Below are 99,230 nucleotides of genomic sequence, written 5' to 3' on the forward strand. Positions count from 1 at the left end.
ACGGCGGCGGGAAAGAATACCGGTCATCATGGCGTTGAAGAAATTTAAGAGTCCCACCAGCCCGATGATAGCACAGAGGATACCACCTATCAGAAGGAACATCTGCCGGAACTGAGCAAATTCAGAGCGAGCCGTGGCCTTGCTTTCATACATCAAGGGCGAAAACTCACCGGCAGTGAGCTTCGATAGATATTGCTCTGCTTCGGCCTCGTCCGCTTCGTCCGCTGTGTCGAACAGGTAGAGCATCGGAATGGCTGCACCACCGCTGTCCCTCTGTGCGGTGTCCACAGACAAAACTGCATCATAGCCAACGCCGCTATAACGATAACTCATGGAATTCGGAAGTTCTACCAAGGCGCAGACCGTGTACTCTACATCTCTGGCTCCATACAGTTTTTTCTGACGGTACTCCTCCGGTGTATCTTCGGTGCGGAGTTCTCCGGTGCGGCTGTCGATATATTTCACATCATCCGCATAGGTAGCCGTGATCGTGTCTCCCACCTTGGGGTAGTATTCAGGATTGAGCAGATTACCGTAGTCATCTAAGGAAACCGCAATGGCAATGGCGTTATTGTCCGGCTCCAGCATAGGAGAAATATCTCCGTCGAGCACTTGCAGCTTGTCAAACAGACTGTTATCCAGAGCCTCGATTCTGGTATCTCCCATCACCATATTGCCCCGGTGCTCCATGCGGCTCATATGGGTGTCCAACTGCTCGGCGCTTTCGTACCTTGCATAGTCCTGCCGCAGAGCATCCTCCGTCATCCACAGATATGCGGGTTTTCGCACAGCATATCCCGTGCCGGAAAGACTGGCCTTTGTGTTTGCTGCGATCTCTCCGATCTGTTCCGGCGTGATGAATTCATCTGCTGGGTTATAACGAAAATAGTCGGGAGTGCTGACGATAAAATCGGCGCAGGTCATGGCGGATACATACTTCTCCATGCTGAAGCCGCCCACAAAGGCACACAGCGCATTGAACAGTGTCACCGACAGTGCCAGAGACAACACCACCAGTACCGTCTTTTTCTTGTGTCGTCCCAGATTGGCAAAGGCCATCTGATGGAGCTTTGCTCCTCGGATGCTGCGCCGTTTTTTCTTGGTCTGCATCACATCCGTATATTTGGTAGCCTCCACCGGAGAGACCTTGGCTGCCATTTTTCCGGGCTTGGAACAGGACAAAAGCACCGTCAACAAGGCGAACAGCATAGAACCAAGGAAGATCACAGGCGAAGTGCTGATGGTGGTGATGCCTGTATTCAACTGGATGGAGTGCAAGACAACAGGCATCAAAACAGCGCCGATGCCGTAGCCCAGCAGCAGCCCCGCCGGAATGCCGATCAGACAAAGCAGAAGTGCCTGCTGGCGAATGATGCGTTTGAGCTGCCGGGGCGTTGTGCCAATGGTTTTCAGAAGTCCGTAAAACCGGATATCCCCCGCAACAGAGATCTGAAAAATGTTATAGATGATAAGATACCCCGTGAAAATCACCAGCAGCAAAAAAGCTGCTATGGCGATCATCAGCTCTGGATCGAGCTGCGATTCCAGCTGGGATGAGGTATATCCCCAGTTGACGCCGATCCGGACGCTGTTGGGATCAGTATAGCTGTCCCATGTGTAGCCAAGATCGGTATCCACCTGCTCCATCTGCCCTTGAATGTTTGTGCCGGAGGTCAGCATGACATTCAAATCGGTGCGGAAAGGCTGTAAACCTGTTTTCACTGCCTGCGCTTCGATGTCATCTGCGTAATCACGGCTGATGTTGATGTAATGAACAGGCATTAGTTCATCATAGTCCCAATAGCCCACCAGCGTAAAGGTATCTGTTACAGTAAAGGCGGTTTGATCCTTGTCCGTAATGGAATAGGAAACCGTGACCTCGGCGCCCAGCTCCGGCGTTACGCCAAGCAGCTGCAACGCTGCCGTATCCATGGCTACCTCTTTGCCGCTTTCGGGCATCCGTCCGGTAGTAGGGGTGGCATAGCTCCATTTAGTGCAGTTGGCATCCATGTAGCTGATCTCTGCCGGTATTTTGGCAAAGACCCCCTCCGCAGTGATACCGATTACCTTCCGTGCCCCCGTAGCCTTTACCTTTGGGTGGGCAGCGATGCGTTCCGCCTGCTCGGGGGAAACATCCTTAAAGGTGCCATGCGCATAGCCGCCTACCTGCCGAAACTGGTAGGTTTCATAGCTGGCGTTCAACGACAAGACAATGGTGAACATGGAGGTAAATAGCAGCGTGGTCAGCGCAATGGCAAAAATAGCGATCAGATTGCGGCGACGGTTCGCATAAAGAGATTTTAAGCTGAGCTTTCGAATACATTTTCTGTTTTTGACATTCATCGTAGCCACCTCCCGTTAGTTCTGGGAGACGATCCGACCATCTTCGATACGGATAATGCGGTCTGCCATCTGCGCAATTTCTTCGTTGTGAGTGATCATTACGATTGTCTGGGCGAACTTTTGACTGGTGACTTTCAAAAGGCTCAATACATCCTGGCTGGTTTTGGAATCCAGATTGCCGGTGGGTTCATCTGCCAGAATGATAGCGGGTGCTGCCGCCAGCGCACGGGCAATGGCTACTCGCTGCTGTTGACCGCCTGAGAGCTGATTGGGCAGCGCATCCAGACGATCATCCAGCCCAAGTGTCTGTACAATCTGCTGTACGAAATCCTTATTGACCTTGCCACCGTCCAGCTCAATGGGTAGAACAATATTTTCATACACATTCAGCACCGGAACAAGATTATATGCTTGGAACACAAAGCCGATTTTCCTGCGGCGGAAGATGGTCAGCGCTTCCTCCCTCAGGGAGAAAATATCCTGTCCGTCCACCATGACCGTGCCACTTGTAGGGCGATCCAGCCCGCCCAGCATGTGCAGCAGCGTGGATTTGCCGGAGCCGGATGTGCCGACAATTGCAACAAATTCGCCCTTCTTTACACTTAAATCAACTCCATCCAACGCATGAACTGCGTTATTGCCGGAGCCATAAATCTTTCTCAGGTTTTTTGCCTGTAAAACTTCCATAAATGAGTACCTCCATGAAAAAATCTGTATGTATGAAAGGAAATGGTCCTTTGATACATACAGATTATCGCATAGGAATCTTTCCACATTCTTTCCGGCGGAAAATGAAATCTAACAGTTTTGATAGAATTGTTGTTATTTCGGCAGAAATATGGAAAACGTACTTCCTTTTCCCGGAACGGAAGCAACCTTGATATAACCGCCCTCTCCGGATATGATCTATCGGGCAAGGTATAAGCCAATGCCGACCCCTTCTTGTTTCTGCACACTATTTGAGCGGTAAAAGCGAGCAAATATCTTCGCTTGCTCACTTTCCGAAATGCCTGTGCCAGTATCCGATATATCGATCCTTTCAAACAGTTCATAGCTTACAGCAGAAATCCTGATTGTGCCATGCTCTGTATATTTGATGGCATTGTCTACGATATTAGCCAGCGCTTCCGCTGTCCATTTGAAGTCGAATACAGCAAAAGCATTGGTATCTTGCAGTTGCAAAGACAATCCTTTTTCAGAAGCCTTGGCGGCATATTGTTCTACTACGCTTTCAAGCAGCGGCTGCAGCGCTGCTTGCTGAGGGGAGAGTGAAATGATCCCATTTTCCAGTCTGGAAAGCTTTACGAGAGAATCGATCAAAAATCGCAGCTTTTCCGATTGTTTGTACAATGCCTCCACATTTGCCTTCGTTGATGCAGGCAGAGTTTCCTCCATCAAAAGCTCGCTGTATAACAGCAGGTTTGCAATCGGCGTTTTTGTCTGGTGGGAGATGTCCGCAATCAAGGTTTTGATTTTGTCTTTTTCCTGCGCTACATTTCGATAAGATGCTTCTGCGGCGGAAAGATAGTGCGCAAACTTCGTTTCCAATGCAGACAGCTGGCTTTCATCAAAATTGGTTTCAGAAAAGGAACCGGTCATGGCAGCGTCCAGCATCCTTTCGATTTCTTCCATCGTTTTTCTGGCCTTTCTCCGCTCCCATAATACAACAGCTGCCGCCGCCAGAAAACACAGCAGTATGATCACAATGCCGGTTTTATTCATCTTTTATCACCCAGCTATAACCGATTCCATAGACGGTTTTAATGTACTTTTGTGCACCAAGCTTATCCCTCAGACGCTTGATTGTAACGGACAAAGCATTTTCATCCACATATTCTGCGCCATCTGTCCAGATCCGGTCGACAAGGTCTCCACGGGTCATGGTTCGACCACGATTTTCAACAAGCAGACGCAGTAATTTTTGTTCTGTTTTACTCAATTCCACTTTTGAATCTCCCACATAAAAGGTCATAGCCTCAAAGTCAAAGTGAAATAGATCAATATGGATCGATACATTTTTATGGTTTGACGCTTGCTTTCGCAGTTGGGTATTCACCCTTGCCCGCAAAACCGAAAGAGAAAAGGGCTTGGTAATGTAATCATCAGCGCCCCTCTCCAGTCCGTCTACGATGTCCAGATCGGTGTCATTGGCAGTCAGCAGAATAACAGGAACTCCGGGCATGTTTTCCTTGACTTCCCGGAGCAGCTCAAGCCCACTGCCATCTGGCAGATTGATATCCAACAGGATTAGGGATACACTACCGCAAAGCAATTGCTCTCTTGCCGCTTTTAGATCATGGCAGGATATAATCTGACGGTCATCTGCTTTCAATGCTTTACTTAAACCCTGATTCAACCCTATATCATCTTCAATAATCAATAATTGTTCCATGTATCTCACTCCTTCGTTATTCAAATGCCACCATCATTTCCTTGGGCAATTTTTTTCGTTTCGTTTTGGATTTCTGTTTCAGCCGGACAGCATGAATAGCACCTTCGGCAACCAGAAGTTCCCAGTCATATCTGGAGTTTTTGATTGTTCTGTTTTATGTGGCAAAGATTGATAAGAAAGCTATAAAAAAGAGGTTATGCGCACATCACATGTGCATAGCCTCGCTCCATTCTTTCTCCCTGAATCCGGTAAGTACAAAGTCATCTCCGATTACCAGAGGCCGTTTCACCAGCATTCCATCTGTAGCAAGGAGTTTCAGCTGCTCATCTTCAGACATATCTTTTAACTTATCTTTTAATCCCATTTCCTTATAGATCATTCCGCCTGTATTAAAGAATTTCTTCAGTGGAAGACCACTTTTTGCGTACCATTTCTTCAGTTCTTCGTAAGTAGGATTTTCTTCTTTAATAGCCCGTTCTTCATAATTGATATTGTGTTCGTCCAGCCATTTCAGGGCTTTCATGCAGGTACTGCATTTGCGGTAAACTAAAACTTTCATAGACATTCTCCTCGTATAGATTTATCGTAACTATTTACAGGTAATTACTTCCTCCATTATTGTTCCAGATAGATATATCATAAATTGGAAAGGGCGATTTTGCAAGAGAATGTTATGGAAGAATTGTAAGGTTCAGGTTTTCATGTTAATATATCCATATACAAAAGAAAAAACAGTTCCAGTTCCCCGGAGAGGAGAAATCATGCGTGATGAGACGAAGATGGACGTATATACGTCCGGAGTGACTGGCGCGGAGTATGATGCAGGAATGAAACAACTTATGAGCAATAAGGAGATTATCATTCCCATTTTGCAGATGACAGTGCCGGAGTTTAAAACGTGCTCACAGGAAGAAATTCTACAGTGCTTAGACATTTCTTCTATTACAAAAGATGATTTCGTAAGTGATATACCAAATGTAGAAAAGGATCTGAGATTAACAAAAGAAGACAGTGAACTCTCATCTCTTGTGGAGAAACTGGTGAGGTTTGATATTCGGTTTAAAATAATAAATCCAAAGTTATCTACAGAGAAAATAAGAGTGAATTTACATATTGATATGGAAGCGCAGAAAAGCTACCGTCCAAGTAATCCGTCATACCCTATATTAAAACGTGCAGTATATTATGTGGCCAGAGACCTTTCATCTCAGTTAAGTACTATTACGCAGACTACAGATTATTCAAAGTTGGAAAAATGTTATTCCATATGGATCTGTGCAGAGGATGTGCCAAAGAAACTGCAGAATACATTGACGGAATACTCTTTTTCGAAGAAGGATATTATAGGGGTAGCAGATGAACCTGAGGAGGATTATGATCTCTTAACAGTAATTATAATCCGACTGGGAAAAGAAACAGAAGAAAAAGGAATATTTGATTATCTGAAAGGGCTTTTTACTGGTGATATAAAGAGAATACAAAGATATTCACATATAGAATGGTCAGAACCATTTCAGGAGGAGGCGAGCAAAATGACAGGATTTGGAGATATGATTTATGAAAGAGGAATACAGCAAGGAATGCAACAAGGAATACAGCAAGGCCGTCATGAGGGAATGATTCTGGGGGCTCTCATGAGTGGAAAAACTCCAGAAGAAGTTTCGAAGATGTTGAACTTGCCTCTGGAAGAAATAAAAAAAGTTCAGGAACAGCAGATGACTGTGAACAAGTAGTGAAAGTAAATTACAGATATAAAATTAATTGGGAACTGGGAGCATTAATCAAGCTAATCATAAAAGAGGCTATGCACATTATACGTGCATAGCTCCTTTTGCGTTGGTATTTATGCATTGCGAATATCTGCCTGAAATCAATTTTCTGATTTTAATGCGTCTTCCAGGAATTTCACCGCATCTCTGACACAGTCATCACAGGAGCGGATTACCTTTCCGGTTTCCACACCCTTTAAGTCTTTACATATTACAGTTCCATTCTGCTGTTTAAACTGATTCATGACAGAGCGGACAGTCTGAGAGGTTCCGGCTTTGTCCTGGTTAATAAGTCCAGCTACAACTGCCAGCACCGGAGATTGCTCCGCATGTACCGGCCATAGTGCCAAGACCTGCACCGAATCCCTGTGTGATCTTTTTGAGTGTATCCTCATCCATAGATGCCTCTTTACAGAAAGAACAGGCCACAGCCTGTGCACAGTTATAGCCGTTATGTTTCTTTTCTACTGCTTTTTCACATCTTAAATTTTTCATATATAAAATCCTCCTGTGTATAAATTTTAACCGAATCAAGTAAGTCCCCTGCTTGACTTGCGAAAAGTAATAAGCAGTGGGTGGGGACTTGAAGATATAGTTTATGATAGCACCTTGAACCTGTTTTTACAACCTTCACAAAAATTTTCAATTTACAAAGATTTTACTTTAGCGTGGTTTTACATTTAACTTTGGATTTCTATAATAGCACTTGTAAATGAGGCAACAAGTTATAAAACATAAAGATATTAAAAAGGAAATGAGCCTTTCACTTTATATTAAAAACATGGCTCATGGGAAGAGGAGAAAATTATCATGAAGAAAAAAATCGCAACAATCCTTACAGCAGCAGTTATCGGAGCAACAGCTTTCACAACAATCGTAAGTGCAGCAAGCGGAGACATCACAGTTGTATCCCGTGAAGATGGTTCCGGTACACGTGGAGCATTCGTAGAACTGTTTGGAATTGAAGAAGAAAAAGACGGTGAGAAAGTAGATATGACTACAGATGAAGCAAGTGTAACAAACAGCACATCTGTTATGATGACAACTGTTGCAGGTGATGAAAATGCAATCGGTTATATCTCACTTGGTTCTCTGGATGATACAGTAAAGGCAGTTAAGATCGACGGTGTAGAAGCTACTGTAGATAATGTTTCCAATGATTCTTACAAGATCGCACGTCCATTCAACATCCTTACATCTGATAAAGAAAGCGATGCAGCAAAGGATTTTGTAAACTACATTATGAGCTCTGACGGACAGAAGATCGTAGAGGACAACGGATATATCAAAGAAGCAGCAGATGCTAAGGCTTATGAAGCAGCAGACGGAGTTTCCGGTAAAGTAGTAGTTGCAGGTTCTTCTTCAGTAACACCGGTTATGGAGAAACTTGCAGAAGGCTATGAAGCAGTAAACAAAGACGTAACTGTAGAAGTTCAGCAGAGTGATTCCACAACAGGTGTAAACATGGCAGCAGAAGGAACAGCAGATATCGGTATGGCATCCCGTGACCTGAAAGATGAAGAGAAAGACCTTGGTCTTACAGCTACAGTTATCGCAAGAGATGGTATCGCAGTTATTGTAAACAAAGACAATGATGTTGATGAACTTACAAGCGATCAGGTAAAGGCTGTATACACAGGCGAGACTACTACATGGGAAGATCTTGCTAAATAATGTAACAGATTTAGTTTCAGAGCAGTTCGCCTGTGAATGAAATAGTACAGCAGGCGGGCTGTTTGCATGTTGAAAATCATATTTTCAGAATCACTGTAAAAGTGACAGGTTATGATTTTTGATACAGGGAAAGAAAGGTGTAATGAATGAACCACTTTAAAGAAAAAGCAATGAAATGTGTATTTCTGATCGCAGCCTGTACTTCAGTGTTGGCAGTGTTTCTGATCTGTGCATTTCTGTTTGCAAATGGTGTCCCGGCTATCGGGAAAATCGGTCCGCTGAAGTTCCTGCTGGGAACAAAGTGGAAGCCGTCAAATGATATTTTTGGAATCCTTCCAATGATCGTAGCAAGTATCTATGTAACTGCAGGTGCCATTCTCCTGGGTGTGCCGATTGCACTCTTTACTTCTGTTTTTATGGCACGTTACTGCCCGAAGAAAATTTACAGACCATTGAAATCAGGAATTGAATTGATGGCAGGTGTACCTTCTATTGTATATGGTTTTTTTGGCCTGATTCTCATTGTTCCTCTGATCAGACAGATTTTCGGCGGAACAGGAACCAGTATGCTGGCAGCCTGTGTTCTGCTTGGAATGATGATCCTGCCGACTATCATCGGAGTTACGGAATCTGCGATCCGCAGCGTACCTGAGAGTTATTACGAAGGTTCACTGGCACTGGGAGCAACCAAGGAGAGAAGCATCTTTTTTGTCATGCTTCCGGCAGCAAAATCAGGTATTCTGGCAGCAGTAGTACTTGGAATCGGTCGTGCGATCGGTGAGACAATGGCAGTTGTAATGGTTGCAGGTAACCAGCCGAGAATGCCACAGGGAATCCTGAAAGGTGTCCGTACAATGACTGCAAATATCGTCACTGAGATGGGTTATGCAACAGGTCTTCACAGAGAAGCTCTGATCGCAACAGCAGTTGTGTTATTTATCTTTATTCTTATCATTAACCTGAGTCTTTCTTTACTGAACAGGAGGGCAGAACATGCAAATTGATACAGCAGCGGCAATTGATTTGTCCAAAGAAAAAAAGCAGAATGAGTCTTCTTTCTCAGATCAGATGAAGGCATATATTAAGCATCCGGGATCAGGTGTTCTTGCATTGCTTACCCTTTTAGGTGCAGTCCTGACATTTGCATTACTGTTCTTTCTGATCGGATATATTCTGGTCAAGGGCGTACCGTATCTGTCAACAGACTTGTTCAGTTTAACTTATAATTCAGAGAATCTTTCCTTACTTCCTTCTCTGATCAACACATTCATCCTGACGGTTGTTTCACTTGTAATCGCAGCACCGCTGGGAATCTTTGCAGCCATCTATCTGGTAGAATATGCGAAAAAAGGAAGTAAGCTTGTAAATGTGATCCGTATTACAGCAGAAACACTTTCAGGAATTCCTTCTATTGTATATGGCCTTTTCGGTATGCTGTTTTTCGTAACAGCACTGCATTGGGGACTTTCTCTTCTGTCCGGTGCTTTCACATTGGTAATTATGATTCTTCCTCTGATCATGCGTACTGCGGAAGAAGCCCTGAAATCTGTTCCTGATTCTTATCGTGAAGCCAGCTTTGGACTTGGAGCAGGTAAACTTCGTACCATCTTCACCATTGTTCTGCCATCAGCAGTACCTGGTATTCTGGCAGGTGTGATCCTGGCCATCGGACGTGTGATCGGCGAAACAGCAGCCCTGATTTATACAGCAGGTACAGTTGCAGAGGTACCGAAGAACTTGATGGGTTCCGGACGTACTCTGGCACTTCATATGTATGTGCTGTCAGGTGAGGGCCTTCATATGAATCAGGCATCTGCAACAGCAGTTGTTATTCTGGCATTTGTTCTTGTAATCAATTTCCTGTCCGGAGCAGTTGCCAAACGAATTGCGAAAGGATAAGAAAAATGAGTGGAAATGAAAAAATAACAGTTGAAAATATGAACTTACATTACGGAAAGTTTCATGCGCTGAGGAATATAAACATGGCAATTCCGGAGAAAGAAATCACAGCTTTTATCGGGCCGAGTGGCTGTGGTAAATCTACACTTCTGAAATCTTTAAACCGTATGAATGACCTTGTTGAGGGATGTGTGATCACCGGTAAGGTACAGCTTGACGGTGAAGATATTTACGGAGATATGGATGTGAATCTTCTGAGAAAAAGAGTGGGAATGGTATTCCAGAAGCCTAATCCTTTCCCTATGAGTATTTATGATAACATTGCATATGGACCGAGAACCCATGGAATCCGTTCCAAGTCTAAACTGGATGATATTGTAGAAAAATCTCTCCGCGATGCGGCAATCTGGGATGAAGTAAAAGACAGATTAAAGAAAAGCGCACTGGGTATGTCAGGCGGCCAGCAGCAGAGACTTTGCATTGCCAGAGCACTGGCAGTTCAGCCGGAGGTACTTCTGATGGATGAGCCTACATCCGCACTTGACCCTATCTCAACTTCCAAGATCGAGGAGCTGGCGATGGAGTTAAAGAAGGATTATACCATTGTTATGGTAACTCATAATATGCAGCAGGCTACACGTATTTCTGATAAAACAGCTTTCTTCCTTCTGGGAGAAGTAGTTGAATTTGATGATACTGATAAACTGTTCTCTATGCCTTCTGACAAGCGTACAGAGGATTACATTACAGGAAGGTTTGGTTGATTATGTCAAAGTATTTCGAAAGACAGCTGGAGGAACTGCACGTTCAGCTTATCACACTGGGAAGCTATTGTGAGAAAGCAATTTCATTCTCTGCAAAAGCAATCCAGAAGGTGCAGAATGAAGAGATTGCCCGCCAGGTTTTTGAGACGGACAGAGATATTGATGCCAAAGAAAGAGAGATTGAGAATCTGTGCCTGAGTCTTCTGCTTCATCAGCACCCGGTTGCAAGAGATTTAAGAGAGATATCTGCAGCATTGAAGATGGTTTCTGATATGGAACGTATCGGTGACCAGGCAGCAGATATTGCAGATCTGTCTTTATATGTTGCAAAGAATACCACTGCGATCCCGGAGACTATCACACAGATGGCGGAAGATACTGTGCGTATGGTAACTGAGAGCGTGGATGCTTTTGTAAAGAGTGATCTGGAGCTGTGCAGAAATGTCATTGACAGAGATGATGTGGTGGATGATGCGTTTAACGAGATTAAAGAGAAGCTTGCAGATATGATCTACGGAGGAAATCTGGATGCCAAGACCGGACTGGATCTTCTTATGACTGCCAAGTATTTTGAACGTATCGGAGATCATGCAGTGAATATTGCTGAATGGGTAGAATATTCCATCACAGGACAGCACAGAAATAATGAGCATCAGGATTATCTGAATAATTAATTGAACAGAGAAAGTTTCTGATTTTGAATATAATTATTTGGAAGCAGGGCTTTTTATATCCGCAGGCGGGAACCGTTTGCGGATATTTGAGTTATTATATATCTCAGTCGGAGACCGATTTCTGACTGAGATAAACGCTCCGTAAGGATGCGCAGCGATATCTGCCTGAGGTATTAAATAAAAAGGGGAAGTGAAGAGAAGTGACAAAAAAAATCTTTAAATCTATAATGTTTGTATGTGCATTGGTTCTGGCTGTGGGACTGGCTGCTGTAATGGGAATCCTTTACAGCAATTTTGACGGACAGATGCGGAAAGAACTGTCTAAGGAAGCTGCTTATCTGGCATATGGTGTGGAGCAGCAGGGCGTGGATTACCTTAAAAATATTAAGGATAAAAGTGCAAGAATTACTTATATTGATCAGGATGGAACAGTACTGTTTGATAATGAAGCAGATGTTTCTGAGATGAAGAATCACAGTGACAGAACTGAGTTTCAGAAGGCAGAGAAATATGGTGCAGGAGAATCTTCGAGATATTCGGATACACTTTCTGAGAAAACCATTTATTATGCACTGCGTCTGAAAGATGGTACGGTACTGAGAGTTTCCGGTACACAGGATTCGGTGCTGGCACTGGTTGAAAATCTTATATTTCCTTTATGTGGGCTTTTATGTCTGATGCTGATCTTATCAGGAATTATGGCATCTGCAATATCAAAACGAATTGTGAAACCAATCAATGAGCTGGATCTTGAAAGTCCGGAAGAAAATCGGATTTATGAGGAACTTTCTCCTCTCTTAAGTAAGATACACAGACAGAACCGGGAAATTCAGAATCAACTGGAACTGGCGAAACAGCAGCAGGAAGAGTTCGCTCTTATCACAGAGAATATGCAGGAAGGGTTGATCGTGATTGATAAATATACGATGATCCTTTCTGCAAATTCCAGTGCATGGAATCTGTTTCATATGGACAGGGGGTGTCAGGGAGAAAGTGTTTATTGTCTGGATCGTGAGGAAGAATTCAGACATGCCATTGAGCAGGTGCTTAGTGGAGAACATACGGAACTGGTACTGAAATTAAATGGAAGTGATATTCAGCTGATCGCTAATCCTGTTATACGGGATAAGAAAACCGAAGGTGCGGTAGTGCTGCTTGTTAATGTAACGGAAAAGCTTGAGAGAGAAAGTCTGCGAAGAGAATTTTCCGCAAATGTCTCTCATGAGCTGAAGACACCGCTGACTTCTATTTCAGGATTTGCGGAGATTATGCAGAGTGGTCTGGTGAAATGTGAGGATATTCCCCAATTTGCAGGGCGTATTTATAAGGAAGCTCAGAGGCTGCTGCAATTGGTTGAGGATGTGATCCAGATATCACAGCTTGATGAGGAGAAGACTTCCTATACCTGGGAACCAGTGGATGTTTACCAGGTTTGTAAAAATGCGTTTGAGAGTCTGAAGGAAAAAGCGAAGAGACTGAACGTGCATCTTTATATCTGCGGAGAATATATGAAGATGGAGGCAGTACGGACACTTCTGGAAGAGGCGGTTTATAATGTTTGTGATAATGCAATCAAGTATAACCGGAATGAAGGAAGTGTGAGTGTTTTTCTGACACAAACTGCGCAGGAGATTCAGATTGTGGTAAAAGATACAGGTGTGGGTATTCCAAAGGAAGACCAGGACAGAGTGTTTGAGAGGTTTTACAGGGTGGATAAGAGTCACTCTAAGGAAATTGGGGGTACAGGACTTGGGCTTTCGATTGTGAAACATGCAGTTGGGGCTCTGAAGGGAAGTGTTATACTGAGAAGTGAAGAAGGAAATGGAACGGAAATTTGTATGAAGTTTCCTAAGGTGCATAAAGAATAATTGGATATTACTAGGGGGACGCGCGAAGCAGCATCTCTCTGTGAGTTCAGTTCCGGGGGCTAAGTAACTCTAAGGTTTGAAAAATCCGCTAAAAACATGAAGAAAAATGCAAAACTCGCTTCGTTGCAAACTTCGCTCAAACACGTTGCTATTTTTCTTCATAACGCGGATTCCCCAAACCTAAGAGTTACTAAGCCCCCTCCAAATTCACCCACAGAGAGATGCTGCTTCGCGCTGGAAACTGGCTGTGATAGTTTTTTTGCACAAAGGATGCTATCTGTTTCAAAGGTGGGACAGGTAGGGTTCTTTTTTGATTTGGCGGATTATTTTAATGGGAATATTTAGTGTTTTCAATGGGGGAGTTTTCTGATAAGATGAAGATTGAAAATTGTTGGAAAACGGTCATTGGGAGAGCTGCTGAGAGAGATGTTTTGATAGTGAGTTGAGATGGCTTTTGTGGAGAAAGGAAATAGATATTATGAATAGTTATAAGCTAGATTTGGAGAAGTATGCTGCATTGGCGAGACAGGCTGTGGCTGAGGGGTGTGTGTTGCTGGAGAATGAGGGACAGGCGCTTCCGTTGAGAGATGGGGAGAGGGTTGCTGTTTTTGGACGTATGGCGTTTCATTATTATAAGAGTGGGCTTGGCTCTGGTGGTTTGGTGAATACGAGGTATGTCGTGGGGATTCTGGATGCTTTGAAGGAGTGTGAAGGGGTTCATCTGGATGAGAAGCTGATGGGGATTTATGAGGATTGGATTATGGAGAATCCTTATGATGAAGGTCAGGGTTGGGGGCGTGTGCCTTGGTGTCAGAAGGAGATGGATGTGACAGAGGAGATGCTTGACTGTGCGCGCAGGGATGATGTTTCTTTGGTTGTTATTGGCAGAACTGCGGGTGAGGATCAGGATAATAATGCGAAGGCTGGCAGTTATTGTCTGACGGAGACGGAGGAGGATATGATCCGCCGTGTCTGTGAGGTGAGTAAGCGTACGGTTGTTGTGCTTAATGTTGGTAATATTATTGATATGAGCTGGGTGCAGAAGTATCATCCGCAGGCTGTTCTGTATGTATGGCAGGGTGGCCAGGAAGGTGGAAATGGTGTTGCTGATGTGCTGACTGGTAAGGCTTGTGCGTGTGGTAAGCTGACGGATACGATTGCTGCTGATATTAAGGATTATCCATCTACTGAGAATTTTGGGGATCCGTTTAAGAATTATTATAAGGAAGATATTTATGTCGGATATCGTTATTTTGAGACGTTTGCGAAGGATAAGGTGCTTTATCCGTTTGGGTATGGGCTGTCTTATACGACTTTTGAGACGAGAGCGGAGATTCTTAAGAATACCGGGGATGAGATTACGGTGTCTGCGACGGTTTCTAATACTGGTGAGGTAAGGGGGAAAGAGGTTGTTCAGGTTTATGTGAAGGTTCCGCAGGGGAAACTGGGAAATCCGGCCAGGAGGCTGATTGGGTTTGCGAAGACGAAGGAGCTGGCACCTGGAGAGCAGGAAGAGATTTGTATTGTTATTCCAAAGTATGATATGGCTTCTTATGATGACAGCGGTGTGACAGGGCATAAGTCTTGTTATGTTCTGGAAGAGGGATGTTATGAGATTTTTGTCGGCAGTGATGTGAGAAGTGCGGTGTCTGTCGGATGTTATGAGGAAGAGTTCCGGGTGATTGAGGAGCTTGAGGAGGCTTATGCGCCGGTTGAGAAGTTTCAGAGGATGAAGGCTGTTTTATTGCCGGATGGGACTTATCAGGCGGTGACTGAGGATGTGCCGGTCCGTACGATTGATCCTCAGGAGCGTAGGGCGAATGAGATGCCGGAAACTTATGTCTATACAGGCGATAAGGGATATAAGCTGGTGGATGTGCTGGATAAGAAGGTTTCCATGGAGGAGTTTGTTGCGCAGATTAGTGAGGAGGATCTGATCGCGATGTTCCGGGGTGAGGGTATGTGTAGCCCGAAGGTTACTGCGGGAACGGCGGCTGCTTTTGGCGGAGTGACAGATGGCCTGACTGCGCTTGGAATTCCGGTTGGATGTTGTTCGGATGGTCCGTCCGGTATTCGTATGGATTGTGGTACGAAGGCGTTTTCACTGCCGAATGGAACTTCTCTTGGCTGTACTTTTAATGTGGAGCTTGTGGGTGCATTGTATGAGATGACTGGTAAGGAGCTTCGTCTGAATAAGATTGATTCTCTTCTTGGACCAGGTATGAATATTCACAGAAATCCATTGAACGGACGTAATTTTGAGTATATTTCTGAGGATCCGATTCTTACAGGCAGGATTTGTGCAGCTCAGGTGAAGGCTATGGCGAAGTCTGGAATCGGAAGTACGATCAAGCATTTCTGTGGTAATAATCAGGAGGTTGGAAGAAGTACTTCGGACTCTGTGATCTCTGAGAGAGCTTTGCGTGAGATTTATCTGAAAGGTTTTGAGATTGCGGTAAAGGAGGGTGGTGCACGTTCTGTAATGACTACTTATGGAAGTGTAAATGGGCTCTGGACTGCAGGTAGCTATGATCTGTGTACAACTATTCTGAGAAAAGAGTGGGGATTTCAGGGTATTGTCATGACTGACTGGTGGGCGAAGTCCAATTATGAGGGTCATCAGGCAGAGGTAACTGCGAAAGCTCCTATGGTAGCTGCCCAGAATGATATTTATATGGTAGTGAGTGATGCGAAGTCCAATCCGGAGAATGACGATGTGGAGGAAATGCTTCATGCAGGAAAAATTACTGTGGGAGAATTGCAGAGGAATGCTGCCAATATCCTGGGATTTCTGTTAAAAAGTCCTTCTGTTTTATTGTTGACAGACAGAATATGTAAAGAAGAACTGGAGGCTATGAATACAAAGGAAGAGGACGATGTGGATGCCGGAAGTCTGGTAAGTATTGAAAGTGATTCGGTGACACAGAAAATTGTAATTGACGGTGCATTATTACATCCTGCAAAGGGAAAGGCAGATGTGATTGCTGTGACTAACGAGTTCATGGGTGATTTCACAATGAAGTTTACTTTGAAATCTGATCTTGGTGAGCTGGCTCAGCTTCCAGTTTCTGTATTTTTGGATAATATTCATAAGATGACTGTTTCAGTACAGGGGACCAATGGAAAATGGGTAGAAGAAAGCCGCATCCTGAATATGGAATTTGGTCATAATCACTATATCAAATTTTATTATGGTGCGGATAATCTTGAAATTAAAGAAATTGTGCTGATTCCGAATAGGTAAGACCAATTTTAGGAACGCTTGCAAAACTATATCCTTTATGGCATAATTATGAAAATACTCAGAACCTGCGAAAGATGAGTGATAATTGCTTTATAAAAGTGGTTATCTGTGGACTTTTTTAATGCGGAGCGGGCTGTTCAGAGGAAAAGTGTTACTGATGATTAGAACAGTGTTAAGAGTGATGAGGAAAAGATAATATGTCAGGTTTTACAAAGGAAATTATTGCAAAGACTTTTACAGAATTGCTGGATGAAAAGCCCATGTCTAAGATTACGGTGAAGGATATCGTGGAACGATGTGGTGTAAACAGAAATACTTTTTATTATCATTTTAAGGATATTCCGGATGTAGTGGAGTTTATTTTGAAAAAGAAGTGGGATGAGATTCTGGAACATCCACAGGACAGAGCCTCTATTCTGGAATGTATGGAAGAAATGGCAGATCTGGTGAGAAATAACAGAAAGGTTATGCTTAATGTTTACAGATCAGTGAAAAAAGATACGTTCCTTTTTTATATGAATGAGATTTCCAACTATATTATTATGGAATATTTTCGGAAAAATGCAGATCAGTTTGATCTTGATGAGGGAGAAATCCGGATTCTGATTCAATATTATAAGTGTCTGTTTACGGGATTTCTGATGGAGTGGCTGGATAATAATCTGAAATCTGATTTTGGGGAAGAAATGCGTCAGGCTTCCCGGCTTTTTGAAAAGCACCCTGAGCTACATGCGGTATTGAACAGATCAGAATAGAGTGAAAATACCTGTTGTTCCTGATATTTATTATAGCAATTCTCTTAAATGTATTATCTGAGAGAAGCGTTATAGGTAATTCCTTTAATTTTCATATTATACAAAATTAAGCTTATGTCTGTTTTTTGGACATGGGCTTTTTTTTGTCTATTTATTGTTAAAAAAATCACAGCTATAATAGCAGCCATAAAGAGATGAAAACAAGAGCTTGACAGTCACAGGTTCGGGTATATTTCAGAAGGGAGGAGCAATAGGATGGATGCACTGAAGCAGTTAAAATTAGCCAAGAATGGTTATATTATTATGTCTGTATTATTTATGGTTCTGGGTGCCTGTCTGATTATCTGGCCGGATTGTTCGATGGCAGTTTTCTGTACAGCAGTAGGGATTATGCTTATTGTATACGGATTGATAAAGATTCTGGGATATTTTTCCAGAGATATCTATTGTCTGGCGTTTCAGTTTGATCTTGCCTTTGGAGTGCTGATGGCAGCAGTAGGAATTATTATTATAGTACGCAGGAACGTAGTGGTGAATCTGATCTTTGGAATCTTTGGACTTCTGATCCTTGCGGATGCATTATTTAAAATTCAGATGTCGATAGATGCAAAGAAATTCGGGCTGAATCTCTGGTGGAGGATTCTCCTGGTAGCGATTCTGACCGGTGTTCTGGGATTTTTACTTTTGATAAGGCCGTTTGAGGCAGCAGAGATCATGATGATCCTGGTTGGTGTTTCGGTTCTGTTTGAGGGAATTCTGAATCTTTGTGTGGCGATTTACACTGTAAAAATTATTAAAAACCAGAAACAGGATATCATAGATATGGATGAATATTGATAAAATAATAAAAATATACCTGATACACAGGTGTTTATATATATCACATTACAACAAGGAGGAGCAATCACATGAAATTAATGGACAAAGCAAAACAGGCTGCACTTGCAGCAGCAGTTAAAACAGGTCTGGGATATCTGGAAAAGGACCCGGAAGTAAATATACCGAAACTGATGGAACTTGTAGATAAATTTGTACCGGATGGCTGGTATGAGTCACAGAGAAATGCAATCCGTAATGCAATTCATGATAAGGACAGCAACTGGTATAAACTGATTCTGAGGATTTATGAGCTGGATCCGGGAGTACGTGAAGCATTCTTTACAAACTTTATCATCAATGCCAGCTTAAAGGGAAGTGCACTTCAGGAAGAAACAGCAGAAGAGAACAACTGCAATGTTCCATGGGCAATCCTTCTTGATCCTACAAGTGCCTGTAATCTGCACTGCACAGGATGCTGGGCAGCAGAGTATGGTCACAAACTGAATCTTGATTTTGATACCATCTGTTCTATTGTAGAGCAGGGCAGAAAAATGGGAACTTATATGTACATATATACAGGTGGTGAACCGCTGGTCCGCAAGAAGGACCTGATGCGTATCTGTGAGAAATATCCGGACTGCGAATTCCTTTCCTTTACAAATGGTACACTGATCGACGAAGAGTTCTGCCAGGAAATGCTTCGTGTTAAGAACTTTGTTCCGGCGATCAGCCTGGAAGGTTCTGAGGAAGCAAACGACGGACGCCGTGGAGAAGGTGTATATCAGAAAGTTATGCATGCAATGGAACTTCTGAAAGCTCATAAACTTCCGTTTGGTGTATCTACCTGTTATACTTCTGCAAATGTGGACAGTGTAAGCAGCGAGGAATTTTTTGATCACATTATTGACTGTGGTGCATTATTTGTATGGTTTTTCCATTATATGCCGACAGGTAATGACGCTGTAGTAGAATTAATGCCGAATCCACAGCAGCGTGAGAAGATGTATCACAAGATCAGAGAGTATCGTTCTACAAAAGCTATTTTTGGAATGGATTTCCAGAATGATGCGCAGTATGTAGGAGGATGTATTGCAGGAGGAAGACGTTACCTTCATATTAATGCGAATGGTGATGTAGACCCATGTGTATTTATCCATTATTCTAATGCAAATATTTATGAAAATACTCTGCTGGAAGCATTGAAGAGTCCGATCTTCATGGCATATCATGACGGTCAGCCGTTTAATGAAAATATGCTTCGTCCATGCCCGATGCTTGAGAATCCGCAGAAGCTTCGTAAGATGGTTGAAGAATCCGGTGCGAAGTCTACAGATTTGCAATCACCGGAGTCTGTGGAGCATCTCTGTGCGAAGTGTGATGCTTATGCAGAGCATTGGGCACCGAAAGCAGAGGAATTATTTCCTGTAAAAAATAAGTAACTTAATAATAAGAAAAAATATTAACTCAAAATTTAGCCAAAGTTATCAGAGAAAGTTCCCTGTCCGGTCATCCCCTGTCCGGATGGGGAACTTTCTCGTCTTTGAATAAGGGGAGGCGCGAAACAGCATCTCTCTGTGGGTTCAGTTCCGGGGGCTAAGTAACTCTAAGGTGGAGAAAATCCGCTAAAAGCATGAAGAAAAACGCAAAACTCGCTCCGTTGCAAACTTCGCTCAGACAGGTTGCTGCTTTTCTTCATAACGCGGATTTTCTCCGCCTAAGAGTTACTAAGCCCCCTCCAGATTCACCCACAGAGAGATGCTGTTTCGCGCTGTTGATTGATTGTGGAAGGAAGTGTGAGAAGCATTTTATTGTTAAAAATAACTTGCCTGAGTGTGCGACATGTATTAAGGTTATGGTGTTAACCTGTATAATGGATATGTAGAAGTTCTCGTAAATAATGTATTTAAGAGGATTGCTGTAGATTTTTTAGTATGAGAGAGTGAGTAGGGATGTTAAAAACTTTTTTAGTAGAGGATGAAGTTGTGATCAGGGAGATGATTAAGAAGATGATTCCCTGGGAGCAGTATGGATTTGAACTGGCAGGAGAAGCATCTGATGGGGAGATGGCACTGCCGTTGATATTAAAGAGCAAACCGGATCTTCTGATCACTGATATTAAGATGCCGTTTATGGATGGTCTGACATTATGTAAATTGGTGAAGAAGGAGTTGCCGGACATTAAGATTGTGATTCTTAGTGGCTATGATGACTTTAACTATGCGAAGCAGGCGATCAGTATTGGTGTGGAGGATTATCTGCTGAAGCCAATTACTAAGAATGCATTTATTGAGCGTCTGGAGGAGATTCATAATCGTTATGAACATGAGAAGACGCAGAAGGAATATTATGAGAAATTCAAACTGGAAATGCAGGAGTATGAGAGGAATGCGAGCCGTGATTTCTTTGAATCTCTGGTGAGAGCGGACTTTGATCTGGAAGAGATTTATCGGAGAGCAGATCGTTTGAATCTTGATATTGTGGCAGAGGCTTATAATATTCTGATTTTTACACCGGATGCTTCAGACAGCAGTTATAATTCGTCGGAAGGATATTCAGACTGGGAGGCAGAAGTACATAAGAAGATTGAGAATTATTTCCTCAGTCATCCGGTTGCGATGCTTTTCAGACATCAGGTGTTTAGTTATGCGATTCTGGTCAAGGGGCAGCGAGACACGATAAAGAAGAATACATGCGAATGTGTGGAAACAATTCAGAAGATCATGGAAGAAACCAGAGCAAATGTGGACTGGTTTGTGGCAGTCGGCGAGGAGGCAGACCGTCTGAGCAAAATTAAGCAGAGTTATCACACGGCGGCAAGAACTTATGCATTCCGTTATCTGTATGACGGGCATATCCTTTATTACAATATGCTTGAGCAGGTAAAGGAGAATTCAGCAGACACTTCAAAAACAGAAGCTGTTCAGCTTAAGAATGTGAATATCAATGCCCTGAATCCGGAAATCCTTCAGAAATTTTTAAGCAGTGGTCTGGAAGATGAAGTAGACAGTTTTGTCCATGATTATTTCCATGCTATTGGCAGGGAACCGATGGAATCACTGGTGTTCCGTAATTATGTGGTTTTGAATGTGCGTTTTTCTGTACTGTCATTTCTTAAGAAAATTGGATATGATGATACGGAATTGTCCAGAGAAGAGACAGATGATGTTGTGAAGAAGACAAGCCAGTCTACAGAAGCTTCTGTTGCATATGCAGAGGAAGTCCTGAAACGGGCCATTGCAATCCGTGATGAAAATGCAGGCAGTCAGAACAGAAGTGTGTTGAAGCAGGCAATAGATTTTATAGATGGACATTATATGGATGAAGAGATTTCTCTGAATAGAGTGGCGCATGCGGCGAATGTGAGTGCCAATCATTTCAGCGCGCTTTTCAGTCAGAATATGGGACAGACATTTATTGAGTATCTGACTTCGCTTCGCATGGACAAGGCAAAGGAGCTGCTTCGCTGTACCTCCAAACGTTCCAGTGAGATTGCAGGGGAAGTGGGATATAAGGATGCGCATTACTTCAGCTATCTTTTTAAGAAAACTCAGGGAATGACTCCGAGTGAGTATCGTAAGACGAGAGGAGAAGTCTGATTCATGAAGCAGAAACAGGAGAAGCTGGAAACAAAGATGAAGTGGATGCTTCTGAGCACTATGATCCCTATGACAATTCTGATCATAGTGCTTCTTGTTTTTTTCTGGCATTATACAAATGAATATAATCAGTTGTCTAATAATCTGGCGGTGAGTTCGGAATATAATGCAAACTATAGAAATTCCAATAATGATATGAGCTTTAAAGATGAAGTGGATATGGATATCTATTATGTGACTATCGGGCGAAAAGGTAAGGACGGGCTGCCGACAGAGCAGGTAGACAAGGCAATCAGTACTGTGGAGAGTCTGAAGAAAACCACATCAAAGAAGGAAAGCCTGCGTTCTCTGAAATATCTGACTAACTATCTGGAGAATCTTAAGAAACGGATGAATCAGCTTCTTGAGATAAAGAATTATCAGGAACGACAGGAATTTGTGGCAAATAATACAGAAATCCTGACCACGCTCTTTGAGAAAGAAATGCAGAATTATATTTATCAGGAGGCGACGGAACTGGTGCAGATAGAGTCTCAACTGGCTGGAAATGTACGTCTGACGATCATCACTATGTGTGCGGCGATTTTGGTTGCTACGGCTATTCTGCTGCGGCGTTCTTTCCGTCTGACATACAGCATTACCAAACCGATTTCTGAAATTCTCCATAATATTAAGAAGGTTGGAAAAGGAGAGTACAAAACTATTAATGCAGTATCTGCCGACAGTGTTGAAATCCAGGAGCTTGATGCCGGTACCAGAAAGATGGCAGGAAGGATTGAAGGGCTTCTTGAGAATGTGCGTAAGGAGCAGGAGGTACAGCATATGACGGAGCTGCAGCTGATCCAGGCACAGGTAAATCCGCATTTTCTGTATAATACACTGGACACTATTGTGTGGCTGGTGGAGGGTGGTATGCAGCAGGATGCAGTGGATATGATCACAAGTCTGTCTGTTTTTTTCCGCACTTCGCTTTCGAAGGGGAAGGATATCATTCCGCTGTCGGAAGAGAAACGCCACACATTGAGTTATCTGGAGATTCAGCAGTCAAGATACAGGGATATTATGGAATTTGAGATTAATATTCCGCCGGAACTGGATGAAGTGATGGTGCCGAAGCTTACTCTGCAGCCGTTAGCGGAGAATGCTCTTTATCATGGAATTAAGAATAAGCGTGGAAAAGGTAAGATTCTTATTGAAGGATTCAATCTGGGAGATGATATGATGCTGAGAGTGACTGACAATGGTCAGGGAATGACACCGGAACGTCTTTATGAAGTACAGAAAGCCATCCGCACCGGTGAACGTGCCGGGTTCGGACTTGCTGCGGTGTCAGAGAGAATTGCACTCTATTATGGTCCGGGTTATGGACTGAAGATTTCTTCTACAGAGGGAGAAGGTACGGTTATGGAAGTGTATATGGCGAAAAAAATTAACCTGGATAACAATTCAAGAACAGTTTTATGGCCTGCTGATAGAGACTTACGAAGGTCTGCCAAATAATGGAATGTATGAATTATGTCGACTAATGCTGAATTGTGCAAAGTGAATATAAAAAAAGTTGATAATTTATTTCTATATTTATAATGCACAATAAAAAATCCAACTTCCGCAATAAAAAAACAAACTTTGTATAAATTATGAACAAAATATGATAGAAGAATAAACTTTTTGCGGAAAATATTCTATGGAATTTTCCTGGATTTTTACTATAATAAAGACATCTTAAATGAATCGGGAGGATTTACAAAATGAAGAAAAAAATCGTGTCAGCTTTATTAACAGCAACAATGGTATGCGGTATGAGCGTTGTTCCGGCAGTGGGTGTAGCAGCAGCGGACGACACAATCACAGTTGGTTTCTCACAGGTAGGTGCTGAATCTGACTGGCGTACAGCTAATACAGAATCCATGAAATCCACATTCAGCGAAGAGAACGGATATGAATTAATCTTCGATGATGCACAGCAGAAACAGGAAAACCAGTTAACAGCAATCCGTAACTTCATCCAGCAGGAAGTTGATTACATCGTACTTGCTCCTGTAACAGAGACAGGTTGGGATACAGTTCTCCAGGAAGCAAAAGACGCAGGAATCCCTGTAATTATCGTAGACCGTATGGTTGATGTATCTGATGACAGCCTTTACACTGCATGGGTTGGATCAAACTTCAAACTTGAAGGCCAGAAAGCTATGGCATGGCTGGATGCATATCTGGAAGCAAAGGGACGTGGAGATGAAGAAATCAATCTTGTTGATATTCAGGGAACTATCGGTGCATCTGCTCAGATCGGACGTACACAGGGATTTGACGATGCAGTAGAGGCTCATGACAACTGGACAACACTTGCACAGCAGTCAGGTGAATTTACACAGGCCAAAGGTCAGGAAGTTATGGAATCTATCCTGAAACAGAGCGGTGATGACATTGATGTTGTTTACTGTGAGAATGATAACGAGGCATTTGGTGCAATTGATGCGATCGAAGCAGCAGGCTACGAAGTTGGTGGAGAAGAAGGCCAGATCCTTGTAATGTCCTTCGATACAACAAACGCTGGTCTTACAGATACATTAAGCGGAAAGATCACACTGGATACAGAGTGTAACCCATTACACGGACCACGTGTACAGGAAATCATCGAGAAACTTGAAGCTGGCGAAGAGGTTGACAAACAGGCTTATGTAGATGAAGAAATGTTTGCAGCTGATGATACAGTTACATCTATCAAAGTTGACGACGCTGACTATGAAGTAACAACTATTACACAGGACATCATTGATGGACGTGCATACTAATTATTAGTGTAAATCCGGAGCGTGGTTCATAATTCGGAGAAACCCGGGTTGCGGACCACGCTACCTTTATGCCATGAATTAACCCGCTTTGCTGAAAAAAATTCAGCGATGAGGGGTAAAAACCAGTATAGAAAGCAGGTGGAAAGATTATGGAACAAAATGTAGTATTGGAGATGCGCGATATTTCCAAAAATTTCACTGGCGTTCGTGCCCTTTCCCATGTGGACTTTACCCTTCGTAAAGGTGAAATCCACGCACTGATGGGTGAGAACGGTGCAGGTAAATCAACTCTGATCAAGGTGCTGACCGGTGTTCACGAATTTGAAAGCGGTTCTATTCATATGGCCGGAAACAGCAATGCAATTGTAAATCATTCTCCGCAGGAGGCACAGGCAAACGGTATCAGTACAGTGTACCAGGAAGTAAACCTTTGCCCGAACCTGACCGTAGCCGAGAATTTATTTATCGGTAGAGAGCCGAGAAAGATGGGAATGATTGATTGGAAGCAGATGAATGAGCGTTCAGGAAAGCTTCTTGAGAGCCTGGACATTCATGTGCCGCCAACACAGATGCTGGAAGAATGTTCCATCGCTATTCAGCAGATGATCGCAATTGCACGTGCAGTTGATATGAAATGCCGTGTGCTGATCCTGGATGAGCCAACCTCATCACTGGATGACGATGAAGTTGAGAAGCTGTTTGTACTTATGAGAAGACTTCGTGACGAAGGAGTAGGTATTATCTTTGTCACCCATTTCCTTGAACAGGTATATGCAGTCTGCGACAGAATTACAGTTCTTCGTAACGGCGAACTGGTAGGAGAATATGAGACAAAGGATCTTCCGAGAGTTATGCTGGTTGCCAAGATGATGGGTAAAGATTTTGATGATCTTGCTGATATTAAAGGCGAGCACAAAGATAAGAAAAAAGCAAAACCTGAACCTGTTATCGAAGCAAAAGGAATCTCCCACAAGGGAACAATTAAGCCATTTGACCTTACCATTAATAAAGGAGAGGTTATCGGTCTTACCGGACTTCTCGGTTCCGGACGTTCTGAACTTGTACGTGCCATTTACGGTGCAGACAAGGCTGAGACTGGAACCCTTAAGGTAAAAGGCAAAGAAGCAAAGATCAACAGTCCTCTGGATGCTATGAAGCTTGGTATGGCGTACCTTCCGGAAGACAGAAAAGCAGAAGGTATCATTGCAGATCTTTCTGTAAGAGAAAATATTATTATAGCGCTCCAGGCTAAACGCGGTATGTTCCATCCATTAAGCAAGAAAGAAATGGAGGATGCTGCTGATAAGTATATTAAATTACTGCAGATTAAGACAGCAAGTCGTGAAACCCCGATTAAGAGTCTGTCCGGTGGTAACCAGCAGAAGGTTATCCTTGGAAGATGGCTTCTGACTAATCCGGATTATCTGATTCTGGATGAGCCGACCAGAGGTATTGATATCGGTACTAAGACAGAGATTCAGAAACTGGTTCTTGATCTTGCGGATCAGGGAATGGCAGTTACATTTATCTCCTCAGAGGTTGAGGAAATGCTCCGCACCTGCTCCCGTATGGCAGTTCTTCGTGACGGTCAGAAGGTAGGCGAGCTGGAAGAGAATGAACTTTCCCAGAGCGGAGTTATGAAAGCTATTGCCGGAGGTGACGATAAATAATGAATAAGAGTAAATTAAAGAAAATAACAAGTGCGCGTCTGTTTCTTCCCATCGTGTGTCTCATCGCCGTACTTTTGCTCAATGTGATCAAGACACCGGACTTCTTTAATGTATCGATCCGAAACGGCGTACTTTACGGTTATATCATTGATGTTATCAATCGTGCTTCAGAGTTGGTTATCCTTGCAATCGGTATGACACTGGTAACAGCGGCATCTGGTGGACAGGATATCAGTGTGGGTGCGGTTATGGCTGTAGCAGCTGCTGTTTGCTGTCAGATCCTTTCCGGTGGACAGGTTTCTGTAAATGAGTATCAGAACTCGATTATCATTGCAGTGATTGCAGCGCTTCTTGCATCTGCATTATGTGGTGCATTCAATGGATTTCTGGTTGCCAGGCTGAATATTCAGCCGATGGTTGCAACTCTGATCCTTTACACAGCCGGACGTGGTATCGCACAGCTTGTAACAAATGGACAGATTACTTATATTCGTGTGGATTCTTTTAAGATGGCAGGTGGTTACATTGGAAAGTGTCCGATCCCAACTCCTATTTTCTTTGCGATCATCACAGTTTTAATTGTTTATCTGATCCTGAAGAAAACAGCACTTGGCCTTTACATTGAAAGCGTTGGTATTAATGGAAAAGCAGCCCGCCTTGTTGGATTAAATTCCACAATGATCAAATTCCTTACTTATGTTATTTGTGGTGTGCTGGCTGGTATTGCCGGAATCGTAGCATCCAGCCGTATCTATTCCGCAGATGCAAACAACATCGGTCTTAACCTGGAAATGGATGCCATCCTTGCAGTAGCACTTGGCGGAAACTTCCTTGGCGGTGGTAAATTCAGTCTGATCGGTTCCGTAATCGGTGCTTATACGATTCAGGCTCTGACCACAACACTTTATGCAATGAACGTAAAGGCTGACCAGCTTCCTGTTTATAAGGCAATCGTGGTAGTCATTATCGTTACTCTGCAGAGTGATGTATTTAAAAAATATATTGCCGGCTTAAAAGCTAAAAAGAGTGTGGCAGCAGAAGGAGGTCAGAAGTAATGAAAGCAAATGGAATGCAGAAAAAGAAAATGACAGGAAACGGCTTCCTGCTTCTGATAACAATCGCTTTATTTGCAGTTATGTATATTGCAGGTATGATTATTTTTGCTGATAAAGGTTTTGCAAAACCGCAGATGTTTTTGAATCTGTTTGTATCTAATGCAGGACTTCTGGTTATCGCATGTGGACTTACCATTGTAATGATCACCGGAGGTATTGATATTTCCGTTGGTTCTGTAACAGCTCTTGTTTGCATGGTTCTTGCAGATCTGATGGAGAATAAGGGTGTAAATACATATGTGGCAGTTTTAGTTGCACTGCTTATTGGTGTTGCTTTTGGTGTTGTCCAGGGCTTTCTGGTAGCTTACCTTGATATTCAGCCGTTTATCGTTACTCTGGCTGGTATGTTCTTTGGACGTGGTATGACAGCTATCATCAGTACTGATATGATTTCTATTAAGAATGAGTTATTCCTGAAGTGGGCAAACTTCCGTTTTTATATGCCTTTTGGTTCTACGAATAAGAAGGGAAAATTCATTCCGGCTTATATTCCTCCTACAGTAGTGATTGCGGTAATCGTTGTTATTATCATTGCAGTTCTTTTGAAATACCGTAAATTCGGACGTAAGCTGTATGCGATTGGCGGCAACCGTCAGAGTGCATTAATGATGGGCCTGAATGTTAAGAGAACAATGTTCCAGGCCTATGTGCTGGATGGGTTCCTTGCAGGTCTTGGAGGATTTCTGTTCTGCTTAAACAGCTGTGCTGGTTTCGTTGAGCAGGCGAAAGGTCTTGAGATGGATGCGATTTCTTCAGCAGTTATCGGTGGTACGCTTCTTTCTGGTGGTGTTGGTACACCGATTGGTACTTTGTTTGGTGTTCTGATCAAGGGTACCATTTCCAGTTTGATTACTACTCAGGGTACGTTATCAAGCTGGTGGGTAAGGATTATTCTTTCACTGTTGCTGTGTTTCTTTATTGTGATTCAGTCAGTGATTGCTTCTATGAAGAAGAAAAACAAATAGGCTGCATGCGAATGGCAGGTAAATATTGAGAAAAAGAGACAGGTCGAAATTCAGTTTTGAGTTTCGACCTGTTTTTTTGCTTTTTCAGGAGGGACGCGCAAAGCAGCCTCTCTCTACGGGTTCAGATTCCGGGGCTAAGGAACTCTAAGGTTTGTAAAATCCGCTAAAATCATGAAAAAAACGCAAAACTCGCTCCGTTGCAAACTTCGCTCAGACAAGTTGCTGTTTTTTTTCATAACGCGAATTTCCCAAACCTAAGACTTCCTAAGCCTCTCCAAATTCACCCGTAGAGAGAGGCTGCTTTGCGCTGGGTAATGGCAGAGAGAAAGATATGATGCTACTGAGAGGATAAATTTTGGCTCTATTTATTTTATGAAATAATATATTACGAGAAGAATTTTGTTGATTAGTCATAGTTTTGAATGATTTAATTGTGCAAAATGTACAGTTTTAAAAAATATATAAAAGAAAAATATACAAATTGCTTGACATAAAAGAAAATGTATGGTTATATAGGAGTATACAAGTATTAAACATAATACAAGATGACAAGAGAAGGAGGAATTTACATGAACGAACAGGATCGTGTAACAGGAAGCTTATATGGGATGGCAACTGGAGATGCGTTAGGGGTACCATCTTCATTTATGACACAGGACTATATTGCTGAAAAATGGGGCTGGATTGATACCTTTTATCCACCGGAAAAAGGTCATATTTTTCATGATGGGCTGAAAGCAGGAGAATATACAGATGATACAGAGCAGGCAATGGCACTGATGAAATCGTTTATTCGAAACAAGAAAGTAGATTCTCATGATGTAGTGAATGAAATACTTGCATGGGCAGAAAGAGTAAAGGATAAATATGCAAGTCCTTTAGGTCCGAGTACAGAAAGAGCATTGAAAGCAATTAAGGATGGGGCAGATATCAATGTAAGTGGAAGATATGGAAATACCAATGGTTCTGCAATGAGAATCAGCCCGGTAGGAATCATCCATGGACTGAGAGGATCAACTTGTGAAGAAATGGTAAAAGATGTTTATCTTACATGTTTGCCTACACATAATACAACTGTTTGTGTTTCATCAGCAGCGGCAATTGCATGGGGAGTTGCTCTTTGTGTAAGAGGTGAACAGGATATTGATTTTATCGTAAAGGAAACAATGAGAGCTGCTGAAATTGGAAAGCAATATGGATATCCAATTGTGTCACCTTCTATTTCCAGAAGGGTTGAGTTTGTATACGATATTGTGAAAAAATCAAGTGATGATAAAGAAACGATGAAAGAACTCTATAATTATTTTGGTGGCGGTGATCTTGCAGCAGAATCTATACCGGTTGCTATTGGATTATTTGCCCTAGGCAAAGGAAATGTGAAGCTTGTAAATGAGTATTGTGTAAATTTCGGCGGAGACTGTGATACAAATGCAGCAATGGCTGGTGCAATGGCCGGGGCATATTCTGGCATTGAGGCAGTGCCGGTGGAATGGAGAGAAACAATTAAAAAAGTAAATGGTGTTGATTTTGAAGAATTTGCAAAACAGATTATTAATTTGATTCCTGAATGGGAATGTTAAGTATTTGCATTTGAATGTTAGAAAAATGTGAAAAAATATGGGTGCTTTGTTAAGTAATGTTAAGCAAAGATATACAATATGCATAAAAATGTTACATGGAATAAATTAGATAAAAAGACGAAAACATGTATTGATGAGAATACATCTATAGTTTAATATTGACAATGATGATAGTCAGTGTTAAGATGCACTTGTAAACATGTATTTGATATAATACATCATTAAAACAAGGCGCCCATAAAATGATGTATTGAGAAAGGAGAAACCGGATGGATGTTCCGAATCAAATGCAGGTACGTAAAAAGAAAAAGCTGCGAAAAAAAATAGAACCTTTTTTGTATTTGCTTCCTGCACTTTTGTTTTTTGTAGGTTTTACCTATTATCCATTTGCAAAAACTATTTTTAATAGTTTTTTCTTGGTTAATTCGATGGGAGAAATCAGGGAGTTTGTAGGATTGGAGAATTATATTAGTGTATTGACCAACTCAGCTTTTTTGCAGACAATAAAAAATACATTGATATATGTGGTGATTTCATCACCGGTAGCGATTTTTATAGCATTGCTGTTGGCAATGATTGCAAACAAAAAAACAAAAATGTCACCTTTATATGAAACTTTGTATGCAATCACAATGGCTGTTTCAATGTCTGTAGCTGCAATGATTTTTCAGTTAATGTATAATCCGACAATCGGTGTATTGAACTATGTTCTGGGAACACATTTTAACTGGCTGAATGATAAAAAAATTGCAATGATTGCCATCAGTTTAATTGCGGTATGGATGAACATTGGTTACAATTTCTTATTTTTGCTTTCTGCAATCAGAGGTTTATCACCGGAATTACTGGAAAGTGCAGATATTGACGGAGCAAATATGGTGCAGAGAACATGGAAGATTATCCTGCCTATCATTTCGCCAACTGTATTTTATCTGATTTGTAACTCTCTGGCTAAGAACATGATGATGTCCGGACTGGTGCTGATTTTAACACAGGGTGGTCCACAGGGATCAACAGAGACTATGATCTCATTTATGTATAAGCAGTCGGTTAATAATTTAAATTATAATGATGCTTATGCAGCAGCAGTAATTGCTTTTATTTTAACTGGAATTGCGATGGCAGTCAGCTTTTCATTTGAAAAGAAAGGAGTGCATTATACCTAATGAAATCATATAACCCAGTTGCAAATAAGAGAAAGAAAGTTGTGAAAAATGTTCTCTTTCAGATATTTGCAGTAATCGTTGGTATCGTTATAATCTCGCCAATTATATATGCGTTTTTTATTTCGATTATGCCATCGAATCAAATATTAAGTAATCCGCCTAAACTTATTCCGAGAAGTGTTACTTTGGATCATTATAAATCTGCAATTTCAGCAACAACACTTGGAAGATATATGTTGAACTCATTAGTTTTGGCAGGTGTATCATCAATTGTCAGAATTATCACGGCAAGTATGGCGGCATATGCGTTTGCTTTTTATGAATTTAAAGGTAAAAATTTTATTTTTGCAATTGTAATGGGAACAGTAATGATCCCGGGAGATGTAGTTCTGGTTACAAACTATCAGACAGTATCCAGACTTGGGCTGGTAAATACATACCTTGGTATGATGGTTGTATTTCTGGTATCTGCAATGAACATCTTTATTATGAGACAGAATTTCCTGACATTTTCCAAGGAAATTAAAGAAGCTTCAGAAGTAGATGGATGCGGAAACTTCCGATTCTTTGCAACAATATTATTACCATTGAATAAACCGGTAATTACAACAGTATTTATTTCTGCGTTTATGGGTACATGGAATACTTACCTGTGGCCAATGATGGTTACAAACCAGAATGAATTAAGAACGATTCAGGTAGGTGTAACTATGCTTAACTTCCCGGAAGGAACTGTATATGGACCAATTATGGCTGCATCAATTCTGGCATTACTTCCAATCGCAGTGATATTTGTAATATTCAGAAGACAGATCGTTGGTGGTCTGATGGGTGGAGCTGTTAAAGGTTGATAAAAAATAAAAAAAGGAGAAATAATTTTATGAAGATGAGAAAAGTAATGAGCGTAGCGTTAGTAGCAGCAATGTGTGCAACAATGTGTCCGATTACTGCAAGCGCAAAAGATGACAATGTAACAATTGAATACTGGCATACAATGGCTGGTGTGAACGGCGAAGCAATGGAAACAATTGTAAATGATTTCAATGAGACTGTTGGAAAAGAAAAGGGAATTACAGTAAAGAGTGTGTATCAGGGAGATGATGTAAGTGAAAAATTGAAAACTCTGGCACAGGCAAATGATACCAAAAACTTCCCGAATGTAGCTCAGATTGTATGTAGTGGTATTCCTTCTGCGATTAATTATGAGCAGTTAGTAAAGGTTGAAGATTTATATAAAGAAGGACAGGATATTACTGTAGCTCAGGAAGACTTAGATGAACATGCTGTAAGAGCTGTCTCATATGACGGTGAAATGATTGCAATGCCGTTTAATGCCTCCAGTATTTTACTGTATTATAACAAGACAATGTTTGAAGAAGCTGGATTAGATCCGGAAAATCCTCCTGCAACTATCGCTGAAATGGCAGATGCATGTTCAAAACTGGTAGAAAAGGATGGTGACAATGTTACGAGATATGGTTTAAATGTTGCTGTCAGAAGATATCAGTTTGTTAACTGGATTGGCGGTCAGGGCGATTATAATTTCGTAGGAGATAATGAAGGTGGACGTGCAGGAATGATGACGAAACTTACCTGTGATGAAGATGGTACACTGGATAAATTCCTTACGGAATGGGAAAAAGTAATCAAATCAGGTGGATATAAACCAACCGAAGATAATATTAATGAAGAGTTTGCAATGCAGTTGTTTGGAATGGCAGTTATGTCTTCTGCACGTATTGGAACAATTAACAGTCTGGTAGGAGATAACTTTGAATGGGGTACTGCACCACTTCCAAAGGTTGATGCAAATGATAAAGGTGGCACTGCTATTGGTGGTTCCTGCGAAGCTATTTTCAACAAAGGTGATGAAGACCAGGTTGATGCATCCTGGATCTTTACACAGTATCTTGCTTCACCGGAAGTTCAGGCAAAATTTGACAGTGCAACAGGATATCTTCCAGTAAATGCCAAGACATACGATGAAGAAGCTATGGCAACATATCTGGAAGAAAATCTTAACTATAAAGTAGCTGTAGACCAGATGAATGCGTCTAATCCAAATGTTCAGGAACCATTCGATATTATTAACTGGGAAATGGATGAAGTAATCAGAAATAATATGGAAGAATTCGGAAACGGAAATCAGGATAAAGATACAACATATAATAATATTGTTGATCAGTGTGACGAAAAACTGGCAGCGTATGTAAGAGCTAATGGCTAGAATAATTTGAGAGGTGATTGAGTGGTTAAGTTAGTCATCAGTGACATGGATGGAACTTTGATAGACAGAGATGAAGTCTTGCCGAAAAAAGCAGTTGAAATGGCTCATGCGCTGCGTGAAAAAGGTATTCTTTTTACAATTGCAACCGGACGTGTAGAATGTATGGCAGAAAAATATGTTCAGGAGTTGGATATACAGATTCCATATATCGCATGTAATGGTGTGACAATTGTTCAGGGAGATACTGTCCTTAAGCGGAATAAAATTCCGCTTAAGGGGTTACAGGGAATTATCCGCAAAGCAGATGAAATGGGGATGTCTCTGGTGTACAGCATTGATGGAAAAGAAACTGTTTATAAAGTTACTCCGTGGATTTTGAAACAGAGAGAAACGTTTAACCGTTATTTTGATACACATGAATTTACAGAAGAGGAATGGGAGAGCTTATACATAGATAAACTGATGGTGATGGATGATGTAAGAACAGGAGCCATTGCCATTTTGGAAGATATGTGCAAAACTCTCTCCGATGAGTATGGATTTACCAGATATACGAATAAATCTGTGGAAATTGTTAATAAAGACTCTACAAAAGCATCAGCACTTCGAATACTGGCACAGCATTTGGAAATAGACTTAAAAGATATTATGGCTATTGGGGATCATCAAAATGATATTGAAATGTTGACAGAAGCAGGAATTGGAGTTGCAGTTGGAAACGCTACGGATGAAGCTAAAAATTCAGCAGATTTTGTTGCGGAAGGCAGATGTATTGATGGAGTTGCGGAAGCAGTAGAGAAATACTGTGATATTGTAATCTAAAAGAAATGAGGAAATGAGATGAGATTGTCAACGTCAACTTGTATGTATTTTAACAGACCAGATGGTACAAAGGCGAGAATTGAAGATTGTATTAAAATGTGCAGCGAAGCGGGATATAGAGTAATGGATATGAATTTCCTTGACTGTACAAATTTTGATACACCATTTCGAACAGAGAGATGGGAAGAATGGGTGCATGAACTGGCAGAGTTGGCAAATGAAAAACATGTAGAGTTTTCTCAGGGACATTCTTATTTTTATAATTTTTGTGATGATAACATTAAAGACAGGGAAACAGAGGATGAATTTATCAGAAGAAGTATCATAGGTGCGTCTGTACTTGGAATTCCATGGCTGGTTATTCATGCCGGAACAGACTTTGATTCAGCAACGCCAGTAAAAAGCTCTAAAGAAAAAACAATAGAATACCTTAAACCAAGATTAGAACTTGCTGCCCGATATCATGTTGGCATTGCTATTGAAAATCTGTGGGAACTGAACATTTCTCCAAAACGGCGTTATACTACAACAGCAGAAGAACTGATCGACCTTGTGGATACATTGTCAAAAGACTTTGACAATGTGGGTATATGCTGGGATGTAGAACATTCAGAAATTATGCAAATGGATATAAGCAAACAATTACAATTGGTTGGAAAACGTCTGAAGGCAACACATATTTCTGATTATATAAGCCGGTATGAAGATCATCTATTACCATTTAGTGGAGATACAGACTGGAGAAAAGTAGTACGGTCTTTGAAAGCCATTGAATACACAGGCGACTTTACATATGAAGTTCATCGTTATACGATGAGACTGCCTCAGGAATTAGTGTTATCTGCACTGAAACATAGTGTTGCAGTGGGAAATTATTTATTGAGATTGGAATAAGCAGTAAGATAAGGCAAGATGGCAAACTTGAAAAAGTTTCTGTTATCTTGCCTTTGCTATATAGGATTGAGAAAAGGAGACTGGAATGGGGAAAGACTTATGGAATGCAGTATATAGTCAGAGGGAATTAATATTTCGGATGCTTGCATCATGTATATTGGGTGGAGCTATAGGATTTGAAAGAAAACACAGACATAAAGGTGCCGGAATGAGAACGCATGCCCTAGTTTGCCTGGGGTCGGCCTTAATGATGATTGTATCAAAATATGGTTTTACGGATTTTCCGGATATAGATGGTTCGAGAATTGCGGCACAGGTAGTAAGTGGAATTGGATTTCTGGGAGCTGGAGTTATTTTTGTAAGAAATAATGCAGTGAATGGATTAACTACTGCGGCTGGATTATGGGTTACTTCAGGAATTGGATTATCAATAGGAGCTGGACAGTGGGTATTGTCTACAATAGCAACTGTGATCGTAATCTGCGTTCAGTTTGTCTTGCATAATATTCGGGTTTTAGCAAATGAACCGTATAGGGCCAATGTAAGAGTTGAATATATGGATGATGAGCAGGTACTTAAAGAAGTAGAAGAAGTCTTGAAGAAGGATAAGATATCAATTGCAGCTATGAAAATGAGAAAAAAGAATTCTGGAAAAATTGATATGGATATAGAAGCGGTTTTTCCAGCAGGATATGAAAAAGTGGAAGTACTTAATAAGATATCTGAATTAAAAGGAGTATCTATTATTGATATATAGAAAACCATTATAGAATAAATTTTAACAAAAAAATGTCAGAGCTGTTTTTAATATCGGCTCTGGCATTTTTTGTTTATCAAATATTAATCAGCTTTAACCTAAATAGTTATCAAGTGATTATGTTGAATGCATATGAAATGTATCATTGCTTTTGGTAAATGATAAAGCAAAACGAACACGATCACCCAACCATAGTGTATTAGAGGATTCTAAAGGCAGACCATTGTCCAGATAAGAAATTCCTTTGATGTTAATTAAAGGAGTATCATATGCAGAATTTAATAACTGACTATCGGATAAACTTGCACGTACTGTTTCAAGGATATCATCTACACGTACTATATTTAAGTGATATCGTTCTTTCATTGTTTGAGAAAGGGAATTATTGATTAATCCATCTTTTTCTAAATCAGGTACCAGTTTGCAGGGAAGCCAGGAACGACCAATTGCGATTGGTCTGTTGTCACACTGGAACAGACGTTTAAAATAAATAGCAGATTCACCTTCTTTTAATTTTAAGGTTTCACAAACAGATTTGTAAGGATTATCAATCTTTTTCAGTTCAAGCATTTCAGCAGAAATAGGATGTTCACTGTCCGTCTCATAATTTCCACTGACTAAAGAGTAGCGTAACTGATGAATAAATTGTTTGGGGTTGTCATTGACAACAGAACGTTTTCCACGGGAACGTTTAATAAGGTCATCTTTTTCCAATTCAGCGAGTGCCTGACGTAAAGTAACACGGCTGACACTATATTGTTCGATTAATTCAGATTCGGAATCGAGTTGACCATTACTTCCCCATTCGCCATTATTAATGCGGTTTCTTAAATCAGCAGCAACCTGATAATAAACAGGTACCGGAGATTCGCGATTGATATTATAGCTTTTCATAAAGAACTCCATTTCCAATTGAATTTTACGTCTTTGAGTATTAATGTTAATACAAGCTAATACAAGTATAATGCACATATAAAGGAAAGTCAAGCCGTTTTGTAGAACACGGATAGGAAATAGTAGATTTGGTTTGTAAAGTAAAAAAATAGAATTAGGGGGAATTTTATCGAACTATTTATGATAATACTTATTGACAAATGTAGGACTAAATTGTATATATAAATTATAAGAAAATAATGATTTTAAAGAAAATATATTTATAAAAGATAAAAAGAAAGATAATAAAGAAAAGGAGGGATGAAGATGGGGGAATGAAAGATATAGATAGGAGGCCGATGTAAGAAAGGAGGAATATGCGTATGAGCAATAAAAAGGAAAATGGTAAAACAGATGTTAATGTTGATATGAGAAATGGAAAACTTAAATTTGAAGTGTCAATATTTTCGTTAACTACTGCGGCTGGAGCTGCATTTAATATTTTGTTGAAGTATGATTCTTCAGCAATGCCTTATGTGTATGAAACATGGAACAGAGAGGTAAATACTGGATTATTAGGGAGTGGGTGGAGTTTAAATATAGAGGATAATATTTTTGCTGTTGTTGATGGAGCAGATTTACGCTATTTTTTAGCATTTAAGGGGATGTTATTTACATTAATGCAGGATGAAGTAACAACAGATAAGATAACATATAAAACATCACCTATCTCTAATTATATTGTAGAATATGTTACCCAAGGCTACTTTATGCTTTACGATGAATATGGAATAAAATATATTTTTGGAAGAGATGATTCGTTTTCAGTGAATGAAAAAGGAGCATATAATTCATTTACTGGTATGTATGAAAAAAGTTCTGACGAATATTTAAATGTTCGTAAAAAAATCTCACATCCTACAGGGGATAATGATCCGGTATCTCCTGATGTAGATAATACTATTAGTTCAACCAGGGAAAATTCTGTATCATGGGGGGAATGGAATGGTCCATCGGTGAATACTCTTAACCAGTTTTCTAAGACAACATGTTGGAGATTATCTCATATTATGGATGCATTTGGAGGGATGATAGTATTTAGCTATATTCAACATATTTCAAATGTGGCAAAAGGAGAAGAATCAAAGCAGTACTGTATTTGTAGTTACCTATACAGGATAACTGTATACTTAAATCAAATTGAAACAGAAAAAATATTATTTGAATACGAAGAAAAAAAATCTGAAGAATATTGTATTGATTATACATTGTTGGAACGACCAAATGGAATACAATATAAATTCCAAAAGTTATTTCTTTCTCAAATAGTACATTGCAAAAATATGATAGAAGATAAAATCTATTCTTTCAATACAGATTTTATTCAACTTGCGGATAATATTGAATTTTTATCAAAAAGACAGTTGTATAAGATTGAAATAAAAAGAAAATTTGAAGAAAAAGTAATGTTTGAACCAGGATATTCTTTTGAATATTACAATAAAAATGATGGTGTGCAACTTGGAAATGATGGATTTTCAGAAAAAAATAAAGTTTATCAGGCTTCTAATGGTGCGGTATATGGACTGATAAAAAAGATACAGTATCCGACCGGAAGATGTGAAAAATATTCATATAGTGAGAATCGAATGAGTTCAGTTCCACTTGATTTAGAGGAAAATATATATAATCTGAAGAAACAAAAACAAGTAATTAGTCCATATGGAACACATGTTATTTTAAGATTATTTAATGATAATCGTTATACAATTAATGTATATAAATATTCTGTACAGGGATGGTTTGCTAATGAATTATTTTCAGGAGAAACCACGGAAGCTATGTTTGATGCATACGATACGGATATATATGTGGATTTTACAGATAATGATCTGGTAATAACGTCATTGGATTATTTAACAGTAAAAGTATATAGATTATCCAATTCTGTTATTAACAAATGGAAAGAAATTAATTATACAACTTTGTATGAAGGAACAGTTACAGATGTAAATATTGGAAATAATAAGTTACTGATTTCTACAGTGATAAATGGAGATTTTTATTTATATCCATATATATTCGATGGTGCACAATATCATTTGGTTGGTAATGCGATTAATGTAAAAGAAAAATGTGGTATAACTGCAATGGTAGCAGCGACTTGTATGCAGGATAACTGGGGAATTTTTACTCTATACAAAGACAGCTATTCGATAGCTCCTGTAGGATTTGCGGGACGGGCACTTACTTATTATAAAAATATTTTGCGGTGTTTTTTTATTAGAAATGATGGAACAACCAGTCAGGTGCAGGATATAGGATATGTTCCTAATGTTGTTGTTATGACAAATTTTACATCGTCAGTCCCTCCAATAGTTGCAAGTCCGATTGAATTATCAGCACATATAACAATAGGGGGAAACATTTCTAAAATTGGAAAAGTAGAAAAATTGGGTAATGTAATATATCTCCCGTTAAAGGCAAAAAATTTAATTGGATTTTATGCGAGAAATAATCCGACTCAATCGTCATACATGAGAGAACTGGCAGAAATGGACTGGGGAGTTGAAATTCTTTTAAATAAACAGGAAGAAAAATTTAAACTATTGGGAGAATCTTATTTAAGACAAATTCAATATGAAGATGATAAATTTTATACGGAAGATGTAAATAGTATGTACTTATCAACCAGTGCAGCAGCATCAGGAAATGGAATTACATATACCTATGTTTTTAATATGCCAGAAAGAAATATTAAAAATTTTGAAACGCAAGGGACTGTTGAATATATTTATGATGGAGTTAATATAAAAAATAATAAAAATTTTATTGAAAAGAATCATAAATGTATTTTTAGAGATAACTTTTTTGAAACATTTTATACGAAGATATCCGAAGGAACAGCAGGAATTTATCAAAAAACTTACAAGTATTATGATCAGGAAAAAATGGAGTTTAAAAAAATTGAAACGGGAAGTATTGACTCAACTCAAATAATAACTGATCAGCAAGAAGAAAAATGGCTGAAATATTTAGGCTATACGGGGTTGGCATTTTCGATTATGTTATTGCCATTAGGATTTACGTCCATTTTTGGAACGATATTATCAGTGTTATCAATTGCGTTGATGGCGGGCTCTACTATTGTGCAGCAGTTGTTAGAGAACAGTATTAAAATTACAATAGACCCTAATACGGCATTTTACGGAAATCGTTTTATGGTTGATGGAAAAACTGTATGGTTTAGAGAAAATGGTCAAAATCAATTGAGTGCGCTTGGAAAAGGTTTGAATTTTGAAAGCGGTGAAATCCAAGGTGATGTTTTAACAGATATATATTCATATGGCAATATTTATAATTATATTCCTTTTTTTACAAGTGAAAATAAAATTTATTATAGTACAATTAAAAATGGAAAATTAAAAAAACCTGCCTTATTAAGTGGATGGGCAGAGGGCATTACAGGAATGATGCTAAATGATTCCAGAGGAACAGAAATAACATTATTTAAAGGAAACAAAAAATATACATTTAAAAATTGCCTTTTTGAAAAAAGTGAAGAGTTAGAAATTGCAAATGAAAAAGTGTTTGTGGATGCAGCAGTGAATCTTCCAGAGGATAATTTAATATTTTATTTTTCGGGGAAATATTACTATATTCAAAATACAGCATATTCGTGGGAAATAAATAAACAAGAAATAAAAAATGGAATAAAGGGAAGCCAATTTGAACATGTAGATGCTGCATTATTTGCAAAATGGAAAGAAACAAAAGGAATTTATTTATTCAGTGATCAGTTTTTTGAATATGCAGTATTTTCCAATAATAAATTAACAGTGGTGGAAAGGGGCAATTTATCTGAATGGGAATATCCAAATAGTTTTGAAAAAATTGATGCAGCATGCCATCTAAATGGAAGTATGTATATGCTTACCAGAGAGAGTAAATATATGATTGCAAATGCTCAGGATGGAATCATTTTACAGACAGGATATTTAGGAGAATATTTTAAGTGGAATATAAACGTAGAAAACACAGATATGTGGTTTAATTATGATACGTTACTACTCAATGTTAAAGGAACAGATAGTACACAGTTCATTTTAAAGAAATTTTGCGATGATTCTCTTCAGAAGGTACTTAATGATTATGTGATACAAAAGGTTGAAACAATTTTGGAAACAGATGAAAATGTCGTAGATCAGACTTTATATGAGTATGATACTTATATGGCTACGTACATAAGAGATGCAAAATCTGTTATTTATAATGAAGTTAATGCCTATATCGAAGAGGAGGTGTAATGTATGAGAAGAATAATAGAATCTATAAAACTATATAAAGGTAGAGAAGATTTAAAACAGGTAAAAGTAGGAGAAAACTTGGAAGATGCAGATTTGTACGGGCTTTCACTGTTAGGAAAAGTGTCTAATATGGCGAAAACAAAAGACGATAGCTTAATATACTCATTTCCTTATTTTACAAAGCCGGAAGCTAGGCAGTATAAAGATTGTTATTCTTGTGGGGGATATTATTTTTTTAGAGAAGAAAAGGAACTCCATGAATTAGCTGAGTTATCAGATTATTTCAAAGTAGCAGCAGGAATAATTAATTTTGGAGGATATTTGGTTCATCCTCAATATGGAATACGAGGATTAGTTGGATTTGGTGAAAGTTTGTATATGACAAATGCATCGAACAAATATACATATATTGGAAAAAGAACAGAATTTTTATCTGATAAATATACAAGTATATTTTATACAGGCGAATCTTATATCGCAATTGATGATGAGTCAAAGTATCATGTGGCAATAGTGACCTACGATTCAGAGATGAAACCTAATTTTAATATTGATTCAGGAGAAATACCTCTTAGTGATGCAGCTCAATTAATTAATCCGGTTTGTGGAAGTACCATGGTATCATTAGGAAAATATGCAAATTATTATGTTAATAAAAGTGGAAGCTATGCTTATATTAATAATATGAATAATGTTCCTCAATACTCTTTTGGAAAATTTAAGGTAGACTTTGATAAAATTAAAAAAAATTTCATGCAGGATTATGTATATAGTATTGATAATAATGATATATCATTACCATATAAAGTGACTAAGAATCAAGATGGAATTTAAAGTTACTGTGAAAGTATTTATAATGAAAAGAGACAGATAAAAGAAACAAATGAAAGTATTAATGGATGGAACGATAATCTGACATCAATTGTAAAAAACATGACAAAAAGAACCTCGTATGTGTATGCTTGGGAAAAATCAGAAGCCACATATTCAAATATTGCTAAAACGGCAATAGCATTGTTGGACAATGTGGCAGAAAAAATTCTGGATTTTACAGGTAAACAAGTTCAATATAATGAGGTAAGTAGCTCATATACAACAAGAAAAGATATAGATAATACAGACAGGCTGATTTATTTAAGTTCTAGTTGTCAGGATGGTATAACTGAAACTAGTCATGTTAAAGTTAACGAAGTTTTGTCATATGATCAGATGGGACATACTAGATTAACTGGTGGAGTTGTCTATGGTGGAGTAACAGGAGCTGGATTTCGATTATATAGTCAGGCACAGTATTCATCAAAAGAACCAGATATGTTATTAGCAACATTTGATGGGGTTTGCTATAGTGATGAAAATGAAAAGTGTATGTCTGCTTATACAGGATTTGAACCATATGAAAATGTGGAGTATATTTCTGGAAAAATAGTGACAGATGGTTATATTTTAGAAAATGCAGTTTTAGCGGGAAATTCATTGTGGGGAAGCAGAACTGCATATTTTCCTCAGGGAGGTGTTATAAAGCTAAGTGACAATGTGTATGTTAATTCTCTTCTTAATCTGAAATATGTAGTTTGTTGTGTAACTAGAAAAGATGGATATGGAAATGATTGGAAGATTGAAACTACCTATATAAATGCTGGAAACTTGCCGCAGACGAGAATTATTAAAAATATTCCGGCTGGAACATATGTTGAGATGATTTTATTTAAGGCTTCTGATTGTGAAAGTAAAATATATTTATATAATTCAGATACATATGATTTGAAAGGATATATAGATAATAATTTTGTGCCTACAATTCAGATGTTAGATTTGATAACAAAAAAAGTAGAATTTTCCTTTCAATATTTGTTGGAAGAAAATGAAGGTAATAAAATTATTACGGATAAATTAATTGTAAATCCGATGTGTATTTTAGGATATGCAATGTTAGGTGGATATTCAAAATTATATTTAGAAAATTTAAAAAAGGAAAAGCATAATACGATTCTGGATATTCGCTGTAGGGAAAATGCTCAAATAGTTTTACCAGGAAATATATACACACTAAATAGCACATCAGTGCTGGTAATGGGACGCAGGAAGGAATACAGTTGAATTTGGAGGTCTTGAAGATTTTGTATTTGAATGGACTACAGATGGAATAACTATTTACAAAAATAAAGCCATATATACCGTAATAGAAGCAGAATTTAGAATTGATAGCAGTGCAAATTGGATTATAGGATCAAAGGGTGAAATTTTATTTATTATTTTAAATGGAAAATTAATATATTCTACTGTCGTTAGTAATAATCCATTTTTTTCGGTTTTGGTGTTGGATCAGAAGCTAAGTGTAAATATGCCAGACAAAGTAATATGTATGCAGAATTTTGATTTGGCAGTAAATTATTATGACTACTTAGGAAGATTAGTTCAAACACAGACTATAAAAATCATGAATGATAGTTTAACTCGAATAATCAGCAATATGTACTTTTATAATAGCTCCAGTCAAGTAGTTGCATATACTTTAAAGGGTGCCTATCCTATTGATAACGTGACAAAAATAACCAGTGATGATAGACCATTATTTTTCAGAGAAAATTGTGCGTTTATTAATTGGAATACAAAAACGGAAACAGATCCAAGAGGTATACTGACAGGAGAACTGGCAGATTATTATAGAACGGGATCTGGTAGAGACTTTTTGATGACATCTGATGATTATAAGTATCCATATATATATGAGCAGTATGAAAAAAATGGTACAGGAAGATTTTTAGAAGAAATGAGTCCAGGAGTATCTGGCAACGGGAATCTGGAGAAACAATCTTATCAAAGTAAGGACATGTTTGATACAATTTTTAAATTAGTAACTTGCTTAGACGCTAATTATGATACAAACTATAATTTTGTAAATATACAAGAACAAAATGTGGGACTGCTGGACACAAATGTTTATGATGTAAATAATGATGTATTGTTAAAATTACATAGAACATCCAATGTAATTGATGATGGAATTTCATATAAAGTAAAAAATGGTATTACTTCAGACGAAACAATCACTGGAAGCATATTGGGATTAGGAAAAACATTTTATCGAAGTAATCTGCAAAATAAGTTAATGAAACAATTAAAAACTGCATTTAACAGAATACAAGTGCAATGGAGTGTAGATAGTGGATATAAAGTTTTAATAACGGATATTGCGGGAAATGGAAGATTAGTGTTTAATGGAGGAGATATTAACAAAGACCTTTGCTCGTATTTTAAATATGATAAGCGAAGTAGAATTGCTGAAATGGGTACAGTTGGATTTTCAAATGTGACTTTGCAGGAGTTGTTGGATTTTACAATGGACCCGGACTATCCCTATGTAGGAGCAATAAAGACGCGGAATTGTAAAGTTGTTTCTCAATATGAATATGATTTAGAAAATCATGGATATTCTTTGGGAAGATTATGTAAGTATGTTATGAGCGATTCAAATTATGTTCATGAATATAGTTATGATCAAATGGGACGAATCTGCAAACAAACCGCATTGCTTAACAGCAATAAAACGGAACAAAGCATAAAAAAAGATTACCTGTCTAATATTGTTCAAATAGAGTACCAGAGAAATCAGGATATAAGTTTGGTATTTAATTATAAATATAATGATAATAATGTGAAAGAAATACAGTATATGAAAGGTGCACTTTCGCATATTGTGTTTACTGGCACAGAATATGATATATTTAATAGATTGTTGAAGTACACAGATTGTAATGGAACAATTAATGAAATTAAATATGATTTCCTTGGCCGCCAAATAATGATGAAATTGACTGATAAAAATCAACGCATATATTCTGTAGAAAAATTATATACAGAAAATAATAGAAAATATGAACGTTTAGAACAGGTGAAATATGAACCGGGAGGGTATGTAAGAAAATATATATATGATGAATATTTAAGATTAAAAGATGTTACAGATAAAGAAAACAACTTAAAATATGATTTAAATGGAAACTTGTTAGAATATGATATTGGAGGCAGTAAAAAAATACTTCAGTATATGGCTGGGACGGATAAACTTATAAGTGCAGACATAAACACATTTGTCTATAATGATTCTGGATGCATAACAGAGAAAAATGGATCGACTGAAGAGTTAAAAATACAATATGATACACTATTTCCAGCAAAGATAACTTCAATTGGAAAGTTATCATCATCAGGAGTTATAGAATCGCTTTACAGCTTTCATTATGATATATTTGCAAATGTAGTAAATATGATTTACTCTTTGCCGGAGGCGCAAACTGCGATTTCATATCACTATTTATATTCGGAAGATGGACGGCTAGAACAAATTGAAGCCGTGACAGCACAAGAGCGAGATTATGAGTGCTACGTATATGTAGGAAACAGACCTATAGCAATGCTGGGAACAGGAGAAAAATGGTATGGATTAGTTTATGACGATGCCGAAACGTTATATATGGAAACAAAAGAAAATGAAATAATCCAAACAAAGTACAATGCTTGGGGAGTGCCTGAAGAGTATAATGAAGCAACGAAGTGCCTTTATAAAAAAATGAATTATATTCCGGATTTAAAATTATATTCTAACAATGGAGCATTATATGATCCGACTTATGGCATTACTTATGTGCCAATTGTAGAAAATGAAGCCTGCACACCTTATCGAATTATAAATAACGTACCGTTTATTTAAAAAAGCGAAAGGAGGGGGAAAATATGCCATATCCAAATATTCAAGTTTTAACCACTATGGGATATAATAATTTTGATAAGTTTCGATTAGATGTATTTCGTTTAAACAGATATTATTTCCATGGATTAAAAGCGAGAAGTACACCAGGACAAGCCCCATTATCATATGATGTATTCAGGGCACATTATATGGGAAATATAGCAAATGCATGGGGGATGTTAGTTAATACGATGGATAATCCTCTGGGAACAGTACTTCTTGGAAGAGTTGCTATGCAATTTCCAATGCAAGATCCACAGCAGATTGCAAGTCTGGATGAAATGGTAGGGGTACGTTTGCGTGATTCTACAGTAGAGGTACCACTTTTGGATGAAGCCATGCATAAGAATTTTGGGATTGCAACAGAATATTCAAGTGGAAGTATTTCATGGTCTAACAATTGGACTCTTTTAATGAATGATGCATTGATATTAGGTGGGATTCAAAAGAATTTGCCGTTTTATTTAGTCTCGAAACGTATTCCGGAAAATATATGGGATGCACGCGGCAATCGGTTAACAGTAACGGGAAGAGAGCTTGTTGCATTGCTTACATCTGGATATAAAATACAACGTATGGCAGATGGAAGTGAATATTTATATAATGATTCCGAGCAGCCACGAGGATTAACATTGCCGGAATATAATAGAGCAGTAGATTATTTTTCATTTGTTCCACGTAGATGGGGATACTTAACTGAGCCAAATTTAACATCAATAGAATTTGACTTTTTAAGAAACATGATAGTTGGGGTGGAACTTTAAGGCACTTCCAATTCCTATATTACTTATGAAGAAGTATAAGAAACATGTCAGGAGAAAACATTCTCCTGACATACTAAATTATATTACAAAACAAATTGTAACATGGTAAAAATGCTATAAAAAGTTGCTATTTGCCTGTATACATGATAATATCTATAATTATAATACCTTTATAAATAAGACCTTTGTTTGTATATTTTATGCGTTTTCCTTAAAACAATCAAAGGAGAAAAACTATGGATTTAAAGGTTTATCGAGAATATACAAAAGTTACCCGCAGATTTAAAGAGGCAGAGCTAGTTCTGAAGAATGCTAAAATTATAAATGTGTTTACCAATGAAATCATCACCGGAGATATTGCTATTGAGGATGGGATGATTGTTGGAATAGGAAATTATGAAGGTAAACAGGAACATGACATGACAGGAAAATATGTCTGCCCTGGATTTATTGACAGTCATCTTCATCTGGAATCGACTTTAGTTACTCCGAAAGAACTGGTTACAGTTGCTTCACGTCATGGAACGACAACATTTATTGTTGATCCTCATGAATCTGCAAATGTATCAGGATTGGCCGGTATCAATTATATTCTGGATCAGACGGAGGATGCAAGCGCAAATGTTTTTGTGATGATGCCTTCGTGTGTTCCAGCAACTTCAATCGATGATAATGGATGTACGCTTACAGCAGAAGACATGACTCAATATCTTGATAATGAGAGAATATTGGGATTAGGTGAAGTAATGGATTACATTTCGGTTGTAAATGCTGATCCGGGTATGCACCGGAAGCTGGATTTATTTAAAAACAAAGTTCGTGATGGACATGCACCATTTTTAGCGGAAGAAGATTTGCAGGCATATGTAATGGCCGGAATATCTACAGATCATGAGTGCTCGGATTTTCAGTATGCAATGAGAGAACGAAGGAATGGCATGACTGTACTGATTCGAGAGGGAAGTGCAGCTAAGAATTTAGAAGCAATTGTGAAAGGTATAGTAGAAAATAATATACCGGTAGAGGGATTTTGTTTTTGCACGGATGATAAACATATTGAAGATATTGAACGGGAAGGTCATATTGATCATAATGTTCGTAAAGCAATAGAGCTTGGGATGAATCCTGTTTCTGCTATAAAAATGGCAACAATATATCCGGCAATCTGTTATGGATTTCATAATCTGGGAGCAGTTGCGCCGGGGTATCAGGCGGATTTGGTGGTATTAAACGATTTAAATAAAATATCTATAGAAAATGTATATTATAAAGGCGAAGTAATAGAGCAAGAGGAAGAAATTGAAATAAAAAAATGTCCGGATGAGCTGAAAAATACAGTCCATGTCGGAAAATTTTCGAAAAATGACTTACAGTTAGAATCACCAACGGGGTATTTTCCTGTAATAGAAATGCAGGAGGGGCAGATTACCACGAAAAAACAGATAAAAAAATTCTCAGGGGGCAAGTGTTTATTTTTATCAAATGCACAATATCAGAAGATTGCAGTGATTGAGAGACATAAATCTACAGGTAAGACCGGTGTGGGAATTGTCAGTGGCTTTGGAATACAAAAAGGAGCAATAGCTTCCAGCGTTTCTCATGATTCTCATAATATTATCGTCATAGGGGATAACGATGAAGATATGGTATTGGCAGTACAGGAACTGATACGTACACAGGGAGGTTATACGATAGTGGCAGATCACAAAATATTTGATACTTTAGAGCTTCCTGTTATGGGACTTATGAGCGATGCCGGTTATCAATATAATAATCATAAATTAAAAAATATGATTAATAAGGCACATGAAATGGGAGTTGGAAGAGGAATAGACCCATTTATTACGTTGTCTTTTATGGCACTTCCGGTTATACCAGAAGTACGTATTACACCAAGAGGCGTTTATGATGTTTTAGGTGGCGAATTTTGTTCATACTAATTTTTGAATGTGAAGAGGGGAAGGTACTGGATGAAACCTACAGTTAGAAATATTGCTGAAAGAGCCAATGTTTCCATTGCCAGTGTATCGCTGGTATTGAATAATAAACCTTCAAGAATAACAGAAGCAACAAGACAGAAGATTATCGAGGCAGCGAAAGAGTTAGGTTATAATTTTGAAGAAAAGAAAAAAAATGAAGAATTGTCAATTGAAAATGTCTGCAATAATTTTGAAAAAAAATCAATTATTGGTGTAATACGTCCACGATATTATAATGAATTTCTGGATGCATGCCAGAAGGGAATTGATGAATACTGCCAGATTTATGGTTATCGTACTGTCACATGTACGGTGAATGACACTACAGAGCAAACTTTAGATCGCATCAGATTTTTGACAGATATCAAAGTATCGGGCTTGATTGTCGTTCCGTCAATGGACATGAATATTGAAGATAATAATGAAAAACTAGGCTGGGCTTTAAAAAATTCAGGAATACCTTTTTTATTATTAGACCAAGCTGTTGACAGAGTTTATTGTGATTTTATTACAGCAGATAATAAAAGCGGTGGTTATATGGCAACAGAGTATTTGATTCATAGTGGACATGATAAAATAGGCATGATTGTTGGTGCAAGAGAAGTATACACTTGCAGAAAGCGAATCGAAGGATATAAAGAGGCTTTGGCATTTCATAACATTTCTATTAAGGAAGAATATATTTTCTATGGGCAATATAAAAGACAGACGGGATATGAAGGAATGAAATATCTGAATAGTTTGGGGGTTCATGCGGTTTTTGCGTATGATGATGAAATAGCTTTAGGCGTTTATCAGTATGCACAAGAGCAGGGACTGACGATTGGAGAAGATATATCTATTGTAGGATTTAATGATTTATATGTAACAACAGTGCTTAGTCCTCCATTGACTACTATAGAACAACCTGGCGAATTAATGGGAAAGAAAGCCTGTGAAACGATTATTAATCGTATTACAGGCAAAGATAAAAATCCGATTAGAAATACATATTTTGCACCGGCTTTAATTGAAAGAAAATCCGTGAAAATATATAATAATGAATAAATATTCTGAAAACAATAAAATGCAATTAAAAATTACTCTATTGGAAACAGTGGAGTAATTTTTTTTTACGAATCTGATTTCGGAATTTTATGGATAATGTCCAAATAACAAGAAAAATAAACTGTTAACCAAAAGTTAATCAATATAAATATGTAAAAAACAATTATATTAACAGAGAAATATACAAGTATACTAAATTAAATGAAAAATATAATGAAAAAATGAACAAAATAAATAAAAAATGATTAATAAATTTGGTTGACAAAATGGTAAAAATGGTTATAATTAGGTTAACAAAGGAAAATGTGTGAAATATCAAGCAAAACAGTTAACTATTATTTTATCAACCAAAGGAGGAAATAAAAATGAAGAGAAAGGCTTTGGCTGTATTTATGACAACTGCAGTGGTTATAAGCTCAATGGCAGGATGTGGTGTTTCAACGGGAAGTAGTAATTCAAAAGAAGAAGAGACTACAGGGTCTGCCGCTGATGATACTTCGAATACAGCAGATAGTGAGAATCAGGAATCAGAAGACACGACAACTGATGATGGAGAGGATGTAACGAAGGCATCTGATGATTCCATGAAAGACAGAGAAGAAATTAATCTGTGGTTCTGGGGAGCTGAGCCATATGCTCAGGATGCAATGAAAAAATATCTTGTTGATGAGTATAATGCTTCACAAGATAAATATCAGTTAGTTGTGGAATTTAGACCATCTGTTGATTCTGATATGACGACGGCTCTGGCGGCTAATCAGGGACCGGATATTGTTTATGGATCGGGTCCAGCGTTTGTAATGCCATTAGTCGAAGCTGGAAAACTTGAAGAAATGGATACATATGCAGAAGAATATGGTTGGAAAGACAGAATTTTAGAGCCATATTATGAGTCTGGTACAGTGGACGGAAAACTTTATAGTTTGACAAATGGAATTAGTACAATGGGGGTTTTCTATAACAAAAAAGTGCTGGAAGATAATGGATGGGAAGTGCCTGAAACAATAGAAGACATGGAAACAATCATGGATGAGGCAATGGAAAAAGGCTTATATGCATCTGTAACAGGCAATAAAGGCTGGCAGCCGGTAAATGAAAATTATGCTTCTCTTTTCCTGACACATATAGCAACTCCAGATACAGTTTATAAATGTCTGACTGGTGAAGAAAGTTGGGACAATGATGATGTAAAAGCTGCAATTGAGAAATCAAAAGAGTGGTGGGATAAAGGATACCTTGCAGGAGATGATTATGTAAATCTTAATTTCAGTGAATCTCTACAGTTGTTAGCAGATGAAAAATCACCATTCTTTATTGGACCATCTATTGCATTCCAGTGGGCGGCTTCTTATTTCACAGATGATAAGACTGAGAATATTGCATTTATACCATTCCCATCTACTGAAGAAGTTCCGGATGAGACATATACTCTTGGAGCTGCATGTACATTATCAATTAATGCGAATGTAAGTCAGGAACATAAAGACGAAGCTGCAAAAATTATTGATATTATGATGTCACCAGAATTTACGCAGGAAATGACGACTGCATGGCCTGGATACTGGGGAACTCCTCTTAAAGATTTATCTACAGTTGACACTTCTGGAATGGGATATTTATCAAAATCATTTATGGAAGTTGTACAGAAAGTATCAGAAGCAGTAGGAAAAGGCAATTTTGGTTTCTATGACAATGTATTCTTCCCGGCAGATACACAGCAGAGAATTGTAAATATTGATGAAGTATGGTTTGGAACATCCAGTGTGGATGACTATGTGAAATCTTTGGATACTGCTTTCCAGGAAGAATTTAAGAAGGGGCTGGTTCCTCCAATTCCGAAACCGGCAGGAATAGAATAAATTCTGAAATTTTTGATCTGTGTACGAAAAAAATATTGGCAGAAAAGGGGCAGATGGTTAAGGAAAAATCCTATATGCCATCTGCCCTTTTATAAATGTGTGAAGGCGGGATATCCTATGAATAAACGAAGTAAGATAAACTGGAATTATCTATTGATAGCTCCAGCTCTGATTATAAGTGTTTGCGTTATTTTGGTTCCGGGAATTATGACGGTGGTTTATTCTTTTACAGACTGGAATGGACTATCACCGGATATTAATTTTATAGGACTTCAAAATTATCAGGAATTATTTCATGATAATGTGTTTTTTATAGCTATTAAAAATAACTTTATCTGGGCAATTATGTTTCTTACCATTCCGGTAGTTATTGGAATGTTATCAGCAATGTTACTTCTGAGCAGGAAGAAAACCAGAAGTATTTATCAGGTAGCATTTCTTATTCCATATGTTCTGGCTCCATCGGTTAATGCAATGCTTTGGCTGAATATTATGTTCAGTCCGGTGGTTGGCGTAGTAGCTTTCCTGCGAAATACTTTTGGATGGGATATCAGCTCACCTCTGGCAAGTATGAAGAGTGCAATTTATGCATGTGCAGGGGTTGATATCTGGCATTATTGGAGTTATCTGACTGTTATTTATCTGGCGGCATTGAGACAGGTGCCGACAGATCAGGTGGAAGCTGCAAAAGTAGAAGGATGTAATGGATGGCAGTTATTTAGATATGTATATCTTCCTAACATTATGCCTACTGTCAAATTAATGTTTATGATGATTACAATAGGTTCGTTTCTGTCATTTGATTATGTTAAGCTTCTCACCGGAGGCGGTCCTGCTCATTCTACAGAGGTATTAGGAACATATGCATATTCCTTTGCATTTAGTTCTATGAAAGTTGGAAAAGCAGCTTCTGTTGGAATGTTTATCAGTATTTTTGGGTTGATAGCATCTATGATTTATGCACGTATGACTAAGAAAGAATCAATAGAATAGGGGGACTGTTAAATTATGGGAGCTGCATCAATGAAAAAGAAAATAACAGTGAATGTAATTATACATATGGTTCTTATTATCTTAGCTGTTATTTGTTTATTTCCTATATTTTTGGTACTTATCAATAGTTTTAAAGAAAACGCTGAAATTGTAAGAAATCCGTTAAGTTTACCGGATATTATTCATCTTGAAAATTATATTCAGGCATGGACTACGGGTAAGTTTGCAAAAGGATTTTTAAACAGTGTAAAACTTACGGGATGTACAGTTATTATTGTACTTATTTGCGCAACACTTGCAGGCTATGTTCTTGCAGGAAAAAGAATTAAAGGCAGTGGTGCGGTGCTAATGTATTTTATGGTTGCAATGACGGTTCCGATTCAGTTGTTCTTATTTCCACTTTACTATGCTTACGCAAAGATGAATTTGATTGGAAACATTCCGGCAACAAGTGTTATTTTATCAGCAACATATATGCCACTGGCAATCTTTCTTATGAGAACATTCTTTCTTAATGTTCCGAGAGAACTGGAAGAGGCAGCAAGAATTGATGGCGCAAATACACGACAGGTAATCTGGTCCGTGATGCGGCCGGTTGTTTCTCCAGGGCTTATTACAGTTGCAGTACTGATTGGCTTGCAGTCCTGGAATGAATATTTAATTACATCAACATTTCTCCAGGGAGAGAAGCATTTTACAGCAACACTTGGTTTTCTTTCAATGAACGGAAGCTATGGCTCAAATATGTCAATTTTAATGGCTTCAGCTATGATTCTCATAGGACCGATTATTGTATTTTTCTTATTGACTCAGAAACACTTTGTCGATGGGATGGTAAGTGGTGCTGTTAAGGGTTAAAAGATTTATGGGATAAATATATAAGGTATGAGGAGCGGAAATATGGCATTAGAAAACTACAAAAATGATATATATGCAGGTGTACTTGGGAAAATTATAGGAGTCTACCTGGGACGTCCGGTAGAAGGATGGACTTTTGAGAATATTAAAAATACCTTTGGGAAAGTATCATATTATAAAAATCATAAAACAGGAGCTCCGTTGATTGTTCCAGATGATGATATATCAGGAACATTCGCTTTTTTCAGAGCTTTAGAAGATTCTGGATATAAAGAAAACATTTCTGCTGAAGAGATTGGAGATGCATGGCTTAATTACATTGTTGAAAATGAAACGATTCTCTGGTGGGGAGGTTTGTGCAGAAGTACAGAACATACTGCATATTTGAGATTAAAAAATGGAATTAAAGCACCAATGAGTGGTTCCATAGCTTTAAATGGGCAGAGTATGGCAGAGCAGATAGGGGCGGAAATATTTATTGATACCTGGGCAATGGTAAATCCGGGAAACCCTGAGCGTGCCTGCGAAATGGCCAGAAAAGCAGCAAGTGTGAGTCATGATGGAGTAGCTGTTGATGCGGCTGTTTATCTTGCAGCTATGGAGGCAATGGCTTTTGAAGAAAAAGATATCGATAAACTCTTGGATAAAGGACTTGCATATATTGATAATGAAGAATTTAAGAGTTTAATAGATGAGTTAAGAGAGAAATGTGCAAAAGCTTCTGACTGGTATGAGGTTCGACAGTGGATTGCGGATGAGCATGGATATGATAAATATCCGGGAAATTGTCCAATGATTACGAATCATCTGACTCTTCTCATGGCATTTATCATGGGTGGAGATGATTTTCAGAAGGCATGCATGATTGCATGCTCAGCCGGATGGGATACAGACTGTAACAGTGGAAATGTCGGATGCCTGAATGGAATTAGACTGGGGCTGGATGGATTTACAAAAGGAGCAGATTTAAGAAGACCGGTAGCAGACAGGCTTTATGTAGTAACAAGTGATGGTGGTTCCTGTATTTCAGATGCAGTTATAGAGACACGAAAAATTTTAAAGGCAGCAGCCAAATTAAATGGGGAAGAAATTAAATTGCCAGAGGAAAGACTGGCGTTTGAATATCCGGGTTCCGTACAGGGAATTGTACCATATGATAAAGATTGCGAAGAACAGGTATTGACGAAAATTGAAAATTCATATGAAACTACAGGAGAATATGGATGTAGGATTTGTTATGAAGGACTGGCGAGTGGGGTACATGCATCTGTTGCAATAGATACATTTATTGACTTAAAACCTAAAGGAAAAGAAGGAACCAGTTATTTTGATGTTCTTTGTTCACCGACGCTTTATAGTGGACAGGATATTTGCCTGGTTGTCGATGCATTAAATGATAAGAATCCAAAACTTGAATTGTTTTTCGAGTATTTTGATGAAAATGATTTTCTGGAAAATATTTACTGTGGCAAACATGGATTAAATAAGGGACGCAATATCTTACATTTGAATGTACCGGATACTCAGGGACATCCCATTTTCAGAGTGGGAATTTGCTTAACAAGTGAAGAAAGACTGGATGGAAGTATTATAGTGAAATCCATCGACTGGGCAAATACACCGGAAAAATATAAGATGGGAAGATCTATGGACATGACGCCAACATTGACACCATGGACGACTACAACGTCATGGTTGAAAACATTTGTTTCGTCAGCAGATCACTTTAATCCGGACTATACGGTTACTTTTTCGATTTGTAATGCAGTAGAAAATGGAGTGGTAACAACAGGAACTTCTGATTGGAAAGATTATGCTGTCAAAAGTACAATTACTTTTTCTCAACAGGAATCGGCAGGTCTGGTTGCCAGAGCAAAAGGGCACAGAAGATATTATGGGGCAGTTCTTACGGAAGACTGTGCAGTGATTTATAAACAACAGAATGAGAAAAGAATTGAGATTGCAAGAGCACCGTTCGATTATTTGATTGATCATACTTATGAGCTTGAATTTGCTGTAAAAGCAGATAACCTGATTATGAAAATTGATGGAAACATTGTTGTAAAGGGGAAAGATTCAGAATATGACAATGGACAGGCAGGATTTGTAGTAGATACTGGGGCTATACTTGGAGATGGTTTTGAAATTTGCAGATTATAGTGGATGACTCGGAGGAATGACAGAATGGTAGGGCGGTTTAAAAATAAGATTTATGCAGGCGTACTGGGAAAACTTATAGGTGTTTATTTGGGACGTCCGGTTGAAGGCTGGAGTTATCAAAAAATAAGAGATACTTTTGATGAAGTAAAATATTATGTTCATGACAGGGTAGGAGTTCCTCTTATTGTTGCGGATGATGACATATCGGGAACGTTTGGTTTTTTCAGAGCATTAGAAGACTATGGATATGACAAAAATATTCCGGCAAAAGCATTTGGGGATACCTGGTTGAACTATATTATTGAAAATAGGACAATTCTCTGGTGGGGTGGATTGGGACGATCTACAGAGCATACTGCTTTTTTAAATTTAAAAAATGGTATAGAAGCACCAATGAGTGGTTCTATGAAAATAAATGGAAAAACCTTATCTGAACAGATTGGAGCACAGATATTTATTGATGCCATTGCTATGTCCTGTCCGGATAATCCAGATTTAGCAGTTGAACTGGTTAGAAAAGCTGCAAGTGTCAGTCACGATGGAATTGCAGTTCAGGCAGCCTGCCACTTGGCTGCGCTGGAGGCGATGGCATTTACAGAAAAAGATGTGAATGTATTGCTGGACAGAGCGGGAAAATATGTAACAGATCCGCTTTTGAAAAGTATTGTTTCCGATGTCAGAGATATTTGCAGTAAAGAAACGGATTGGAGGAAAGTAAGAGAATATCTTGATCCGAAATATGGATATGGAGTTTGGCCAGGTTGCTGTCATATGGTTCCTAATCATGCAATGGTAATAGCAGCTATCTTGCTTGGTGGAGATGATTTTCAAAAATCAATCAATATTGCAGCATCAGCGGCATGGGATACTGACTGTAATGCGGGAAATGTTGGGGCATTTAATGGAATTCGTCTTGGAATAGATGGAATCAATGCCGGGGCTGATTTTCGTACGCCGGTTGCGGATATGATGTATGTTGTTACTTCAGATGGCGGTTCTGTTGTTTCTGATGCAGTTATTGAATCGAAGAAAATTCTAAATGCAGCAGCCCATTTAACTGGAGAAAGTGTTGAAATATCCAAAGAAAGATATACATTTGAATTTCCAGGTTCATTACAGGGATTTTTGCCATGTGAATTTGATCATGGATGTAAGAGTAAGGTAGATGTACATAATAAAAATGAAAGCAGTAATGAAAATGCACTGGTTATTTCATGTGAATGTGTAGCTGATGGGGTAACAGCAAATGTGTCTACACAGACTTTTATAGATTTTTCAAAGGTTGCATTGAATTTTTCTACGGTAGCTTCTCCTACACTTTATTCTTCGCAGATAGTAAAAACGAAAGCCAGTGTAGATACGGAACAGGAGGTATTTTTAACTCCATATATTTTATATTATGATATTGATAACCAAAGTCAGGTAATATATGGAGAACCTCAAAAGCTGGAAAAACAAATCAAAGAATTTAACTGGAAAGTGCCAGACACAAAAGGAATGCCCATATATAAATTGGGATATCAGATTTCATCAGTGAAAAGATTTGCGGGTAATGTAATGATTCACAGTGTTAATTGGGATGGTGCACCTTCTGAATTTGCTCAGAGAGGAATGCTGATGAATTCTATTTGGAATACAAATCCGCTCTGGTTGGCTGGGTTTGCAAGTTCGGCAGCACAATTTGCAGCAGATTTTAATCAGACATATTGCGTATCACATCAGGAAGATGATGGACTGGTAACCATTGGAAGCAGGGAATGGAAAGATTATAAAGTAGAATCTATAGTCTATTTCAGCTTACATAAATCTGGAGGATTAGTTGTAAGGAGTACAGGGCATAAACGATATTATGGAGCTATTCTTACGAATTATAATACGGCACAGATATTTATGCAGAAAGATGGAAACAGAAAAATTCTTACAGAGACAGAGTTTATATATGTAGAAGATAAGCCGTATAAATTACAGTTTGCTGCATATGGAAACCAATTAAGTTTTTGGGTCAATGAAGAAAAAATTTTGTGCACAAGTGATGCTGCTTATACATGCGGAGGTGCAGGATTTACAATCTCAAAAGGAACTATGACTTGCGATAGCTTTATTGTGTTAGGAGAATGATATGAAATATATAATTGCTTCAACAGCAGTAACAGATGAGATTCATTTTGTTGATGGAAAAAGGACGGAGATAGTAGCAGGAGGTGCAGGAGTTTATGCACTATGCGGTGTTAAACTCTGGAGTGATGATGTAATGCTGGTGACGGGGGTGGGAACAGATTTTTCAGGCATTTATGGAGAATGGTATAAAAACAATAATATATCCATGGATGGTCTTATTGAAAAAGATGATAAAACACCGCATACAGTTATTCAGTATTTTGAAGATGGAGAAAGAGAAGAAACGCCACGTTATGGTGCTGAGCATTATAAAAAAATAGAAACAGTTCCTGAAGATTTAAAACCTTATTTTGCAAGTGCCAAAGGAATTTATATTTTTAAAAACAGTGATCCGTTTTTTTGGAGAAAAATAATAAAGTATAAAGAAGATTCTGATTCAAAAGTGATGTGGGAAATAGGATGTGATGCAACTTATCCGGAAAATTATGAGAATATTAAAAAGATAGCCAAACACATAGATATTTTTTCGATTAACTTAACAGAGTCCAAACATATGATGGGAACAGAAGATATTGAAGAGATTATAAAAGAATACCAAAGTTTTCAGATTCCACTGGTGTTTTTAAGAAGGGGGGCAGATGGGGCAATCATGATTACTCCGGATGAAGCGATTATAGTTCCTTCACAGAAAAATATAAAAGTTGTAGATCCTACTGGTGGTGGTAATAGTTCATCTGGAGCTGTATTGTATGGTTTTTGTGAAGGGTATTCACCTCTGATTTGTGGAAAAATGGGAAGTATTTCAGCAGCAATGTGTATATCCCAATATGGTGTTCCTGATCGGATTACTTCCGAAATGAGACTGGAGGCCATGCGTAATGTTGAGCGATAGAATCAGAGAAAAAGAATCTGTAAAAAAAATACATGAAAAATACAGATATTATCATAATGTACCAGAAAAGGGACTTGTGATTAATAACAAACCTGCAATGACTCAGATCAATCCAGATAAAGTAGGTGATTACGTATTGCTTACCGTACGTGATCCGCTATGTGCATATAGTGAAAATCCTGCCAGAAAGATAGCACGACGCTTGGAAGATGCAGAAATGATTGGAAATTCAGGCATGTTTACAAGTTACAGTGGAAGATATAAAGGCGCTAAGATTACAGTAGTCAGTGGCGGAAGCGGATCTCCGGAAATGGAATTGATCCTTTATGATTTTATGGAATATACAAATGCAGGTACATTTATACGAGTGGGAGGGTCGGGTGGTATTGGAGATGGTGTTCATCCTGGAGATGTAGTGATTTCCAGTGGTGTTGTCAGAGAAGAAGGAATGACAAAAGCGTATATACCATCAGCGTATCCTGCGGTGAGCCATTACGAAGTGGTTGTGGCCATGGTAAAGGCTGCTGAAAAACTAAAGGCTCCCTATCATGTAGGTGTGACAATGTCTGTTGACAGTGATTTTGTAGGAGGCGGACGACCTGGAGTCGGAGGATATATGCAACCTTGGAATATTGAGATAGCAGAAATATATAATCGGGCTGGTGTTTTGAATGGAGACAGAGAATCAGCAGCAATAGTGACATTGTCAGCTTTGTTTGGAAGAAGAGGGGGATCGATTTGTTCTGTGGCCGATAACCTATGCACAGGAGAAAAATTTGAAGCTGGTGCTGGACATGATTTTGCAGTAGATATTGCTTTGGAGACTTGTGCAATATTGAATAAAATGGATCAGACAAAAAAGAAACTTGGAAAAGAATATTGGTTTCCTGAAAAGAGAGACTGAAAAATAAAAAAGAAATGGAGAAAATAAGAATGAGTAAATTTGATAATGCAATGAGCCGTCAGGTGGAGAGTCTTCCGGAACTGATTGAACAGCAATATGAGGATCTGGAACCAAAAACAAGAACCGTACTTTCTTTTCAGGAAATCTTTAATGTTCAGAGAATTGTTCTGACGGGATGTGGAGATTCCTATGCAGCGGCTATGGCAACCAAACATGCTTTTGAAATGCTGACATCAATTCCAACAGAAGTTGTTCCGGCTATTGAATTAAGCCGCTTTTATTGTGAAAAGCATATGGGAATTGACTGTCGCAATCCACTGGTGATTTCTGTGAGCAATTCCGGAACAGGTGCCAGAGTATCAGAAGCAGTTCAGAGAGCTAAAAAACATGGATGTTACATTCTTGGAGTAACTGGTAATTTAGAGTCTCCTCTTGCTCAGTATGCGGATAAGGTTCTCAAGTTAGATATTCCGAAGTTTGAAAGTGCTCCGGGAACAAGAAGTTACATGGTCAGTGTAATGGCACTGTTACTTCTGGCAATTCGTTTCGGAGAAGTCAGAGGAAAATATACAATGGATCAGGCTATGGATTGTCGTAAAGATATTAAGAATCAGGGTAGCCTTTTAAAAGAACTTTTACCTGCAATGGAAGAACAGTGCAAGAAGCTGGCAGAGGATTGGAAAGATTTCCCTTGTTATGATTTTATTGGAGCTGGCTTTGATTATGCGACAGCATGGTTTGGACAGGCAAAGATGCTCGAAGCAACTGGCAAATTTGCAATGCATATTAATTCTGAAGAATGGTTCCACTTAAACTTCTTTGCAAGAGATGCAAAACATATGGGAACGGTTGTTGTAGCAAATACAACAAATCCGGCAATGAGCAGGAATAAAGAACTGTTGAAATATGCAAATGAGCTTCACAGACCGCTGGCAGTGATCACAGATGGTTCTGCAGAAGATTTCAATAACGAGCCGGCAACTTACATTAAAGTTCCGGTATCTAAATATCCAATTTCAATGCCATTAACACATTTTGCTCCGGTATGCCTGATCGCAAGCTATATTTCAGAACTGATTGGAGAAAAGTATGGCAGAGGATGCGAGGGAGACTGGGCATTCTGTGATGGCGGATATTGCGTAAAAAACAGTGAGATTATCGTAAAATAAAAGTAACGGATGGAGGAAAAAAATGGCAGTATTAAAGAATATTAAATTATCAACAACTTATAATGAAGTACATGATATTACACAGGATGTAAAAAAGGTAGTAGAAGAAAGCGGTATTCAGGAAGGAATCTGTATTGTTCATAATATGCATTCAACAGCAGGGCTGGCAGTATTTTCACCGTGGGACCCGGATGGATTTGTTGATCTGGATGAAGAAATCAGAAGATTAGTACCAACAAGAATTGATTTTAAACATCAGCATGATACACCGCAGGATGCAGCAGGACATATCAAATGTGCATTACTTGGTGTAACAGAAACCTTTATCGTTCATAATGGAAAATTACTGTTAGGTGGTTCTCAGGGAATTTATTTTCTGGAGTTTGACGGACCTAGAAATCGTGAATTTTATGTAAAAGTTGTGGAAGATAAATAAATTATCCTCGATAGAGGATGGCAGTGAGGCAGATTGCAAATATCTGTCTGATAAACCTGAAAGACTGAATAAATAAAGAGAAAAAAGGAGAATATCAATATGAAGAAAATAATTCTTGACTGTGATCCAGGTATGGACGATTCTATGGCTATCATTATGGCGGCAAAATCCCCGGACCTTGATTTACTGGCTGTTACAGCAGTAAACGGAAATTATCCGGTAGACATTACCAGTAAAAATGCAAGAAAAATTATGGAACTTTTAGGAATTAATAATATTCCGGTTGCGAGAGGAATGGCAAAACCAATGGTAAGAGAATCCCCTAAAGATCCTTTTACACATGGTGAGGATGGACAGGCGGAAAACTACCTTCCAGAGCCAACCCTGCCATTATGCGAAAAACATGCAGTTGACCTGATTATTGATCTTGTAAAAGAAAACCCGGGCGAAATTACAATTATTGCAACAGCACCTATGAGTAATATTGCGATGGCAATTACAAAAGCACCGGAAATCAAACCATTAATTAAAGAAATCGTTGCAATTTCAGGAGCATTTGGATTAAACAAATATGCTTTCTTTAACGCAACCGGAGATACTCCGCAGAGTGAATGGAATGTTTATGTAGATCCTGAAGCAGCAAAAATTGTTTATGAATCAGGAATTCCGTTTGTTGCTTTAGGACTGGATGTAGCTACTTATTTTGATGTTAACTTTACAGATGATGACATCAAATTATTAGAAGAAAGTGACAGAAAAGAAGCTAAATTCCTGCGCCAGGCAATTCGTTTTAATGGAAACAGAGGATTTGATGCATATTGTACTGTAATTGATTGTATGGCTGTGGCATATGCGATTGATCCGACATTAGTTGAAACAATGAAAGTCAGAGTTGGTGTAGAAACAAAAGATGGATTAACTCTTGGAATGACAGTAGTTGACAGAAGACATCATTTTGTATGGGAAAACCTTCCGCTGATTGAGATTGGATGTAATGCAGATTATGGAAGATTCCTGAAATTACTCCTTGGATTAGTTTTAAAGTAGGAGACTGAGAATGTATAGATATCAGCATAAATTATATGAAAAAGAAGCAATATATATAGCAGGTCCGGAATGTTTTTATACATATGGATATGATGCACTTGGAGCGATGAAAGCCCGGGCAAATGCATTGGGATTTGGTGTTACACTGCCGAACACACATCCTCTTGATCTGGAAAATCCGGATAAACAGAAAAGGGCAGACAGCATTTTTGATGATCTGGATAAAGTGATGAAAGAAACAACGGTTATCATTGCTGATCTTGAAGCATATCGTGGAGCAGAGCCTGACAGTGGAACCATATATGAGCTGGGAATGGCATATGCAAAAGGAGCGAGATGCTATGGTTATACAAGAGACAAAAGAAGTCTTGCAACAAAGAATCAAAAAGCATATTTAAAAGATCAGAAGGTATATGATGAACGTGGGAATGTAATGCCATATGCAGAACTGCCATTTTCACCAACCATTATTGGTTCTACTAAAATCGTTGAAGGTGATTTTGACGACTGTCTGAAAATGCTTATGGTAGATATCGAAGAAGAATACAAATTTAAAGCAGGTCGTGCGATATGTGTGGATCATTCCTGCCATGTTACGGAAACTGATAAAAAAAGACCTCTGATTTATCTGGCTGGTTTTGAAAGATATGATTCCAATGGAGAAGAAGTTTTTGCAAGAATGAAAGAAATTTGTGCAAAATATGGTTATGAGGCAATTTCTCCATTAGACAGAGCACCAGGAGTTCAGGAAACATCATCAGAAAATCCTTATATGAAAGCTATGAACCTGTTTGACAGATTTCAGCAGCATGTAAGGAACTGTGATCTTATCATTGCAAATCTGAACGATTATCGTGGATATGAGATTAATAATGATGTTGCTTTTGAATGCGGTATGGGGTTTGAATTAGGGAAAAAACTGTATGGATATATGGATAATGCAGATAAGCTGATTAATCGTATTCCGCATCTGGGGGCAGACAAAGAATATCGCGATCAAACAGGAAGTAATGTAGAAGATTTTGATTATCCGGCAAATCTGATGTTTGGAAGTTCTATGGATATTTTTGAGGGTGATTTTGAAAGTATCATCGGAAAGGTTATTGAGAAATACGAAAGTTCAAATAAATAAATTGTGGGAGGAGAAATATTATGGGTACACCACATAACCATGCAGAGATAGGAGATATTGCTGAAAAAGTATTACTTCCGGGAGACCCTATGAGAGCAAAATTTATTGCTGAAAATTTTCTGGAAGATGCAGTATGCTATAACGAAGTCAGAGGTATGTATGGATTTACCGGTCTTTATAAAGGCGAAAAAGTGTCAATTCAGGGAACGGGAATGGGAATGCCGTCTATGCATATTTATGCCAGTGAATTAATTCAGAATTATGGTGCAAAAAAACTGATTCGTATTGGAACCTGTGGTAGTTTAAGAGAGGGTATTAACCTGAAAGATGTAGTAATTGCTATGGCATCAACTACGGATTCAGGTATGAATAAAGACCGCTTTGGAAACATTTCTTTTGCACCTACAGCAAGTTTTGAATTACTCAGAAATGCGTATGATAAAGCAAAAGAACTGAATGTACATGCAGTAGTAAGCAACATTTTTACAAGTGATAAATTTTATGATGATCATGGAAAAGAGAAAAATTCTCTTCTTGCGTCATATGGCGTAGCGGCTGTGGATATGGAAACATGTGAACTGTATACTCTGGCGGCTAAATATGGGGTGGATGCATTAACAATGCTGACAGTCAGTGATAATCTTCTGACAGGAGAGAAGTGTACAGCAGAGGAACGCCAGACCACATTTAATGATATGATCCGTGTGGCACTGGAAATTTAAAACTGGAGGAAGTATATGAAACGTCGTGTTTTTTTAGTTGTATTGGACAGCTTTGGAATTGGATATGAACCGGACGCAGCAGATTTTGGAGATGTTGGAAGTAATACTCTTGCTACAATTATGAAATCTGAATATTATAATACTCCTAATATGAAAAAACTTGGATTGTTTAATATAGACGGTGTTGAAGCTGAAAGTAAAGAAGAAAATGTCGTAGGTGCATATGGCAGAATGCAGGAAAGGTCAAGGGGTAAAGATACAACAGTTGGACATTGGGAAATTGCAGGGCTTGTATCAGAACAGCCATTGCCTACTTATCCGAATGGATTTCCGCAGGATGTTCTGGATGAGTTTACGAAAAGAACAGGCAGAAAGGTTCTGTGCAATAAACCATATTCAGGTACGGAAGTGATAAAAGAATATGGAAAAGAGCATGTAGAAACAGGTGATCTGATTGTATATACATCTGCAGACAGCGTATTTCAGATTGCTGCACATGAAAGTGTAGTGCCGGTTGAAGAATTGTATCGTTATTGCAAAATTGCAAGAGAAATTCTGACTGGAAAGCATGGAGTGGGACGAGTAATTGCAAGACCATTTACCGGTGAATATCCGAATTATGAACGTACACCTAAAAGACACGACTTTTCTCTTGTTCCACCATCAGATACTATGTTGGATGTGCTGAAAAGAAATCATTTTGATGTAATAAGTATAGGAAAAATATATGATATTTTTGCTGGAAAAGGAATCAGTAAAAGTATATCAACAAAAGGAAATACAGACGGTATCAAACGTTTGTTTGAACAACAGGAAGAAGATTTTAACGGAATCTGTTTTTTGAATCTGGTAGATTTTGATATGCTTTATGGACATCGAAATGATGTTTCCGGATATGCAAAAGCAGTAACGGAATTTGATAATGCATTGGAAACATTTATGAAAAATATGAGAGATGAAGATATTCTGATCATAACAGCAGACCATGGATGTGATCCGGGATTTAAGGGTACCGATCATACTAGAGAATATACACCCATGCTGATGTATGGAAAACTGGTTCAGGAAGGAATCAATCTTGGTACAAGAAGCTGCTTTGGAGATATTGGACAGACAATCCTTGATATTTTTGACGTAAAAGAAAATGTGCAGGGTGAAAGTTTCTGGAATAAAGTTCGTAAGAATTGAGAATAATGAATATGAATAGCCTGGATATGCGAAATGTCCGGGCTATTTTTATATAAAGCTGGAAGATAAAAATAAAAAGTGCTGAAAGGTCATATGACCTTAAGAAAATAATCTGGTTTTGCTAAAATATGCTTGTAATCGGTTGTAAACGGTATGATGATAAGGAGGGCTTTATGAGCAAAATAATGAGCAAAATCGTAATGGTATTTGTGGTTATGAACTTAATCGGAATCGCAGTAGCACTGTTTTTGGAAAGTGGTTTGGGAAGTGATTCTGTTGGGTTATTGTGTGATGGAATCAGACATACATTTTTGATAAGTTTTGGAAATGCATCATTGTTTTATAATTTGCTTATTATTTTAATTGCCTGCCTGGTGGCGAGAAAAAATATGGGCTTAGGTACAGTGGTATATGCACTTGTTTCCGGCTATTTTATTGATTTCTATAGCTGGATATTAACAGACATTCATCTTGCAGAACAGGATATGTTGATACGAATTCTAGCGTTTGCTATTGGACAATGCTGCCTTAGCCTTGGACTTGCACTTTTAATCCAGCTTAATTTAGGAATGAATGCTTTGGATGCTGTTTTATATAAAATTCAGAATCATACAAATTTTTCTTATACAATTATGCGAACAGGATGTGACATCAGTTATGTGGTTATAGGAACTGTATTAGGTGGCACATTTGGAGCAGGAACTATCTGTTCGGTGTTAGTGACTGGAACGATGGTAACTATGATAACCAATATAATAGGAAGAATACAAAAATATGAATATAAATGGAGATATGAAACCAATTGATGAAGGTGCAGGAGAAGATAAACAAAGGAAACGTTTGGCTTTTGTATTACCAAAAGAGCTGGAAATAAAAGGCAAGATTAAAAAATATGAACCAAACAGTATTATTGTTTCAAGGGGCGATGCAGCGGATAGTGTTTATTTTATTAAAGAAGGTAGTGTAACGGGATTACGAGAATATGCGAATGGAAGTACATATAACTATTTTGAACTAAACAGTATAAATGGAATTGTTGGCCTTTTGGAAATTATGGCAGGCGAGAAAAAATATGTTGCAACAGTGTATGCGGCAACTGAGGTTACAATGCTTTGTTTTAAGCCGGAAGTTATATATCAGGCGATTATGGAAAATATGCAGTTATTGAGAAGAATTGTAAATATACTGGCAAAGGATTTGTATAAACGTTCAGAAAGTGACGGACTGATGTATTATATGGAAGGAATAGATCGTGTTCGTTTTTTTCTGATATCAAGATATGAAAAATATAGAAATATTGATTGTGCGAATGAGAGCGTTTATATAAGGACGGATTATCAGGAAATTGCAAATGCAATTGGAATGAGTATTCGTACAGTTGGAAGAAATCTCAAGAAATTAAAAGAGATGAAAGAAATTAAAATTTTATACAAGAAAATATATATTACTGGAAATCAGTATGAAGTGTTGAAGAAAAAAATGGGATGTTTGTATTAATACATACGATACTTCGATTAGGAATTCATGTATCAGCAGTCATCATAAAATACTCCATTAGGCTGCTTATGTTATGCCGCAGGGATTATATGTTCCTGCGGTAGTTTATGATGATTGGTTTATGATTTGTCTGTGAACCAATGTCGTTAACTTAAAAAATTATTTCTTGTTAAACAGGCAATAATCACTTAAGTTAATGACATTGGGAGTGAACAGTAACACTTTATTTATTTATAACTGTGAATTATGATGGTTTGCTTGCCACGGGGAGAGTTTTATTTTATACTTTACACAATGGAATTTATGTGAGAAATATGGCTTTACTAATGATTGGATATGTAGTACAATCGTAACTTATTATGCGTTTATTTTAGGAGGATTATTATACGATGTGGATTGCAGATGGATGGAAAGATTATGAGGTGATTGATACTTCCTGTGGGGAGAAGCTGGAGCGTTGGGGGGATTATCTTCTGGTGAGGCCGGATCCGCAGGTTATATGGGATACGCCGAAGGTAAATAAGGGCTGGAAGCATATGAACGGGCATTATCACAGAAGTAAGAAGGGCGGCGGTGAATGGGAGTTTTTTGATCTGCCCGAGCAGTGGGATATTCATTATAAGGGACTTACCTTTAATTTGAAACCTTTTAGTTTTAAGCATACCGGGCTTTTTCCGGAGCAGGCGGTGAATTGGGACTGGTTTGGCAATAAGATCCGCAATGCGGGACGTCCGGTGAAGGTGTTGAATCTTTTTGCATATACAGGTGGTGCGACTCTGGCGGCAGCGGCTGCGGGAGCTTCTGTTACTCATGTGGATGCTTCTAAGGGTATGGTTACCTGGGCAAAGGAGAATGCGGTTGCTTCCGGTCTGGGAGATGCTCCGATCCGCTGGCTGGTGGATGACTGTGTGAAGTTTGTTGAGCGTGAGATTCGCAGAAGGAATCATTATGATGCGATCATTATGGATCCGCCTTCTTATGGACGTGGACCGAAAGGGGAGATCTGGAAGATTGAGGATTGTATCCATGACCTGATTAAGCTGTGTACAAAGATTCTCAGCGATGAGCCTTTGTTTTTCCTGATCAATTCCTATACAACAGGTCTGGCACCGGCAGTTCTTACTTATATGTTGTCTACTGAATTGAAAAAGTTCGGCGGGCATGTGGACTCTCAGGAGATCGGGCTTCCGGTAAGCTCTAACGGACTGGTTCTTCCATGTGGTGCTTCTGGAAGATGGGAGGTTATTAACAGTTAAATATAAATTATAAAATTATATAAGCACATGTTGAGTTTTATAAGATATTAGAGTAGAATATTATTGAAAGGAGTTGATACTTTGAGTAAATATTATTCTATACATGAATTTTCAAAAATTATAGGCGTATCTGCCCAGACATTACGAAATTGGGATGCCAATGGAAAACTTCATCCGCATCATACTACAGTAAGTGGCTATAGATATTATTCTGATGAGCAACTCAACCAGGTAATAAATGTAAAGCCTAAAAAACGCATTACAATTGGATATTGTCGCGTTTCCAGCCATAAACAGAAAGATGATCTGGAACGACAGATTGATAATGTTAAGACATATCTTTTGGCAAAAGGACAGCCATTTGAGGTAATAAGTGATATCGGTTCCGGGATTAATTATAAGAAAAAAGGACTTCAGGAATTGATCAGGCGAATATCTCAAAATCAGGTTGAAAAGGTTGTTGTTTTATATAAAGACCGGCTATTGCGATTTGGTTTTGAGCTGATAGAATATATCGCTTCACTTTATAATTGTGAGATTGAGATTATTGATAATACTGAAAAATCCGAACAGCAGGAACTTGTTGAGGATCTGGTTCAGATAATCACAGTATTCAGTTGTAAATTACAAGGAAAACGAGCGAATAAAGCTAAGAAACTTATCCGGGAACTGATACAGGAGGAAACAGATGGTAAAAGCCATAAAAGTAATGCTGATACCAAATAATGTACAGAAAACTAAGATGTTTCAGTACGCAGGTGCTTCAAGATTTGCTTATAACTGGGCTTTGGCCAGGGAAATAGAAAACTATGAAAAAGGTGAAAAATTCATTTCAGATGCAGAACTCAGAAAAGAATTTACAAAGCTTAGACATTCTGATGAATATGCATGGTTACTGAGTATTTCAAATAATGTAACCAAACAGGCGATCAAAGATGCCTGTACTGCTTATAAGAATTTTTTCAAAGGTTTGCAGAAATTCCCAAGATTCAAGTCAAAAAAGAGATCAATGCCGAAGTTCTATCAGGACAACGTTAAGATACGATTCAGTAATACCCACGTTAAATTTGAAGGCTTTTCCTCCAGCAGGAAGGCAAATAAGCAAAAAATGAATTGGGTAAGACTTGCAGAACATGGAAGGATTCCGACAGATGCTAAATATATGAATCCGCGAATATCCTTTGACGGATTGAACTGGTGGATCAGTGTATGTGTAGAATTTCCTGACTGCAGGGAAACACTTAATGATGACGGAGTCGGCATAGACCTGGGAATCAAAGATCTGGCGATCTGTTCTGATGGAACTAAGTATAAGAACATCAATAAGAGTCAGAAAGTAAAGAAACTAGAAAAACAGAAACGCAGATTACAGCGTAGTATCTCTCGTTCTTACGAGAAAAATAAGAAAGGAGAAAGTTACTGTAAAACAAATAATGTAATCAAAAAGGAAAAACTTTTATTAAAACGAAATCACAGATTAACAAACATCCGTAAAAATTATTTAAATCAGACCATATCGGAGATCGTAAATCGAAAACCAAGATTTATATGTATTGAAGATCTGAATGTCAGCGGAATGATGAAAAACAGACATTTATCCAAAGCAGTTCAGGAACAGGGATTTTTTTGGTTTAGAAAACAGCTTGAATATAAGTGCAGCGATAAAGGGATCCAGCTTATTGTGGCTGATCGGTTTTATCCATCATCAAAGCTTTGCAGCTGTTGTGGAAATATCAAAAAAGATCTGAAGTTATCTGACAGAGTTTATAGATGTGAGTGTGGGAATATGATTGACAGAGATTTCCAGGCATCTATAAATCTCAAGACTTATGGAGAACAATTTGCAAGCTGACACTGAAACGTTAATGCAAATATGTACGGATACGTTAGTCCGGAATTTACGCCTATGGAGAGTACAGGAACTTGTGAGTAGATTGATATTTATATCATCAAAAGCATACTCGTTGAAGTAGGAATGGAACATAGAAGTTTATAACTTTTTATAAGTTTTCAGTAACGGTTAAATTAAATGAAAGTAATGCTTGTTAACGGAAGCAGTCATCTGCATGGAACAACAATGACAGCTTTGGAAGAAATGATAAAGGTATTTCATTCAGAAGAAGTAGAGACAGAGGTTGTTCAGCTTGGAGGAAAGCCTATAGCAGATTGTCTTCAATGTAATGTCTGTCAAAAAACAGGAAAGTGTGTGATTAAAAATGATGGCGTGAATGAATTTGTTGAAAAGGCTAAAACAGCAGATGGCTTTGTATTTGCAACACCAGTATATTTTGCACATCCAAGTGGACGTATTTATGATTTTTTGGACAGAGTTTTTTACAGTGCCGGAGGTTATGACGCCTTCAAATTTAAACCGGGTGCTGCTGTTGCAGTAGCAAGAAGAGGAGGAACCACGGCAGCTCTTGATGGGATCAATAAATATTTGGGGATTGCACAGATGCCAGTCGCCGGTTCTACCTATTGGAACATGGTATATGGTCTTTACGGAGAAGAAGCTTTTCAGGATGAAGAAGGTATGCAGACCATGCGGAATCTTGCACGAAACATGATATGGATGATGCGCTGTTTTAAACTTGGAAGAGAGAGTGGTATTCTGTATCCGGAAACAGAAACTGATGCTTGTACCAATTTCATAAAACGAAGTGATACGTTACGTTAAGCCGATGGCTTTAATTGGAAGTTTTGGAATTAAAAACTGCATGAAAATGTGCTATGATAAAATTGATAAATTAGGATTTAGAGGATGTGAATGAGCAGCATGAAGAAAACAAAAGAAGGAATTAATTTGAAAAAACTCCTTAGGCTGAAGAATACAGGCAGTATCTTTGTGATTGCGGGGCTTTTGATGATTTTTGTAATAGCGTCGTACACATATATTCTGCAAAGTTCTTACACTAAGACCGCCCTTGAAACAGAAATCACACGTGACACAGCGAGTGCAGATGCAGTACACAAACTTGTGAATGGAAGAATCGGAAAAGAAGATTTTGATCAAATCAAAGATCAATCTGATGAAAAGAAGCAATTATATAAGGATATTTCTTCATATTTCAATGAAATCAGAACACTGAATTCTACTCGATATATTTACACCGCTAAAAAAAATGAAGAAGGAAAACTCGTTTATGTGGTAGACGGTTTGGATCCGGATGCGGATGATGTAAGACGCCCTGGAGATTATATTGAGGAAGAAATGGTTCCGTATATTGATAGGGCTATTTCTGGGGAGAATGTATACTCTCAGGATATCATTGATACAACATGGGGCCCGATTTTTACGGCTTGCTATCCTGTAAGCGCAAACTATGATGGGACAGGAGAAATCATTGGCGCATTTTGCATTGAAATGGATATGCAATCAGCTTATGGAATGGTTGAAAAGACGAATCATATTTCCATCATCTGCGGTTTAGTCGCAGGAGCTGTATTGCTTTTAATTTGTCTATATACCTATTATGTTTACCAGAAAAGCAAGGCAGAAGAGCAAAAACAAAAACAATTATTAATGACCGCCGCTGAGGAAGCAGATGCTGCCAACAAAGCAAAATCTGCGTTTTTGCTTAGTATTAGCCATGACATCAGAACGCCGATGAATGCCATTATTGGATTTACAAACATTGCGCTTCACCAGAACACGGTTTCAGATATTCATGATAGCTTGGAGAAAGTTCAAAAAAGTTCGAATCATCTTCTCTCTTTGTTGAATGACGTTCTGGATTTTACTCGCATTGAAAGTGGAAAAGTTACTATTTCGCCCGAGCCAATGGACATTACTCAATTGACAGATAACGTCCAGGCGATTATGAATGGACTTCTTTATAATCGAGATCTTAAGTTTGAAGTACATCGAGAAATCTCAAAGAACCCATATGTCCTTGCGGATGTTGTGCGTATCCGAGAAGTTTTGGTGAATCTTCTGGGCAATGCTGTGAAATTCACAAAGGACGGCGGAAAGATTACTTTGGATATCAGCAGTTACCCAGGAGCGGATGAGAAACATATCATAACTCGTTATGTTGTTCGAGATAATGGTATTGGCATGAGCGAAGAGTTCCAGAAAAAATTATTCGATCCGTTTTCACAAGAAGATGATGCTAATGCCAGAACCCAATATAAGGGAACCGGTCTTGGTATGGCCATCACAAAAAAATATGTGGATATGATGGGCGGTTCAATTGCTGTTGAGAGCAAAAAAGGTGTAGGTTCTACATTCACAGTGGAGATCCCACTGGAGTTGACAGAACAGGTTATTCAATCAGAACAAAAACAACATCTGCATAGAGATTTGACGGGTATTCATGTTCTTATGGCTGAGGATAATGATTTAAATGCTGAACTTGCTACGATAATGCTAGAAGATGCTGGTATGACCGTAACACGCGCATCAGACGGAAAAGAAGTTGTGAATTTGTTTAAAAATCATCCACGAGGCACATACGATTTTATTTTGATGGATATTATGATGCCAAACATGGATGGACACCAAGCAGCAAAAGCCATTCGAGCATTGGGTATAGAGCGGTCCGATGCAGTTACGATTCCAATTGTAGCTTTGTCTGCAAATGCTTTTATAGATGATATTCAGGAATCCCTGGATTCAGGCATGAATGACCATATTTCCAAGCCGATTAACATGGAGGAATTAATCGATACTATCACTAAATACATTAAACACGATTAGGAAAACAAAGAAGTTAATTCTGATGAAAAGTTTGCACTGGTCTTGCACTGACTTTTCTCTTTTGATGTGATATTATTATAATCGCCAGAAAAGCAATGAGGGTCTACGGAGTTTTCCGTAGGCTCTTTTTTCTTGGCCGGATGCGTCTTTCATCCTTTCACGCATCCGTACATACGAAAGGAGGATTTTTTTTGTGAAAATCTTAGAAAACAATAACAAATCAAACAGCTTAGAAGAAAACTTAATTTTGGTTGAAACTATTCCGATAAAAGAATATACTTATAATAGGTTTGTTGTATCGTTTGGAGGAAAATTATGGATTATATAACAACGATCGAAATGTCAAAAATATGGGGAATTTCATCTAGAAGAATTTTTCTTTTATGTAGCCAGGGAAGAGTGCCTGGAGCAGAGAAAAAGGGAAAGACTTGGCTAATACCAAAAGATGCGGTAAAGCCAACAGATCCTCGAAAGAAAAATAGATGACGTATTGGAGATTATAATGCTTATGGGAAGACCAGAACATTGGTATATTTTAACAACTGTAGCAAGAATTCCCTCACCTCTATAGGGACGCCACTGAAAAAGTGGTCGTAAAATCATATATCTGATATAATTAAGGTATCATAATTGTCGGAGGTTGAAATGTTATCATCCCAACTAAAACTTAGCCTTAGTTATTATTCAGATTTATATGACATGATTGTTCCAAAAGATCATATTCTAAGAAAAATCAGGGAATTGGTCGATTTTTCTTTTATATATGATGAATTAAAAAATAAATATTGCCTTGATAATGGACGTAATGCAAAAAAACCTATATTGCTATTTAAATATCTGCTTTTAAAATATCTTTATAACCTTTCTGATAATGGTGTTGTTGAAAGATCACGATATGATATGTCTTTTAAATATTTTCTGGAATTAACGCCAGAAGAAGAGGTTATCCATCCTAGTCTTTTAACCAAATTCAGAAAGCAGCGTTTAAAAGATGAAAATATACTTGATCTGCTCATAAATAAAAGTGTAGAACTTGCCATAAATCAAGGTGTTTTAAAAAGCAATACTATAATTGTTGACTCAACTCATACAGAAGCCCGTTATCATAAAACTACTCAGAGAGAAATATTGAAAAAAGCCTCTACTTCTTTAAAAGCAGCTTTAAAAGATTCTGATAAAGACATTTATCTGCCAGATGAACCTGAAAAACGAGCTTCTTTAGATGAGTATAATGAATACTGTCATGAATTATTAAACACAGTTCAGGAAAGTCCGTATTCAGAACTGCCAACGATTAAAGAAGAATCTTCTATGTTATCCGAAATTTTGGATAATCAGATTGATTGTTATGATCAATCCATTGACCTGGATGCCCGGATTGGCCATAAAGCGGTCAATTCTTCTTTTTACGGATACAAAACTCATTTGGCCATGACAGATGAACGGATTATCACAGTAGCAACAATCACATCCGGCGAAGCATTTGATGGTCAGGAACTTCCAGTACTGGTTCAAAAAAGTAAAGCAGCAGGTGCAACCGTTAATGAAGTAATAGCAGATACCGCATATTCCACACTGGAAAATTTAAAAGATGCACAAAGCAATGACTATAAATTAATTTCAAAGCTTAACCCGAGCATCATAAAAGGGACTCGTTCAGAGGACGGCTTTATCTTTAATAAAGATGCGGATACCATGCAGTGCCCAGCGGGGCATTTGGCTATAAAATATCGAATTGACAAACGTAGTAATCAGAAAAAGAATACACGTATCAAATATTTTTTCGATATTAATAAATGCCATGTCTGTCCTTATCGTAATGGCTGCTATAAAGAAAATGCAAAAACCAAAACGTATAGTATCACTATTAAATCGGATTATCATAAAAATCAAGAAGCGTTTCAAAAAACACAATATTTCAAGGAACGTTTCAAAACCCGCTATATGATAGAGGCAAAAAATAGTGAATTAAAAAATATACACGGATATAGTCGTTGTGATGCTGCTGGACTATCAAACATGCAACTTCAAGGAGCAGTATCAATATTTGCAGTCAATTTAAAACGAATTTTAAAACTAAAGGGATAAGTCTGCCCAAATGAGGAAAAATAGGAAAATTCATCTCTCAAAAGGGTAGATTTTGCATCCCTCAAAACACTATTTTAGCAATATTTAATTATCAAGGAACATTTTTGCACATATTTGACACCCTGTGATACTAAACTTACCACTTTTTCAGTGGCGTCCTATAGGTGATGGGATGAATTGCACATTCGAGCATGTCTGCTCAAATTCATAAAAAATCGCAAAAACACTTGTTCTGATACAATAAATATATTATAATAGAAAAAAGAACAATATGCTCTTGGAATTTGGACGGTCGAAATAAGCAATAAGTGAGTGTACATAATGAGTTTAGATAATAATTCTCATTCAGTGTTTTTGTTTGATTCTGGTTATGAAATATAGCAGAAAGATGCTGGACGATAAGATGTCAGAGAGAACAAAAGAAATCTTTGAAATATAGCACCTGTTGAAACAATCCATCAGTATATAGAGAGTCAGGGTGAGAAAGATAAACCGGGCAGTAAAAATAAGGATCTATCCAAATAAAGAACAGATAACCCAGATAGAGAAGACAATCGGCTGCAGTCGTTTTCTCTATAACCGGATGCTTGCGGATAAGATCCGTTATTATCAGGAAGAAAAAAAGATGCTGAAAAATACGCCGGCCGGATATAAAAAAGAATATCCATGGCTGAAAGAGGTAGATTCTCTTGCGCTGGCGAATGTACAGTTAAATCTGGAAGGGGCTTTCCGGAAATTTTTCCGGGAACCGGGAGTGGGATTTCCGCATTATAAATCAAAAAAACATTCGCGGAAATCCTATACAACGAATATGGTAAATGGGAATATCTGTCTTGCAGGACAGGTTCCTGAAACTGCCAAAGATGCAGCCGGTAAAAATAAAACTCCACCGTATGATCCCGGAGGGATGGAAGCTGAAATCAGTGACTGTGAGCAGGGAACCGTCCGGAAAATATTTTGCCAGCCTGCTGTTCGACTGTGAAAACCAAACAGCGGAGAAAAGACAGGCGGAAAAATTCCTGGGGATGGATTTTGCCATGCATGGGATGTGTGTATTTTCTACCGGTGAAAGAGCCGGATATCCCATGTTTTACCGGAATGCAGAGAAAAAACTTGCCCGGGAACAGAGAAAACTTTCCAGATGTGAAAAGGGCAGCCGTAACTATCAGAAACAGAAGAAAAAGGTTGCTTTATATCATGAAAAGATAAAGAACCAGAGGAAGGATTTCCAGCATAAGCTCAGCCACAGCCTTGCAGAAGACTATGACGCAGTATGTGTGGAGGATCTGAACCTGAAGGGGATAGCCGGAGGCCTGCATTTCGGAAAAGGGATACAGGATAACGGATACGGTCAGTTCCTTTCCATGCTTGGATATAAGCTGGAAGAACGTGGAAAATATCTGATAAAAGTAGACAGATATTTTGCATCCAGTAAGATATGCAGCGTATGCGGACATAAGAAGAAAGAGCTGGCATTATCAGAACGGATATACCTATGCGAATGTGGAAACCGGATGGACCGGGATGTGAATGCGGCGGTCAATATTCTGAAAGAAGGAAAAAGAATATATAAAAAATGTGCATAATAGCACAGAAAAGATCCGTAACCGGATAAAAAAAGAACCGCGGGACACGCGGGGATAGCCTGTTTTAGCTTTGCCCTGAAGGGCAATTGAGCAGGAAGCTCCCACTTCAAAATCTGTAAGATTTAAGTGGCGAGAGCATGTCACGTATGATATACTGACCATAAAAGAAAAGCTTTTTGGAGAGGATGGAACCATTTTGATGAATAAAAAAGATACAAAGATCAACCGAAATGATATGCTGGAATTAACCCGCAGGATGACATTATCCAGAAACTGCTTTGTGCGTACAGCAGGAGCATATATAGATGATGAGGGATACATAGATAATACCTTCAATGTAAGCTTCAAAAATATGAGCAAACATGATCAGCAGGTAAATCTGGATCTTGCGAAAACCATTCCTTTTTCCAAAACAAATGAACAGTTAAAACGTTATAAATTCCCTGAAGGGGATATGGCATATGACAGCATCCATAAACTACTGATGGCATTATCACAATACGGATTAAAAGATGATCTTCTGGTTCAGACTCTCTGTGAACAGCTTGCGGAGGGAATCTGCAGGTACGAAGAGATTCATCAAATGGAACAAACCGTCTGCAGGGACAGGAGTTTGGAATTTATATTTATCATGGAATATATGATATTCCCAAGAAAGGCTCAGACCACAGCGAACAGTGGGAGTCAGAAGAAATATACAGTTTCCTGATCTGTGTGGTGGCTCCGGTAGATAAAGATTACAATGCCGGAACTCCAAAATGCGGCTTTATTTTCCCTGCCTTTGAAGACCGTTCCGCAGAACCTGGAAAAATAGATGTATTCTTTGAAATACCGGAGCATCCGGACGAAGGATTCCTGAACAGGATAATAGAGCAATAATCTGAACAAGGTGATCATTTATGAGGAGTGCGATAGATAAATTTTAATTATACCATATGCAATTCAATTTAGTCATTTTGTGTATAAATGACTAAATTGAATTGCGTGATGACTAAATTAACGATAAGGTGTTAGTTGATTTGTTAATGCAGGAATATTTCGGATAGAAGTTTTCTGTATTTTTAATGTTTTCGTGAAGAATAGGGTGATTATATGACAAAAATGACAGTGTATAGTCTTTCTATTGTACAAATGAAAAAAATTCAGGATGTAATGTTAAAAGCCTGTGCAGAGAATGAAGCTATTTGGAGAAATATATGGAAAGGTGGTATATGAATGAAGTGGGCAGATGGCAAGATACGATGCTGCTGGGCAAATCCGAGAAATGAGCGTTACATCCGTTATCACGATGAGGAGTGGGGTGTTCCGGTGCATGATGACCGGAAGCTCTTTGAAATGCTGATATTGGAGTGCTTTCAGGCGGGTCTGTCCTGGGAATGTGTTCTGAACAAGCGAGATGCTTTCCCGCAAGGCTTTTGACAACTTCGATCCGGAGAAAGTCAGTGCTTACACTGAGGACAAGCTGGAAGCACTGCGGAGTAATCCCGGCATCATACGAAACCGCCTGAAAATACAGGCTGCCGTTACCAATGCATGGGCATTCCTGGAAATTCAGAAGGAGTATGGCAGCTTTTCGGACTATATCTGGCATTGGACAGATGGCAAAGTAGTCTGTGAAACTGGACGGACAAGTTCGGAACTGTCTGACCGTATATCAAAAGATTTGAAAAAACGTGGTATGAAGTTCGTGGGGACAACGGTCATCTATGCCTATTTACAGGCAGTAGGAGTTCTCTGTGTCTCATGAGCAGGGCTGCTTTTTGGCAAATCAGAAAGCTGAGCATCATAATAGTTATTTATAAGACTTTTATTTCCTGATTTTTATCCATCCTGCATGAAGCAGATATACACCTGCCGGAATCAGGGAAAGCAGATGTATATTTGTGCAGCTGCCTGTTTCTGCATATGTCGGCAGAATGAGTGTATGAAATGCAAGATAAAGGTATGTGCCTGCAGCGATGAGATTACACAGAAAAAAACTCCAGCCGAAGATACCGGAAATAGAAGCTGTAAGAATGATGATCAGCGTCAGGGTATCAGGAACAAAGGGAAGATGAATAAAATCAAATTCAGGTTTCAGGGAGAGAAATGCGAGCACTGCGTAAAGAAAAAGCACTGCATTTAATGAACTCATGATCTTAAACGGTAAACTGTAAAAAGGTGTAACAGGGCAGTTGGGCCATAGTTCAACATCCAGTTTCTGTGCAAGCTGGGTTGCTGACTTTGTAAAGGTTATGTTTGTCATTACAACAGCTTTATCGCAGTCGTAGAAGTTTGCACCTGCATAGGCTTCCTGAACAGCTTTATTTCCAACGGGATGGGTGTAATATTTACATTGTATCCCGTATTTTTTTCGATGTTTGAAAGCAATGATATCGATTCCCTGGTCTCCGGAGCTTTGGGTTACTTTTATTTTAGAAAAATGCTTTCGCTTTAGTATCTTTGCACATTGATATTCAAATTCATATCCATCCATGTGTTGAGTCTCCTGTATTATATAAAATTGTATAGCAGTCCTCGTAAATGATACATTTAAGAGGATTGCTATAAAGAGATGCAGTGCATATTGCAATATATTATATCTGCAACATACCATTTATAGAAATTCAGGAAAATACTGTAAGTAATGAAATGGCTGGTGTTACGGTATTTTCCCTGAATTACGATAACAGTTTGCAGCAAAGTAAGAATACCATGTTTGATGATAAAGAACAAGTGTTTTGCGAAGAAAAAAGAAGAATGGGTTATTGTTTACTGGCTGGTTTACTGGTTGCGTTACTGATGGAACGTTACCGAGAATGGGGTAATAAACAGTAACGAGAATGGTTACTCTTTGCGGGAATTGTGTTATGATCAGTCTCTTGATTTATTGCTACTATGAAAAAAGTGGACAGTTTATAGCGAGCCTATTAAATGCACTATTTACGAGGATTGCTATAGTAATTATACAAAACCGTAAGAGGGGGAGGAACATTTGAAAAATTTTGAAGAAATTATGTCGGAACGAAAAAACCGTATAGAAGCCAGAAAGGACGAGCTGATCCGCAGGAGTCTACTGTTGAAGAATTTCTGGAAATGATCCAGAAAAATAAAAGGCCCTTTGATCTGCTGATGTCTTACTATCAGTGTGCTGTCATGGAGATTGAGACAAAATTCAGAGTGCTGAATCAGGAGTATTCCTTGGAATATGATAAAAATCCTATCGAGGGTATTAAAACCAGAATTAAATCTTATGACAGCATTGTGCGGAAAATACGCAGAAAAAATATTCCCATGTCTTTAACTGCTATAGAAGAAAATATCAAGGATATCGCAGGCGTCCGGGTAATCTGTTCTTTTCCGGAGGATATCTATGAGCTGGCAGACAGCTTTCTGCGTCAGGATGATATTGTACTGATCGAGAAAAAAGATTATATAAAAAATCCAAAACCCAGTGGTTACAGAAGCCTGCATCTGATCGTGCAGGTGCCTATCTTTCTGCAGAAAAACAAAAAAATGGTAAATGTGGAAGTCCAGTTTCGAACTATTGCCATGGATTTCTGGGCAAGTCTGGAACATAAGCTTCGCTATAAAAAAGATATCCCGGCAGATCAGGCACAGCAATTGCAGGAGGAGCTTCTGGCGTGTGCCACCCAGAGTGCTCAGTTGGATAACCGGATGCAGGAAATTTCGTAATCAACTGGTCAGCAGAGCTGATAAGGGCGAATCAATCCTGAGAAAGTTCCTTATTTCAGGAACTTCCTCAATAATTTTTCATAAATTTTTCTATATGGCTGGTATCTCATTGGCAAATCCAGCCATGTTTTTTTGTCTACAATACTCTTATAGTGGGAGAAGGTATGAAAACCGTCTTTGCCATGGTAGGAACCCATTCCGCTTTCACCAAAGCCGCCAAATCCCATCTCACTGGTTGCCAGGTGGATGATGGTGTCATTGACACATCCGCCTCCGAATCCACAGCGGGAAGTAACTTTTTCCGCAGCTTCTTTGTCGGAGGTGAAGATATATAGTGCCAGAGGATGTGCCATGGAGTTGACCTTTTCAATGGCCTCATCCAGGGAATCATAGGCCAGCACAGGAAGCACAGGACCGAAGATTTCCTCCTGCATTACTGCATCCCCGAAGGTTACATTATCCATAACAGTAGGAGCGATCTGAAGAGCTCCCGGATTGTTGTCACCGCCGCAGACTACCTTGCTGGGATCGATCAGATTGCAGATACGAGTAAAGTGCTTTTCATTAATAATTTTCCCATAATTCTTATTATTCAGAGGTGTGGAACCAAACTGTTTCCTGATCTGTTTCTGGATCTGTCGGATCAGTTCATCCTTGATTTCTCTGTCGCAGTAAATATAATCAGGTGCTACACAGGTCTGACCACAGTTGAGATATTTTCCAAATACAATTCTTCTGGCTGCAAGTTTCAGGTTGGCACTTTTCTCTACAATGCAGGGGCTTTTACCGCCCAGCTCCAGGGTAACGGGGGTCAGATGTACAGATGCTTTTGCCATTACTTCCCTGCCAACATGCTGGCTTCCTGTAAAGAAAATATAGTCAAAATGTTCATTGAGAAGAGTGTTATTTTCCGCACGTCCGCCGTTTACCACAGCCACATACTGGGGATCAAAACATTCGGTGATAATGGTTTCAATCACCCGGCTGGTGTGAGGAGAGTAGGCACTTGGTTTCAGTACAACTGTATTTCCGGCTGCAATCGCATCGATCAGCGGATCAATGGTGAGCAGGAAAGGATAATTCCATGGGCTCATAACCAGGACAACACCATAAGGAGATGGCTTCTTATAGCTTCTGGAAGCGAACTGGGCAAGGGGAGTCAGTACTGTTTTTTCTTTTGCATAGGAAGGTGTATGGCGGATCATGTAGCTGAGTTCTGAGAGCACAAGTCCCACTTCACACATATAGGATTCAAAGTTACTTTTTCCAAGGTCACGTTTCAGTGCTTCATTGATCAGTGGTTCATATTTCTGAATACAGGTCTTTAATTTTTTTAAGGCATCCAGCCTTTTTTCTACCGGTAAAGTGGCACCTGTGTAAAAATAGCTGCGTTGTTTCTGAACGATTTCTTTAATTTCTGTTTCTGTCATAATACATTATTTCCTTATATAATATAGATATCAGGTAACTATTGAGAGTCTGCAGGTTCCTGTATTTTGATATTTTTATAAAAAACGCTTTGCAGGATAGAAGAATATTAACAGTTACTTCTCAGCTTCTGAGGTATTTTCCTTGGAAGTCAGAGACATCAGCATGTAATAAAATTTCTCCAGTTCGGAGGCATCCATAAGCTTCGGCACAGGATACAGAGGATTGGCCTCTTTATCTGCATAATGGGCAAGCTTGGGGATATCTGTTTCCTGAATTTCTTTTACAATATTTACGATTCCAAATCGCTCTTTCATCTCTTCAATTGCCCGGATAAAAAGCTCTGCTGCTTCATGGTCCGGCGTATTTTTGTCTGCAAGTCCTGCTGCAATGGCAAGTCTGTGGAGCTTTTTGTCAATGCAGGAACCATATTCCCGAAGTACCAGCGGCAGCAGAATGGCATTGGCAAGTCCATGGGGAACGTTGTACTGTCCGCCCAGAGAGTGAGCGACTGCATGAACATATCCTACATAGGATTTGGTAAAAGCACAGCCTGCATAGAAGGAGGCGTGGAGCATATTTCGTCTTGCATGAATATTATCGCCATGCTCATAGGCAATATCTATATTTTCAAAAATCAGTTTTACCGCTTTTAATGCATCCCTGCGTGTATCAATGGTGGTGGAATTGCCGATATATGCCTCCACTGCGTGAGTCAGGGCATCCATACCTGTAGTTGCGGTGATAAATGGGGGCAGGCTTAAGGTAACCTTGGGATCCAGCACTGCATAGCGGGGAATCAGCGGGAAATCGTTGATCGCGTATTTGTATCTGGTGTCTGCATCTGTGATCACAGCGGCGAGAGTGGTCTCACTTCCTGTTCCGGCAGTGGTTGGAACTGCCATGAGAAGGGGAAGCTTCTTATGTACCTTCAGGATTCCCTTCATCTGAGCCAGAGACTGATTGGGTTTGACCGCACAGGCACCGACTGCCTTGGCACAGTCCATGCTGGAACCGCCGCCGAAACCGATGATGGCATCACAGCCTTCTTTATGGTAAAGCTCCAACGCCTCGCGGACATTGACAGTAGTAGGGTTGGCAACTGTTTTATCATAAATGGTATAGGGGATACCGGCCTCCTTTAAAGCTTTTTCCAGTCTTCGGGTAAGTCCAAGCTTCATGATACCGCCATCTGTAATGATTAATACATGAGTACATTTGTGGCGCATGATGATTTCAGGGAGTTCCTTGACGCTTCCTGCGATTTTAGGTTTTCTGTAAGGTAAAAAGGGAATTGCAATGTGAAAAGCTTTCTGAAAAGCCCTGCAATATATTTTTCTGAGAGTGTTCATGGATAATTCCTTTCCTGGGGGCAGCCTGCTACTTTGCAGACTGCCGGACAGCAGTTACTTCAGAAAAAATATAACAAGGTAAAAAAGAAAAGTCAATATATTTTGATGTTCAAAATTTATCTTTGGTAAAAGAGCTTATTCCGAGACATACGAGCCAAAATTCCATTGCCGCAGGCAATCTGGAATGAATTTTGGCTACGTTACTGTGAACGGAGTGAACAGTAACGAACATATCCATAAAATTTTACAAAACTACGAAAATCAGTTGACAATGGAGTAAGTTTATACTAACCTAAAGTTAGCAAAGTATAACAATATTGTAAAACAGCAGTGTTATTATATTAAAGAATTAAAGAAATTTGCTCCACAGGAAGTGGATATGAGGGAGGAATGAAAAAATGTTTCTGCAGATACAGGGAATTCAGAAGTCTTTTGGTGCAGGGGACAGCCGGGTGGATGTGCTTAAAGGGCTGGATCTTGACATTGAGAGAGGAGAGTTTTGTGTGCTTCTGGGTCCGTCTGGTTCCGGTAAGTCTACGCTTCTGAATATTATCGGTGGGATTGACAGTGCAGACGAGGGAAATCTGGTCATAGACGGGGAGCGTCTGGCAGATATGTCGGAGAAGAATCTGTCTTTGTACAGGCGTAAGCATCTGGGATATATTTTTCAGATGTATAATCTGATCCCCAATCTTACAGTGCGGGAGAATATAGAGGTGGGAGCCTATCTCAGTGATAAGCCTCTGGATGTAGATGAACTGCTCCATACGCTGGGAATCTATGAGCACCAGAGAAAGCTTCCCAATCAGCTTTCCGGCGGTCAGCAGCAAAGGACTGCCATTGGCAGAGCCATTGTAAAGAATCCGGATATTCTTCTTTGCGATGAGCCTACAGGAGCCCTGGATTATAATACCTCCAAGGAAATCCTGAAGCTGATCGAGACGGTAAACCAGAAATACGGCAACACCATCGTCATGGTAACGCATAACGATGCCATCAAAGATATGGCTGACCGGGTGGTGAAGCTTCGCGATGGGATGATCCGCAGAAAATTACCTCAATGAGCATAAGATCCCGGCAGCAGAGCTTGACTGGTAAGGAGGCATATGATGAAAAATCCTTTACGCAAACGTCTGCCCAGAGAACTGAAGGGAGAACTGGGCAAGTATCTGGTTGTATTTATCCTGATGGTTGCATCCATTGGATTTGTGTCAGGCTTTCTGGTTGCAGATAACAGTATGCTTATTGCTTACAATGAAGGTTTTGAGAAGTACAACATAGAAGACGGAAACTTTCGCACAGCAGAGCAAGTCCACAAAACCCAGAGAGAAGAAATAGAGGCGCTGGGTGTGAAGTTGTATGATAATTATTATGTGGAGGAACCTCTGGATAATGGAAGCACCATGCGTTTTTTTAAAAACAGGCAGCAGGTGGACAAGGTCTGCCTGATGAAGGGAGAGCTGCCTGCCAGGACAGGAGAGATTGCCATTGACAGAATGTATGCAGACAACAACAATCTGTCTGTGGGAGATACGCTCCGGAGCGGAAAAAGAACCTGGAAAATTACCGGCCTGGTGGCACTTTCCGACTACAGTTGCCTGTTTCAGAATAACAACGATTCCATGTTTGATGCTGTGAAATTTGGGGTTTCTGTTGTGACTGAGGAGGAGTTTGATTCTTTGGAGCAGGAAAAAACTGCAGTACAATTATTCCTGGATCTATGACGAAAAACCGAAGACAGAAAAGGAAGAGAAAGAAGTTTCCGAGGATCTGATGGAGGATATGGGAAAGATTGTCACACTGGAGGCTTTTGTACCCCGGTATCTGAATCAGGCCATTACTTTTACAGGGGATGATATGGGTGGAGACAAGGCCATGATGATCATGCTTCTTTATATTATTATGGTGATTATGGCCTTTGTATTCGGAATTACCATCAGCAATACGATACGGAAAGAAGCCGGTGTTATCGGTACCTTACGTGCGTCCGGATATACCAGACAGGAACTGATTCTTCACTATATGACACTTCCGGTGCTGGTTACTTTTGTGGGTGCACTGATCGGAAATATCCTTGGATACACTGTATTAAAGGATGTATGTGCAGATATGTATTATGGAAGCTATAGTCTTCCGACTTATGTGACCGTATGGAATGGGGAGGCATTTGGGCTTACAACTCTGGTTCCGGTAGTTATTATGCTGGTGGTAAATTACGGAGTGCTCAGACATAAGCTGAAGCTGTCACCGTTAAAATTCCTGCGCAGGGATCTGTCGGGAAGAAAGCAGAAGAGGGCAATTTATCTGAGTCCGAAGATGAAAATCTTTTCCAGATTCCGGCTTCGGGTGATTTTTCAGAATATGAGTAATTATATGGTTCTGTTTATCGGGATCCTGTTTGCAAATCTGCTGCTGATGTTCGGATTGCTGCTTCCTTCGGCACTGTCCCATTACCAGGTGGAAATCCAGAACAATATGCTGGCAAAATACCAGTATATGCTTCAGGTTCCGGTCAGCGCAGTAAGTGGAAATAAATTTGACGGTCTGATCTCTCAGCTGGAGTTTTATATGGATTCCAGAACAGACAATGAAGATGCAGAGGAATTTTCTGCTTATTCCCTGAATACACTGCCAGGAAAATATAAGAGTGAGGAAGTACTGCTTTACGGGATCGAACCGGACAGCAGGTATGTAACGATAGATTTTAATAATACAAAAGATAAAAAAGATGAAGCGGTGAATAAAGAAAAAGCAGATAACAAGAATACGGCAAATGCAGAAAAAGAAAGCGCAGCAGTTTATATTTCGAGCGCATATGCGGATAAATTCCTGCTTCATGTGGGGGATACCATCACTCTGAAAGAAAAATACGAAAAAGAGAAATATTCGTTTAAAATAGCAGGAGTTTATGGTTATACGGCTGCCTTGTGTGTGTTTATGCCCCGCAGTGAACTGAATGATATTTTTGATCTGGGAGAGGATTATTACAGTGGGTATTTCTCAGATACAGAGCTTACAGATATCAAGAGCCAGTATATAGGATCTGTAGTTGACCTTGATGCACTGACAAAGATCTCCAGACAGCTGGATGTATCCATGGGAAGTATGATGGGTATGGTAAACGGATTTGCCATTATGATCTATATGGTACTGATCTATCTTCTTTCCAAGATCATTATCGAAAAAAATGCCCAGTCTATTTCAATGGTAAAAATCCTGGGCTATACAAATGGCGAGATCAGCAAGCTATATATTATGTCCACGTCTTTGGTGGTGGTGTTCTGTCTGCTTTTGAGTCTGCCGCTAGAAACAGTAATCATGAAAGTTCTGTTTCGGGAGATGATGCTGTCCAGTATTTCCGGATGGATCACGCTCTGGATCGACCCGATGATCTATGTGCAGATGTTTGCAGCAGGAATCATTACATACGGAATCGTTGCTTTGCTGGAATTTCGGAGAGTGAAGAAGGTTCCTATGGATGAAGCCTTAAAAAATGTCGAGTAGGACAAAATTTGATAAAAATTTGACATTATCTGGAATTTGTGATACGGTTACACAGGAAACTGTTAGAGCGACACGCTCTAGAGTGTGTTTGAAAAATAAAAATTGCACAAAACGCATGTTTTATTTCCCTTTTTCATGATAAAATAAAGAAAAAGGGGTGTTCACTATGTTGAGACGATATGAGTTGACTGATGAAGAATGGCTTCGCATTGAACCTTTATTACCTCCTGAAAATACTGGAAAACAAGGACGTCCAAGGAAAGACAATCGTATCATTATGAATGGAATTGTATGGCTTGCACGTAGTGGGGCACCTTGGCGCGATCTTCCTGAACGTTATGGTTCATGGAAAACTGTCTATAGCCGATTCCGAAAATGGATCGATGATGGTATCCTTGATAATATTTTCCGTATTTTAAGTCTTGAAGCAGAATTGGAAGAATTATCCATTGATGCTTCTATTATCCAGGCGCACCAGCATAGTGCCGGTGCAAAAAAAGGGGACCTTCAAATGAAATCGGGCATAGCCGTGGAGGAGCCAGCACCAAAATCCATGCGGCAGTAGATGCCTATGGATATCCAGTTTATTTAATGATCAGTGAGGGACAGCGTAATGATATCAATTATGCAATCCCTTTGCTCGATCAAATTGAAATAAACGGAAGCAATGTGTTAGCTGACCGAGGATATGACAGTAATAAATTACTTGATTATGTGTACGCCCGCGGTGGAGAGCCAACCATTCCATCCCGAAAGGGAGCTAAATTTGAACGTCATTGTGATTGGTGGTTATACAAAGAACGCCATTTAGTAGAAAAGTATTTTCTGAAATTAAAAGCATTCCGACGAATCGCCACACGTTATGACAAATTAGCTGCAACTTACTTGGGATTTATTTGTATCGCCTCAATATTAATTTGGTTAAAATAAACAATTTAAAATGTTTTTCAGACACGCTCTAGACCAATCAGTTGGAATAGGAGATTATTATGAGAAAAAGAACAACTTCAAGAGCAAAGGAAACTATTAAAGAAGCAACAACAAAGGCTACAGAAGCAGTCAAAGAGACAGTTGAGAAAACAACTGTAAAGGCTTCAGAAGTAATTGAAGAAGCAAAAGATGCTGCAGCTGATATTGCGAAGGCTCCGGTTGTAGAAGAAGCAAAAGAAACTGTAAAGAAAGCAGTAAAAGAAGTGGCTAAAAATATCGACATCAAAAAATTCGCAGAAACAACTATCGAATTACCTGGTTTTGCAGTTACAATGAGCTCCATCGAGGAAGCAATCAAAAAAGACATCAAAGACAAAGGCATCGAAGGAAAAGAAATCAGCGTTTATGTAAATGTTGAGCAGAAAGCCGCTTACTACACAGTAGACGGACAGGGCTCTGACGATTACAGAATCGACCTGAATACATTATAATCTGTAAGCATTTTTTATAAACCGAAAATGGATGTCTGCAGGGATCCGGAAAGAAAATCTGCAGACATAAAAACAGCAGGATTGTTCATAGAATGAACAGACCTGCTGTTTTGCTTATTTATGATAGAACCACACTGCGGCGGATATGGATGATATCTCAGGAAGCTTTCTGCTCAAACAGATCCTCCCTTGTAATATTCTGTGCCCATTTCCCCTGGCGGTAATGATGGAATACCCATGGCCATTTCACAAACTCATCTGTACAGAGCAGGAAGTAGACCCACAATACCGGAAGCTTCAGGACAAAGGCCGCAAAAAATCCCAGAGGTACCGCATATACCCACATATCAATGGTATCGCAGATCAGTCCGAACTTCGTATCACCGCCTGCGCGGAATACCCCGGCGATCAGGGCTGTGTTTACCGCAGAACCCATAATATAATAGGTATTGATAAGCAGCATGTACTTCAAATAATGCATTGCCCCGTCATTTAAGGATGCAAATCTCAGGACCAGAGGCGTGATGGCAAATACGATCACACCGCCAATGGCACCGGCTATAATGGTCATCTTCAGCATTCTGGAAGCATACACCTTCGATTTCTCCAGATCCCCTTTTCCCATTACATTTCCAAGAAGAATCGTTCCCGCACTGGCAATTGCAAAGCAGAACACAGAACCGATATTGCGCACAACCGTAACCAGAGAGTTGGCTGCAACGGCATCTGTTCCGAGATGTCCCAGGATCACAGAGTACATGGAGAAAGCAACACTCCAGGAAATGTCATTTCCAAGAGCGGGAAGTGACAGCCGGACGAAGTCGCCAAACAGCACCTTACTGCGGATAAACATAAAGGTCAGGTTCAATTTAACATCTTTGCTCAGGAAAGAAACGATCACGCATGCTGCCAGTTCGATCAGTCTGGAAGCAGCAGTTGCAATGGCAACACCTGTAGCCCCCAGCTTCGGTGCGCCGAAAAGCCCGAAGATAAAAGTAGCATTCAGGATAATATTCAATATAAAAGCCAGCATATTCAATGCCATACTGATCGTTACACGTCCGATACTGCGTAAAATCGCCAGATAAATCTCTGTAATTCCCCAGCAGAGATATGTAATTCCCATAATCCTAAGATAAGAAGAACCGATAGAGATCAGTTCCTGATCAGAAGTAAAAATCTTCATCATAAGCTGAGGAGCAGTAAATGCGATCAGTGCTACGATTCCCGAGATTATGATGGAAAAGCGGAGAGCAATTCCCTCGATCGCATGAATAGCCTGCATATTATTTTTTCCGAAATACTGCGCACACAGAAGAGATGCGCCTGTACCAAGTCCATAATATACCATAAACAGGATATTGGAGTAATTGGCAGCCAGAGACACCGCAGAAATCGCAGACTGTCCCACATAATTAAGCATAATTACATCTGCGGAGTTAACCGCTGCACTGAGCAGATTCTGGATAATGATCGGAATCGTCAGTTTAAGCATCTGCCGGTAAAAATTATCCTTACCGGCCGATAATGTGTTTATCATATTTACCCCCGTAATAAGTATTTGCCCGATCAGGCAGTTTTATTAGTCTGTTTTCAGCATAATCCTTCCGGCAGAAAAACGCTATCGGTATTTTGACTGATTTCTACGTTATTTTGACTTTTGAGCCCTTAAACAAATCAACTTTGCTTATAATACCTTGCACAAAAGAAGTCGGACTGATATAATTTCGTATGTATTTTGAGAGGAATACATACTGTGACTGATAAAAAATATAATGGGAGAAGTTTATGGCGACATTACAGCAATTAGATATGAATATTTTACTGTGGATCCAGGAACATTTAAGGGTGGATGCCCTGACTCCGTTCTGGAGAGCAGTCACCTTCCTCGGAAACGGAGGATGGTTCTGGATTGTATTATGTGTGCTTCTGATCTGTTTCGGGAAAACACGCAAAACAGGAGTGACAGCGGCACTCTCGCTGCTGTCAGGGTTTCTGATCACAAATCTGCTGATAAAAAATGCAGTAGCCCGTCCAAGACCTTTTGATACTTATACACAGATCATCCCGCTGATCACCAGACCGAAAGACTATTCATTTCCATCTGGCCATACCTGCGCTTCCTTTGCCGTTGCACTGGTCTGTCTGCGGATGCTGCCCGGGAAATGGGGAATTTTGCCTGTTGTTCTGGCCGGAATGATTGCTTTTTCCAGACTCTATCTGGGCGTACATTATCCGGGGGATGTTCTGGCAGGATTTCTGGTGGCACTGCTCACAAGTACAGTGGCATGCAGGCTGATGCGGAGAACATTTTCACCTCAGAAAAGCTGACCGGTTCAGAAGAAAACTTCCAGGGGGAAATACAAAAAAGATATGCAAAAATCAGCAGAAAAATATTCGAATGTAAAGTGTAAAGGATAATCTTGTAATGAACAAAAATGAAATCTATATAAAGAGCGGAACCAATTACAAAGAAATGACAAAGGAACTGCTGGCACAGTGCGGCCTGGCGTCTGTAATTTCAGATAAAAAGATGCAGATTGGTATCAAGCCTAATCTTGTATCACCTTCCGAGGCTTCATGGGGAGCTACCACACATCCGGAAATTGTGGCGGGAATTATTGAGTATCTGCAGGAAAACGGATATGGAAATATTGCCATTCTGGAAGGCTCCTGGGTGGGAGATAAGACCACAGAAGCATACGAAGTATGCGGATATCGTGAACTAACGGAAAAATATCAGGTGCCTTTTTGGGATATGCAGAAAGACAAGGGGATTGAAAGAGATTGCAGGGGGATGAAACTGAATGTCTGTGAACGTGCGGCAAATATTGATTTTCTGATCAATGTTCCGGTATTGAAAGGCCATTGTCAGACAAAGATCACATGTGCATTGAAAAATATGAAAGGATTGATCCCCAATACAGAGAAGTGTCATTTTCATGCGATGGGACTGCATGAACCGATTGCACATCTGAATGCGGGGCTCCATCAGGATTTTGTCGTGGTTGATAACATTTGCGGGGATTCGGATTTCGAGGATGGCGGAAATCCGGTAGTGATGAACCGTATCTGGGCGGGACGGATCCGGTACTGATCGATTCTTATGTATGTCAGATCATGCATTATACAACGAAAGATGTACCGTATATTGAACTGGCAGAGAAGCTTGGGGTTGGAAGTACTGATCTGAAAAATTCCCACATCGTATACTGTGAGGAAAATGCCCGCAAAGAACTTCCGAAATCAAGAAAAGTGGTAGAACTTCAGGATGCAGTAGAAGAAGTAGAATCCTGCAGTGCCTGCTATGGTTATCTCATCCCGGCTCTGGAAATGCTTAAAAATGACGGCCTTTTCGAGAAACTGGACACGAAAATCTGCATCGGCCAGGGATACCGCGGAAAAACAGGAAAACTGGGTGTAGGTGCATGCACCTGTAAATTTGAACATAACGTAAAGGGATGTCCTCCAACAGAGAATCAGATTTATGATTTCCTGAAGCAGTATATTCTGGGAGAAAATAAATAATATGATATCAGGGGCCCAGGTTCAAAAAGTCGTTCGTGCCTGCATGATAAGACTTTTGAATCTGGAACCCTGTTTGATTTTACAATGCCATCTTTATCATCTGTATAATTTTATCCTGCTCAAATTTACTGCTGTCAAATGCCAGATGATACTGGGAAATATCTTTCCATTTCTTATCTGTAAAGTACTCATAATAAGTACGCCGTTCTTTATCCACTTTCTTAACCAGCTTCTGTGCACTTTTTTCTTCCCGTCCTGTACGCTCGATGACAGTCTGTACACGATACTCAAATGGTGCATGGATAAATACGCTCAGGCATTTATTGTCGAGGATGTGATTGGCGCATCGGCCAACGATCACACAATCTTCTTTCTCAGCAGCATCCAGAATAATCTTTCGCTGAAGATCAAAGAGCACATCATTCATGGGAACAAAGTGAAAATCGCTGTCCATCTGAAGTTCATGGTCAATGGGAAAACGCCACTGGCTGCCACGTTTCTCATCAACCTTGGCAAGCAAATCAAAAGGAATATTCTCTTTCTGAGCTGCAATATCGATCAGCTCTTTGTCATAAAAAGCAAATCCAAGCTCTTCTGCCAGAGCTTTACCGATCAGGCGGCCATTACTGCCGAGCATCCTGTTTATTGTAATCACGCGTTTACTCATAATCAAACCCTCCTTTATGACATCTCTGTTATTGAACGATATAGATTCAGGCGGATATTCGCAAATTGTACCTGTTATCTGCAATTAACAGTGATAAGTCTTTTATTTGTGAACATTATAACATTGATACTCGAAAAAATCCAGTAAAATATATAAAAAACCAAATATATTACGAAAATATTTGGGTACAGTGCACAAAAACGATTCGCAATGAAACAAATGATACAGTTAATCCGATAATATTTTGAAAAGTGTTTTTTTGGATAGTTTTATCAATAGACACTTTTGGCTGTCATATGCTAGAATTAGAGTAATATTTACAGCAAGCAGCAAAGCGGATGATATTGTCCGCCTGACCAGGATTACTGCCGAGACATACAAGCCAAAATTCCATTGCCGCAGGCAATCTGGAATGAATTTTGGCTACGTTACTGAGAACGGAGTGAACAGTAACAAAAATTTATTTATGAAATAGAGGATATTTATAGATTTTTTCTTTAAGCTATGGTATTATATTAAATTGGCTGTCTGACGACAGATCCGAGTCAAAATATTACAAGAGATATGAAAAGTATGTAAGAAAGGGATACGATACATAATGCTGAAAATCAAAAGCTATGTAAAGGTAAACAGTCTGGCGGAAGCTTATGAACTGAACCAGAAGAAAACAGCCCGTATTCTTGGGGGAATGGTCTGGATGAAAATGGGCAACAGAGCAATATCCACAGCGATTGATCTTTCCGGTCTGGGGCTGGATGCGATTTCTGAGAATGATGACGAATTTGTCATCGGATGTATGACTCCGCTTCATGACCTGGAGACAAATGAAGCTCTGAATACCTACACACATGGAGCTATGAAAGAAAGCCTTTGCCACATTGTAGGCGTACAGTTCAGAAACTGTGCCACTGTGGGAGGAAGCATTTATGGAAGATATGGTTTCTCAGATGTTCTGACCATGTTCCTGGGAATGGATACATGGGTAGAATTATATGATGCAGGCCGTATTCCACTGACTGAATTTGTAAATATGAAGAAGGACAATGACATCCTTGTAAATATCATCGTGCGAAAAGAGCCACTTCTTACCTGTTACTTAAGTCAGAGAAACATAAAAACAGATTTCCCGGTGCTGACCTGTGCAGCTTCTGTGATCGGAAATGAGGCAAGGACTGTGATAGGTGCCAGACCTGCACGTGCCATGATCGTGGAAGATAAGAAGCAGATCCTGAAGAATTTCCGGAACATGACAAAAAAGCAGAAGGAAGAGGCGATCGAAGCATTTGCAGAATATGCGGCAGAGAACGTTCCTACTGCAGGCAATATGCGAGGATCAAAGGAATACAGAACCCTTCTTGTAAAAGTACTGACAAGAAGAGCCTGGGAAGCAGTAGGAGGGATGAAAAATGAATATTAATTTCTGGCTTAACGGAGTGAACCGCCACGCAGAGATCTCCCCGGATACACTGCTGATCGATTTCTTAAGAGAACAGGGCTGTTTCAGCGTGAAAAGAGGCTGCGAAACTGCGAACTGTGGTCTTTGCACAGTTCTTATGGACGGTCGTCCGGTGCTTTCCTGCAGTACACTTGCAGCCCGCATTGAGGGTAAGAAAATCGTTACATTGGAAGGAATGCAGAGAGAAGCGCAGGAGTTTGGAAGCTTTCTGGCGAATGAAGGTGCGGAACAGTGCGGTTTCTGCAATCCGGGATTTATCATGAATGTATTTGCGATGCTCAACGAGATCAAAGATCCCACAGAGGAGCAGATCAAAGAATATCTTGCGGGAAATCTGTGCAGATGTTCCGGTTTTGTTTCCCAGACAAGGAGTATCCTGAAGTTCCTGAAATATAAGAAAGCACAGGAGGAAGCATAAAGATGAAATATGTAAATCAACCTGTACGTAAAACAGATGCAATGTCACTGGTAACCGGAAAGCCTGTCTATACAGATGATCTGGCACCAAGGGACTGCCTGATCGTGAAGATACTGAGAAGTCCCCACGCCAACGCCTGGGTGGAAGATATTAAAACAGGTACTGCCGAGAAGGTGGCCGGAATTGCATGTATCCTTACTTATAAAAATGTGCCTCAGAAACGTTTTACCCTTGCCGGCCAAACTGCACCGGAGATGAGTCCGGATGACAGACTGATTCTTGACCGTCATGTACGTTTTGTGGGAGATGCAGTTGCCATTGTTGCGGGTGAGACAGAAGAGGCGGTAGATAAAGCATTGAAGAGAATCCGCGTAGATTACCGCGTGGAGACACCGGTTCTGGATATCCACAAGGCAAAAGATAATCCGATCCTGGTCCATCCGGAGGATGACTGGAAGCTGAAAATTCCTCTTGGCGGAGACAACAAAAGAAACTTATGTGCATCCGCAGTGGAAGAACATGGAAATGTAGATGAAGTTCTGGCAAAGTGTAAATATACTGTAGAGCGCACTTATCATACAAGAGCAAACCAGCAGACTATGATGGAGACTTTCCGCACAGCCTGCTATATGGATCATTTCGGCAGACTGATCGTTCTGTCCTCAACACAGATCCCATTCCATGTGCGAAGGATCGTTGGAAGGGCACTGGACATTCCTGCTTCCAAAGTACGTGTGATCAAGCCAAGGATCGGTGGCGGCTTTGGTGCAAAGCAGACCTCTGTCAGTGAGATCTATCCGGCGATCGTGACCTGGAAAACAGGCCGCCCGTCCAAGATGATCTTCTCCAGATATGAATCCATGATCTGCTCTTCACCGCGTCATGAGATGGAGATCACAGTACGCGCAGGTGCAGATGAAAATGGTATCATCAAGGCAATTGATCTTTATACTTTGTCCAACACTGGGGCATACGGAGAACACAGTTCTACAACAGTAGGACTCAGCGGTCATAAATCAATCGCTCTTTACAGACATACAGAGGCCTACAGGTTTGCTTTTGATGTTGTCTATACAAATGTGCAGGCTGCAGGTGCCTATCGTGGTTATGGTGCAACCCAGGGTATTTTTGCAGTGGAATCTGTAGTAAATGAGCTGGCACATAAGATGGGAATGGATCCTGTTAAGGTAAAAGAAATGAATATGCCTGTAGAGGGCGGTCCTCTTCCGGGATATCCGGATGTTCCTTATGCACAGAGCTGTTCCATGGACCGCTGTATGGCGCGCGCCAAAGAGATGATGGACTGGGATTCCAAATATCCATGCAGGGATATGGGAAATGGCAAGGTCCGCGGAGTCGGTGTTGCCATGGCTATGCAGGGATCCTCTATTGCAGGAGTTGACGTAGGCGGCGCAGATATTAAGCTGAATGAAGATGGTTCTTATACACTGGCACTTGGATGTACGGATATGGGAACAGGCTGTGATACCGTTATGGCGCAGATTGCGGCTGACTGTCTGAATACGCCTATGGATAACATAGTAGTATTCAGTGTGGATACGGATATTTCTCCTTATGATTCCGGCTCCTATGCTTCCGCTACAACCTATACCACCGGTGTAGCGGTTATGAAGGCCTGTGAGGAGCTGAAGAAAAAAATCTGTAAGCTTGGCGCAGAGATGATGGAAGTAGATGAGGGAAAAGTTGATTTTGACGGATCCTGTGTATTCTATGATGAGACACTTGAGATAAGCGATGGGGCAGACGGAAATGCAGCAGGTCATATGACAGATGCAGAAGAGGGCTATAGTGTTGATATGGATGCCATCAGTTCTGAAAATGCCCAGAAGAAAGTTTCATTGGAAGATATCGCATTAAAGAGCACTTTCTTTAACAATATCGAGCTTCAGGTTGTGAAACAGCATTCTTCACCGATCTCGCCGCCACCGTTTATGGTAGGTATGGCAGAAGTAGAGGTGGATACAGAGACAGGCAGTGTGGATGTTCTGGATTATGTGGCGGTTGTTGACTGCGGTACACCGATCAATCCGAATCTTGCACGTGTACAGACGGAGGGCGGTATTGCACAGGGAATTGGCATGGCTCTCTGGGAAGATGTACAATATACAGATAAAGGTAAGATCCGCAACAACTCTTTTATGCAGTATAAGATCCCAACCAGACAGGATATCGGAAATATCCGCGTGGATTTCGAGTGCAGTTACGAAAAGAGCGGTCCTTTTGGTGCCAAATCCATTGGTGAGCTTGTAATTGATACTCCATGTCCGGCACTGGCTGAGGCAATTTATAATGCAACAGGTGTGCGTCTGACAGAGCTTCCGATGACTCCTGAGAAGATTGCCATGGAGATTTTGAAAAACCGCGAATCCATCCGGTCAGGGACAAAGGTGGAAGAATGAGAGAATTATGCCTTGCCTGTGCAGGTTTTGCCCTGGAATTTATAGTTTTTTATGCAGCAGGCATTGTTCTGGTCCGGATATTGAAAGTAAAAGGGGATTGTTCCCTGACTTTCATACTGGGATATCTGGTTTACTTTGCAGTGTTTGAACTGGTGATCGTACCGATGACACTGAAATGGGTATCCCTGACAGCTGCGGCTTATATATGGGCAGGAATCATGGCTCTGGTTATCTGCGCAGCTGTGATCTGCACAATAAAAAAACAACGGAGAATACGTGCCGGACAAACGGAAACATGCAGTGGAATTTTTGGAAGCATTTCTGAAATATGGAAAAATCACTCTGTGATGATTATCCTTGCAGGTGCCGTAGTATTGCTGCAGTGTCTGATTGTGATCTTTTACGAGGATACAACAGTAGATGCGGCGTATTATGTAGGTACAGTGAGTACTTCTGTATACACAGATACTCTTGGCAGATATAATCCCTTTAACGGAGCGATCCAGAAGGCATTTCAGGCCAGATATGTTTTTTCCGCATATCCGATGCATAATGCAGTGTGGTGCAGACTTCTGGGAATCCATCCCATTGTGCAGGCAAAGCAGGTAATGTCATGTATGAATGTAGTGACTGCCAATCTGATCATTTATCAGATCGGTAAGAGACTGTTTGACGGAAACAGGAAGAAAGCAGATCTGATGCTTGTCTTTGTCTGTGTTTTACAGCTGTTTTGCGGTACGATTTATTCCTCCGGAACTTTTTTCTTTACCAGAAGCTACGAGGGAAAAGCTATCCTTGCCAACATTGCCATCCCTTCAGTTCTCATGTGTGCCGTCTGGTATCTGCAGGAGAAAAACAGCAGGAATGTCTGGATCATATTGTTTGTCACAGCGGTCAGTGCGCTGACATTTTCCGGTTCTGCTATCATCTTTCCTATCGTGATCGCAGCGGGAATGGCTCCGGCGGCAGTTATGAATAAGAGATTTTCGGGGCTGGTATATTGTGCAGTGTGTATGCTTCCATCGGCATTATATGCAGCTGTATTTTTTGCATGCAGAATCGGTCTGCTGACGCTGGCTGCATCATAATACAGAAAGGAGAAAAAAATGGCAGGTGTAACAATTCAGGAACTGGGACTGCGCTTTGTTGATGCATGTATGAGGCTGTACTGGGGTTCCTGCTGGTATCCTCTTCTGTTTGCTGTAGGACTGATCTGCACACTGGTCCTGGGGAGAAAAAGAAAGTCCGGGATATTTGTCGGCTATACAGTATTTCTGCTGCTGACAGTATATAATCCGCTGGTTGTAAAATATCTTATCGCAAAGGTGAAGTTTGAGAATGAATATTACCGGTTTATCTGGATTCTTCCTGTGATCCCGGCGGTTGCCTACTATGGAGTCAGACTTGTGACCGCTTTTAGAAAGACCTGGATAAAAGTTCTTATGGCTGCAGCTGTGCTGACAGGTTTTGTGATCCTGGGAAATCCGCTGGACGGGGTAGTGACCAATTTTGCAATGGCAGAGAATATTTATAAGGTGCCCAATGATCTGCGTGCAGTCTGCGACGTGATCCACCAGAACCAGGAGAATGATTTTCCAAGGGTTGTTTTTGACGGCAGTCTTAACAGCATTGTGCGACAGTATGATGCGGGGATCGCCACTGTAATAAGCAGAAATGCAAGTATCTACAGATCAGGCAGTACAGTGGCGGGAAACTATGATGAGAACAGCAGTTTCTATAAAAGACAGAAAGCATTGCTAGATGTGATCGATTATCATATCTATGAAGATAAAGAAGGGTTTCAGGCTGCGTTGAAGAAATCAAAGACAGATTTCGTAGTAACACAGATCGGGCTGGTTGACCATGATTTTCTGACAGAGTGTGGTTGTGAACTGATCGCACAGACGGAATCCTGCTACATTTACAGATTTGATTATAGCAAGCCTCGTAAATAATGCATATTGATCCGGCTCATCAGAGCGTGAAATTCTGCCAAGCTGTTTCAAATGCATTAATTAAGAAGCGTGCTATGATCGAAATATCATATATCTTACAAGAGAAGGAGAAAAGAAATGAAAAGTAACATAAAAAGACTTTCACTCTGCCTTTCAGCACTGATGCTGCTGATACTGGCAAGTCCGCTGACTGTACTTGCAGCAGAGGAAGAGGTGGCTGCATCTGCGAAATTTTACGGCACATTCTGGTCGTTGGTTCCGCCGCTTGTTGCCATTGCACTGGCACTGATCACCAAAGAAGTATACAGTTCACTGTTTGTAGGAATACTGGTTGGTGCACTGTTCTACTCTAATTTTAATTTCGAAGGAACAATCCTTCATATTTTTGAAGGCGGAATGATCAGCGTTCTGACAGATTCTTATAATATGGGTATCCTGATCTTCCTTGTTATTCTGGGAACCATGGTATGCCTGATGAACAGGGCAGGCGGTTCCGCAGCATTCGGACGCTGGGCCGGTAAGAGGATTAAAAGCAGAGTTGGTGCGGAACTCTCAACCATCATTCTTGGTATACTGATCTTTATTGACGATTATTTTAACTGTCTGACAGTAGGAAGCGTTATGCGTCCTGTGACAGATAAGCACAATGTGTCCCGCGCAAAGCTGGCGTACCTGATCGATGCCACAGCAGCACCGGTATGTATCATTGCACCGATTTCTTCATGGGCTGCGGCAGTCAGCGGATTTGTAGAAGGAGAGGATGGAATTACCCTGTTTGTACATGCAATTCCCTATAACTTCTACGCACTGCTTACGATCTTCATGATGGTGGCAATGGTTCTTATGAAAGTAGAATTCGGAACAATGGGAGTTCATGAGACAAATGCTTTAAAAGGTGATATCTACACAACACCTGCACGTCCTTATGCAAACGCGGCTGAAGATGAGAAAAGTAATCCGCGTGGCAAGGTGATCGATCTTCTGATCCCGATTGTAAGCCTTGTAATATGCTGCGTAATCGGTATGATCTATACAGGTGGTTTCTTTAGCGGAACTGATTTTGTAACTGCATTTTCACAGAGTGATGCATCTGTGGGACTGGTGTCTTGGAAGCTTCTTCGGACTGGTTATCACGATTGTTTTATATCTGATACGTCGTGTTATGAATTTCAGAGACTGTATGGCGTGTATTCCGGACGGATTCAAGGCAATGGTACCTGCAATCCTGATCCTTACTTTTGCCTGGACATTGAAGGCCATGACAGACAGCCTTGGTGCATCTGTATTTGTATCTGCA

At 39.4% G+C, this 99,230-nt stretch carries 78 protein-coding genes and 7 pseudogenes; 72 read left to right on the forward strand and 13 right to left on the reverse strand.

From position 1 onward, the window contains the following. From AC075L_RS02180 to AC075L_RS02200, 5 genes are all read right to left on the reverse strand, one after another. The coding region (locus tag AC075L_RS02180; protein WP_476387077.1) for an ABC transporter permease at window positions 1-2,343 on the reverse strand (2,343 nt) is incomplete at its 3' end. A 15-nt stretch (window positions 2,344-2,358) separates the two neighbouring features. Then, window positions 2,359-3,030 (reverse strand): ABC transporter ATP-binding protein, encoded by a 672-nt coding sequence (locus tag AC075L_RS02185; RefSeq protein ID WP_025577740.1) that lies wholly within the window; start codon window positions 3,028-3,030, stop codon window positions 2,359-2,361. Window positions 3,031-3,249: 219 nt separating this feature from the next. Continuing rightward, the gene (locus AC075L_RS02190) at window positions 3,250-4,065 is read right to left on the reverse strand and encodes a sensor histidine kinase (protein WP_476387078.1); all 816 of its coding nucleotides are present in this window, start codon (window positions 4,063-4,065) and stop codon (window positions 3,250-3,252) included. Further along, window positions 4,058-4,735, reverse strand: coding sequence for a response regulator transcription factor (locus AC075L_RS02195; protein WP_020993179.1), 678 nt, complete (start codon window positions 4,733-4,735; stop codon window positions 4,058-4,060). The genes AC075L_RS02190 and AC075L_RS02195 overlap by 8 nt, the downstream gene beginning before the upstream one ends. Window positions 4,736-4,940: 205 nt before the next feature. Continuing rightward, window positions 4,941-5,300: an arsenate reductase family protein gene (locus AC075L_RS02200; protein ID WP_025577743.1), complete on the reverse strand. Its 360-nt coding sequence runs from the start codon at window positions 5,298-5,300 to the stop codon at window positions 4,941-4,943. A 316-nt stretch (window positions 5,301-5,616) separates the two neighbouring features. Here AC075L_RS02200 and AC075L_RS02205 point away from each other — a divergent pair, with 316 nt between their 5' ends. Continuing rightward, complete coding sequence (locus AC075L_RS02205) at window positions 5,617-6,468, forward strand: hypothetical protein (RefSeq protein WP_144137355.1); 852 nt, start codon at window positions 5,617-5,619, stop codon at window positions 6,466-6,468. Window positions 6,469-6,605: 137 nt separating this feature from the next. On the opposite strand, the gene AC075L_RS02210 is transcribed toward AC075L_RS02205, so the two are convergent. After that, complete coding sequence (locus AC075L_RS02210; RefSeq protein ID WP_476387079.1) at window positions 6,606-6,818, reverse strand: C-GCAxxG-C-C family (seleno)protein; 213 nt, start codon at window positions 6,816-6,818, stop codon at window positions 6,606-6,608. After that, complete coding sequence (locus tag AC075L_RS02215; protein ID WP_476387080.1) at window positions 6,790-6,999, reverse strand: C-GCAxxG-C-C family (seleno)protein; 210 nt, start codon at window positions 6,997-6,999, stop codon at window positions 6,790-6,792. Before AC075L_RS02215 ends, AC075L_RS02210 begins: the two co-directional genes overlap by 29 nt. A 315-nt stretch (window positions 7,000-7,314) precedes the next feature. Here AC075L_RS02215 and AC075L_RS02220 point away from each other — a divergent pair, with 315 nt between their 5' ends. From AC075L_RS02220 to AC075L_RS02330, 23 genes are all read left to right on the forward strand, one after another. Next, complete coding sequence (locus tag AC075L_RS02220) at window positions 7,315-8,178, forward strand: substrate-binding domain-containing protein (protein WP_008705068.1); 864 nt, start codon at window positions 7,315-7,317, stop codon at window positions 8,176-8,178. Between the two features lie 146 nt (window positions 8,179-8,324). Continuing rightward, on the forward strand, window positions 8,325-9,182 hold the full coding sequence (gene pstC, locus AC075L_RS02225; protein ID WP_008705066.1) for a phosphate ABC transporter permease subunit PstC: 858 nt from the start codon (window positions 8,325-8,327) through the stop codon (window positions 9,180-9,182). Beyond that, window positions 9,172-10,077: a phosphate ABC transporter permease PstA gene (gene pstA / locus AC075L_RS02230; protein ID WP_008705064.1), complete on the forward strand. Its 906-nt coding sequence runs from the start codon at window positions 9,172-9,174 to the stop codon at window positions 10,075-10,077. Before pstC ends, pstA begins: the two co-directional genes overlap by 11 nt. Window positions 10,078-10,082: 5 nt before the next feature. Continuing rightward, window positions 10,083-10,841 carry a phosphate ABC transporter ATP-binding protein PstB gene (gene pstB / locus AC075L_RS02235; protein ID WP_008705063.1) on the forward strand — a complete coding sequence of 253 codons (759 nt, stop codon included), beginning with the start codon at window positions 10,083-10,085 and terminating at the stop codon, window positions 10,839-10,841. A gap of 2 nt (window positions 10,842-10,843) precedes the next feature. Then, a complete protein-coding gene (gene phoU, locus AC075L_RS02240) occupies window positions 10,844-11,515 on the forward strand; it encodes a phosphate signaling complex protein PhoU (RefSeq protein WP_008705061.1) in 672 nt (223 codons plus the stop codon). 200 nt (window positions 11,516-11,715) lie between these two features. After that, window positions 11,716-13,383, forward strand: coding sequence for a sensor histidine kinase (locus AC075L_RS02245; protein ID WP_271742401.1), 1,668 nt, complete (start codon window positions 11,716-11,718; stop codon window positions 13,381-13,383). Window positions 13,384-13,861: 478 nt separating this feature from the next. Continuing rightward, window positions 13,862-16,627 carry a glycoside hydrolase family 3 protein gene (locus tag AC075L_RS02250; RefSeq protein WP_195999103.1) on the forward strand — a complete coding sequence of 922 codons (2,766 nt, stop codon included), beginning with the start codon at window positions 13,862-13,864 and terminating at the stop codon, window positions 16,625-16,627. A gap of 197 nt (window positions 16,628-16,824) precedes the next feature. After that, window positions 16,825-17,382, forward strand: coding sequence for a TetR/AcrR family transcriptional regulator C-terminal domain-containing protein (locus AC075L_RS02255; protein ID WP_476387081.1), 558 nt, complete (start codon window positions 16,825-16,827; stop codon window positions 17,380-17,382). 255 nt (window positions 17,383-17,637) lie between these two features. Beyond that, a complete protein-coding gene (locus tag AC075L_RS02260) occupies window positions 17,638-18,219 on the forward strand; it encodes an HdeD family acid-resistance protein (RefSeq protein WP_118572241.1) in 582 nt (193 codons plus the stop codon). Between the two features lie 71 nt (window positions 18,220-18,290). Continuing rightward, window positions 18,291-19,640, forward strand: coding sequence for a radical SAM/SPASM domain-containing protein (locus AC075L_RS02265; RefSeq protein ID WP_476387082.1), 1,350 nt, complete (start codon window positions 18,291-18,293; stop codon window positions 19,638-19,640). 510 nt (window positions 19,641-20,150) lie between these two features. Further along, on the forward strand, window positions 20,151-21,797 hold the full coding sequence (locus tag AC075L_RS02270) for a response regulator (RefSeq protein ID WP_476387083.1): 1,647 nt from the start codon (window positions 20,151-20,153) through the stop codon (window positions 21,795-21,797). Window positions 21,798-21,800: 3 nt separating this feature from the next. Then, entirely contained in the window at window positions 21,801-23,297 is a 1,497-nt protein-coding gene (locus AC075L_RS02275; protein WP_227194830.1) for a sensor histidine kinase, read from the forward strand. Window positions 23,298-23,545: 248 nt separating this feature from the next. Beyond that, the gene (locus tag AC075L_RS02280) at window positions 23,546-24,589 is read left to right on the forward strand and encodes an ABC transporter substrate-binding protein (RefSeq protein ID WP_118331572.1); all 1,044 of its coding nucleotides are present in this window, start codon (window positions 23,546-23,548) and stop codon (window positions 24,587-24,589) included. Window positions 24,590-24,738: 149 nt separating this feature from the next. Further along, window positions 24,739-26,259, forward strand: a complete 1,521-nt coding sequence (locus tag AC075L_RS02285; RefSeq protein WP_118566877.1) for a sugar ABC transporter ATP-binding protein — start codon at window positions 24,739-24,741, stop codon at window positions 26,257-26,259. Further along, window positions 26,259-27,314 (forward strand): ABC transporter permease, encoded by a 1,056-nt coding sequence (locus AC075L_RS02290; protein ID WP_118409129.1) that lies wholly within the window; start codon window positions 26,259-26,261, stop codon window positions 27,312-27,314. The genes AC075L_RS02285 and AC075L_RS02290 overlap by 1 nt, the downstream gene beginning before the upstream one ends. Continuing rightward, complete coding sequence (locus tag AC075L_RS02295; protein WP_118633568.1) at window positions 27,314-28,339, forward strand: ABC transporter permease subunit; 1,026 nt, start codon at window positions 27,314-27,316, stop codon at window positions 28,337-28,339. Before AC075L_RS02290 ends, AC075L_RS02295 begins: the two co-directional genes overlap by 1 nt. A gap of 569 nt (window positions 28,340-28,908) precedes the next feature. Next, window positions 28,909-29,919, forward strand: a complete 1,011-nt coding sequence (locus AC075L_RS02300) for an ADP-ribosylglycohydrolase family protein (RefSeq protein ID WP_173702912.1) — start codon at window positions 28,909-28,911, stop codon at window positions 29,917-29,919. 269 nt (window positions 29,920-30,188) lie between these two features. Then, on the forward strand, window positions 30,189-31,085 hold the full coding sequence (locus AC075L_RS02305) for a carbohydrate ABC transporter permease (protein WP_227194831.1): 897 nt from the start codon (window positions 30,189-30,191) through the stop codon (window positions 31,083-31,085). After that, a complete protein-coding gene (locus tag AC075L_RS02310; protein WP_118633570.1) occupies window positions 31,085-31,936 on the forward strand; it encodes a carbohydrate ABC transporter permease in 852 nt (283 codons plus the stop codon). The genes AC075L_RS02305 and AC075L_RS02310 overlap by 1 nt, the downstream gene beginning before the upstream one ends. 29 nt (window positions 31,937-31,965) lie before the next feature. After that, window positions 31,966-33,312 (forward strand): ABC transporter substrate-binding protein, encoded by a 1,347-nt coding sequence (locus AC075L_RS02315; protein WP_118633571.1) that lies wholly within the window; start codon window positions 31,966-31,968, stop codon window positions 33,310-33,312. Between the two features lie 21 nt (window positions 33,313-33,333). Beyond that, complete coding sequence (locus AC075L_RS02320) at window positions 33,334-34,134, forward strand: HAD family hydrolase (RefSeq protein WP_118633572.1); 801 nt, start codon at window positions 33,334-33,336, stop codon at window positions 34,132-34,134. 18 nt (window positions 34,135-34,152) lie between these two features. Continuing rightward, window positions 34,153-35,028 (forward strand): sugar phosphate isomerase/epimerase family protein, encoded by an 876-nt coding sequence (locus tag AC075L_RS02325; protein WP_118633573.1) that lies wholly within the window; start codon window positions 34,153-34,155, stop codon window positions 35,026-35,028. An 85-nt stretch (window positions 35,029-35,113) separates the two neighbouring features. Continuing rightward, complete coding sequence (locus AC075L_RS02330; protein WP_118633574.1) at window positions 35,114-35,785, forward strand: MgtC/SapB family protein; 672 nt, start codon at window positions 35,114-35,116, stop codon at window positions 35,783-35,785. 117 nt (window positions 35,786-35,902) lie between these two features. Here AC075L_RS02330 and AC075L_RS02335 read toward each other — a convergent pair whose 3' ends face one another. Next, window positions 35,903-36,679: a GntR family transcriptional regulator gene (locus AC075L_RS02335; protein ID WP_173702911.1), complete on the reverse strand. Its 777-nt coding sequence runs from the start codon at window positions 36,677-36,679 to the stop codon at window positions 35,903-35,905. Window positions 36,680-37,041: 362 nt separating this feature from the next. Here AC075L_RS02335 and AC075L_RS02340 point away from each other — a divergent pair, with 362 nt between their 5' ends. From AC075L_RS02340 to AC075L_RS02505, 34 genes and pseudogenes are all read left to right on the forward strand, one after another. After that, window positions 37,042-40,965 (forward strand): hypothetical protein, encoded by a 3,924-nt coding sequence (locus tag AC075L_RS02340; protein ID WP_118633576.1) that lies wholly within the window; start codon window positions 37,042-37,044, stop codon window positions 40,963-40,965. Between the two features lie 3 nt (window positions 40,966-40,968). Continuing rightward, window positions 40,969-41,799 carry a hypothetical protein gene (locus AC075L_RS02345; RefSeq protein WP_476387084.1) on the forward strand — a complete coding sequence of 277 codons (831 nt, stop codon included), beginning with the start codon at window positions 40,969-40,971 and terminating at the stop codon, window positions 41,797-41,799. Between the two features lie 120 nt (window positions 41,800-41,919). After that, window positions 41,920-43,062 carry a hypothetical protein gene (locus AC075L_RS02350; protein WP_476387085.1) on the forward strand — a complete coding sequence of 381 codons (1,143 nt, stop codon included), beginning with the start codon at window positions 41,920-41,922 and terminating at the stop codon, window positions 43,060-43,062. A gap of 244 nt (window positions 43,063-43,306) precedes the next feature. Then, window positions 43,307-45,676: a hypothetical protein gene (locus AC075L_RS02355; RefSeq protein WP_476387086.1), complete on the forward strand. Its 2,370-nt coding sequence runs from the start codon at window positions 43,307-43,309 to the stop codon at window positions 45,674-45,676. Window positions 45,677-45,699: 23 nt separating this feature from the next. After that, window positions 45,700-46,479, forward strand: a complete 780-nt coding sequence (locus tag AC075L_RS02360; RefSeq protein ID WP_118633578.1) for a hypothetical protein — start codon at window positions 45,700-45,702, stop codon at window positions 46,477-46,479. A gap of 236 nt (window positions 46,480-46,715) precedes the next feature. After that, window positions 46,716-48,419: an adenine deaminase gene (gene ade / locus AC075L_RS02365; protein ID WP_118633579.1), complete on the forward strand. Its 1,704-nt coding sequence runs from the start codon at window positions 46,716-46,718 to the stop codon at window positions 48,417-48,419. A 30-nt stretch (window positions 48,420-48,449) separates the two neighbouring features. Continuing rightward, entirely contained in the window at window positions 48,450-49,505 is a 1,056-nt protein-coding gene (locus tag AC075L_RS02370) for a LacI family DNA-binding transcriptional regulator (protein ID WP_118633580.1), read from the forward strand. A 365-nt stretch (window positions 49,506-49,870) separates the two neighbouring features. Beyond that, on the forward strand, window positions 49,871-51,364 hold the full coding sequence (locus AC075L_RS02375; RefSeq protein WP_118633581.1) for an ABC transporter substrate-binding protein: 1,494 nt from the start codon (window positions 49,871-49,873) through the stop codon (window positions 51,362-51,364). Window positions 51,365-51,481: 117 nt separating this feature from the next. Continuing rightward, on the forward strand, window positions 51,482-52,357 hold the full coding sequence (locus AC075L_RS02380) for a carbohydrate ABC transporter permease (protein ID WP_118759463.1): 876 nt from the start codon (window positions 51,482-51,484) through the stop codon (window positions 52,355-52,357). 15 nt (window positions 52,358-52,372) lie between these two features. Continuing rightward, on the forward strand, window positions 52,373-53,215 hold the full coding sequence (locus AC075L_RS02385; RefSeq protein WP_055058564.1) for a carbohydrate ABC transporter permease: 843 nt from the start codon (window positions 52,373-52,375) through the stop codon (window positions 53,213-53,215). 42 nt (window positions 53,216-53,257) lie between these two features. Then, on the forward strand, window positions 53,258-55,375 hold the full coding sequence (locus tag AC075L_RS02390) for an ADP-ribosylglycohydrolase family protein (protein ID WP_118633583.1): 2,118 nt from the start codon (window positions 53,258-53,260) through the stop codon (window positions 55,373-55,375). 24 nt (window positions 55,376-55,399) lie between these two features. Continuing rightward, window positions 55,400-57,493 carry an ADP-ribosylglycohydrolase family protein gene (locus AC075L_RS02395; RefSeq protein WP_118633584.1) on the forward strand — a complete coding sequence of 698 codons (2,094 nt, stop codon included), beginning with the start codon at window positions 55,400-55,402 and terminating at the stop codon, window positions 57,491-57,493. Between the two features lies 1 nt (window position 57,494). Further along, the gene (locus tag AC075L_RS02400; RefSeq protein WP_118633585.1) at window positions 57,495-58,385 is read left to right on the forward strand and encodes a carbohydrate kinase family protein; all 891 of its coding nucleotides are present in this window, start codon (window positions 57,495-57,497) and stop codon (window positions 58,383-58,385) included. Next, on the forward strand, window positions 58,372-59,289 hold the full coding sequence (locus tag AC075L_RS02405) for a nucleoside phosphorylase (protein ID WP_055058560.1): 918 nt from the start codon (window positions 58,372-58,374) through the stop codon (window positions 59,287-59,289). The genes AC075L_RS02400 and AC075L_RS02405 overlap by 14 nt, the downstream gene beginning before the upstream one ends. Before the next feature lie 29 nt (window positions 59,290-59,318). After that, the gene (locus tag AC075L_RS02410) at window positions 59,319-60,458 is read left to right on the forward strand and encodes an SIS domain-containing protein (protein WP_118633586.1); all 1,140 of its coding nucleotides are present in this window, start codon (window positions 59,319-59,321) and stop codon (window positions 60,456-60,458) included. A gap of 22 nt (window positions 60,459-60,480) precedes the next feature. Then, window positions 60,481-60,894, forward strand: coding sequence for a secondary thiamine-phosphate synthase enzyme YjbQ (locus AC075L_RS02415; RefSeq protein WP_118633587.1), 414 nt, complete (start codon window positions 60,481-60,483; stop codon window positions 60,892-60,894). Window positions 60,895-60,993: 99 nt separating this feature from the next. After that, window positions 60,994-61,941 (forward strand): nucleoside hydrolase, encoded by a 948-nt coding sequence (locus AC075L_RS02420; RefSeq protein ID WP_172680015.1) that lies wholly within the window; start codon window positions 60,994-60,996, stop codon window positions 61,939-61,941. A 10-nt stretch (window positions 61,942-61,951) separates the two neighbouring features. Beyond that, the gene (locus AC075L_RS02425) at window positions 61,952-63,073 is read left to right on the forward strand and encodes a nucleoside 2-deoxyribosyltransferase (protein ID WP_055058556.1); all 1,122 of its coding nucleotides are present in this window, start codon (window positions 61,952-61,954) and stop codon (window positions 63,071-63,073) included. A gap of 20 nt (window positions 63,074-63,093) precedes the next feature. Continuing rightward, a complete protein-coding gene (deoD, locus tag AC075L_RS02430; protein ID WP_055058555.1) occupies window positions 63,094-63,795 on the forward strand; it encodes a purine-nucleoside phosphorylase in 702 nt (233 codons plus the stop codon). Between the two features lie 15 nt (window positions 63,796-63,810). Then, window positions 63,811-64,983: a phosphopentomutase gene (locus AC075L_RS02435; RefSeq protein ID WP_055058554.1), complete on the forward strand. Its 1,173-nt coding sequence runs from the start codon at window positions 63,811-63,813 to the stop codon at window positions 64,981-64,983. Between the two features lie 173 nt (window positions 64,984-65,156). Beyond that, a complete protein-coding gene (locus tag AC075L_RS02440) occupies window positions 65,157-65,789 on the forward strand; it encodes a YczE/YyaS/YitT family protein (RefSeq protein ID WP_118633588.1) in 633 nt (210 codons plus the stop codon). Beyond that, on the forward strand, window positions 65,758-66,480 hold the full coding sequence (locus AC075L_RS02445) for a Crp/Fnr family transcriptional regulator (RefSeq protein ID WP_202020609.1): 723 nt from the start codon (window positions 65,758-65,760) through the stop codon (window positions 66,478-66,480). Before AC075L_RS02440 ends, AC075L_RS02445 begins: the two co-directional genes overlap by 32 nt. Window positions 66,481-66,869: 389 nt before the next feature. Next, entirely contained in the window at window positions 66,870-67,736 is an 867-nt protein-coding gene (locus AC075L_RS02450; protein ID WP_118633589.1) for a class I SAM-dependent methyltransferase, read from the forward strand. 81 nt (window positions 67,737-67,817) lie between these two features. Beyond that, window positions 67,818-68,462, forward strand: a complete 645-nt coding sequence (locus AC075L_RS02455) for an IS607 family transposase (RefSeq protein WP_476387087.1) — start codon at window positions 67,818-67,820, stop codon at window positions 68,460-68,462. Further along, entirely contained in the window at window positions 68,425-69,588 is a 1,164-nt protein-coding gene (locus AC075L_RS02460) for an RNA-guided endonuclease InsQ/TnpB family protein (protein WP_476387088.1), read from the forward strand. The genes AC075L_RS02455 and AC075L_RS02460 overlap by 38 nt, the downstream gene beginning before the upstream one ends. Window positions 69,589-69,765: 177 nt before the next feature. Then, a complete protein-coding gene (locus tag AC075L_RS02465; RefSeq protein ID WP_008704278.1) occupies window positions 69,766-70,413 on the forward strand; it encodes a flavodoxin family protein in 648 nt (215 codons plus the stop codon). A gap of 99 nt (window positions 70,414-70,512) precedes the next feature. Continuing rightward, window positions 70,513-72,435, forward strand: coding sequence for an ATP-binding protein (locus AC075L_RS02470; protein WP_008704277.1), 1,923 nt, complete (start codon window positions 70,513-70,515; stop codon window positions 72,433-72,435). 193 nt (window positions 72,436-72,628) lie between these two features. Next, window positions 72,629-72,763 carry a hypothetical protein gene (locus AC075L_RS02475; RefSeq protein ID WP_256387801.1) on the forward strand — a complete coding sequence of 45 codons (135 nt, stop codon included), beginning with the start codon at window positions 72,629-72,631 and terminating at the stop codon, window positions 72,761-72,763. Then, entirely contained in the window at window positions 72,751-72,921 is a 171-nt protein-coding gene (locus AC075L_RS02480; RefSeq protein WP_008704276.1) for a MerR family transcriptional regulator, read from the forward strand. Before AC075L_RS02475 ends, AC075L_RS02480 begins: the two co-directional genes overlap by 13 nt. A gap of 159 nt (window positions 72,922-73,080) precedes the next feature. Next, complete coding sequence (locus AC075L_RS02485; protein WP_062807668.1) at window positions 73,081-74,523, forward strand: IS1182 family transposase; 1,443 nt, start codon at window positions 73,081-73,083, stop codon at window positions 74,521-74,523. 478 nt (window positions 74,524-75,001) lie between these two features. Then, window positions 75,002-75,505, forward strand: coding sequence for a helix-turn-helix domain-containing protein (locus AC075L_RS02490; RefSeq protein ID WP_476387089.1), 504 nt, complete (start codon window positions 75,002-75,004; stop codon window positions 75,503-75,505). Continuing rightward, window positions 75,417-76,109 (forward strand): RNA-guided endonuclease InsQ/TnpB family protein, encoded by a 693-nt coding sequence (locus AC075L_RS02495; RefSeq protein ID WP_476387091.1) that lies wholly within the window; start codon window positions 75,417-75,419, stop codon window positions 76,107-76,109. Before AC075L_RS02490 ends, AC075L_RS02495 begins: the two co-directional genes overlap by 89 nt. A gap of 199 nt (window positions 76,110-76,308) precedes the next feature. After that, window positions 76,309-76,818, forward strand: a complete 510-nt coding sequence (locus AC075L_RS02500; RefSeq protein ID WP_476387092.1) for a DUF4317 family protein — start codon at window positions 76,309-76,311, stop codon at window positions 76,816-76,818. A 506-nt stretch (window positions 76,819-77,324) separates the two neighbouring features. Further along, a pseudogene (locus AC075L_RS02505) lies at window positions 77,325-77,911 on the forward strand (DNA-3-methyladenine glycosylase I). A 5-nt stretch (window positions 77,912-77,916) separates the two neighbouring features. Here AC075L_RS02505 and AC075L_RS02510 read toward each other — a convergent pair. Next, complete coding sequence (locus tag AC075L_RS02510) at window positions 77,917-78,585, reverse strand: restriction endonuclease (protein WP_022381292.1); 669 nt, start codon at window positions 78,583-78,585, stop codon at window positions 77,917-77,919. 83 nt (window positions 78,586-78,668) lie between these two features. Between AC075L_RS02510 and AC075L_RS02515 the strand changes: the two genes are divergently transcribed. Together AC075L_RS02515 and AC075L_RS02520 are read left to right on the forward strand one after the other, a co-directional pair. Further along, window positions 78,669-78,926 carry a hypothetical protein gene (locus AC075L_RS02515; RefSeq protein ID WP_476387090.1) on the forward strand — a complete coding sequence of 86 codons (258 nt, stop codon included), beginning with the start codon at window positions 78,669-78,671 and terminating at the stop codon, window positions 78,924-78,926. Window positions 78,927-79,104: 178 nt separating this feature from the next. Next, window positions 79,105-79,784, forward strand: a pseudogene (locus tag AC075L_RS02520) (GTP pyrophosphokinase). A 50-nt stretch (window positions 79,785-79,834) separates the two neighbouring features. Here the strand turns inward: AC075L_RS02520 and AC075L_RS02525 are convergent. After that, the gene (locus AC075L_RS02525) at window positions 79,835-81,214 is read right to left on the reverse strand and encodes an aldehyde dehydrogenase (RefSeq protein WP_118409707.1); all 1,380 of its coding nucleotides are present in this window, start codon (window positions 81,212-81,214) and stop codon (window positions 79,835-79,837) included. Window positions 81,215-81,328: 114 nt separating this feature from the next. Then, window positions 81,329-82,564: an iron-containing alcohol dehydrogenase gene (locus tag AC075L_RS02530; RefSeq protein WP_055201531.1), complete on the reverse strand. Its 1,236-nt coding sequence runs from the start codon at window positions 82,562-82,564 to the stop codon at window positions 81,329-81,331. Between the two features lie 398 nt (window positions 82,565-82,962). On the opposite strand from AC075L_RS02530, the pseudogene AC075L_RS02535 reads away from it, so the two are divergent. The 4 genes and pseudogenes from AC075L_RS02535 to AC075L_RS02550 all read left to right on the forward strand — a co-directional run bounded on the left by AC075L_RS02535 (window position 82,963) and on the right by AC075L_RS02550 (window position 87,489). Next, window positions 82,963-83,662 (forward strand): annotated as a pseudogene (locus AC075L_RS02535) (ABC transporter ATP-binding protein). Window positions 83,663-83,673: 11 nt separating this feature from the next. Next, window positions 83,674-86,068 (forward strand): annotated as a pseudogene (locus AC075L_RS02540) (ABC transporter permease). 166 nt (window positions 86,069-86,234) lie between these two features. Continuing rightward, window positions 86,235-86,998 (forward strand): annotated as a pseudogene (locus AC075L_RS02545) (IS5 family transposase). Window positions 86,999-87,057: 59 nt separating this feature from the next. Continuing rightward, the gene (locus AC075L_RS02550; protein ID WP_008703348.1) at window positions 87,058-87,489 is read left to right on the forward strand and encodes a DUF6465 family protein; all 432 of its coding nucleotides are present in this window, start codon (window positions 87,058-87,060) and stop codon (window positions 87,487-87,489) included. A gap of 157 nt (window positions 87,490-87,646) precedes the next feature. Here the strand turns inward: AC075L_RS02550 and AC075L_RS02555 are convergent, their stop codons facing one another. After that, window positions 87,647-89,029 carry an MATE family efflux transporter gene (locus tag AC075L_RS02555; RefSeq protein ID WP_082433121.1) on the reverse strand — a complete coding sequence of 461 codons (1,383 nt, stop codon included), beginning with the start codon at window positions 89,027-89,029 and terminating at the stop codon, window positions 87,647-87,649. A gap of 248 nt (window positions 89,030-89,277) precedes the next feature. Between AC075L_RS02555 and AC075L_RS02560 the strand changes: the two genes are divergently transcribed. Next, a complete protein-coding gene (locus AC075L_RS02560; RefSeq protein ID WP_008703344.1) occupies window positions 89,278-89,820 on the forward strand; it encodes a phosphatase PAP2 family protein in 543 nt (180 codons plus the stop codon). Window positions 89,821-89,917: 97 nt separating this feature from the next. Further along, window positions 89,918-91,017, forward strand: a pseudogene (locus AC075L_RS02565) (DUF362 domain-containing protein). Between the two features lie 79 nt (window positions 91,018-91,096). On the opposite strand, the gene AC075L_RS02570 reads toward AC075L_RS02565, so the two are convergent. Then, a complete protein-coding gene (locus tag AC075L_RS02570; RefSeq protein WP_020993942.1) occupies window positions 91,097-91,684 on the reverse strand; it encodes a cytidylate kinase-like family protein in 588 nt (195 codons plus the stop codon). A gap of 598 nt (window positions 91,685-92,282) precedes the next feature. On the opposite strand from AC075L_RS02570, the gene AC075L_RS02575 reads away from it, so the two are divergent. From AC075L_RS02575 to AC075L_RS02600, 6 genes and pseudogenes are all read left to right on the forward strand, one after another. Beyond that, window positions 92,283-93,101, forward strand: coding sequence for an FAD binding domain-containing protein (locus AC075L_RS02575; protein WP_008703340.1), 819 nt, complete (start codon window positions 92,283-92,285; stop codon window positions 93,099-93,101). After that, on the forward strand, window positions 93,091-93,558 hold the full coding sequence (locus tag AC075L_RS02580; RefSeq protein WP_026648500.1) for a (2Fe-2S)-binding protein: 468 nt from the start codon (window positions 93,091-93,093) through the stop codon (window positions 93,556-93,558). The genes AC075L_RS02575 and AC075L_RS02580 overlap by 11 nt, the downstream gene beginning before the upstream one ends. A 2-nt stretch (window positions 93,559-93,560) precedes the next feature. Further along, window positions 93,561-95,978 (forward strand): xanthine dehydrogenase family protein molybdopterin-binding subunit, encoded by a 2,418-nt coding sequence (locus AC075L_RS02585; RefSeq protein WP_055199515.1) that lies wholly within the window; start codon window positions 93,561-93,563, stop codon window positions 95,976-95,978. Continuing rightward, a complete protein-coding gene (locus tag AC075L_RS02590) occupies window positions 95,975-97,066 on the forward strand; it encodes a DUF6077 domain-containing protein (RefSeq protein ID WP_008703337.1) in 1,092 nt (363 codons plus the stop codon). The genes AC075L_RS02585 and AC075L_RS02590 overlap by 4 nt, the downstream gene beginning before the upstream one ends. A gap of 18 nt (window positions 97,067-97,084) precedes the next feature. Next, complete coding sequence (locus tag AC075L_RS02595; protein WP_022381039.1) at window positions 97,085-97,933, forward strand: hypothetical protein; 849 nt, start codon at window positions 97,085-97,087, stop codon at window positions 97,931-97,933. A gap of 162 nt (window positions 97,934-98,095) precedes the next feature. Continuing rightward, a pseudogene (locus tag AC075L_RS02600) lies at window positions 98,096-99,230 on the forward strand (Na+/H+ antiporter NhaC family protein); the annotation flags it as partial.

It is taken from the genome of Blautia sp. ZXY-1-B12 (genome assembly GCF_056339915.1).

Bases quoted from the DNA above. Each gene is read 5' to 3' on its own strand.
- AC075L_RS02300 (WP_173702912.1), top strand. From the start codon at position 28,909: ATGAACGAACAGGATCGTGTAACAGGAAGCTTATATGGGATGGCAACT.
- AC075L_RS02260 (WP_118572241.1), top strand. From the start codon at position 17,638: ATGGATGCACTGAAGCAGTTAAAATTAGCCAAGAATGGTTATATTATT.
- AC075L_RS02530 (WP_055201531.1), bottom strand. From the start codon at position 82,564: ATGAACACTCTCAGAAAAATATATTGCAGGGCTTTTCAGAAAGCTTTT.
- AC075L_RS02525 (WP_118409707.1), bottom strand. From the start codon at position 81,214: ATGACAGAAACAGAAATTAAAGAAATCGTTCAGAAACAACGCAGCTAT.
- AC075L_RS02470 (WP_008704277.1), top strand. From the start codon at position 70,513: ATGAAGAAAACAAAAGAAGGAATTAATTTGAAAAAACTCCTTAGGCTG.
- AC075L_RS02345 (WP_476387084.1), top strand. From the start codon at position 40,969: ATGAGAAGAATAATAGAATCTATAAAACTATATAAAGGTAGAGAAGAT.
- deoD (WP_055058555.1), top strand. From the start codon at position 63,094: ATGGGTACACCACATAACCATGCAGAGATAGGAGATATTGCTGAAAAA.
- AC075L_RS02315 (WP_118633571.1), top strand. From the start codon at position 31,966: ATGAAGATGAGAAAAGTAATGAGCGTAGCGTTAGTAGCAGCAATGTGT.
- phoU (WP_008705061.1), top strand. From the start codon at position 10,844: ATGTCAAAGTATTTCGAAAGACAGCTGGAGGAACTGCACGTTCAGCTT.
- AC075L_RS02465 (WP_008704278.1), top strand. From the start codon at position 69,766: ATGAAAGTAATGCTTGTTAACGGAAGCAGTCATCTGCATGGAACAACA.
- AC075L_RS02330 (WP_118633574.1), top strand. From the start codon at position 35,114: ATGGGGAAAGACTTATGGAATGCAGTATATAGTCAGAGGGAATTAATA.
- AC075L_RS02195 (WP_020993179.1), bottom strand. From the start codon at position 4,735: ATGGAACAATTATTGATTATTGAAGATGATATAGGGTTGAATCAGGGT.
- AC075L_RS02480 (WP_008704276.1), top strand. From the start codon at position 72,751: ATGGATTATATAACAACGATCGAAATGTCAAAAATATGGGGAATTTCA.
- AC075L_RS02325 (WP_118633573.1), top strand. From the start codon at position 34,153: ATGAGATTGTCAACGTCAACTTGTATGTATTTTAACAGACCAGATGGT.
- AC075L_RS02435 (WP_055058554.1), top strand. From the start codon at position 63,811: ATGAAACGTCGTGTTTTTTTAGTTGTATTGGACAGCTTTGGAATTGGA.
- AC075L_RS02360 (WP_118633578.1), top strand. From the start codon at position 45,700: ATGCCATATCCAAATATTCAAGTTTTAACCACTATGGGATATAATAAT.
- AC075L_RS02390 (WP_118633583.1), top strand. From the start codon at position 53,258: ATGGCATTAGAAAACTACAAAAATGATATATATGCAGGTGTACTTGGG.
- AC075L_RS02560 (WP_008703344.1), top strand. From the start codon at position 89,278: ATGGCGACATTACAGCAATTAGATATGAATATTTTACTGTGGATCCAG.
- AC075L_RS02410 (WP_118633586.1), top strand. From the start codon at position 59,319: ATGAGTAAATTTGATAATGCAATGAGCCGTCAGGTGGAGAGTCTTCCG.
- AC075L_RS02375 (WP_118633581.1), top strand. From the start codon at position 49,871: ATGAAGAGAAAGGCTTTGGCTGTATTTATGACAACTGCAGTGGTTATA.
- AC075L_RS02380 (WP_118759463.1), top strand. From the start codon at position 51,482: ATGAATAAACGAAGTAAGATAAACTGGAATTATCTATTGATAGCTCCA.
- AC075L_RS02190 (WP_476387078.1), bottom strand. From the start codon at position 4,065: ATGAATAAAACCGGCATTGTGATCATACTGCTGTGTTTTCTGGCGGCG.
- AC075L_RS02355 (WP_476387086.1), top strand. From the start codon at position 43,307: ATGCCAGACAAAGTAATATGTATGCAGAATTTTGATTTGGCAGTAAAT.
- AC075L_RS02270 (WP_476387083.1), top strand. From the start codon at position 20,151: ATGTTAAAAACTTTTTTAGTAGAGGATGAAGTTGTGATCAGGGAGATG.
- AC075L_RS02510 (WP_022381292.1), bottom strand. From the start codon at position 78,585: ATGGATGGATATGAATTTGAATATCAATGTGCAAAGATACTAAAGCGA.
- ade (WP_118633579.1), top strand. From the start codon at position 46,716: ATGGATTTAAAGGTTTATCGAGAATATACAAAAGTTACCCGCAGATTT.
- AC075L_RS02575 (WP_008703340.1), top strand. From the start codon at position 92,283: ATGCTGAAAATCAAAAGCTATGTAAAGGTAAACAGTCTGGCGGAAGCT.
- AC075L_RS02585 (WP_055199515.1), top strand. From the start codon at position 93,561: ATGAAATATGTAAATCAACCTGTACGTAAAACAGATGCAATGTCACTG.
- pstA (WP_008705064.1), top strand. From the start codon at position 9,172: ATGCAAATTGATACAGCAGCGGCAATTGATTTGTCCAAAGAAAAAAAG.
- AC075L_RS02215 (WP_476387080.1), bottom strand. From the start codon at position 6,999: ATGAAAAATTTAAGATGTGAAAAAGCAGTAGAAAAGAAACATAACGGC.
- AC075L_RS02550 (WP_008703348.1), top strand. From the start codon at position 87,058: ATGAGAAAAAGAACAACTTCAAGAGCAAAGGAAACTATTAAAGAAGCA.
- AC075L_RS02255 (WP_476387081.1), top strand. From the start codon at position 16,825: ATGTCAGGTTTTACAAAGGAAATTATTGCAAAGACTTTTACAGAATTG.
- AC075L_RS02275 (WP_227194830.1), top strand. From the start codon at position 21,801: ATGAAGCAGAAACAGGAGAAGCTGGAAACAAAGATGAAGTGGATGCTT.
- AC075L_RS02595 (WP_022381039.1), top strand. From the start codon at position 97,085: ATGGCAGGTGTAACAATTCAGGAACTGGGACTGCGCTTTGTTGATGCA.
- AC075L_RS02285 (WP_118566877.1), top strand. From the start codon at position 24,739: ATGGAACAAAATGTAGTATTGGAGATGCGCGATATTTCCAAAAATTTC.
- AC075L_RS02385 (WP_055058564.1), top strand. From the start codon at position 52,373: ATGGGAGCTGCATCAATGAAAAAGAAAATAACAGTGAATGTAATTATA.
- AC075L_RS02250 (WP_195999103.1), top strand. From the start codon at position 13,862: ATGAATAGTTATAAGCTAGATTTGGAGAAGTATGCTGCATTGGCGAGA.
- AC075L_RS02340 (WP_118633576.1), top strand. From the start codon at position 37,042: ATGAGCAATAAAAAGGAAAATGGTAAAACAGATGTTAATGTTGATATG.
- AC075L_RS02445 (WP_202020609.1), top strand. From the start codon at position 65,758: ATGAATATAAATGGAGATATGAAACCAATTGATGAAGGTGCAGGAGAA.
- AC075L_RS02440 (WP_118633588.1), top strand. From the start codon at position 65,157: ATGAGCAAAATAATGAGCAAAATCGTAATGGTATTTGTGGTTATGAAC.
- AC075L_RS02555 (WP_082433121.1), bottom strand. From the start codon at position 89,029: ATGATAAACACATTATCGGCCGGTAAGGATAATTTTTACCGGCAGATG.
- AC075L_RS02220 (WP_008705068.1), top strand. From the start codon at position 7,315: ATGAAGAAAAAAATCGCAACAATCCTTACAGCAGCAGTTATCGGAGCA.
- pstB (WP_008705063.1), top strand. From the start codon at position 10,083: ATGAGTGGAAATGAAAAAATAACAGTTGAAAATATGAACTTACATTAC.
- AC075L_RS02280 (WP_118331572.1), top strand. From the start codon at position 23,546: ATGAAGAAAAAAATCGTGTCAGCTTTATTAACAGCAACAATGGTATGC.
- AC075L_RS02185 (WP_025577740.1), bottom strand. From the start codon at position 3,030: ATGGAAGTTTTACAGGCAAAAAACCTGAGAAAGATTTATGGCTCCGGC.
- AC075L_RS02485 (WP_062807668.1), top strand. From the start codon at position 73,081: ATGTTATCATCCCAACTAAAACTTAGCCTTAGTTATTATTCAGATTTA.
- AC075L_RS02500 (WP_476387092.1), top strand. From the start codon at position 76,309: ATGAATAAAAAAGATACAAAGATCAACCGAAATGATATGCTGGAATTA.
- AC075L_RS02400 (WP_118633585.1), top strand. From the start codon at position 57,495: ATGAAATATATAATTGCTTCAACAGCAGTAACAGATGAGATTCATTTT.
- AC075L_RS02310 (WP_118633570.1), top strand. From the start codon at position 31,085: ATGAAATCATATAACCCAGTTGCAAATAAGAGAAAGAAAGTTGTGAAA.
- AC075L_RS02290 (WP_118409129.1), top strand. From the start codon at position 26,259: ATGAATAAGAGTAAATTAAAGAAAATAACAAGTGCGCGTCTGTTTCTT.
- AC075L_RS02590 (WP_008703337.1), top strand. From the start codon at position 95,975: ATGAGAGAATTATGCCTTGCCTGTGCAGGTTTTGCCCTGGAATTTATA.
- AC075L_RS02295 (WP_118633568.1), top strand. From the start codon at position 27,314: ATGAAAGCAAATGGAATGCAGAAAAAGAAAATGACAGGAAACGGCTTC.
- AC075L_RS02495 (WP_476387091.1), top strand. From the start codon at position 75,417: ATGATCCCGGAGGGATGGAAGCTGAAATCAGTGACTGTGAGCAGGGAA.
- AC075L_RS02405 (WP_055058560.1), top strand. From the start codon at position 58,372: ATGTTGAGCGATAGAATCAGAGAAAAAGAATCTGTAAAAAAAATACAT.
- AC075L_RS02460 (WP_476387088.1), top strand. From the start codon at position 68,425: ATGGTAAAAGCCATAAAAGTAATGCTGATACCAAATAATGTACAGAAA.
- AC075L_RS02425 (WP_055058556.1), top strand. From the start codon at position 61,952: ATGTATAGATATCAGCATAAATTATATGAAAAAGAAGCAATATATATA.
- AC075L_RS02200 (WP_025577743.1), bottom strand. From the start codon at position 5,300: ATGTCTATGAAAGTTTTAGTTTACCGCAAATGCAGTACCTGCATGAAA.
- AC075L_RS02395 (WP_118633584.1), top strand. From the start codon at position 55,400: ATGGTAGGGCGGTTTAAAAATAAGATTTATGCAGGCGTACTGGGAAAA.
- AC075L_RS02570 (WP_020993942.1), bottom strand. From the start codon at position 91,684: ATGAGTAAACGCGTGATTACAATAAACAGGATGCTCGGCAGTAATGGC.
- AC075L_RS02450 (WP_118633589.1), top strand. From the start codon at position 66,870: ATGTGGATTGCAGATGGATGGAAAGATTATGAGGTGATTGATACTTCC.
- AC075L_RS02335 (WP_173702911.1), bottom strand. From the start codon at position 36,679: ATGAAAAGCTATAATATCAATCGCGAATCTCCGGTACCTGTTTATTAT.
- AC075L_RS02580 (WP_026648500.1), top strand. From the start codon at position 93,091: ATGAATATTAATTTCTGGCTTAACGGAGTGAACCGCCACGCAGAGATC.
- AC075L_RS02370 (WP_118633580.1), top strand. From the start codon at position 48,450: ATGAAACCTACAGTTAGAAATATTGCTGAAAGAGCCAATGTTTCCATT.
- AC075L_RS02265 (WP_476387082.1), top strand. From the start codon at position 18,291: ATGAAATTAATGGACAAAGCAAAACAGGCTGCACTTGCAGCAGCAGTT.
- AC075L_RS02420 (WP_172680015.1), top strand. From the start codon at position 60,994: ATGAAGAAAATAATTCTTGACTGTGATCCAGGTATGGACGATTCTATG.
- pstC (WP_008705066.1), top strand. From the start codon at position 8,325: ATGAACCACTTTAAAGAAAAAGCAATGAAATGTGTATTTCTGATCGCA.
- AC075L_RS02415 (WP_118633587.1), top strand. From the start codon at position 60,481: ATGGCAGTATTAAAGAATATTAAATTATCAACAACTTATAATGAAGTA.
- AC075L_RS02305 (WP_227194831.1), top strand. From the start codon at position 30,189: ATGGATGTTCCGAATCAAATGCAGGTACGTAAAAAGAAAAAGCTGCGA.